The following is a 112,749-nucleotide window of genomic DNA, read 5'->3' on the forward strand; positions in this document are numbered from 1 at the left end:
GTCTTGCTGGACTTCACCGATGCGCCGGTGGTCGCGTCGCGCGAGGTCGCCGACTGGTAGGTCAGGCCCGCGTCGACGACGCCGAACAACGTGACGGAGGATTGGGCAGAGGCCAGCCCGCAGACGGCCAGGGCAGCGAATGCCGTGAGGGTTTTCTTCATTCAGGGTTCTCCAGTTTCAGGTCTGATGCGGCCGTTCGGTATCGACCGGCTGTACGCATGGTTTCGTCCAAATCGGGAGGAATTTGGTGGATCGGTTCTCTGCCGCATCGAGTGTTGTGCGCGCACATCACACCGTGCGCGCATCGCGCGGCAGGCCGATCCGGAGGTCCTTCAAATTTCTCCCAATTCGCCTGAAAAGATCCACGCATGACGAAGCTGGAGACTCACAGGTGAAGCGTTCACGAATCCTGATGGCGGCGATGTGCGGTGCATTGGCCATCGCATGCGCCAGCACGAGCATCGCGATGGTTCACTCCACCTCGGTGCTCGCGGCGGGCATGTTCGTCGACCACAAGGCGCGTGCGCAAACACAAACGCAGGCGAGCGCGCAGCCTTGGTGGGCCGGCTTCGAGGACATCGCGATGAACCGGCTGATGGCCGCATCGCAGGGCGCCACCGAATCCGGCGTGGCCGCGGCCTACATCGCACTCAAGGTGAAGACGCTCGAGTTGCTCTATCTGGAGAACACGCACGCCGCAGTCGTGCGGCAGTCTGCGCTCATCCAGGGCAGCACGCTGCCGCACGACGACTTTGCGAAGCAGCTCGCAGCACGGCAGGCCAGCGCAGAGACAACCATCGGCAAGCTGAAGGCGCAGCGCGCCAACTACATCACGTACCTGGCCGCGCAATGCCACATGTCGGAAGCCTCAATGAATGAAATGCTTGCCGACGCACTGCACGACAAGGCGCTGCCCCGCTTCGCGGCCGAGGTGCCGCGCGAACTTCCGATGTCCGTGCTGGCCAACAGGAACGATATCAACCTGGCCGCTGCTCTTTACGGTGCGGACCCGGCCGCGATGCCCGCTGGCGTCATCGACGCGACGGACGAAGCGCAGGACATCGAAGTGCCCGGCGAGCCTCCCTACGCGCACGCGGTCGTGCAGGCGCGCGAGCAGGTCGCCGGGGCGCTGCACCGCCTGCGGATGCAGAGCGACATCGCGAACACCGCGTACGCGCGCGTCATGAATGCAAGGGCCGGCTTCGAGGCGTCGAAGCAGCATCGCGACCGCGGCGACATCTCCGAAGTGCAGCTGATGGAGGACTTCCAGGGCCTGTTGCTCGACCTGCACGTGCTTGCTGCGGCCAACGGCGAGCTGGCGCTCGCATGGGTCGTCCTCATGGGAAGCATCGGAAACGGCGCATCGATCGATGCGGTTGCGGGCGCGCGATCGGCGCAGGCCGAGCAATTGCCGTTTCTGCACAAAGTCTCCCGAAAGTTGCGCAATCCTTGAAGTTCGAAGGAGCCTTACATGACCACTGCCTTGCACAAAGTTTCCGCCCGCCCGTTGCTCACGCTGGCCGGCCAAGGACATCAGAAGCCGGACACCGCCGCGCTCGCACGCCGCGTGTGCGCTCCGGACGGCGAGCCGGCGAGCAGCATGGCAACCACGCTCGGCATGCAGCAGCTCACCAGCGCATTCCAGCCCGCGTTCGGGCGGCTGCACGTGCTGCGGGACCTCGTCATTCCCATGTACGAAGGCAGCGCCGTGCCCACGGCCCGCTTCGACGTGGCGCTGGTGTGCGAGGCTGGCGTGTACCTGTTCGAGGTAAAGGGCTGGCGCAACGCGGTGGTGTACCGCAAGACCTCGGCCCAGGCGCTGCCGCGCTGGTTCCTGCGCCAGCATGGGCATTCGCTGGCGCGCGAGGTGAAAGACCCGGCCTGGCAGTGCGGCCGCAAGACCACGCACCTGCGCAGCCTGATGCCGCCCGACCTGCGCGTGCAGTACTTCGTGCTGCTGCCGTTCGAGGGCGTCGAGCTCGAAGGCGTGATGCCGTCCGTCGTCATCACGCCGCAGGACCTGCCCTATATCGCGCGCGTGGCGCGCAACAACGGGCGCACCGAGCAGGGCTACCCGCTGCTCGACGACGCCGCCATCGACCGCACGCTGCGGCTGCTGACCGACCTGCAGGGCGACCTGACGGTCGACGACCACATGAAGAACTGCCGCGACAGGAGCACGCAGGCCCCGGCCAGGGCGGCGCATCCGGGCGTCCTGAAACTTCAGTGACGCGATGAGCCGCATCCTGCTGGTGGAGGAAGGGCGCGAGGCCGCGTCGGTGCTGCTGGACGAGCTGCATCGCGCCGGGCACGAGGTCGACCACATCGACGACGGCGCGGTCGCGCTGCATCGCGTCCTGACCTCGCCGCCGGCACTCACCCTGCTCGACGTCGAACTGCCGCATGTCAGCGGCCTGCAGATCCTGGAGAAGGTCCGTGCACGCAGCGACCACCCGATCATCATGCTGACGGCGCGCGGCGACGAAGCCGACCGGCTGCGCGGCTTCGAGCTGGGTGCGGACGACTACGTGTGCAAGCCCTTTTCCCCGAAGGAAGTCGCGGTGCGCATCCACGTGGTGCTGCGGCGCTATGCGCAGCGCCGCAGCGTCGTGCGCCCTTCGGTGCCGATCACCTTCGGGGCGGTACGCGGCTGCGCGATTCTCGACGGGCACTACCTGCCGCTGACGCGCCGCGAGTCGCTGCTGCTGCGCGCGCTTTCGCAGGAGCCCGGGCGGGTGCTGACGCGCTCGAAGCTGCTCGAGGCCGCGTTCCCGGAGGCGCTGGACGTCAACGAACGCGTGGTCGACACCCACATCAAGAACCTCAGGAAGAAGCTGGCCACCGTCTCGACCGCGCACGACTGGATCCGCTCGGTCTACGGCGTGGGCTTTGCATGGGAATCGCAGGCCAGGCAAGGCGCCTGACCCGACGCCGGCTTCCAAGAAATCTTCTCTCATGAAACTACGCTGGCGCGGTTTTCCGCTGCCGCCGATGGTGTTGCTGTCGCTGCTCCTGCTGCGCCCGCAGGCGGCCTCGGCACAGGACACATGGACCGAGGCGCCGATGATGCTGCGCCGCACGCCGCAGCTCGCGGAGACCATCCCGCCAACCGAGCGAGGCTCGCGCCCGAGCCTGGTCGACGGCGACAGGCTCAGCGGGCGCCCGGACCTCGAAGTGGTGGTCGAAGGCAACGCCTCGCTGCGGCGCGGCGACACGCGCATCACGGCCGACCGGCTCGAATACCAGCCGCCAGGCGACCTCGCCACGGCCATCGGCAGCGTGCACCTGAACCAGGCCGGCAACGTGTACGAAGGCCCCGAGCTGCACCTGAAGGTCGAGAGCTTCGAGGGCTTCTTCGATCACGTGCGCTACACGCTGCTGGCCAACGGCGCGCACGGCGAGGCCGAGCGCATCGACTTCGTCGACCCCAAGGTGTCTGTGGCGCGGCACGCCACCTACACCACCTGCCTGCGCGAGAACTACGCGGGCTGGATGCCCGCGTGGATGCTCACCGCCGTCACGCTGACCACCGACACCGAGAGCAACGTCGCAATCGCGACCGATGCGCAGATCAACTTCCTCGGCGTGACGACGCCCTCGCTGCCATCGGTGAGCTTTCCGCTCAACAACGCGCGCAAGAGCGGCCTGCTGCCGCCGGTGATCGGCTTCGACAGCACCAATGGCTTCGAGTACCTGCAGCCCTGGTACTGGAACATCGCACCGAACCGCGACCTCACGCTGTACCCCGAGATCATGAGCAGCCGGGGCGTGAACCTCGGCACCGAGTTCCGCTACCTCGAGAAGACCTACAGCGGCCAGATCCGCATCGACGAAATGCCCGGCGACAGCCTGCGCGACCGCAACCGCTGGGGCCTGTGGGCCAAGCACACCCAGCAGTTCGACCCCAAGCCCTTCGGGCTCGACTCGCTGAGCACCTCGTTCAACATCAATCGCGTGAGCGACGACGACTACTGGCGCGACTTCTCGCACACGCCCACGCTGACCTCGCGCACGCTCACGAACGAGGCCGACCTCAACTGGAGCAAGGGCGACTGGAGCGGCCAGGCGCGCACCCTCTCCTACCAGACGCTGCAGTACGCGGCCTCGCCGATCACGCCCTCGTACAACCGCGTGCCGCAGATCACGGCCAACTACAACAAGTACGACTGGCACGGCCTCGACGTGTCGGGCACGCTCGACTACACGCGCTTCGAGGTCGATTCGGCCTACTCGCCCACGCTCAACGGCATCAAGCAGCCCAACGGCGAGCGCGTGGTCGGCAACCTGCAGATCAGCCGCCCGTGGGTCACGCCGGGCGGCTACATCATTCCCAAGCTGCTGCTGCACACGGCCGCCTACCAGCTCGATTCGCCGCTGGCCAGCGGCGCGACCTCCATCAGCAGCGTGGTGCCGACCGTGAGCCTGGACAGCGGCCTGGTGTTCGAGCGCGACGCCAACCTGTTCGGCCGCGCCTGGCGGCAGACGCTGGAGCCGCGCGCCTTCTACGTGCACACACCCTACCGCGACCAGAGCCAGCTGCCGGTGTACGACACCGCCGCCAACGACATCAGCTTTGCCACGCTCTACACCGAGAACGCGTTCTCGGGCAACGACCGCATCTCCGACACGAACACGCTGACCACGGGCGTGAGCACGCGCCTGATCGACCCGGCCACGGGCGCCGAGTCGGCGCGCTTCGGCATCGCGCAGCGCTTTCGCTTCAGCGACCAGAACGTCACGCTGCCGAGCGGCACCGCCGTGACCGACCGCACGGGCGACTTCATCGTCGGCGGGCTGGTGCACTGGAACCCGAAGTGGAGCATCGACGGCGTCGCGCAATACAACATGGACACCGGCAAGAGCTCGCGCGACGCGCTCACCCTGCGCTACACGCCCGCGCCGTATCACACGCTCACCGCAGCCTACCGCTACCAGGCGGACAGCAGCACGACCGCGAACGACGGCACGAAGACGATCGACTTCAACTGGCAATGGCCGCTGAGCGAGCTGACGAGAGGGCTCTTCGGCGAAAGAAAACCCGGCGACCCGGGGCGCTGGTATGCGGTGGGGCGGCTGAGCTACAGCCTGCACGACCGCGCGATGTCGGACAGCCTGATCGGCGCGGAGTACAACGCCTGCTGCTGGGTCGGGCGCGTCGTGCTCGAACGGCTGGTGTCGGGCCGCACGACGCCGGACACGCGGCTGATGTTCCAGATCCAGTTCAACGGCTTCGGCAACGTCGGCTCGAACCCGACGAGCACGCTGCTGCAGAACATTCAGGGCTACCAGCCGCTGAATTCGCAGACGCAGGAACCGAGCCGTTTCACCAACTACGACTGAGTGCTCTTGTGGTCTTGTTCAGGGCGTGTGCACAGGCCACCGGGTACTCCCCTCCGCGAATGTCCCCCGGCCTGCGGCCTCCTCCTTTATTTCGCTGCGGGGAGCACCCGGTGTCCTGTGCACTGGACACGCTGCTGGTTTGCGGCCGATCAACCAGTGCTCTGATCGATCACGCCGATGGGGTGCCTTGCGCAGCGAAATAAAGGAGGAGGCCGCAGGCCGGGGGACATTCGCGGAGCAAGGTACCCCGTCGGCGTGACAGTTCGAACTTCAGGTCAGCCAGCGGCGTGACCTTCTCTTCGCGCACCATCTTGTATTCAGTGTTCGGCCCCAGCCACTTGGCCCAGATGCGGTCGAGCTCGCCCGACTTCTCCAGCGCATAGAGCGCGCCGTTCACCTTGGCCAGCAGCGCGGGCTCGTCCTTCTTCATGCCGATGCCGATGGGCTGCAGCACCATCGGGTCCTTGATCATCTTCAGCGCCACGCCTTCGGTCTTCGACTGGTTGACCAGCTTGGTGATGGTCATGGTGTTGGCGACCATGCCGACCGACTTGTTCTGCTGTACCGCCATGAAGGCCGAGCCCGTGTCCTGGAAGGTCACCGGCTCCGAGCCGTTCATCTTGATCGACAGCTCGGAGGTGGAGCCCTTGGTCGAGCTCAGGCGCTTGCCCTTGAAGTCGGCCTTGGCCGTGCCGGGGTCGGAGGCCTTCACGGCCAGCATTTCCTTGGCCACGTAGTACGGGTCGCTGAACTGGATCTGCTCGCCACGGCTCTTGGTGTAGGCCAGGTTGGCGATGGTCACGTCGACGCGGCCGAGCTTCACCTCGGGCACGCGCGCTTCCACCGACAGCGGCGTGACCTTGGCGGTGAGGCCGAGCTCCTTGGCCACGGCATGGCACAGGTCGACGTCGTGGCCCACCATCTCGCGCGTCTTCGGGTCGGGTGCGGCGAACGGGGGCACGTCGGCGAAGGTGCCGCACTTGAGTTCCTTGCGCTGGGCAATGTCGCTCCACTGGTCGGCATGCGCCTGCAGGGACGACGCAGCAAGGCAGGCGCCGATGGCGGCGAGGCGGAAGACGGTCTTGTTCGACATGGTGGACTCCTGGGAGATTGCGAAGGGAAACGCGGGTGGGGATTCAGTGCGCGCGCAGGTCCGACAGGAAGCGCTGCGCGCGCGGATGCTGCGGACTGCCGAAGAAGGTGGCGGGGTCGGCCGTTTCGAGGATGCGCCCCGCGTCCATGAACCAGACGCGGTCGGCCACCTCGCGGGCGAAGTTCATCTCGTGCGTGACGCACATCATCGTCATGCCGTCGTGCGCCAGCCCGCGCATCACCGACAGCACCTCGCCGACCATCTCGGGGTCGAGCGCACTGGTGGGCTCGTCGAACAACATGGCGGGCGGCTCCATCGCCAGCGCGCGGGCAATTGCCACGCGCTGCTGCTGCCCGCCCGACAGCTGCGCCGGGTACGCGCCCGCCTTGTTCGACAGGCCGACGCGTTCGAGCAGCTGCCCGGCCTTGGCCTTCGCGTCGACACGCTTCACGCCGAGCACCCGCATCGGCGACAGCATGATGTTCTCCAGCACCGAGAGGTGCGGGAACAGGTTGAAGCTCTGGAACACAAAGCCGATGCGGCTGCGCAGCTTGTTCAGGGCCTTGCTGCTCATGGGCGCATGGATGTCGTGGCCGTCGAACAGCAGCTTCCCCGACTTCACTTCCTCCAGCCGGTTCACGGTGCGGATCAGCGTCGACTTGCCGGAGCCCGAGGGCCCGCAGACCACCACGACCTCGCCCTTCTTCACCTCGGCGTTGATGTCGGCCAGCGCCTGGTAGTCGCCGTACCACTTGTTGATGTTCGAGAACAGGATCATGGTGTCGTCCTTGGCGGGCACTGGTTGCCCTGCGGGGTGTGGAACGGGCGTCATGGCTGCGTCACCACAGGGGTCGGGAGCGGCGCGCCGTCTTCGGCGGACTTCACCGCCGCGGCGCCGAGCCGCTTGTACGCGATGCGCCGCTCCAGCCATTGCGCGAGCTGCGTCAGGCTGAAGCAGACGACGTAGTAGGTCATCGCCAGGATGAAGAACACCTGGAACGGCTTGGTCAGCAGCTGGTTGTTGATCTGGTTGGCCGCGAAGGTGAGTTCCTGCACGTTGATCACGTAGCCCAGCGTGGTCTCCTTGATGGTGGAGATGAACTGGCTCAGCATGCTCGGCAGCATGTTGTAGAGCGCCTGCGGCAGGATCACGTACCACATGGTGCCCAGGTGGCTGTGGCCCAGCGCGCGCGCCGCCTCGCCCTGGCCCTTGGGCAGCGACTGGATGCCGGCGCGCACCACCTCCGACAGGTAGGCGCCTTCGTAGATCACCAGCGTGCACAGCATGGTGGTGAAGCCCGACACGTCCCGCCCGATAAGGATCGGCACCAGGAAGTAGACCCACAGGATCACCATCAGCAGCGGCACGCCGCGCACGACGTACACCAGCACGGCAGCAGGCCAGTTCAGCAACCGCCAGGGCGACAGCCGCGCCAGCGCGAGCAGCACCGACAGCGGGAAGGCCAGCACGATGCCCAGCACCGACAGGATCAGCGTGGCGACGATGCCGCCGAGCGGGCCGGTGGGGTACTGCCCGACCAGCAGCAGCAGCCAGTTGTCGCGAAGAATTTCGTAGACGCTGTACATCGGGTGCCTCGCTTACCTTGCACCGGCGATGCGGTAGCGCCGCGCCAGCCATCCGCCCACGGCCATGATGATCAGCGAGCACAGCAGGTACAGCACCGTCGCCACACTGTAGGCCTCGAAGGTGCGAAAGCTCTGGCTCTCGATTTCCTTCACCGCGTGCGTCAGCTCGGCCACGCCGATGGCCATGGCCAGGCTGCTGTTCTTGAAGAGCGACACGCTGTGGTTGACCAGCGCCGGCACCGCGTTGCGGATGGCCTGCGGCAGCATCACGTGGCGCATCGAGCCGATATAGCCGTGGCCCAGCGCACGCGCCGCCTCGGCCTGCCCGGCGGGAATGGCGCGCAGGCCGGAGCGCATGTCTTCGCTGAAGTACGCCGCTTGGCACAGCCCGAGCGCGACGATCGACAGCAGCCGCTCGGCGTTGTGCACCGACAGCCAACCCTGCAGCGCGTCGGGCAGCAGGCTGAAGATGCCGAAGTACCAGAACATGAGCTGCACCAGCGTGGGCACGTTGCGGTGGTAGGAGACGTAGCCGGCCACCACGCGCTCTGCGATGCGGTTCGGCGTGAGCCGCACCACCAGCAGCACGATGGCCATGGTCATGGCGAGCAGCCACGAGCCCGCCGCGATCTTCAGCGTCTCCTGCAGGCCGTGCAGCAGCATGGCGCCGAACTCCGGTTTCAGCAGGATCGCCAGCAGGTCGAAGTCCTTCATGGGCTGTTCCTTTGCGTGGCTGCCGGGGCTGCTGCCGCTCAGGCCTGCGGCGCTTCCGGCCGGGTGGTCGACAGGCCGCCGGGCACCTGCAGCGTGGGCGTGATTTCCATGTGGCCCACATTCACCGCGATGGGCGCCGCGATGGCGAAGGCGATGGCGCTGGCGATGTCCTCTGCCTGCGGCAGCTCGAAGCCCTCCACGAAGCGCTTGTAGGTGTCCTCGGAGTCGCCGTGCACGTGCGCGAAGATGTCGGTGGCCACGCGCCCCGGGCAGATCTCGGTGACGCGCACGCGCTTGCCGAAGCAGTCGATGCGCAGCTGGCGCGACAGCATGCTCACCGCCGCCTTGGTCGCGTGGTAGGTGCTGTTGCCGCCGAAGTTGTAGGCCGCGGCGATAGAGCTGATGTTGACCACGTGCCCGCGGTCGCGCGCCGCCATGCCGGGCACCACGAGCCGGCACAGGTGCAGCACGGCGCGCAGGTTGACGTCCACCAGCAGGTCGATGCCTTCGGCGTCGGCCTTGAGGATGGAGCCCGGGCGGTCCACGCCGGCGTTGTTGACCAGCACGTCGAATTCGATTTCCCTGGTCAGCCGCGTGACCGCCTCGAGGTCGCTGACGTCGATGGCGTGCGGCACGCAGCCGGTGCGCGCGGCCAGGTCGGCCAGCTTGTCGGCGCTGCGCGCGAGCGCATGCACCTGCAGGCCCTCCTTGCTGAGGCGCTCGACGACGGCGGCGCCGATGCCCGACGAGGCTCCCGTCACCAGCGCGGTCTTGTAGTCGGAAAACGGCATGTTGTGTTCTTTCGTTGAGACGGCAGACGTCTGCCTGGAATTCACTGTAGCCAGCGCCCGTGCGCGGCGCCAAGACGGAATGGCTGTGGAGAGATAAGCCGCCCTTATGTCGCCCGGCATCCGTGCATATGACTAAGGGTAAGCACCATGTTCGTGCCCTTGCGCTCCGTCAGATCGATTGCCTGGAGATCGGCACCACGCGCCCCGCCAGCTCGACCACGCCGCGCACGGCGTGCGCCAGCTCCACCGCGCCGGGGGTGTCGCCGTGCAGCAGGATCGAATGCACACGCATCGGAATCTTCTTGCCGGTGACGCTGGTGACGGTGCCCTCTTCGAGAAGCTGGCGCACGCGCGCCAGCACCGCGTCGCGGTCGTGGATGACGGCGCCGGGCAGCTTGCGCGGCACCAGCAGGCCGTCGTCTCCGCAGGCGCGGTCGGCCAGGAAGGTGGTGCGCACGCGCAGGCCGCAACGTTCGGCGGCATTCTCGATGGCGCGGCTGGCCGAGGTGCTGACGGTGAGCGTGGGGTCGAAGTCGGCCACGGCGCGCACCAGCGGCTCGGCCAGCGCGGCGTCGGCGGCGGCCATGTTGCCGAGCGCGCCGTGGAAGCTCATGTGCGTCATGCGGTGGCCGGCGGTGCGGGCCATGCCATCGAGCGCGCTGAGCTGGTAGAGCACATAGGCCACCAGTTCCTTCGTCTCGATCTGCATCTGCCGGCGGCCGAAACCCATCAGGTCGGGAAAGCCCACGTGCGCGCCCACATCGACGCCACGCTGGAGCGCCATGCGAACGGTGCGGTCCATGATGACCGGGTCGCCCGCGTGGAAGCCGCAGGCCACGTTGGCGGAGGAGACGATGTCCAGCAGGGCTTCGTCCTCACCCATGCGCCAGGGGCCGAAGCCTTCGCCGAGGTCTGCGTTCAGGTCGATGTCCATGGGGGTGTCCTTCACGTCTTTTCACAGGGGGTGCAGGTCGACCAGCGGCGTGCCGTGGCCGACGGTGGCGGCATCGTCGACACGGATGTGTTCGACGATGCCGGGCTGCGGTGCGGTCACCGGCAGCAGCAGCGGGCCGATCTTCAGGAGGCCTACGGTCTGGCCGGCCTCCACGCGCTGGCCGATGCGCACCAGCGGTGCGGCGGCCAGCGGGTGGCTGTGCAGGAATACGCCGAGCGAGGGGGCGTGGATCGGCAGGAGTTCCGGCTCCTCTGCTTCTTCCACCGGCAGTTCAACGATGCTGTCGCCCAGCCGGCCGAGGCGCAGCGTGCCTGCAGGCGTACGCAGTTCGAGCAGGCCGATGTCGGTGCCTGACAGCCAGGCAGCCAGCTGCGGGATGCGGAGTGCGGTGTCCTGCATGTCAGTTCCTTCGGGGGTGCGTGCACAGGCCACCGGGTACTCCCCTCCGCGAATGTCCCCCGGCTTCGCCTCCTCCTTTATTTCGCTGCGGGGAGCACCCGGTGCCCTGTGATCACGCTGGCGGGGTGCCTTGCGCAGCGAAATAAAGGAGGAGGCCGCAGGCCGGGGGACATTCGCGGAGCAAGGTACCCCGTCGGCGTGAGCGCCCCCCGAACAAGCAGCACAACGAACAGAAAGACAGCTTTTCATCGAGGCGCACTCCGATGCAGCTCCACCACGCGCGCCACCTTGTCGAGCCAGGCGCGTACTTCGTCGAGTGCGTCCAGCGCCTCGTCCCACGTGGTTTCGATGAAGCGCATGCGGCTGCCGATGGACGCCTGGCCGAGGCGCCACATGTCGGCCTCGATCACTGTGCCGAACTTGGGGTAGCCGCCTGACGGTTGGGCATCGCGCATCTGGATGATCGGCTGGCCGCTGTGCGGCACCTGGATGACGCCGGGGACGATGCCGTGCGAGCGCAGTTCCATCGGCGCGATGGGGCGCAGCGGCTCGCCTTCGAGGCGGTAGCCGTAGCGGTCGCTCTGCGGGGTGATTTTCCATTCGGCGGACCAGAAGGCGTGGCGCGAAGCCGGCTCGAAGGCCATGTACTCGGCGGCGGGCAGCACGCGCACGGCCGCGACGCCGTCGCGCTGCAGCGGCAGCGCGAGCGCGGGCGGCACGAGGCCGAAGCCGGTGCGGCAGGCGCTGCCCGCACCGGCGGCGCGAAGCACGTCGCCCTTGCGCAGCGCGCGCCCTTCGTGCCCGCCGAAGGCACCGCGCAGTTGCGTGCTGCGCGAGCCCAGTACCTCGGGCACGTCGATGCCGCCAGCCACGCACAGCACGGCGCGGCTGCCGCGCTGCGCGCCGCCTTGCGGCAGGCCCAGCGTGAGCACCTGGCCGGCGCGCGCCTGGTGCACCCACCAGGGCAGCAGCGGTTGCTCGTCGAGGCGGGCGGCGCAGTCGGCGCCCGTGAGTGCGAACGCGCAGTCTTCGGCGAAACGGACCTTGAACGGGAACACCGGCACCTCGATGGCGGCGGCGCCCAGTTCGTTGCCCAGCAGCAGGTTGCCGGCGGCCAACGCGAGGTTGTCCATGGCGCCGGAGGTGCCGACGCCCCAGCGCAGGCTGCCGGTGCGCCCCAGGTCCTGCACGGTGGCGAGCGCGGCCGAGGAAAGGATTTCGATCATCGGACGATGCCCTCCACGCGGAAGCGGATCATGTCGCCCGGCTGCAGCATGGCGGGCGGGTCCTGCGCCGGATCGAAGAACACCATCGAGGTACTGCCGATGGTGTTCCAGCCGCTGGGGCCAGCCGATGCCGACACGCCGGTCTGCGCGCCGCCGATGGACACCGCGCCGCCCGGAATGCTCAGCACCGGCACCTTGCGGCGCGGCGTCGCGATGCGCGGGTCCATGCCTCCCAGGTAGCAGTAGCCAGGGTGGCTGCCCAGCGCGTACACCGGGTAGAGCGGCGCGCTGTGCAGCTCGACGATGGCATCGATGCCCAGGCCCGTGTGCGCCATCACGTCGGCCATGTGCGGGCCGCCCTCGCCGCCGTAGACCACCGGGAGTTCGACCACGCGGCCTTCGCGCGGCATGGCGGTGGCGGAGTCCCAGGCGTCGCACAGGCGCGTGCGCAGCGCATCGAGGTGGCGCGGCGCGCGCGTGAAGGTGAGCATCAGGTTGTTCATGCCGGGCACGGCCTCGCGCACTTCGGGCCAGGTCTCGGCCTCGTGGGCCAGCGCCCAGATGCGCTGCTGCGAGGGCAGGCTCATGTCGCCGGGCGCTTCGAACAGCAGCGCGGTGGTGCCCAGCAGGCTGGTGGACGGTGAGGTCGAAGATGTCTGTGCGCTCACGCCGCGCTCCTTTGCTGCAGCCAGCGTTCGAGGTGGTGGATGTCGACGCCGCCCGCGGCAAAGCCCTCGTCGCGCAGCAGCGCGCGGTGCAGCGGCACGTTGGTGGCAATGCCTTCGATGCGCGTCTCGGCCAGCGCAAGGCGCATGCGGTCGAGCGCATCGGCGCGGGTGTCGCCGTGCACGATGAGCTTGGCGATCATCGAGTCGTAGTACGGCGGCACGCGGTAGCCGGCGCCCGCGTGCGAATCGACACGCACGCCGAAGCCACCGGGCACCTGCCAGCCGGTAATGCGGCCGGGCGCGGGCGCGAAGGTGTCGGGGTTCTCGGCATTGATGCGGCACTCGATGGCGTGGCCCTGGCAGCGCACGTCGGCCTGCGCGAGCAAGAGGCGCTCGCCGCGCGCCATGCGCAGCTGCTGCTGCACGATGTCGATGCCGGTGGTCATCTCGGTCACCGGGTGCTCGACCTGCAGGCGCGTGTTCATCTCGATGAAATAGAAGGCGCCCTTCTCGTAGAGAAACTCGAAGGTGCCCACGCCGCAATAGCCGATCTGCCGGCATGCGGCCGCACAGCGCTCGCCCACTTCGGCCATCAGCGCGTCATCGATACCGGGCGCGGGCGCCTCCTCGATCACCTTCTGGTGGCGGCGCTGCAGCGAACAGTCTCGGCTGCCCAGCCACACGGCGTTGCCATGGCTGTCGGCCAGCACCTGGATCTCGACGTGGCGCGGGTGCAGCAAGAACTTCTCGATGTAGACCTCGGGGTTGCCGAAGGCCTGGCGCGCTTCCTCGCGCGTGAGGGCCATGGCGTCGAGCAGCGCGGCTTCTTCGTGCACCACGCGCATGCCGCGGCCGCCACCGCCGCCCGCGGCCTTCACGATCACCGGGTAGCCGATGCCGCGTGCCAGGGCGAGCACGGCGACCGGGTCCTCGGGCAGCCCTTCGTCGGGACCGGGCACGCAGGGCACGCCGGCCTTGCGCATCGCACGCTTGGCCGAGACCTTGTCGCCCATCGTGCGGATGCAGGCGGCACTGGGCCCGACGAACACGAGGCCCGCTTCCTCGACGCGTGCGGCGAAGCCCGCGTTCTCCGAAAGAAAGCCGTAGCCGGGATGGATCGCCTGCGCGCCACTCACCTCGGCGGCGAACAGGATGGCGGACTGGTTCAGGTAGCTCAGGCCCGGCGCCGCCGGCCCGATGCACAGCGCCTGGTCGGCCTGCGCGACGTACATCGCATCGCGGTCGGCCTCGGAGTGCACGGCCACCGTGCGCAGGCCGAGGCCGCGGCAGGCGCGCTGGATGCGCAGGGCGATCTCGCCGCGGTTGGCGATGAGCACGGTATCGAACATCGCGCGTGCCTCCTCATTCGAAGCGGAACAGGGGCTGCCCCGCTTCCACTTCCTCGCCCGATCGCACGAGCACCTGACGCACGGTGCCCTCGCGCTCGGCGCGGACCTCGTTGAACATCTTCATCGCCTCGATCACGCACAGCAGCTGGCCCGCTTCCACGGCCTGCCCAGGCTGCACGAAGGGCGGCTCGCCGGGCGCGGGCTGCAGGTGCACCACGCCGTGCAAGGGGGCGAGGCATTCGGCAGCGTCGAGCGGCGCTGCTTCTTCAGGGGAGTGCCTCGGCGCCCTGCGCGCGGCAGGCTGCCTCGGCGCAGCGGACGCGCCCGCCAGCGCCGACAGCTTCACCAGCCGCAGCGTGCTGCCGTTCTCGCTGAATTCCAGCTCGGCCAGGTCCGATGCGGCCAAAGCGTCGATGAGCGTCTTGATCTGTTCCTGCTTCATGCCGGGGCTGTGGTGGCCGACGCGTTCCGCGAACGCGTGACGGCATGCATGAAAGGTAACGGGCCATGGGCACAAAGCCCAAGACGGAATGGCTGTGCCGGGATAAGGCCGGCTTATGACAGCGCGGCAAGCTCGGGTTCGGGCGTCGACGCAACCTTGCCGGCCAGGTCGACCACGAGTTCGAGCAGGATGTCCTTCACGGCCTGCGCGGGTTCGGACAGCGGCAGATGGTCGGACTGGCACAGCGCCAGCGGCGCCTCGATGACCGGGTCGACGATAGGGAATTGCCAGGCTCCGCAGCTCGCGACCACCTCGCGCGCCATCGACGCGGGCAGGATGGTGGCGCCCAGCCCGTCGGCAATGGCGGCCGTGAGCGTGAAGGCCGATTCGATCTCCGCCACCACGCGCGGCACCATGCCCGCGCGCACGAAGGCCGCGTCGACCAGCTTGCGCACCACGTTGTACGGGCGCGGCAGAAAGAGCTCGATGTCGCGCAGGTCGGCCAGCTTCACCGGCTGCGAGGGCGCCGGCATCGCGGCCGGCCCGACCAGGAATAGCGGCTCCTTGAGCAGCGGCACGAAGGTGAGGCCATGGATGGCCTTGTCGCCATAGAGCACGGCCAGGTCCATGCGGCCGTTCATGATGAGTTCGCTCAGCGTGGTGCCGTAGTTCTCGTTCAGGTAGAGCAGGATGCCGGGGTGGCGCGCGCGCACGGTGCGCAGCAGCGGCAATGACAGCGCCGACGCGGCCGTGCCGGGCGCAAGCCCCACCGACACCTGGCCCGAGAGCCCCTCGCCGGCTGCCTCCATGTCGACACGGGCCTGCTCGCACTGGCGCAGGATGATCTGCGCATGGCGGTACAGCACCTTGCCGGCCTCGGTGGGCGTTACGCCGCGCTTGGTGCGCACCAGCAGCTGCTGGCGCACCTCACCCTCGAGCGTGGCCAGTTGCTGGCTCAGCGCGGGCTGGGCAATGAAAAGGACTTCGGCCGCCTGCGTGAGGCTGCCGATGTCCACGATCTTCACGAAATATTTGAGGCGTCGCAGGTTCACGCCTTGTCCCCGAAGCAAAAGCCAAGCCTAGCACCGCCCCTGCGCGGCCGGTAGGGGGACTCACCATAAGCTGCGCCTATACGACCAGTGAAAAGTCGTCTTGGCCTCGCCCGATCGATGTGCGTACCGTTCGGTCCATGCAAGCCACCACCTCCCGCATTGCCGCCCGCGTACGGCGCATCAAGCCCTCACCCAGCACCTCGGCCGCCGACCGCGCCAACGAACTGCGCAGGCAGGGCAAGTCGATCGTGAACCTCGTGGTGGGCGAGCCCGACTTCGACACGCCACCCCACATCCGCCAGGCCGCGGCCGCTGCCATCGAGCGCGGCGCCACGCGCTACACGCTGATGGCGGGCACGGTGGAGCTGCGCGAAGCCATCGCCGCCAAGCTCGAGCGCGAGAACGGCCTGCGCTACGCGATGAACGAGATCATCGCCACCAGCGGCGCGAAGAGCGCGATCTACAACGCCTTTGCCATCACGCTGGAGCCGGGCGACGAGGTGATCATTCCCGCGCCCTACTGGGTGTCGTACCCCGACATGGTGCTGGCCTGCGAGGGCACGCCCGTCACCGTGGCCTGCCCCGAGGTGAACGGTTTCAAGCTGACGCCCGCGCAGCTGGAGGCGGCCATCACGCCGCGCACGCGCTGGCTGCTGATCAACTCGCCGAGCAACCCGACCGGTGCCAGCTACACGGCGGCCGAATACCGCGCGCTGGCCGAGGTGCTGCAACGCCATCCGCACGTGATGGTGATGACCGACGAGATCTACGAGCACATCCGCTTCGACGGCGAGACGACGCCTCACATCCTCGTGGAAGCGCCCGCGCTGCGCGACCGCACGCTGATCGTGAACGGCGTCTCCAAGACCTACGCGATGACGGGCTGGCGCATAGGCTATGCGGCCGGGCCGGTGGACCTGATCAAGGCACTGGACACCCTGCTGTCACAGTCCACCGGCAACTGCTGCTCGGTGAGCCAGGCAGCCGCCGCGGCCGCGCTGAACGGCGACCAGAGCTTCGTGGCCGAGAGCGTGGCCGTGTACAGGCAGCGGCGCGACCGCACGCTGGCGCTCATCAACGCCATTCCCGGCCTGGGCTGCGCCACGCCGCCCGGCGCCTTCTACCTCTACATCAACTGCGGCGGCCTGATCGGCAAGACCACGCCCGAGGGCAAGCGCCTGGCAGAAGACGGCGACGTGGTGATGTACCTGCTCGAAAGCGAGGGCGTGGCCGTGGTCGCGGGCACCGCATACGGCCTGTCGCCGTACTTCCGCCTGTCCATCGCCACGTCGATCGAGACGCTGGAAGAAGGCTGCAAGCGCATCGCGCGCGCCGTGGCTGCACTGCACTGAATTCACAAGGACGAACCCATGCCCTACAAAGCCATCCGCAAGAACCCGTCGGCCCCGCAGGTGGCGCCGCACATCATCGCCGCGCTGCACGACATCCCGGTGGCCGCGCTCAGCGACAACATGCACCGCAACATCGGCAGCGTGGGCCTGCAGCCGTACCACCGCCCCGGGCACAAGACCATGGCGGGCACGGCTGTGACCGTGAAGACGCGCGGCGGCGACAACCTCACGCCGATGCGCGCCTTCGAGTTCTGCCGGCCCGGCGACGTGCTGGTGATCGACGCGGGCGGCGACGTCACGAACGCAGTGATCGGCGGCATCCTGTCGTTCTATGCCGCGACCATCGGCACCGTGGGCCTGGTGCTCGACGGCGCCGTGCGCGACGTGGCCGAGATCCGCGAGCGCGACTACCCGGTGTACGCGCGCGGCGTGAACCACCGCGGCCCGTACAAGGACGGCCCCGGCGAGATCAACGTGCCGGTGTCGGTGGGCGGCATGATCGTGAACCCGGGCGACATCGTGGTGGGCGACCAGGACGGGCTGATGGCCTTCTCGCCCGACGAGGCCGAGCTGCTGATCGAGAAAGCCCGCGCGCACCTGGAGACGGAAGCGCGCACCATCGCGGCGATGAAGGAAGGCCGCTGGGACCGCAGCTTCCTTGATGCACTCGAGGCGCGCTGCGCCAACTGAAACGGACTGATCAGCGGGTCTCGCTGACCAGCCCCCACAACGCCTCGGCCACCGGCGCCATCTGCGCCTGCTGGCGGTACAGGCGGATATCCACCGGCACGCGCCAGCCGCCCGCGCCGGCATCGACCAGCGCGCCGCTGCGCAGGTCTTCCGCCACCAGGCTCATCGGCAGCCACGCGAGGCCGCGGCCCTCGAGTGCCATGGTGCGCAGCAGCGCGGCATGGTGGGCCGTGAAGACCACCGACAGCGACGCGGCGAAGTCCTTGCCGAACTCGCTGTCCTGGATCGCTCGCATGATCCGCCCCAGGCCCGAGGCCTCGCTGTAGGCCAGCACGGCGGGCGACCGGCCCGTGCCGAGCACGTGCAGCGGCGCGCCCTTCGCGTCCGCCGCGGACACCGGCACCAGCACGTCTTCGCTCAACCGCTGCACCGGGTACTGCGCCTCGTCGAGCCGCCCCGGCGCGCCCGCATGGCCGTGGCACAGCACGAACTGCACGCGGCGCTGCAGCATCAGGTCTTCGCAGGCGTACGAACTGTCGGAGACGGTCTGGATCGGGCCCATGTGCAGGCGTGATTCGACAGTGCCGAGCCAGCGCGGGAAGAAGGTCAGCGACAGCACGTGCGTGGCTGCAAAGCTCAGGCTGGCTGCGTCGAGGTCGTGCGCGGCGCGAGCCTTGATGCGCGCGGCCTGCAGGCCGGCAAGCACTTCCTGCAACAGGGGCTGGAAGCGTTTGCCCGCCGCCGTGAGCGCCGTCGGGTGCGCGCTGCGGTCGAACAGGTCGACGCCGACCCATTCCTCCAGCGAGCGAATGTGGCGGCTGAAGGCGGGCTGCGCGATGGAGCGCGCCTGTGCCGCACGCGAGAAATTGCCGGACTCGGCCAGGGCCAGGAAATCTTCCAGCCATTCGAGGTCGAGCGGTCGATTGCCAGGGCCCATGCGCAGCGCGGTCGGTTGAATAGTTGTATGCGATTCGAGTATTGGACGGCCCACGCCCCGCCGGCAAAAGATGCACCCATTCCTGCACCTTGAACCACCACGGAGACACAGCATGCCTTCCATCGCGAATTATCGCGGGATCATTCCCGCCATTTCCTGCCCCTTCACGGCCGACCACCGCATCGACGAACCCGCGCTGCGCAAGCTGGCCTCGTGGCTCGCGGGGCACGACGGCGTGGTGGCGATCATGACCAACGGCCACACCGGCGAAGTGTTCTCGCTGACGCCATCCGAACGCGCCGAAGTGACGCGCATCGTGGCCGACGAGCTGCGCGGCCGCATGCCGGTGATCTCGTCCATCGTGTGCGAAGGCCTGGCCGAGGCCGCCGAGCACGCCCGCGCGGCCCAGGCCGCCGGCGCCGTGGCGCTCGACGTGATGCCGCCGCACCACTGGCTGCGCTTCGGCTTCACGCCCGGCCATGCGCTGCAGTACTTCGAGGCCATTCACCGCGCCGCGCCGGAGCTGGACCTGGTCTGCCACGTGTACCCGGCGTGGACGCGCGCCTCCTACTCGTCGCAGCTGCTGGCGGAGCTGGCCCGCCTGCCCTACCTGCAGGCCTTCAAGGTGGGCCAGCGCGATATGAACAAGTACGCCCGCGACATCCAGGCGATCCGCGAGGCCGATGCGTCCAAGGCCATCCTGACCTGCCACGACGAGTACCTGCTGGCCTCGATGGTGCAGGGCGTCGACGGCGCGCTGGTCGGCTTCGCGACCTTCATCCCGCAACTCATCATCGACCTGTGGAACGCCGTGAAGGCCGGCGACCTGAAGAAGGCGATGGCGGTGCAGGCGCTCATCACGCCGCTGAAGGACGCGGTGTACGGCGGCGGCGAGCCGACCGGCGAGGCGCATGCGCGCATGAAGGGCGGCATGTTCCTCGCCGGCGTGCTCGACAACGCCACCGTGCGTCCGCCGACAGAGGCGCCGAACGCACGCGAGATGGATGCGCTGCGCGCCGCCGTCGAGCAGGCAGGCCTCTCGAAGCGCTGAACCCACGGGGCCGCGGTGCCCCGATGAAAACCACAAGGAGACAAGAGACATGCAACGCAATCATTTCCTGCGCACCGCGCTGGCCGCCCTCGCGCTGGCCGCCGCATCCACCACCGGCTTCGCGCAGACCTGGCCCAGCCGGCCGGTGCGCATGGTGATCCCGTTTCCGCCGGGCGGCACGCTCGACACCATCGGCCGCCTGCTGGCGCAGAAGCTCGGCGAGCAGACGGGCCAGAGCTTCATCGTGGAGAACCGCGCCGGGGGCAACGGCGTCATCGGCGCCGACGTGGTGTCGAAGGCGCCGGCCGACGGCTACACGCTGCTGTTCAACGCCTCGACCTTCACCACCGCGCCGATGACCATGAAGTCCGTGCCCTACGACGTGGTGAAGGACTTCACGCCGGTGGCGCTGGTGGCGAAGGCGCCGCTGTCGGTGGCCGTCAACAAGAACCTGCCGGTGAGCGACGTGAAGTCGCTCATCGCGTATGCCAAGGCGCACCCCGGCAAGATGACCTTCGCGGTGGGCTCGATCGGATCGGCGGGCCACCTGTCGACCGAGCTGCTCAAGCGCGCGGGCGGCGGCCTCGACTACCTGATCGTGCCGTACAAGGGCACCGCGCCTGCGTTCCAGGACCTGATCGGCGGGCAGATCGACGGCTTCATCGACCCTATCCTCGGTTCGCTGCAGTACCACAAGAGCGGCATGCTGAAGGTGATCGCCGTCACCTCGGCCGCGCGCGCCGCGAGCCTGCCGAACGTGCCCACGGTGGGCGAAAGCATCCCGGGCTACGAGTTCTACAGCTGGTACGGCCTGTGGGGTCCGGCGAAGCTGCCGGCCGCCGTCACGCAGCGGCTGAACGCCGAGGTCAACAAGGCGCTGGGCACAGACATGCGCGAGACGCTGAACGCGCAGGGCCTGCTGCTCACGCCGGGCAGCGTGGACGATTTCGTCAAGTTCCAGCAGGCCGACATGGAACGCTCGAAGAAGATCATCGTGGAGGGCAACATCCATGTCGAATGAGGCCGCCCCGCCCCTGCCTCCACACGCTGTGGTGACGGGCAGCAGCGGCGGCATCGGCCGCGCCATCGCCTCGCGGCTGCTCGAAGACGGCTGGCGCGTGAGCGGGATCGACCTGGCCGCGCCCACGCTGACCCACGCGGGCTTCGTGCATGTGGCAGTCGACCTGTGCGATGCCGGTGCCATCGCGCGTGCGACGGGCGACTTGCAGGACGCACAAGCGCTCGTGCACGCGGCCGGCGTGCTGCGCGTCGGCCCGCTGGGCGCGCTCGACCACGCGGGCGGCGAGCTGATGTGGCGCCTGCATGTCGATGCGGCCACGCGGCTGGCCGACGCGCTCGTGCCCGCGATGGCCGCGCGCGGCCGCGGCCGCGTGGTGTTCGTCGGCAGCCGCGTCGCGCAGGGCCTGCCCGGCCGCGGCCAGTACGCAGCCACCAAGGCAGCGCTGATCGCGCTCGCGCGCAGCTGGGCCGCGGAGGTCGCGGCGCAGGGCGTGACCGTCAACGTGGTGTCGCCCGGCGCCACGCAGACCTCGATGCTGCAGGACCCGGCCCGCGCGGGCAGCGCGCCGCGCCTGCCGCCCATCGGCCGGCTGATCCAGCCCGAGGAAATCTCCGCGCTCGCGGCCTTCCTGCTGTCGCCGCACGCGGCGGCCATCACGGGGCAGGACATCGCCATCTGCGGCGGCTCGTCGCTGCACCGCTGAACTGTCTCCTCTTTCTTCTCCAGAACCACCGACCATGAAAATCGTCAACATCCTCGAGTCCACGCGTCCCATCAAGTCGGACATCCGCAACGCCTACATCGACTTCTCGAAGATGACCCTGAGCCTCGTGGCCGTGGTCACCGACGTGATCCGCGACGGCAGGCCCGTCGTCGGCTACGGCTTCAACTCCAACGGCCGCTACGGCCAGGGCGGGCTGATCCGCGAGCGCTTCCTGCCGCGCCTGCTCGAGGCCGAGCCGGCGTCGCTGCTCGACGAGACCGGCGACAACCTCGATCCGCACAGGATCTGGGCCCGCATGATGATCAACGAGAAGCCCGGCGGCCACGGCGAGCGCTCGGTGGCCGTGGGCACCATCGACATGGCCGTGTGGGACGCCACCGCCAAGATCGCCGGCAAGCCGCTGTACCAATTGCTCGCGGAGCGCTACGGCACCGGCACGCCGGACCCGCGTGTGTTCGTGTACGCGGCCGGCGGCTACTACTACCCCGGCAAGGGCCTGGAAGGCCTGCAGCGCGAGATGACCAGCTACCTGGAGCGCGGCTACTCGGTGGTGAAGATGAAGATCGGCGGCGCCACGCTGGCCGAAGACTGCGAGCGCATCGAGTCGGTGCTGAAGATCCTCGGCCCCGGCCAGCAGCTGGCGGTGGACGCCAACGGCCGCTTCGACCTGCAGACGGCCGTCGACTACGGCCGCGCGCTGTCGCAGTACCCGCTGTTCTGGTACGAGGAAGCCGGCGACCCGCTCGACTACGAACTGCAGGCCAAGCTCGGCGAGGTATACGCCGGCCCCATGGCCACGGGCGAGAACCTGTTCTCGATGCAGGACGCGCGCAACCTCATCCGCCACGGCGGCATGCGCCCCGACCGCGACTGGCTGCAGTTCGACTGCGCGCTGAGCTACGGGCTGGTGGAGTACCTGCGCACGCTCGAGATGCTGAAGGCACACGGCTGGTCGCCCTCGCGTTGCATTCCGCACGGCGGCCACCAGATGTCGCTGGCGATCGCGGCGGGCCTGGGGCTCGGCGGCAACGAGAGCTACCCCGACCTGTTCCAGCCCTACGGCGGCTTCCCCGACGGCGTGAAGGTGGACAACGGCTACGTCACGCTGCCGCCGCTGCCGGGCATCGGCTTCGAGGGCAAGGCGGACCTCATCGCCGAGATGCGCGCACTAGCAGCCTGAAAGCAAGCACGGCCGGTCTGTTCGTGGGGCACCGCGGAACCGGCTTTGCCGGCCTGCAGTTGTCGCCCCCGGCGAGGGGGTAGGAGAAGCGACACGAAGTGCGCGAAGCCTGGGGGAGTATCAAGGATGAAAGCCGGAGCGGCGCACGACCGGCTCCCATTGCTGGCGATAGTTCTTGAGCATCTGCGCGGTCTCGGCCGCGTTGCTCACCACGGACGTGATGTAGAGCGCGTCGGCCGCCTTCTGCAGCCCCGGGTCTTTCATGACGTCGCGAATCGCGTTGGCCAGCACTTGCACCTTGGCAGGCGCCATCGTGCTGGGCGCGAAGAAGGTGTTCCAGCCGTCGGCATCGATCTTCATGCCGGCTTCGCGGAAGGTGGGGACGTTGGGTGCGAAGCTCGCGCGCTTCTTGCCTGACGTGGCCAGGATGCGGATCTTGCCGGCCACGTGCTGCGGATAGAGCGAATCGAGCGTGTCGATCGCGATCGGCAGGCTGCCGCCGCTCAGGTCGGCCGACAGCGGCGCCGAGCCGCCATAGCCCTTGATCTCCGGCTGCACGCTCAGCGCATCGCCCACCATCAGGCCGAAGAAGTGGGGCAGGCTGCCCGTGGCCGGCACGCCGAAGACCGCCTCTTCAGGGTGCGCCCAGAGCCGGCCCACGAGGAACATCGCGCGGTCGAGCTGGAGCTTGTTGCCGACCGCCAGCGCAAAGTCGTAGCTGCTGACTTGCGAGACGGGCACGAAGTCCTTGTCGGGGTCGTAGCCCGCGTCCTTGAACACCAGCGGCGCGACCACCATCACGGCGGGGTTGCCAAGCATCAGCACGTTCTGCCCCGCGGGGGCGCGCTTCACTTCCCTGGCCGCGAGCCGGCCGCCCTCGCCCGGACGGTTTTCCACGCTCACCTGGATGCCGAGCTTCGGCGTCAGCCGCTCGGCGATCAGTCGCGCGATGCGGTCGGTGCTGCCGCCCGCGGCGTAGCCGACCACGAGCGTGAGCGGTCCGCCCTCCAGCGCGGCGGGCGCCTGGGCGTGGACCAAGGGAGCGCAAGCGGCCAGGGCGACGCCCCACGCCATGATGAGCTTGCGCCTGGAAAGAAATGCGGGCATCGGTTCTCCTGCGGGCAGTTGTCGTGAACGGGGGCACGCGCGGCTTTCACGGCGAAAATCGCGCGCCTGGACTGTTTCCATTCGTTCAAATTTGTTACCGGTTTATACGCATACACAAACAGTTGATCTAATTCACCATCCGTCCGCCGAGGCGGGCGAACCACATTTCCTGCCCCTTCTCCCTTCCGTCATTCCTATGCAACAAGCTTTTCCCGATGCAGCAGCGTTGCGCTCGCCCCGCTCCCTGGACGATCTGCTGCTGTACCGGCTGTCACGTGCCGTGCGCGCGGGCAGCGGCATGGCGACCCGCCTGGTCGAGGGGGGCTTCGGCATCACGCGCCGCGAGTGGGGCATGGTCGCCACGCTCGCGCAGGAGGGCGAGATGACCTCGTCGACGCTCGCCACGCACCTGCACCTGGACCGGGTGCGCACCTCGCGCGGACTGCGCAGCCTGGTCGAGAAGAAGCTGGTGGAGCGGCGGCAGGACGCGCAGGATCGGCGCGAGGTGCATGTGCAGCTGAGCGCTTCGGGCCGGCAGCTGTTCGGCCGGCTGTTTCCGCGGATCGCACAACTGAACACGGAACTGCTGGAAGGCATCGAGCCTGCGCACCTCGACATCTTCCTGCAGTGCCTGCGGCATCTGGAACAGCGTGGAGTGCAGTTGCTTGCACAGGGGGTGGTCGCGGAGAAGGCGGACCGCCGTTCGGGGGGAACGCGGCATCGGTGGCCGGAGCGCGGGGGCTGACGGCACCCTTGCATGGCCGCAATCGCGAACTAGACTGGACCATGAGGGCACCCGCGGTGCCGGGGGCCAAGGAGCGTGCCATGTACAAGCGTGTTCTTGTCCCGACCGACGGCTCCGCGCTGTCGGAGCAAGCGGTCAACACCGCCATCGAGCTGGCCTTGTTGACCAATGCGGAACTGGTGGGCGTCACCGTCGCGCACATCGAGCCCGTCGGCTACTTCGAAGGCTCGATGATGCTGAGCCAGCGGGACATCCAGGCCTCGCAAGCGCAAACCGACCAGGCCGCGCAGCACCTGGTCGACAGGGTCGCGGCCCTCGCGCTCGGCAAGGGGGTTCGCAACGCGCAAGCCATCGTCATGAAGTCGAACCAGGTCGCCGAAGCCATCATCGCGACCGCGAAGAACCAGCAGTGCGACCTGATCGTGATGGCCTCGCACGGGCGGCGCAGCTTGGCGCGCCTACTGATGGGCAGCGAGACGCTGCATGTGCTGACGCACTCGCACGTTCCGGTGCTGGTGCTGCGATAGGCAGCTCGCCGCTGGTGGCGCCCGTTCAGGCCAGGCTCGGTTCGCCGCCTGCCTGGGGCTCCCGAGCCTCCTGATCCAGCCATTGCAATTCACTCAGGAGGTACGGCCTGGAAAGAGTCATTCCGTCCAGCCGGACGCGCACGGCCAGGCCATAAACCTTGGTGATCGTTCCCGGCTTCCCCTGAAATTCCACCCGCGCCCCTCTTCGAACGGGGACCCTGAACTGGGCGTAGATTTCCTCGATATTCATCGCAAGGGCTCCTGTGAGCACTCCTGCCGAGGTACCGCGGTGGTTGTTGTGTGGTCTGGTCATTTCGTAGGGGGCAAGCAGCCGGTGGCTGCATCGCGGGGGCGTCATTCCGGATTCGGTTCCGCAGACGATGGGTCGCGGGGAGGACGCGAGCATGAAGACGTTTGAGGCTGAGCCACCGGCTCCTCATGCTCGGCAGCGCATTCCGCGTGTCCGACCGCGCATTCACGCTCGCCATCGGCCATGACCGCGCTCGGCGCCATGCCGAAACGAGTTCGAAAACGCCGAGAGAAATGCGCAGCCGATACAAAGCCGCAGCGGGCGCAGATCTCGCCGATCGTGGCGCTGCCGCGCCGGGCTCCTCGCAACAGGCCATGGGCCCGCTCCAGCCTGTGCGCCATCAACTCGGCGCCGAAAGTCGTTCCGTCCTGGGCCATCCGCGCATGCAGGCTGCGCACCGAGATGCCCAGCTTCTCGGCGACGACCTGGGGATTCAGGGCGGGATCGGCATACATCTGCTCGACGACCTGCCGCACCTTGCGCCTGAAGAAGCTGCGCTCCCTGCGAACCGTCGTCAGCTCCCCTTCCCTTGCGCCAAGAAGAACGGCGTGCACGGCCCCGACGAGCAGATCGGACAACCTCTCGGATTCGGCCTTTTCGAACGCATGCGGCCACGCGCTGAGCATGCGCATCTGGCCGGCCAGAAGGTGGAGTGCGGCGTTTTGCGGCTGGGGGCGGGCAATCAGGCTTTCAATGGCACTCGCGTGAGGACCCAGCGCCGCAAAGGGCACGGCCAACGCGAGCATGCTGACCGATTGCCGATGGTCGAGCCGGTATTCACGCCTGCCGTCGATCAGGAACGGCTGCCCCGGCGCCGCCTGCATGCCTCGTTCGAGTTGCAGAACGTCGCCTTTCCCCGAGGTATAGAGATCGATGAAGAGAAACGGCCGTTCGAGGCGCGCCAGGTCCGAGGGCGTGCACTCGACGTCGTGCGGCGAGCAGACCTGCACATGGTTGAGCGCCAGCTCCTCGAAGCCGCGCGTCGTGAGCGTGGCTTCGAAATCGTCGGGCCACGGCACGTTCGGGGTCACCGGCGTCTTCGCCTTCTGGCTCGCCTCGCGCCAGAATTCCGCTCGGCGCTTCGGCTCGATGTGCAGCGTCGACCATCGGTTGAAAATCATCGCGCGGCAGGGCGACCGAGGTCCGCGATCTGTTTTCGATCCGGCATCGGAATCACAGCCATTGCAGGGTGTGCCCGATGTTTCCTCTTTCGCCCCGCCCTCCCTTCACTCGGTTTTTGGGCGAGAGAATAATCACAAAATCGATTTTTCCTCGATGGACTTGCCTATAAGCGCAGGAAAAATTGACTCTTGGCGCAGATCGGCACGCCGAGGAAGGCGTCGGTATCGCGGTCATATCCATGGGGCTGGCCATTCACTCCACCGTGCTGCGGCGGTCGATCTTGCGGCTCAGCACGATGGAGGTGTGCGTCTGGTTGATGCCGTCGATCTGGCCCATCTGGTCGAGGAGCTTGTCGAGCTGTTCGGGGGTGCCGCACCGCAGCAGGACCATGTAGTCGAACTGGCCGCTCACGGCCCAGACTTCCTCCACCTCGGGCAGCCGCTCGAGCGCCTTGATGGTCGCGGAGGCGCTCTTCGCATTGACGCTGAGGCCGCAGAAGGCTCGCACCGCGGCCTGTTCGAGCCGCTGGCCAAGGCGCACGCCGTACCCCGAGACGATGCCCTCGCGCTCCAGCCGAGCAATGCGTGCGACCACGGTGGTCCGTGCGATCTTGAGCTTGCGCGCGAGGTTGGCGGCAGGCTCGCGGGCGTTGGCTTGGAGCAGCGTCAACAGATGGCGGTCCAGGTCGTCGAGTCGTAGGTCCATGGCGGCCCCTGCAGCGGAAATGAGTGGATTGTGACCCGGGCGAAGCGGATGCCCGGGCGCCGGCGTCAGGCGCGTCGCCATCGTCAATGCAGCGATCGATGGACAGCGAAAAGCCGGAACGGTTTCATGTCAAACTGGAATCAACGCAGGCCATCACGCGCCACCTTTCATTCAAGAATGCCGCCAGCGATCTTACGTTTTGGTCATCATGTTCAGACGCGAATTTCTTCCCCCCATGGGCCAGCTGCTGGCCTTCGAAAGCGCGGCGCGCCACGCCAGCATTTCGCGAGCCGCGCAGGAACTCCACCTGACGCAGAGCGCCATTTCACGGCAGATCAAGCTGCTGGAAGAGCAACTGGGCACGGCGCTTTTTCATCGCGTGCGCCAGCGCGTGGTGCTCACCGACGCCGGCCGCGTGTATGCGGCCGAGCTTCGCGGCGGCCTGGACAGCGTGTCCAACGCCACCCAGCGCGTGGTGACCATGGGCGGGATGGGAGAGGTGCTCAACCTCGCGGTGCTCCCGACATTCGCAACGCGATGGCTGATCCCGCGCATGAAGCGTTTTGCCGCGCTGCATCCGGGCGTGACGGTCAACTTCGCGGCGCGGACCGAGCCCTTCGATTTCGCGCGCGAGCCCTTCGATGCGGCGATTCACTTCGGCGCCGATTTCTGGCCGGGCGCTTCTTGCGACTATCTGCTCGGGGAGAGCGTGATCCCGGTGTGCAGCCCCGAGTTCAAGCGCCGCAGCGGCATCCACACGCGCGAGGACCTTGCGGGCCAGTGCCTTCTTCATCAGTCGTCGCGCCCCATGCAGTGGTCGGAGTGGTTCGAGCAGGTCAAGGTGAGCGCCGCGCACGCGATGCGCGGCCCGCGCTTCGAGCACTTCGCCATGCTCGCGCAAGCGGCGGCGAATGGCCTGGGCGTTGCGCTGGTGCCGAAGTTCCTCATCGAAGAAGAGCTGGCCTCCGACCGGCTGGTGGTGCTGTTCCGCGAAGCGCTGCTGACGCAGCGGGCCTACTACGTGGTGGTGCCGGAAGTCGCCGCCGAAAACCGTCTGGTGCTGGCGTTTCGCGACTGGCTGGTGGCCGAGGCTGCCGCCTCGCGGCCGTCGGGCGCCTCGCCGAAATCACGCACTCCGCCTGCGGCCGCAGGACGTTGAACCGCCTCGAGCAGCGGCTGGGCAAGTTGGAGGCGCCCAACCTGACGAACCGCGTCGTCGAAACGACGAAGCGCACAGCCCTTTCGCCGATCTGCTCTCTACCATCCGTCAAGACTCACTTCTACAGTTCTTTTCACCGGGCAACGGTGCCCCGCAGGAGAGACGAAATGACGAAAGTGAAGATCGAAAATGTGCTGGTCCTGGGTGCCGGCAAGGTCGGCGGCACCGTGGCCGACATGATCGCGGAGTACCACCGCCTGCCCGTGACGCTGGCCGACGTGAGGCCGGGCCGCGGCGACGAAAGCGACCCGCTGGTGCGGCGCATTGCGCTCGACGTCGAAAACAACGAAGACCTGCGCACCGCGCTGCGCGCGCACTCGGTGGTGATCAACTGCCTGCCGTTCTTCCTCGCGCAGCGCGTGGCCACCGAAGCGGCGGCATGCGGCGTCCACTACTTCGACCTCACCGAGGACGTGGCGGCGACGAAAGCCATCCGCGAGATCTCCAAGACGGCCACCTCGGTCCTCATGCCCCAGAGCGGCCTGGCGCCCGGCGTGATCGGCATGCTCGGCGGCTACCTCGCCAGCCGCTTCGACGAGCTCTACGACCTGCGCCTGCGCGTGGGCGCCCTCACGCGCAATGCCACCAACAGCCTGCGCTACAACTTCACCTGGAGCATCGACGGCGTCATCAACGAGTACTGCAACCCGTGCGACGCCATCGTGAACGGCCAGCTGGTGTCGGTGCAGCCGATGGAAGGGCACGAGACCTTCACGCTCGACGCCGAGGCCTTCGAAGCCTTCAACACCTCCGGCGGCCTGGGCACGCTGTGCGAGACGCTCGCGGGCAAGGTGCGCAACCTCGACTACAAGACCATCCGCTATCCCGGCCATTGCGACGCGATGAACTTCCTGCTGCACGACCTGCGCCTGATCGAGCGCCGCGACCTGCTGCGCCAGGTGCTGGAGCATGCCGTTCCGCACAGCCGCGAAGACGTGGTGATCCTGTTCGCCTCGGCCTCGGGCCGGCGCGACGGCCGCTTCGAGCAGGAGACGCGCGTCGGGCGGGTGTTCGGAGCGCCGCTGCGCGGCAAGGACCGCACCGCCATCGAGCTGACCACGGCCGCCGGCGTCGTCGGCGTGTTCGAGCTGCTGCGGCAAGGCAAGCTCCCCACGCGCGGCTTCGTCGGCCAGGAGCAGGCGCCGCTCGGGCAGTTCCTCGCCACCAAGGTCGGCCACTACTACCAGGGGCTCGGCGTGGCGTCGCCCGCACCTGCGCCCAGGCCCAAGAGCGAGCCCGCGCACGCCTGACCGGCTCTCTGGCCGACCTCATGCCACCGGTGTGTTCCTGGCTTGGCGGGTTGTCGCTTCGCACCGTTACTCAAACCGTATCTCGGCCACCGTAGGCGCGTTCGGCTCCCTGGTGTTGGCATTCGCGAGGGCGCCGTCCTTTTCGACCCTGAACCAGTAGCGGCATCCGGTTCGCGAAATCATCGTCACGCACATCGCACCATCGGGGTTGAGAAACCATTTGCCCGACGCGCGGCCGGGGCCGCTTCGATTGGCGAAGTCCACGCGGCCGTCGGCGTAGAACTGCCAGCTCGAGACCATGCCGGTCGCAAGATTGTTTGAAACGATGGGTTTGCCGATCAAGGTGCTCTCGATCTCGGTCTTGCTCAGAAACACGCGATCATGGGTGGGCGCCGAGTCATCGGAGATCGCGGGGACGGCAGCAACGCAAAGCAGCGTGCGGATGGCGTAACGTGTGAACATGACATGCCCTTCTGACGTCGCCGGAAACGTCACTGGGAGAGGGGCAAGCTCGGCCAAAATGTTGGCCCGTCGCGCTGAGGTGCGCGCGGTGGCGAAGTTGTTCTTCGACAAGTCTGCTCAGTTAAATCATTTCCTCTAGTAGTGGTTGGCTGTCATCCAGCCATGTTCGATTGAATGCATGCGTGAATGCATTCATGTGCGGTTGCATGCGGGAGCTGGCGCCCTCGGTGCGTGCACCGCTTGATCAATGAACGTTCTCGTTTTGCGGCCGGCAATCCAGGAAGGCGACACGCATCGCGATGCGAACCATCGACTTCAATGGCGTTACAGGGCATTAACCAAAAAGTGTCCTTGTCCCGTGCGTCGGGTAAGACCCATGTGCAGGAATATGGCTTGCTTTTTTCTGCTTTCCACAGCCTCTCGGGGCGGTTGTGGCCAGAAAGCGGATCGACAAAGGCGGTGTTCGTTTTCAGCAATGACACAACGGTGCTCCGATTGCCCTTCGGTGAGTGACCGAAGAGCGGCCTGAGTTGGCGGTCGGGGGCGACTTCGCAAGGCGCCGGAGATCGCGGGAAAGCACTATGAAGGCGACTTCGATCTTGCTTGTATTTCGTTGTGTCGTATGTACTACGCTTGTAGCACTCATGAACTGGCTGCCCTGGTCGGTGTCGAATATCTCCGCGACCTCCGAGGCCGTGCGACGCAGCCGCCTGACGCTTTTCGCCAATCGCCGGGAGTAGTGCTGCCATTGCCGCGATGCTGCGCACCGCCTAGATTGCAGCCCACATGACCTCTTCCCCCGAATCCCCTGCGAGCACGTCCAAGGGTGCGCCGCTCGCCGGCGTGCGCGTGCTCGATCTCACCCGCCTGCTGCCCGGGCCGCTCGGCGCCATGCACCTGGCCGACCTCGGCGCCGACGTCGTCAAGATCGAGGACACCGGCGCTGGCGACTATGCGAGCCCCGCCGTGCGCGCGCTCGTCAACCGCAACAAGCGCGCGATCCGCATCGACCTGAAGCAGGCGCAGGGCGTGGCCACGCTGCTGCGCCTGTGCCGCGAGGCCGACGTGCTGGTCGAGGGCTTCCGGCCCGGCGTGATGCAGCGGCTGGGCGTCGGCTATGAAGCGGTGGCGGCCGTAAACCCGCGCATCGTCTACTGCAGCATCAGCGGCTTCGGCCAGACCGGGCCGCTGTGCGAGACGCCGGGGCACGACCTGAACTACGCGGCGCTCGCCGGCGTGGCCGACCAGATCGGCAATGCCGCGGGTCCGGCGCTGTCGAACCTGCCCGTGGCCGACCTGCTGGGCGGCACCATGAGCGCGGTGGCCGGCATCCTGGCCGCGCTGTTCGATGCCGCGCGCAGCGGGCGCGGGCGGCATGTCGACATCGCGATGGCCGATGGCGTGCTGGCCCATGCGGTGCTGCCCCTGGCCGGCCTGCACCAGCATGGCGAGGTGCCGCGCATCGGCCACGGCGCGCTGACGGGCGCGCTCGCCTGCTATGGCTTCTACCGCACCGCCGACGACAGGCAGCTGGCCGTCGGCGCGCTGGAGCCGAAGTTCTGGAACGAGCTGTGCCGCCTGCTTGAGCGCCCCGATCTCGCGCCCCTGCACCGCAGCGGCGATGCCGCCACCGAGGAACGCCTGCGCGCGGAGCTCGCCGCTACCTTCGGCGCGCGGCCGCTCGCGCACTGGCGCGGCCTGTTCCACGACGGCGCCGGCTGCGTGACGCCGGTGCTGCGCATCGACGAGGCGCTGGCGCATCCGCATTTCCGCGCGCGCGGCATGCGCATGGCGGCCGATGCCGCGGCGGCGCCGCAGCTCGGCTGTCCCATCAAGATGACCGGCTTCGAACCGTGCGCCGCACGCCCTGCCCCGCGCGCCGGCGAGCACACCGACGAGATCCTGCGGCAGGCCGGACTCGACGCCTCGGCCGTGGCCGCGCTGCGGGCGGCCGGCGCCATCGGCTGAAGCGCCCGGTGCAGGGCCGCTGCCTACAATCCCACCGGCCGGGTCGCAGCGGCCGCCATCGATGACGCCCACCCACCACACCGTCGCCATCCAGCAGGTGCACAGCATCCTGATGGGCGCGCGCCATCGCGGCGTCGATGCGGCGAGCGTGCTGGCCTGGGCGGGCATCGCGCCCTCGCTGCTGGAGTCGCCGCTGGCGCGCATCTCGCAGCGCCAGTACGCGCTGCTGATCCGCGCGCTGCGGCGCGAACTGCGCGACGAGATCTGGGGCCTTCTGAGCTGCCCGCTGCCTCCGGGCAGCTTCGGCCAATGCATGCGCCGGCTGGTGCGTTGCGCCACGCTCGGCGAGGCGCTGCGCGAAGGCTTCGCTTCCTACCACCTGCTGCTGCACGACTTCGTGCCGCGTCTCACGGTGAAAGGCGGCGGCGCGCATGTGCAGTTCGTGCTGCGGCGCGCCTCCGATGCACGGCTGGACTACGCGGTGAAGGCCTTCATGCTGTTCGCCTTCAATGCCTCGTCGTGGCTGGTGGCACGCCGCATCCCGCTGCTCGAAGTCGGCTACACGGCCGAACAGACCAACACCGAAACCTCGCGCGTCTACCAGGTGCCGATCCGCTACGGGCAGGCCCACGTCGGCATGTCGTTCGAGGCGCGCTGGCTCGACCTGCCGGTGGTGCAGTCGCCGCAGAGCCTGCGCGAATTCCTCGCCGGATCGCCTGCCAACCTGATCGTGAAGTACCGCGACACCAGCAGCCTGACCGAGCGCATCCGCCGGCTCTTGCGCAAGGGGCTGGGCAGCGAGCTGCCGTCGCTGGAGGAAGTGGGCGAGGCGCTCGCGGTAACGCCGCAGACGCTGCGCCGGCGCCTGCGCGACGAAGGCCGCGGCTTCCAGCAGATCAAGGACGAGCTGCGGCGCGACGCCGCCATCGACTACCTGCTGCACACGCCGCTGCCGCTGCTCGACATCGCCAACCGCGTGGGCTTCTCGGAAGCCAGCACCTTCCACCGCGCCTTCAAGCAGTGGACCGGCGTGGCGCCCGGCGAATACCGGCTGACGCACGGTCCGGAGCGCTGAGCGGTTTCGCCAAGCCCTTTGGCGCTTCCCGCCATGGGTGCGAGACGCGGTGCCGCCTAAGCTGTGCCGCATCTTCGCAACCAGCCGGCGGATTCATCGTGTACCTGACCCAAGGCCTGCATCGCGCGCTCCAGCGCCATCCCGACATGACGGCGCTCACCCACCTGAGCGAGACCAGCGTGCGCCGACAGACGCATGCGCAGATGGCGAACGGCGTCGCGCGCCAGGCCGCCGCGCTGGCCCGGCGCGGCATCGCGCGCGGCGACCGCGTGGCGCTGCTCGCGCCCAACAGCGACCAGCTGGTGCGCGCCATCCTCGCGTGCTGGTGGCTGGGCGCGGTCGCCTGTCCCCTGAACGTCCGCTGGAGCACGCCCGAGCTCGCGCATGCGCTGCAGGACAGCGAGGCCTCGCTGCTGCTCGTCGATGAAACCCTGCAGGCGCTGGCACCGCCCGACGCGCCCGCGCTCGCGCGCCTGGGCACGCTCGAAGACGAAGGTGCGGCGCTGGAGCCATTGCCCGACACGCGCACCGGCGGCGACGCGCTTGCCGCCATCCTCTACACCGGCGGCACCACCGGCCGCTCCAAGGGCGTGATGCTGAGCCACGCGAACTTCTGGACCGCATCGATGACCCGCGGCGCCGAGCTCAACAACGCGCCGGACTCGGTGTCGCTGCTGGTGGCGCCGCTGTTCCATGTCGCCGGCCTCGGCCGCCTGGTGGGCCAGCTGATCGTTGGCGGCAGCTGCGTGACGATGGCGCAGTTCCGGCCCGCCGCCGTGATCGAGGCCATCGCGGCGCACCGCATCGGCGACATCGTCGTGGTGCCCAGCATGCTGCAGTCGCTGCTCGACGATCCCTCGTTCACGCCTGAGCGCGTGCGCAGCCTCACGCGCATCGCCTTCGGTGCCGCGCCGATGCCGCCCGACCTGCTCGACCGCGCGCTGGCGGCATGGCCGCATGCCGAGTTCTTCCAGGCCTACGGCCTCACCGAAACCGCGGGCGCCGTGTGCATCAACCTCCTTCGAATCACCGGCCCGATGCGCGCGTGCTCGGCCGGCTGAACTCGGTGGGCCGCGCCGGCCTGGGCGCCGAGATCATCGTCGCGGACGAGAGCGGCCGCGAACTTCCGCGCGGCGAGGTCGGCGAGGTACTGGCACGCGGGCCGATGGTGATGCAGGGCTACTGGCGCAACCCCGAGGCCACGGTCGCGGCGCTGAAGGACGGCTGGCTGCACACCGGCGATGCCGGCCGCATGCTGGCCGACGGGCACCTGTTCATCGTCGACCGCCTGAAGGACATGATCATCAGCGGCGGCGAGAACGTCTACTGCGCCGAAGTGGAAGCCGCGCTGCGCAGCCATCCGCAGGTGAAGCAGGCGGCGGTCATCGGCGTGCCCGATGCGCGCTGGGGCGAGGCGGTGCATGCGGCGGTCGTGCTGGCCGACGATGCCCGTGCCGATGCCGACGAACTGCGCGCCTGGTGCCGCGAGCGCCTGGCCGGCTACAAGTGCCCGCGCGGCATCAGCTTCCTGCGCGAGCTGCCGCTGTCGGCCGCCGGCAAGGTGCTGAAGAACGTGCTGCGCGAACGGGTGCGGGCATGACGCCCGTCACGGGCGCGGACCGCCGCAACCTGTTCGGCCAGGTGCCGTTCATGCGGCTGCTGGAGGCGCGCCGCGAATACTCCGAAGGCGGCCGCGCACGCCTCGTGATCGACGCGCGGCCCGAGCTCGGCAACGTCATCGGCGCGGTGCATGGCGGCGTGCTGGCCACGCTGCTCGACGTGGCCATGGCGAGCGCCGCGGTGTCGCTGTTCGACTTTGCGCGCACCGCCGTCACGCTCAGCCTCAACACCAGCTTCCACGCACCGGGCCGCGGCCGCCTCACGGCCGACGGCGAAGTGGTGCAGCACGACGCCGGCATCGCGTGGTGCCGCGCCTCGGTCACCGACGACGCCGGCCGCGTGGTCGCGTGTGCGCAGGGTTCCTTTCGCTACCTGCCACTGCCGCAGGCCGCCTGAACCCCGAATTCCAACGACAGGAGACACAACACCATGAACCGCACTTTCCGCTCGCTCGGCCGGCGCGGCGCGCTTGGCGCACTGATCGCCCTCGCCGCCAGCACGGCCACCCCGGCCTTCGCCGCCGACCCTTACCCGAACAAGCCGATCCTGCTCGTGCTGCCATTTCCGCCGGGCGGTTCCTTCGACCCGATCTTCCGCACGCTGGCCGAGGCCGCCTCCAGGGACCTGGGCCAGCCCATCGTGCTGATGCACAAGCCGGGTGCGGGCGGCGTCACCGGCACCGCATCGCTGGCGACCATGCACGAGGCCGACGGCTACACGATCGCGGTCATGCACAACTCGGTGATCCGCGCACCGCTGGTGCAGAAGGTGAGCTGGGACCCGCTCAAGGACTTCAGCTACCTGATCGGACTGGCCGGCCTCACCACCGGCATCGTGGTGGCCGCCGATGCGCCCTGGAAGTCGCTGCCCGAGCTGCTGGCCGACGCCAGGAAACGTCCCGGCGCCGTCAGCTGGGGCAACGTGGGCGCGATCAGCATCAACCGCATCTACGCCGAGCGGCTCGCCAGGCAGGCGGGCACTTCCTTCAACCTGGTGCCCTACAAGGGCGGCAGCGAGGCCTTCCAGGCGGTGATCGGCCGCCATCTCGACGTCTATGGCGACCCCGGCTTCGGGCCCCAGGTGCAGGGCGGCAAGGTGCGCCTGCTCGCCACCTTCACCGCCGAGCGCCTGAAGCGCTACGACGCGCCGACCGTGAAGGAGCTGGGCCATGACATGGTGATCGAGTCGCCGGTGGGCCTGGTGGCGCCGAAGAACCTCGATCCGAAGATCGCCGCCAGGCTGCACGCGGCCTTCGGCAAGGCCGCAGCGGACCCGGCCTACCTACAGCAGCTGGAGCTGTTCGACATGCAGCCCAAGCTGATGACTGGCGAGAGCTATGCCGACTACGCCCGTACGCAGTTCGAGCGCGAACGCAGGATGCTGGCCGAGATCGGCTTCAAGCCGGAGTGATCACAGCGATGAACCCCATGGACTTTTCCGCATTCGATTTCACGGGCCGCCACGTGGCCGTGGCAGGTGGCTCCAGCGGCATCAACTTCGGCATCGCGCAGGCCTTCGCGCGCGCCGGTGCGCGCCTCACGGTGCTCAGCCGCTCGGCCGACAAGGTGGCCGCGGCCGCGCAGCAACTCGAAGCGCTCGGCACGCAGGCACTGGGCATTCCGGCCGACGTGCGCCATCCCGAAGCGCTGGAGCGCGCCTTCGCGCAGGGCGCCGAACGTTTCGGCCCCATCGACGTGCTGGTCTCGGGCGCCGCGGGCAACTTCCTCGCGAGCGCGCTCGACATGTCGCCCAACGCCTTCAAGACAGTGGTCGACATCGACCTGCTGGGCAGCTTCAACGTCGCCCGGCTGGCGCATGCGCACCTGCGCCAGCCCGGCGCCTGCGTGATCCAGATCTCCGCCGGACAGGCCTTCACGCCGACGCCTTTCCAGGCGCATGTGTGCGCGGCCAAGGCCGGTGTCGACATGCTGACGCGGGTGCTGGCGCTGGAGTGGGGCCCGCAGGGCATCCGCATCAACTCCATCGTGCCCGGGCCCATCGCCGGCACCGAGGGCCTGAAGCGGCTCGCGCCCACCGGCGACACCATGGCCGCGATGGCCGAGCGCGTGCCGCTCAAGCGCCTGGGCCGCATCGAGGACATCAGCCGCATGGCGATGCTGCTCGCGAGCGACTGGGGTTCGTACGTCACGGGCGCGGTCATCCCGGTCGATGGCGGCCTTGCGCTGACGGGGCCGCGCGACTTCACGGCGGCCGCCGCCGCGTCGAAGCGGGGGGCCACGCCATGAGCCTGCACCTCGCGAGCGCACCGCCAGAAGGCGACGACCGGCCGCGCAGCGGACCGCAGCGCCACGTGCCCTTCTCTGAGCACCTGGGCCTGCGCCTCGAGCGCGCCGAAGACGGCGAATCCCTGGTGTCGGTGGCGCTGCGCCCCGAACTGCTGAACAACCACGCCAGCGGCCACGGCGGCGTGCTGATGACGCTGCTCGACAGCGCCATGGCGCATGCCGCGCTTTCGCGCGTGGGCTATGCGCGGGAGGTCGTCACGGTCGACATGCACATCGCCTTCATGCGGCCCGCGGGCGGGCTGCTGCGGGCCCAGGGGCGCGCCACCGGCGGCGGCCGCTCTGTGTGCTTTTGCGAAGCAACCGTCACCGACGCCGGTGGCGCCGTGGCGGCGCGCGCGATGGGCACCTTCCGCTACCGCGACCCGGCGTGAGCGCAGCGCCAAGGGTGCGCCGGTGAACGTTTCGGCCAATCGTTTTGGGCCGATCCGCGATTGTTGAAGCCGGCGCGCCGGCCGAGACTTCATCCCATCGGCACAGCGCCCCACAGGAGTTTCCATGACACGTATGCAGCGCCCCGTCCATGTGGTCGGCGTGGGCATGATCCCCTTCACCAAGCCCGGCGCCAGCGACCCGTACACCGTGATGGGCGCGCGCGCCGCGAAGCTCGCGCTCGACGATGCCGGCGTCGACTACGCACAGGTGCAGCAAGCCTACGTCGGCTATGTCTACGGCGACTCCACCGCCGGGCAGGCCGCCATCTACGGCGTGGGCTTGAGCGGCATTCCGGTGTTCAACCTCAACAACAACTGTTCCACCGGCTCCAGCGCGCTGTTCCTCGCGCGCCAGGCGGTCGAGAGCGGCATGGTCGAGTGCGCCATCGCGCTCGGCTTCGAGCAGATGCAGCCCGGCGCGCTCAAGGGCGCCTACGACGACCGCCCCTCGCCGATGGCGCGCTTCGCCGAAGTGATGGCCGAGAAGCAGGGTTTCGTTCCCGAGGCGCCGCGCGCCGCGCAGTTCTTCGGCGGCGCCGGCCGCGACTACATGGCGCAGCACGGCATCCGCCGCGACACCTTCGGCCGCATCTCGGTGAAGGCGCGCCAGCACGCCGCGCGCAATCCGCTCGCGGTGTTCCGACAGACGCTGACCCTGGACGAGGTGATGGCCTCGCCGCTGGTGTTCGATCCGCTCACGCGCTTCCAGTGCTGCCCGCCCACCTGCGGCGCGGCCGCGGCCGTCGTCTGCTCGGCCGGGTTCGCGCAGAAGCACGGCCTCGACATGCGCGTGGCGATCACCGCGCAGGCGATGACCACCGACACGCCCTCCACTTTCGAGAGCCGGGACATGCGTCAGCTGGTGGGCTACGACATGACCGCCGCCGCTGCCCGCCAGGTGTACGAGGACGCCGGCATCGGCCCCGAGGAACTCGACGTGGTCGAGCTGCACGACTGCTTCACCGCCAACGAACTCATCACCTACGAGGCGCTCGGGCTCACGCCCGAGGGCACGGCCGAGCGCTTCATCGTCGAGGGCGACAACACCTATGGCGGACGCGTGGTGACCAACCCCTCGGGCGGCCTCTTGTCCAAGGGCCATCCGCTCGGCGCCACCGGCCTCGCGCAATGCGCGGAGCTGGTGTGGCAGCTGCGCGGCCGGGCCGAGCAGCGCCAGGTGGAGGGCGCGCGCCTTGCGCTGCAGCACAACCTGGGCCTGGGCGGCGCCTGCGTGGTCACCCTGTACCAGGCCGTTTGACATGCTGACCCCCACGCTTGTCGCTTCGCGTACTGCGCTGCCCCCCAAGGGGGCTCCAGCCGCCTTGGGGCGGCCCGGCGGTGGCTGGGCATGATCGACCGCTACCACATCGGCCACACGCTGCCGCCGTTCCAGGTGCCAGTGGAAAAAGGCCGCCTGCGCTTCTTCGCCAAGGCCACGGGCCAGACCGACCCGGTCTACATCGACGAGGCCGCTGCGCGCGACGCGGGGCACCCGGGCCTGCCGGTGCCGCCTACCTTCTTCTTCTGCCTGGAGATGGAAGCGCCGAACCCCGCCGCCATCCGCGAGTTGCTGGGCATGGACTACCGCCGTCTGTTGCACGGTGAGCAGGGCTTCAGCTACCACGCGATGGCCCATGCCGGCGACACGCTGACCTTCCGGCAGCGCATCGACGACATCTACGACAAGAAGAACGGCGCACTCGAATTCGTCGTGCGCAAGACCGACGTGCGCAACCAGCAGGGCGTGCTCGTGGCCGAGCTGCGCTGCGTGACCGTGCTGCGAAACCCATGACCGGAAGCCCCGCTATGACGACCGCCCCCCTCCCCGACTGGACAGCGCTGCGACCCGGCGACGCCCTGCCCCCGCTCGAGCTGCCGCCGATCAGCCGCCTCGACCTGGCGCTGTACTGCGGCGCCTCGGGCGACCACAACCCGATCCATGTCGACATCGACTTCGCGAAATCCGCCGGCATGCCCGACGTGTTCGCGCACGGCATGCTGTCGGCGGCCTGGCTCGCGCGGCTGCTGACGAACTGGGTGCCGCAATCGGCGATCCGCTCGCTCGACGTGCGCTTTGCCGCCCTCACCCATGTGGGCGAGCGCATCGCCTGCACCGGCACGGTGGCCGAGAAGCTCGAACACGAAGGCCGGCGCAGCCTGCGGCTGAAGCTCGTGACGGCCAACCGCGAAGGCATCGCCAAACTGAGCGCCGAGGCCCTCGTCGCCTGGCCCTGACACCCCCGAGGAGACAACCCATGAACAGCAGCAGCAACAGAAAACTCGAAGGCAAGGTCGCCATCGTCTCCGGCTCCGGCCGCGGTATCGGGCGCGAGATCGCGCTCAAGCTCGCGAGCGAGGGCGCGCGCGTGGTCATCAACGACCTGGACGCCGAGCCGGCCGCGCAGACCGTCAACGACATCGTGGCTGCGGGCGGCAGCGCCATCGCCTGCCCCGGCAGCGTGACGGACAGCGGCTTTGCCGACCGCTTCGTGCGCACCGCGGTCGACAGCTACGGCGGCCTGGACATCGTCGTCAACAACGCCGGCTACACCTGGGACAACGTGGTGCAGAAGATGAGCGACGAGCAGTGGGAAGCCATGCTGGCCGTGCACCTGACCGCGCCCTTCCGCATCCTGCGCGCCGCCTCCGACTTCATCCGCGACGCGGCCAGGCGCGAGGCCGACGAAGGCCGCGAAGTGTTCCGCAAGGTGGTCAACATCTCGTCCACCTCCGGCGTGTACGGCAACGCGGGCCAGGCCAACTACGCGGCCGCCAAGGCCGGCATCAACGGCCTGACCAAGGCGATGGCCAAGGAATGGGGCCGCTACAAGGTCACGGTCAACAGCGTCGCCTTCGGCCTGATCAAGACCCGGCTGACCGAGGCCGACGCCAGCGCGGGCGCGAGCATCGACATAGAGGGCCGGCAGATCAGGGTCGGCGTCAACCCGCAGATCCTGAAGAACGCCGAGGCGCTGATTCCCCTCGGCCGCGGCGGCACACCGCAGGAAGCGGCCGGCGCGGTCTACCTGTTCTGCATTCCGGAGTCGAACTACGTGAGCGGCCAGGTGCTGGTCTGCGGGGGCGGGCGGCCGTGAGCCGCCGGGCCGCTCCCAAGGCGAACAGCACCGCAGCGTGCAGCGCGGAGGTTTGCATATGAACATCACCCGGCCGTGGATGACGGAAGAACTGGAGATGCTGCGTGACAGCGCGCGCCGCTTCTTCGAGCGCGAGTGCGTACCCCACGAGCCGCGCTGGCGCGCACAGCATCACGCCGACCGCGAGATCTGGACGAAAGCCGGCCAGGCCGGTCTGCTGTGCGCCAGCATCCCGGAGGAATACGGCGGCGGCGGCGGCAGCTTCCTGCACGAGGCGGTGATCTGCGAGGAGCAGATGCGCGCCATGGCGCAGAGCTTCAGCAACAACGTGCACAGCGGCATCGTCGCCCACTACCTGCTGGCCTACGGCACCGAGGCGCAGAAGCGCCGCTGGCTGCCGCGCATGGCCAGCGGCGAGCTGGTGGCGGCCATCGCGATGACCGAGCCCGGCGCCGGCACTGACCTGCAGCGCATCAAGACGCAGGCGCGGCGCGACGGCGGGCACTGGCGCATCAGCGGCAGCAAGACCTTCATCACCAACGGCATGCATGCGGGCCTCGTCTGCGTCGCGGCCAGGACCGATACGGCGGCCGGCGGCAAGGGCATTTCGCTGCTGATGGTGGAGACCGAAGGCACGCCGGGCTTCCGGCGCGGGCCGCTGCTCGACAAGATGGGCCAGAAGACGCTGGATACCACCGAGCTGTTCTTCGACGACGTGCGCGTGCCGGCCGACAACCTGCTGGGCGGCGAGGAAGGGCGCGGCTTCGCGCAGCTCATGCAGCAGCTGCCGCGCGAGCGCCTGCTGATCGCCGTCGGCGCGGTGGCGACCATGCAGCGCGCCATCGGCGACACGCTCGGCTACGTGCGCGAGCGCCAGGTGTTCGGCGAGCCGCTCCTGAAGATGCAGAACACCCGCTTCAAGCTCGCCGAATGCGAGACGCAGGCGCAGGTGGCGCGCGCCTTCGTGGACGACTGCATCGCGCGCCTGATGCGCGGCGAGCTCGACGTGCCCACCGCCGCCATGGCCAAGTGGTGGACCACCGACGCCTGCTGCCGCATCGTCGACGAATGCCTGCAGCTGCACGGCGGCTACGGCTTCATGAACGAATACCCGATCGCGCGGCTCTATGCCGACGTGCGCGTGGGCCGCATCTACGGCGGCGCCAACGAGGTGATGAAGGAGATCATCGCGCGGGCGCTGGAGAAGCGATGAGCACCGCCCGGCCACCGCATTTCCGCTTCTGGCCCAAGGGCGTGGCGCGCACCCTGCGCGTGCCGCGCGCCACGTTGCCAGACTACCTGGACACATCCGCGCGCCGCTACCCGGACAAGCCGGCCATCGCCTACTGCGGCGCGACCCTCGCCTATGCGAAGCTGCGCCAGCGCGTCGATGCGCTGGCCGGCTACCTGCAGCAGCGCCTCGGCGTCGAACCGGGCGACCGCGTGCTGCTCGCGAGCCAGAACTGCCCGCAGTTCGTGACCGCCTTCTACGCCGTGCTGCGCGCCGGCGCGGTGGTGGTGCCGGTGAATCCGATGAGCAAGGCGGCCGAGGTGCGCCACTGCACGCTCGACAGCGGCGCGCGCGTGGCCTGCGTCGCACAAGACCTGCTGCCCACGCTCGCCCTCGGCGAAGGCGAGGGCGAGCTGCGCGCCGTGCTCGTCCACGCCTACGCCGACGCCATCGACGCCACCGCGAGCGACGACGCGTTGCCCGACTGGGTCACGGCGCCGCGCGCTGCCCTCGACGACGCGCGCCTGCACGGCTTCGAGCAGGCCATCGCGCTCGGCCTCGCGCCCGCCGCGCTGCCCCTGTCACCGGACGACCTCGCGGTGCTCCCCTACACCTCGGGCACCACCGGCCATCCCAAGGGCTGCATGCACACGCATGCGACGCTGTCGGCCTCGCTGGCCAGCTCGGCGGTGTGGAAGCAGCTGCACGTGGAGACCGTGACGCTGGCCGTCGCGCCGCTATTCCACATGCTGGGCCTGCAGAACGGCATGAACCTGCCGATGTTCCTCGGCGCCACCGCGGTGATGATGCCGCGCTGGGACCCCGCGATGGCCGCGCGCCTGATCGAGCGCCATGCGGTCACCGCCTGGTCGGCGCCGCCGGCCATGGTGATCGACCTGTTCTCCCATTCCGAAGCCGGGCGGCGCGATCTCTCCAGCCTCGCGCTGCTGTCGGGCGGCGGCGCCGCGATGCCCGAGGCCGTGGCCGCGATGCTCGCGCAGCGCCACGGCCTCTCGTACAACGAAGGCTATGGCCTGACCGAGACCGCCTCGTTCCTGCACGCCAACCCGCCCGCGCGCGGCAAGCGCCAGTGCCTGGGCATGCCGACGCAGGGCGTCGATTCGCGCATCGTCGACCCGGTCAGCTTCGAGGAGCTGCCGCCCGGAGAAACGGGCGAGCTGGTGACGCGCGGCCCGCAGGTCATGAAGGGCTACTGGCGCAACCCCGAGGCCGACCGCGAGGCCTTCGTCGAGATCGGCGGCCAGCGTTTCCTGCGCACCGGCGACCTCGCGTCGATGGACGAGGAGGGCTACTTCTTCCTGCGCGACCGGCTCAAGCGAATGATCAACGCCTCCGGCTACAAGGTCTGGCCCACCGAGGTGGAGAACGCGATGTACGAGCACCCGGCCATCCACGAGGCCTGCGTGATCGCTGTGCCCGACGGCAGGCGCGGCGAATCGGTGAAGGCGCTGGTGGTGCTGAAGCCGCAGCAGCGCGGCCGCGTCGGCGAGGAGGAGATCGTCGCGTGGTGCCGCGAGCGCATGGCCGTCTACAAGGCGCCGCGCGTGGTCGAGTTCCTCGACAGCCTGCCGAAGTCCGGCACCGGAAAGATTCTTTGGCGCGCGCTGCAGGACGCGCATCGCGCCGCCGCCCCGGAGCACGACCGATGAACGATTTTTCCGCGCTGCGCTGCGAGCGCCACGGCAGCACCGCGCTGCTGACGCTGGACACGCCCGCCAACCGCAATGCCTTCACCCCCGCCCTGCGCGACGAGCTCGCGCGGGCCATCGCGCAGGTGCGCGGCGATGCCGGCGTGCGCGCACTGGTGCTTGCGGGCGCCGACGGCCAGTTCTGCTCGGGCGGCGACCTGCGCGGCATCGCCGATGCGAAGCTCGACAACGCCGGCTGGCGCGAGCGCATGCAGGCCACGCAGCGCTGGTTCAGCGAGCTGATCCTGCTCGACAAGCCCGTGATCGCTGCAGTCGATGGCCCCGCTTACGGCGCGGGTTTCAGCCTGGCGCTTGCGGCCGACTTCGTGCTCGTGAGTCCGCGCGCGCGCTTCTGCATGTCGTTCCTGAAGCTGGGGCTGGTGCCGGACTGCGGTGCCTTCTACAGCCTGCCGCGCGTGGTGGGCGCGCAGCGCGCACGCGAGCTGATGCTGTCGGCACGCGAGGTCGGCGCCGCCGAGGCGATCGAGCTCGGCATCGCGATGGAGCTGCACGAACCCGGGCAGCTGCTGCCGCGCGCGCTGGCGCTGGCCGAAAGCTTTGCCGGCGCCTCGCCGCTGGCCGTGAGCCTGGTGAAGCGCGCCACCGGCGACGCGGGCGCGCTGGCCGCGCTGCTCGACACCGAGGCGAACGCGCAGGCGCTGGCCTTCGGCAGCGCCGAGCACCGCGAGGCGGTGAACCGCTTCCTCGACAAGAAGCCACTGGCGTTCCAGTGGCCCGCGAACAAGGAGCAAGGATGAGCACGAACGAATCGGCGATGCCGCAAGCCGGTGCCCTCGGCGCCCAGGCCTTTCACCAGCGGGAACTGGACGCCGGCCGCTTCCTCATCCAGCGCTGCGGCGACTGCAGCCGCCATGTGTACTACCCGCGCGAGAGCTGCCCGCACTGCGGCGGCATGGCGCTCGAATGGAAGGCGCCGAGCGGCCTGGGCACCGTGCATGCCGTGACGACCGTGCGGCGCAAGCCGGCCGATGGCGGCGACCTCGACGTGAGCCTCATCGAGCTCGACGAAGGCGTGCGCCTCATGAGCCGCATCGAGAACCTCGCGCCCGCCGCGGTGCGCATCGGCCAGCGCGTGCGCGCGCGGGTGCAGCTGAAGGACGGCCGCGGGCTCGTGCTGTTCGATGCCGTCGAAGGAGCCGCCCGATGAACGCGGAACTGAAGGCCTTGCGCGGCAGCGCGGCCATTGCCGGGGCCGCCACCTTCGGCTGCGGCGAGGCGCCGGGCTTCACCGACATGGAACTGATGGCCCGCGCCGCACACGCGGCCGTGGCGGATGCGGGCCTGCGGATGCGCGACATCGACGGGCTGTGCACCGCGAGTGCCTCGGCCGCGATGTGGGCCCTGCCGGTAGTCGAATACCTGGGCCTCAACCCGCGCTACATCGACGGCACCATGCTGGGCGGCAGCAGCTTCATCGCGCACCTGCTGCCCGCGATGCAGGCCATCCGGTCCGGCCAGTGCAGCGCGGTGCTCATCTGCTACGGCAGCGCGCAGCGCAGCGCTGCCTTCGGCCGGCGCGAGATCGTGGCGGCGCGCCGTTTTCTCGATCCGCAGCCCTACGAGCATCCCTACGAACCGATGCTGCCGGTGTCGGCCTACGCGCTGGCGGCTTCCCGCCACATGCACGCGTTCGGCACCACGCGCGAGCAGCTGGCCGACGTGGCGGTCGCGGCGCGCGCCTGGGCCGCGCTCAATCCCGAAGCCTTCATGCGCGAGCCGCTCACGCGCGACGACGTGCTGGGCTCCCGCATGGTGTCGGACCCGCTGACCGTGCGCGACTGCTGCCTGGTCACCGACGGCGCCGGCGCCTGCGTGCTGGTGAGCGCCGAGCGCGCGCGGGACTTGCCGGGGAAGCCGGTCTATGTGCTGGGCAATGCCACCGCGGTGTGGAACCGGCAGATCTCTTCGATGGCGGATCTCACCGTCACGGCGGCGAGCCAGTCGGGCCGCGAGGCCTTCGCGATGGCCGGGCTCGGCCCCAAGGACATGGACGTCGTGCAGCTGTACGACGCCTTCACGATCAACACGCTGCTCTTCCTCGAAGACCTGGGCTTTTGCCCCAAGGGCGAAGGCGGCCGCTTCGTGGCGGGCGGCGCCATCGCACCGGGCGGGCGGCTGCCCGTGAACACCAACGGCGGCGGGCTGTCCTGCGTGCACCCCGGCATGTACGGCATCTTCGCGCTCATCGAGGCCGTGCGGCAGCTGCGCGGCGAATGCGGCGAGCGCCAGGTGAAGAACGCGCACACCGCGCTTGCGCATGGCAACGGCGGCATGTTGTCGAGCCAGGCCACCGCGATCCTGGGCACGGCCGAGGCGCTGCGTTGAGGCTGCGTCGAGTTTTCCCACCCCCGAAGAGGAGACAAACCCATGAAGACGACATCGATGCTGGTGCGCCGGCTCTGCGCGGCCGCAGGCCTGGCGGCTCTGCTCGCCGCGCCGGCGCTGGCGCAGACGGCCTATCCCAGCCAGCCCATCAAGCTGATCGTGCCCTACCCCGCCGGCGGCGCCACCGACACGCTGGCGCGCACCATCGGGCAGAAGCTCCAGGAAGTCTGGGGCCAGCCCGCGCTGGTGGAGAACCGCCCCGGCGCCGGCGGCACCATCGGCAACGGCTTTGTCGCCAAGGCCCCGGCCGATGGCCACACCGTGCTCATCGCCATCACCGCGCTGATCCAGCAGCCGCCGCTCATGGACAGGCTCACCTACGACCCTCTGAAGGACTTCGCGCCCGTCACGATGATCGCGCGCAGCCCCAGCATGCTGGCCGTGCCGCTGGACTCGCCCGCGAAGAGTCTCAAGGACTTCATCGCGATGGTGAAGCAGAGCCCCGGCAAGTACAACTTCGGCAGCTACGGCGCCGGCACCTCGTCGCACATCCAGGGTGCGCTCCTGAACATGCAGGCCGGCATCGACCTGGTGCACGTGCCGTTCCAGGGCGCCGCCCCGCTGGTCACCAACCTGGTGGGCGGCCAGCTCGCCTCGGCCTTCATCGACAGCGCCACCGCGCGGCCGCACCTCAAGTCGATGCGCCCGCTGGCCGTGACCGGCACGCAGCGCATGCCCGGCCTGCCCGACGTGCCCACCTTCGCCGAGCTGGGCTACCACTCCTTCGACCCCTACGGCTGGTTCGGCGTGTTCCTGCCCGCCGCGACGCCCGCACCGGTGGTGCAGAAGCTCTCGGACGAGATCGACCGCATCGTGCACCTGCCCGACGTGAGCGCCAAGATCGAGGCGCTGGGCCTGCAGGTGGCCGGCGGCAAGCCCGAAGCGTTCCAGAAGATGGTGCGCGCGGATGCCGCCATCTACGCGAAGATCATCAAGGACGCGAACATCCGCCTGGCACCCTGAAGCCGCGCCTCCGCTGTGCGCCAGTGCCGCGCACATGGACACTCGCCGCAGGCAGCCGGAGGTCGGCTTCCGCTGCAAAGCCGCCCTCCGCTTCCCGCACAAGCTGAGGATCAGTTCTGCGCCGGCGTCGCAGCGGAAACGGCTGCGCGCAACCCCAACTCATAACTGTCGACGCCGAAACCGCAGATCTGTCCCCGCACGATCTCTGCGAAGACCGAGTGGTGGCGGAACGCCTCCCGCGCATGGATGTTCGACATGTGCAGCTCCACCACGGGCACCGTCAGAATTGCCAGCGCATCGCGGATTCCGTAGCTGTAGTGCGTCCATGCACCGGCATTGATGAGCACTGCCTCCACGCCCTCCGAGAAGGCACGATGGATGCGCTCGCACATCTCGCCCTCGCTGTTGGTCTGAAAGCTCTCGATCTCGGCACCCAGCTCCTTGCCCAGAGCTTGCAGCCGCTGGTCGATTTCTTGGAGGGTTGTCGTGCCGTACTGCTTCGGATCGCGCTTGCCGAACATGTTGTGGTTGATGCCGTGAAGCATGAGGATCTTCATGATGCGTCTCCGAAATGAGCTGTCAGACCAAGGGAATGGTCATGCGGTCGATCACGGCGCGGGTGTCGGGGCGAACGCCGCGCCACCATGCGAAGGCTTCCGCGGCCTGCTCGACCAGCATGCCGACACCGTCGGCCAGCCTTGGCACGCCGGCGTTTTGCGCCAAGCGCAGGAAGGGAGTGAGCCCTTTGCCGTAGGCCAATTCATACGCCAGGCGTGCGCCCTGCAGGGCCTCAACCGGCAAGGGCGGCAACTCGCCCCTGAGACTGGCCGAAGTGCCGTTGATGACGATGTCGAATTTTTCACCCGAGAGATCGCCGTAGGCGCATCCCTCGATCTTGCCGTGAGCCGCGAACTGCCTTGCAAGGTCGTCCGCCTTGCCCTGCGTACGGTTCGCGAGCACCAGCACCGCGGGTTGCTGTTCGAGAAACGGAAGCAGTGCGCCACGGACTGCACCACCTGCGCCGAGCACCAACATGCGCGCCCCCTTGAGCGCGAAGCCAAGGTTGCGTTGGATGTCGTTGGTGAGCCCCAGGCCATCGAAGTTGTCGGCCACGATGCGGTCGCCCTCGAATTTGAGTGCATTGGTCGCGCCTGCCAGTTGCGCGCGCTCAAGCCTTTCCGTGGCCAAGGCAAAGGCCTGAAGCTTGAACGGCGCGGTCACGTTCATGCCGCGTCCGCCAGCGTTGCGAAATGCATGCAGATCATCAGCGAAGTGATCGAGAGAGCCTTCGATCGCGCTGTAGTCGATATCCTGTCCGGTCGAGGCTGCAAAACTGCCGTGGATGTAGGGCGACTTCGTGTGCCCGATGGGGTTGCCGATGACGGCGTACTTGTCGGTCATCTCGAGAAGCTCCTTATGCGCTGTAGAGCACGCCGTCGGCCTGCATGTCTGCGATCTGTGCGGCGTCGAAACCCAGGCTGGCTGCGATTTCTGCGTTGTGTTCGCCCAGTTCGGGCGCGACCTGCGTGATCGAGGTATCACAGCCCGACATGTGGAAAGGCAGGTTCGGCAGGCGGATCTTTCCGAGCACCGGGTGGTCTTGCTCGACCACCATTCCGCGCGCCTGGATCTGCGGGTCGGCCAGCACCTCGTCGATGCGCTGGACCTTGGCGGCCGGCACGTCGATGCCGTCCAGCATCTTCAGCAGTTCCGCGACCGGCCTTGCCGAGACCCAGGGCTTCACCACTTCGAGGATGCCAGCGCGCTGTGCATTGCGACCCGCCGAGGTGTGCAGCAGCGTGTCGGTGCCGAAGCCTGCCGGGCCACCTGTCTGTTCTACCAACGCAGCGAATCTCTTCCAGGCATCGTCGACTTGCGCCGCGATGACGACGTCGCCGTCCTGCGCGCGGAACACGCCGTAGAGCGTCGAGTTGGGCATGTCGTGCCCGGTCTGCACCGGTACTTCCTTGCCTCCTGACAGCGTGTAGCACTGCACCGCGTACTCGTGCATCGACACCAGCGTGTCGTACAGCGCCATGTCGATGTGCTGCCCGCGCCCGGACTTCACCCGACCGAGAAGGGCCGCATTGATGGCCGCCACCGCGTGGATGCCGGTGTACATGTCGCCCAGCGAGATCCGCAGCAGAGGCGGCGCTTCGCCGGGATTGCCGACCATCTGCATGATCCCGCTCTTGGCTTCGGCGATGAGGCCGAAACCGGCGCGGTGCGAGTCGGGGCCGGTATGGCCGTAGGCCGAAATCGAGCAGTAGACGAGGCCGGGGTTGGTCTCGGCCAGTTCGGCATACCCCAGGCCGAGCTTGTCGAGTGCTCCGGGCCGGTAGTTCTCGACGAACACGTCGGCACTGTCGACGAGCTTCTTCATCAGTGCGCGACCGCGGGGATCCTTGGTGTTGACGCTCAACCCCTTCTTGCCCATGTTCTGCTGCAGGAAGTAGCCGCTGTGGTCACCGACGAACCAGGCATGCTGGCGGCCTGCGTCGCCCGCCCCCGGACGCTCGACCTTGATGACTTCCGCACCTAGTGCAGCGAGGCAGCGACCCACATACGGACCGGCCAGGAAGTGGCTGTAGTCGATGACGCGCATGCCAGCCAGCGGCAGCGCCTGTTGCGATGACGCGCTCATGCCGGCCTCCTTGGCACCATCACACGGTGCTCGCCCTTCTGCACCACCTCGTCGCGCTGGTTGATCAGCTCGGACGGCAACACGAGGATGCCCCAGCCCGGCTTGCTCTTCGATTCGCGCTTGGTGCCCACGTGGAACCTCACTCGCACCGTGTCGCCCAGCTTGATCGGGGCAACGAAGCTCCATTCCCAGCCCAGCGACATGCCGGGCATGAAGCGCATGTCGCTCCTGGTCTTCAACCCGTCGGCAATCGACAGGCCGAACAGGCCGTGTGCCACGCGGGTGCCGAACGGCGTCGTGCGGGCATAAGCCTCGTCTGTGTGCACTGGCGTGTGGTCGCCGCTGAGGTCGGCGTAAGCCATCACGCGCGCCTCCGTCACTTCGTAGGGCGGGCTGACGCAGGTGGCGCCGACGACGGCGTCGTCCCAATACTTGTCTTCGATGGTCAGTGATGTCATGAGTGTCTCTCTTGGATTGAAAGGTTCAGGCGCGTGGATCGATGGCAAGCGCGCGGGCCACGGTGCCTGCGCTGGCCTGGATGAATTCGACGGCCAGGCCATCCGGAAGGCGCAGCCAGTTGCGGCCTTGCGGCATCTCGGTGACGCCGAAGGCTTGGGCTGCGGCGAGTGCGGCCTCGAGGTCTTCGCACATCACGCCGATGTGGCCGAGGCGGCCCTCGGGTCCGGCGTAGTCAGGCTTGGCCATGAACTGCATGCCGCCGAGCGTCCAGTATTGGATGGGCTCCTCGACGGTGCCTTGCACCTCACGCATCGTCATGCCGCAGACCTCGTAAAAGAACCGGATGTGCCAGTGGATGTCCGCCACCCAGATGGCGACATGTTCGACGTAAGCGCGCGGACGGGTCATTTCGCCTCCATGCGGCGTTCGATGCCCTTGATGGCAGCGACCAGCGTCTGATTCACGGGGGTCGGCACGCCGTGTTTCAGGCCCGCGCGCACAACGGCGCCGTTGATGAAGTCGATCTCGGTGATGGAACCCTTCTCCAGGCTTTGCAGCATCGAGGTCTTGAACTCGTAAGGAAGCCCTTCGGCAGCCATCATCCAGGCGTCGCGCGGCGTGGCGATGGACAACTTCACGCCCCTCGCTTCAGCAACAGCCATTGCTTCGCCCACCGCTGCAAGGGCTGCAGCTTCGATCTCCGGCACCGAGTAAAGGCTGCCGTACACCTGCCCCGTGATCGCACTCAATGCGCCCGTGGACACGTTGATGAGCAGCTTGTCCCAGATCACGCCCATGATGTTGTCGCTGACCTCGCACGGCAGCGCAGCGCGTTCGAATTCGGCGGCAATGGCTGCCGCCCGTGCGCTGATGCGGCCATCGAGCTCGCCGATCACCGTGCGCTTGTTGCGTGTGCCCGCGATGATGCGGCCCGGCCCGAGGAACACGCCGCCGACATAGGTCTTGCCGGCCAGCACATGCTCCGCGCCGGCGACCTCCGCCAGGATGTCTTCATGCCCCATGCCGTTCTGCAACGACATCACGGCGGTGTCCGGACCGACGACGGACAACGCGCCTTCGATGGCTGCACGCGTATGGAAGGACTTGACCAGCACGATCACCAGATCGGCCGGAGGCAAGCCTTCGACGCTGGTGACCGCATGCACATTCACCGTGCGCTCGTTGTCGCCGTCCTTCATGCGCAGGCCATCGCGTTGGATGGCGTCGACGTGGGCCTGGAACGGATCGATGAGCGTCACATCGGAGCCGCCCGCGGCGAGGGTGCCCCCGATGGCGCATCCGAGGGCGCCTGCGCCCAGAAAGTAGATCTTCATGCGTGTCTCCTGATGGAATGACGCAACGATAGTTTTTTCAGTTCATATCGCCAATGACATGGATGAAATGATCTACATTTCGTTTTGAAATGGAAACGGACGACTACTCGACGGATGCGGGGACCGGCATGGTGAGCGTCAAGCTGCTGTGCCTGTTCGACCTCATCTACAGCACACGCAGCGTGACGCGCGCGGGTGAGCAGATGGGTCAGAGCCAGCCGACCGTGAGCAATTGGCTGGGCCGCTTGAGAAAGCAACTCGGGGACGAACTCTTCGTGCGCACGGTCGACGGCATGCAGCCAACGCCACGCGCGACGGAACTCATCGTTCCTGTACGCGAGGCCTTGGCGGCATTGCGTCGTGTCGCTGCGCCCGAGCCGGCCTTCGAGCCGGCCAGCGCCACGCGGCGCTTCCGCATCTGCATGACCGATGCGAGCCACATCACATTGCTGCCGCAACTGCTGGCGCACGTGCGCGCGGTTGCGCCGGGCATCGTCCTGGAGGCCGCACGCATCGACGAGCAGACCGGGCCGGCGTTGCAATCGGGCCAAGCCGACCTGGCCATCGGCCTTGTGCCTTGGCTCGAGTCAGGTTTCTTCCAGCAGGTGCTCTTTCCGCAGGACTGGGTGTGCCTGGTCAACGCCAAACATCCGCGTGTGAACGGCAAGCGCATGGGCTTGCGCGAATACCGGGCCGAAGCGCACGTCGGCATCTCGGGTGGAACCGGCGTTCAGTTGCTGGAAGCGGCGCTGCAGCGTCACCGCGTGGTGCGACGCATCTTGCTGGAGCTCCCGGGATTTCTCGGGCTGGCTGCGATCGTGTCGACCACCGACTTGATCGCCACGGTGCCCCGACAGATCGGCGAGACGCTGGCACGGACAACCGGCCTTTCGGTATTCGATTGCCCCGTGCCCGTGCCGCCTTTCACAGTCAAGCAGCACTGGCACGCCCGATACAACCAGGATCCGGCAAACCGTTGGCTGCGAGGCTTGTGCGAGCACTTGTTCGCGCGAGATATGCGAAAGGCTCGGTGAACTATCCCCCAATGGCAACGAGTGCCTGCTTCAGACTGGATGCCTCGACTCAACGTGGTTGACTTAGAGGGAGAGTGCTTGCAGCCCCATTAGGCCTCATACCCATCTGCGTACCCGCCCTTTGTAAGCCTCGTACTCCGTCCCAAATAGAGACGCCAGAACGCGTTCTTCCGGGATGATTTGGAACCGGGTGATGTACAGCACGTACAGGACAACCCACAGGACAGCAAACGGATTCGCCAGAAACACTGCCCACGCCAACAGGGTAAGCAAGAGCCCGACATACATGGGGTTGCGCGTATAGCGGTACACGCCTCGTATGACCAACGAGGACGCCAGGCTTGCCTTGATCGGATTCACGGTGGTCTTGGCGCGCCGAAACGCAACCATTCCGGCGATGCTGATGCCTTGGCCGACGCACACCAAAACGACGGCGCAGAGCACGCGGGCCGGATAGGGAATCTGCACAAGGCCCGCGACGGCTGGCGTCAGCCACATGAGAAGCGCCAGGACAAGCGCCACGATAGGGGGAGGAACCTTCAGTTCAAGCACGCTCATAACACTCCATGATGAGGCCTGGCGCCCGGCATGACCCGCCACGCACACACCTGATTAGCGGCAGGTCTTGCGAAGCGCGCCCTCGCCGGGATTGCCCTTCTGGCGATAGCCCGCGGCAACCGGAGAAGGGAACCCATGCCCTCAAACCAGCATCGATTGCTGGGCGAAGATTCCCGCCATCGCGCCCTGCGATGATGCCTGAGTGACCGAGGGCAAGAAGGGCGTCGCGAGGTCGCCGGCGGCGTAGATGCCGGGCATGCTGGTTTGGCGGCGCTCGTCGACCTTGAGGACGATACCAGTGGGCGTATCGACCGTGGCGAGGCCCAGTGATTCATGCAGGCTTGCGGACGGCTTGTTGCGCGGATGGGCGAACAGGATGTCGACCGCGACATTGCGGCCGGTATCGAGATTGACGGTGGAGATATGGCCCTTGTGATGGGCGATCTCGATGATCCGGCCATCGACGACAGGTATGTTGCGATGCGCCAGATCGGCCTGGATATCGGGCGGAATGTCGTGACCATCGGCGAAGACAGTCAACTTGTCGGTCCAATCGTGGAACAGCCTGGCAGATTGGTGCGACTGCGGGCCGGACCAGACGAGGCCCCAATGCTGGCCGGCGACTTCGAAGCCGTCGCAATAGGGGCAGGGCACGATGGACGTGCCCCAGCTTTCGGCAAAGCCCGGAACTGCAGGCATCTGGTCGGCGACGCCATAGCTCAGGATCACGCGGCGCGCCCCGAGGCTTTCGCCATCGCCAGTGAGGACGGAGAAATCGTCGATGGCGCCGGAGACGCTGTCGGCCCGGGCATTGACCAGCCTGATCGTGGGATACCGCGCCAGCTGCTGCCGCGCCTCGGCCAGGATGTCCAGCGGTGGCTTGTGATCGTGGCCGAGCAGGCCATGCGAGTGGCGGGCGTTGCGATTGCGCGGCAGGCCGGTATCGAGAACGGTGACCTTGCGGCGGGCACGGCCGAGCTGCAGGGCGGCGGCGAGGCCGGCAAAGCTGCCGCCGATGATGATGACGTCATTCATGGTGATGGGCTCCGTGTGGGTCGGCTGATTACTGGACTATTAAGTACAGTAATGTGGGGCAGATATAGTAAACTGTCAAGTCCACTAAATATGCCCATGACTCGTCTACCAGTTTCTGCTCCGAAGCCCCAACGCGGGCGGCCACGCGATCCCGAGCGCGGCCGGCGCATCCTGGAAGCGGCGCAAAGGCACTTCGATGAGCATGGTCTGGAGCGTGCCAGCGTGGATGCCATCGCTGCGGACGCAGGTGTTTCAAAGATGACCGTGTACAGCAACTTCGGCTCCAAGGAGGGGCTGTTCCAGGCGGTCGTGCGCGACAGGACGGCAGCCGTGGTGGCTGGCTTCCCGGGCGCCGGGACGCTGGACCCGGACCAGCCGGAGAAGGTGCTGCTGGCGATCGGCGAGCGGTTTCTCGCACTGGCGCGCGGGGACGCACTGGGCGCGTTGCGCGCTGTCTATGGCGTCGCGGGGGCGCAGCCGGAAGTCTGCCGTGCGCTATACAAGGAGGGTCCGGAGCGTGTGAACGACGAGCTGGCGGCATACCTGCGCCGTGCCCACTCGGCGGGCACGCTGAAGGTGCGGAACCCGCTTCAGGCAGCGGACCTGTTCCTGTCGATGTTCCTGGGCTCCGGGCACATCCGCGGACTGCTGAAGCTCGAGATGCCGGATACCCGGGAAAACAGGGCCCTTCTGCGCGAGGCCGTTCGGGTCTTCATGGCGGCATACGGCGCGTAGGCTCCACAAAGCGGCCTGAGGTCGCGAGCATGCGGCGATCTCGAGCCCGTCGATCACCAATACCCGCTTCGGATCGGGACTTCCAATTCACGCAGAGAGGAAGCGGTTGCTCACGCGGTGAGGGCCAAGACCTAGGAGGGCTACGGCCGCACTACCTCGGCGAGCAGCAGTCTTCGACGTCGGCGAGATGAGGTGTCCGTGAAACGTAGTGTGTTGACCGCGAAGCGGGATACAGGCGCATACGCAACGCTTCGGGACATGAAGAAAACCGCAGAACATGGATGCACACAGTCGCCTGGCCGGCTTTGCATCCGGCTGGCATTTCATTCCCAACCAACATCGCTCCCCATGAACAGCCTCCATACGCATCAGGTTTCCAGCGCGGATGTCACGAAGGAATCTTTTTCCCACAAGGCCGAGCTGGCGAAGCGCACCGGCCTCGGCACTCTCGCATTTGCAGCGGCCTTCAGCATCTTCGCGGTGGCCGCCAACGCGGCCGAGGAAACCGGCAGTGCCGCCAGGAACCCGGACGCTTCGCCGATCTATGGCGTCGTCCTTCCCAGAGGCTACCGGCAGTGGCAGTTGATTGCGCCCGCCATCGAGGCGGAGCCGCTGAACGAATTGCGCGTCGTGCTCGGCAACGCCAAGGCGATCCAGGCCTACGACCAGGACACGCTGCCGTTCCCCGACGGCACCGTGCTCGTCAAGTTGGCATGGAAGCATGTGCAGTCGCCGGAGTTTGCGCCCGCGTCCATTCCGGGTGCGGCCACCACTGTGCAAGTGATGGTGAAAGACTCCAAGAAATACCCCGCCACCGGCGGTTGGGGATTCGGTCGCTTCGTCGACGGCAAACCTGTCGACCTGGCACAGCACCAGACCTGTTTCTCCTGTCACCAGGCGCTGGTGAAGAACCACGACTACGTGTTCACTCGGCTCGCGCGCTGACTCGCGGCATGGGCAAGAAAGGCGCGTGCGAGACAACCTCGGCAGGTTGGGCCACGCGCCTGTAACGCTCAGTGCGCCGCCGCCTCGACAATCACCTTTGTCACGGCATCGGGCTGCGACGTCATCACCACGTGCGACGCCCCCTTGATCACCACGGTCTTCACGGCCTTCGCACGCTCGGCCATGAAGGCCATCGCTGCGGGCGGAATGTTCTTGTCGCGATCACCGTAGACGAACCACGACGGCACCGACTTCCAGGCCGGCGCCTCGGCCGGTTCGTTCAGCGCGGCTTCAGAAATGGGGCGCTGCCCGACGGCCATCAGGCGTGCCTTTTCGAGGGGCACGTCAGCCGCGAACTGGACTGGAAACTTGTCCTGCTGGATGTACAGGTCTTTGCCGCCGTCGGCCAGCGACACCGCCGGGGCAAGCGCCGGGCCGAGCGTGCTGCCCGGAAATTTCCCGGTGAGGCCGATCGCCGTCTCGCCGGCCTCCGGCGCGAATGCCGCCACGAACACCAGCGCCTTGACATTGGCCTTTCCGCTGGCGGCCTCCGAGATCACCGAGCCTCCATACGAATGGCCGACGAGAACGACCGGCCCCTTGACCGAATCGACGACGCTGGCGACGGCGGCGGCATCGAACTTGGGCCCACGCAGCGGGTTCGCGGCGGCGATGACCGGGTAATGCCGAGTCTTCAGGTCGCGCACCACGCCGTCCCAACTGGATGAATCTGCGAACGCCCCGTGCACGAGCACGATCGTTGGCTTGGATGGATGCGCTGCCGCACCCGACTGTGCGGCGGCTTGCAATGGCGCGAGGACGGCCAGGCCGACAGAACTGGCAACCAGCGCTATGCCGATGCGGCGAGAGAACTTTGTCATGACGATTTTTCCTTGGTTCGACGTTGAGAAAAAACTAAGTCGGATGGAGCCGACGACGGCGAATTTAGGAGCAGCACGCAGATCGCGAACCTTCTCTGTATGCGCATGTGTACGAGGCTTGCCTTGCGACATTACTTTGCAAACGACTGGCCTGCGCGAATGCTCCGATTGAAATTTAGTGTTGACGAAGCCGGCCCAGATACACAGGCATACGCAAACCGGGCGCCACACGCTCCGCGCGCCGAACAATCTCCCCATCAGTTCGGAAGGCGCATGCGATCCGGCTGACCACCACTCCGGTGCTCATCAATCACTTCGGATTCAAGGAAATTTCAAAATGACCGATTCCTCTCAGTTGCCCCGTCGCTCTTTCCTGGCCAAGGCGGCGCTCGGCGTGGCTGCCGTCCAGCTGACTTCGATCGTGCCCGCCTTCGCCCAATCTGCCGGCACAGGCGCCGTCAGGCGCCTCGAGCCGCTCAAGAGCATCGATGCCGGCAGCCTCAACATCGGCTATTTCGAAGCAGGTCCGGCCAACGGCGCGCCTGTGATTCTTCTTCACGGCTGGCCCTACGACATCCACATGTTCGTCGACGTCGCACCACAGCTGGCCGCCGCGGGCTTCCGCGTGATCGTGCCGTACCTGCGCGGCTATGGCACCACGCGGTTCCTGTCGGCCGACACCCCGCGCAACGGCCAGCAGTCGGTCGTTGCCGTGGACATCATCGCGCTGATGGATGCGCTGAAAATTCAGTCAGCCACCGTTGCCGGCTGCGACTGGGGCGCACGCACGGCATGCATCATGGCCGCGCTGTGGCCGGAGCGCGTGAAGGCGCTGGTGTCGGTCAGCGGCTACCTCATCGGCAGCCAGGAGGCCGGCAAGATCCCCCTGCCGCCGCAGGCCGAGCTGCAATGGTGGTACCAGTACTACTTCGCGACCGAGCGCGGCCGCGCGGGCTACGAGAAGAACCGCCACGACTTCGCCAAGCTCATCTGGCAGACCGCATCGCCCAAGTGGAACTTCGATGCGGCCACCTTCGATCGCAGCGCCGTCGCATTCGAGAACCCCGACCACGTGGCCATCACCGTGCACAACTACCGCTGGCGCCTCGGCCTGGCCGACGGCGAGGCGAAATACCAGGCGCTGGAAGACCGGCTCGCCAAGGCGCCCGTGATCGGCGTGCCCACCATCACGCTCGAAGGCGACGCCAACGGCGCGCCGCACCCCGAGCCCAGCGCCTATGCGAAGAAGTTCTCGGGGCGCTACGAGCACCGGCTGGTGAGCGGCGGCATCGGCCACAACCTGCCGCAGGAAGCGCCCGAGGCCTTCGCAAAGGCCGTGATCGACGTCGCGCGCGGGTGAGTCGCGTCCGTCGTCGGGCAATCACCTCCAAGGCACAGGAATACAAGCCATGTGGAACATCCATCAGGCATACATCGATGGGGCCTTCGTGCCCGTACAGGGCAGCGAGCGGCTGGAGATCGTCAACCCCGCAACCGAGCAGGCCATCGGCACGGTGACCTTGGCGAACCGCGACGATGCGAAGCGAGCGATCGATGCGGCGAATCGGGCACAACCGGGGCTGGCCGGCAGCACCAAGGCACAGCGCATCGAGATGCTCAAACGCCTCGAGGCCGCCGTGCTGGCGCGCACCGACCAGATCTGCGAGGCCACGATCGAGGAGTACGGCGGCCCTTTGGCCCGCTCGCAATGGGTCAGCAACTACGCCTCGCAATGCTTCGCCAGCACGGCACGGATGCTGCAAGACTACGTCTTCGAACGCCGCCTGGGCGACGCCACCGTGGTGATGGAGCCCGTAGGCGTCGCCGGCCTCATCGCACCCTGGAACAGCACGGCCGGAAGCATCTGCAGCAAGTTGGCATCGGCCATCGCCGCGGGCTGTGCCTCGGTCGTCAAGCCCAGCGAGCTGGGCCCGCTGCAGGCGCAGGTCGTGACCGAGGCACTGCATGACGCGGGCCTGCCGGCCGGCGTCGTCAATGTACTGCTCGGGCGCGGTGGCGATGTCGGCGACGAGATCTCCACCAGCCCGGGAATCGCAAAGATCTCGTTCACCGGTTCCACGCAGACCGGCAAGCTCATTGCGCGCGCGGGCCTGGGTACCATGAAGCGCGTGAGCCTGGCGCTTTCGGGCAAGTCGGCCACTGTGATACTGGACGACGCCGACCTGGCCGCGGTGTTGCCCATGGCGCTGAACGCGGCCTTCATGAACAACGGCCAGGCCTGCGTGGCCGGCACGCGACTGCTGATCCCGAACGTGCACATGACGCAGGCCATCGAACGCCTGCAGGCCACGGTGGCCGCCATGCGCGTGGGCGATCCGCGCGACGCCACCACCGCCGTCGGGCCGCTCGCGAGCAAGGCGCAATTCGAGCGCGTGCAGCATTTCATTCGCCGCGGTCTGGCGCAGGGCGCGACGCTCGTGGCCGGCGGCGAGGGCCGCCCGGACGGTCTTGACAAGGGCTGGTTCGTGCGGCCCACCGTATTCGCCGGCGTGCGCAACGACATGGACATCGCACGCGAGGAGATCTTCGGGCCGGTGCTCTCGGTGATCGGCTATGACGACGAGGATGAAGCCGTTGCCATCGCGAACGACTCCGCGTACGGCTTGCAGGCCTACGTCTTCTCGTCGCAGCCGAGGCGCGCCCTCGGAGTGGCCTCGCGGTTGCGCGCCGGCACGGTGCTGGTCAATCGCATCACGCCCGAGTTGATCGCGCCATTCGGCGGCGTCAAGCAGTCAGGCATCGGCAGGGAGTTTGGCATCTTCGGCATGGAAGCATTCCTGGAGCCCAAGACCATTGCCATCCCGAACGGCCTTGTGCTGCCCCGTCAGGCAGCTTGAGCACGATCGGTTCATGCCGCTGGCGGCCCCCGCGCGCCGGGGGCACGCTCTACGCCGTCGAGTCTCCCAGCAACCGTTGGGCTGCTTGCAGATCCGCCGTCTCGAAGCCTTCGGTGTAGCGGGCGAGGACGCCAGCGAGCAGGTCTCGGCCCTCCTGCCCGCGCCCGCCCTTTTCCCAAAGGCGCGCCAAGTCCGTTGTCACGCGAAGTTCCCAGGAACGGGCGCCCTGCTGCCTGCTGATTGCCAGCGCCTCGAGCAACGATTCCTCGGCGTGTGCAATGCGCGGCGGCACAGCGCCCGAGAGGGCGAGCGCCTTCAGGCGAAGAAGCTCCGGAAGGTTGTAGAGGTCACCCTTGGCATGCACGAGCGCGAGGGTGTCGTTCATCAACTCCAGCGCGTCGTCGTGCTTGCCAACGGCGTTCAGGCCTTCGGCGAGCGTGATGTTGAACGACGTGGTGAGCAACTCGTAGCGTGATTCGCGAAGCTCGATCAGGGAACCCTGAATCGCCTGGACGCCTCGTGCGGCATCGCCGCGCTTGACGGCGAACTCGCCCTTGACGCCGCGGCCCACCGCCAGGTACGGCGTCAGCGAATGCGATTCGGCATAGGCGATGAACCTGTCGATGTCCTGCTCGGCCTGCGCAAGATCGCCGACCCACATGTACACGGACACGGCCCATATCAGGGCAATGCACAGCGTCACCGGGTGGTTCAGGTGCCGGGCCTCCTCGACGGCGCGCTGCGCGACGGCGACGGCTTGCGAGGGATGCCCCTGCAGCCACAAGGTCCTGGCCAGCGCGATGCACGCGCGATTGTGAAAATCGAAGCCGGAGTAGATGCTGCTGCGCTGCCGCGAAACCGCAGCGCCCGCTATCGCGGCTTCCAGGAAGTGCCGCGCGCGAGGCTGGTCTCCTACCAGATGATGGCAAAGGCCCACCAGCGAGTTGGCCGTCGCCTGCGCCGTTTCGTCGTCGATGGAAGCCGCCACGGCGGCGCAGCGTTTGGCATGACTGAGCGACTCGACGAAATCTCCTATGCGCTCATGGAAGATCTGCAGGCGCCCCAGCAACTCGACCTGGCTGCGGGCGTCGCCGAGCTCTTCGGCCACCTCGAGGCTGCGTTCGAGCGCATGGCGCACCTGGTCGCTGTGCCCTCGGGTGAACATCTGCGACAGGCCGACAGCCGCCTGGAGATGCATTTCCGCGGGGCTGCCGCGCGTGGCAGCCGTCAGTTCGCCGAGCGCGCGCCTGGACCAGTCGTGGCACTCCGCAAGCAAGGACATCGCCATGAAGGCCGGCACAGCCGCCACCGCCAGAGAAACACCCAGCTCCCTGGCATCGGTGCGGTGGAAGCACCACGCGAGAGCCGCCCTCACGTTGCCCAGGTCCGCGAGATCCGACGCACGAGCCGTGTCGCGTGAAAACGCATCGTCCTTCGTGGCCATCTGCTCCAGTCGCTGTCGGAAGTAGATCGCATGGCGCCGCGCGGCTGCGTCTGCCAGGTCCGTCCCCGCCTTGGAATGCGCGTACGCGCGTGTGCTCTCGAGGAGCCGGTATTGGGCCGACGTGGCGGAGCGCCGGATGGAGAGCAGCGACTTCTCCGCAAGGCTCGCAATGGCGTCGACCACCTGCGCCTGCGTCAGGTCTTGCCCCCCTGCCACTTCGCGGGCAGCCTCCAGCGAGAAATGGCCCACGAAGACCGACAACCGGCAAAGCACGGTGCGCTCCGGCATGTCGAGAAGCTCATAGCTCCAGTCCAGCGTGGCCTGCAAGGTCTGGTGCCGGGGCTGCGCAGTGCGTTGCCCCGGCCACGAAAGCGCCAGGCGCTCGTCGAGAAGGGTGGCTGTCTGGTGCAGTCCGTAGGCGGCAACGCGGCGGGCCGCGAGCTCGATGGCCAGTGCGACGCCATCGAGCTTTCTGCAGATCTTCGCGATGACGGGAGCATCTGCGTCGTTCAGGTCCGGCATCGCGCCACTGGCGCCGGCGCGCTCGACGAACAGACGTGTGGCGGGATACATGAGGATGTCGCGCGCGACGAGCCCGGGCTGGTCGGGCGGGTTGGCCAACGGATCGAGCAGGTGAATGTGCTCGCCTTGGACGCGCAGCGCTTCGCGACTCGTGGCGAGCATGTGGACATGGGGCGCAGCCTGGAAGATGCGCTCGGCCAGCGATGCGGCCGCCGCGATCACGTGCTCGCAGTTGTCCAGTATCAGCAGCATCCGCCTTTCCCGCAGATAGGCGATCAGGCTGGGCACCGGATCGGCGGAGCGCACCGAAAGCCGCAGCATCGACGCGATGGCGGTCGGCACCAGGCCGGGGTCCATCAGCATGGAAAGGTCCACGAACACGACGGCCCCGCCGAAGTCGCGCAGCAGATCCTGCCCCACGCGCAGCGCGACCGTCGTCTTGCCCACACCGCCCGAACCCACGATGGTGACGAACCGTCCCTTGAGCAGTTGTGTCGAGATCGCGGCCAGGTCCTTGGCGCGGCCGACCAGCTCCACCGGCTGTGCGGGAAGACCTGGTTCGAGCGGATTTTCTTCGGCGCTCGGCTGCGCATCGGGGCCTGCAACCGCCTTGGTGATGGGGGCGACGAAGCAATAGCCACGGCCGACGACGTTCGACAGATACCGCGCGCCGTCCCGCCCGTCGTCGAGTGCCTGCCGCAGCATCGTGATCTGGTAGCGCAGGCTTCCGTCGGAGACGACCATGCCGGGCCAGGCCTGCGCCATGAGTTCCTGCTTGCTCACGATCACATTGGCTTTGGCGATCAGGGCGAGGAGGACGTCCATTGCTCGTCCCCCAAGATCCACAGGCACCCCGTCGCGCTCCAGGAGCCGCTGCGCAACGCGCAGCGTGAAGGGTCCGAAGAAGATGGGGTCAGCGGTCTGGAGGAAGCTTTCGTCGCTCATGACGGATCGGGAAATGCGGCGTGCTGCACAGGCGGCGGAATCGGGCAAGCCGCACCCTCGGCGGCGCGGGCGGACGGGAGCATAACCGAGGGACCAGGCGGGCGATCCGAAGTTTGCCGGGGTCGCTACGCCGGCCTGTTTGTATAGGTGTTTATCTGCGCACGCGCGAGGTACCTGCATACACGATTCGGGCGATTCCTCACACATGCCAGATACATCCTCCAACTTCAATGAAGCGGTTCCAACTTCATTGAGATCCAACATGAGCGTCCTTCATCCTTCCCTCTCACGCCGCCACCTGCTCGCCGCGTCGATGGCCTTCAGCGCGGCCTCCGTCGCCACTGGCGCCTTTGCCATGCTGCGCCCCGAAAGGGCCAGCCCCGACGACACCTCGGTACGGCCTTTCCGCGTGAATGTCGACCGCGAAGCGCTCATCGACCTGCGCCGACGACTCGCCGCGACCCGATGGCCGACCGCCGAGACCGTCGCCGACGAATCGCAAGGGGTGCGGCTTGCGACGCTGCGCTCGCTGGTGCGCTACTGGTCCACCGACTACGACTGGCGCAAGGGCGAGGCACGACTCAACGCCGTGCCGCAGTTCGTGACCAACATCGACGGCCTCGATATCCAGTTCGCGCACATCCGCTCGCGCCACGCCAATGCGATGCCGCTGGTCATGACGCACGGCTGGCCGGGCTCGATCTTCGAGTTGCTCAAGGTCGTGGGCCCGCTGACCGACCCGACCGCCCACGGCGGCCGCGCGGAGGACGCATTCCACCTGGTGCTGCCCTCGCTGCCCGGCTTCGGCTTCTCGGGCCAGCCCGAGGCCACCGGCTGGGACTCCAACCACATCGCGCGCGCCTGGGGCGTGTTGATGGCGCGCCTGGGCTACACGCAGTTCGTGTCGCAGGGCGGCGATTGCGGCTCGGTGATATCGCACCGAATGGCGATGCAGAAGGTGCCGGGCCTGATCGGCATTCACGTCAACATGCCGGGCACCGTGCCCGCCGAGATCGCCGCGATCCTCGCCGCGGGCCGCCCCGCGCCCGCCGGGCTGTCCACGAAGGAACGCGCGGCCTTCGACAAACTCGACGACTTCTACAAGAACAGTTCCGGCTACTCCGCAATGATGGTCACGCGCCCGCAGACGCTGGGCTATGCCCTGGCCGACTCGCCCGTGGGCCAGGCTGCGTGGATCTACGACAAGTTCGCCACCTGGACCTATTCGGGCGGCGTACCCGAGCGCGTGCTGCCACGCGACGAAATGCTCGACGACATCTCGTTGTACTGGCTGACCAACAGCGCGACCTCGGCCGCGCAGATCTACTGGGAGGATCACTCGAACAACTTCAACGCGGTGGACATCTCGCTGCCGGCTGCCGTGACTGTGTTTCCTGGCGAGATCTACCAAGCCCCGCGCAGCTGGGCCGAGCGCGCGTACCACAACCTCGTGTACTGGAACGAGGTCGACAACGGCGGCCACTTCGCCGCGTGGGAGCAGCCGCAGTTGTTCAGCCAGGAAGTGCGCGCGGCGTTCAGGTCGCTGCGCTGAGCAAGGACGTGCGCGGGCCTGCGTTTGCGGGCCCGCCCGCACCGGATGCTGCCGCGGCGCTCGCGGCGTCGAGTCGGCGTCAGGCGACCACGAGCGGCAGCGTGAGCCGAGCCTCGAGACCGCCGCCACGACGGTTCTCCAGCTGCAGGTCGCCATGCATCGATCGCGCCAGGCGCTGTGCGATCGCAAGGCCCAAGCCTGACCCCGGCTTGTCCTTCTGCCCTTGTTGCGCGCGGACCCACGGCGCGAAAACGGCGTCCATCTGCGCCGCCCGGATGCCCGGCCCCGAGTCCTGCACGGCCAGCACCAGGCTCTTCGCATCGACGCGAGCGCAGATCCGCACGTCGCTGCCGTAGCGCAGCGCGTTGTCGATCAGGTTGGCGAGCACGCGGCGCAGCGCGAGCGGGCAGGCCACCACCGGCTGCCCGATGCGGCCGTCGAGCACGATCGCGCGGCCCGCTTCGCGGTAGTCGCGCATCAGGTTGCCGAGCAGGCCATCGGCATCGATGCGCTGCAGCGGCTCGGCCACGTTGCGCTGCATCCGCGCGCTGGCGACGCTGGCCTCGACCAGTTCGCGCATCTGCGCGAGATCGCGCTCCATGGCTTCGCGGAGCGCGTCGTCCTCCAGCATCTCGCAGCGCAGTCCCATGCGGGTCAGCGGCGTGCGCAGGTCGTGGGCGTAGGCAGCCTGCACATCCAGATGCTCCGCCTCGCGCTCGGCCTGGCGACAGCGAACGGTGTTGATCGCGCGTGCCAGCCGCGCAATCGAGCGCGGTCCGCTCTCGGCGAGCTCGGGCATGCGCGCGTTGCCGCTGTGACGTTCCATGGCGCGTGCCAGGCGCGCCGCACCGGCGCGGTGGTCCGTTGCCTCGATCCAGAGGAAGACCGAGAGCAGCATGAAGCCAACGAGCACGGACACACACAAGACCCACAGCAGGCCGTCATCGAGCGGGCAGGCCAGCGGCGCAAGCGTCGCGGCATGGGCGTTCTGTCCGAACGAGGCAACCGCGATCGCGCGCGCCCCGATCAACGCCAGGCTGTGGGAACGACGGCCCGGTGCAGCGGAATTCGGAACGGCTCCGGCGAGCGCTTCGGATGTGCCCACCGGATGGACGGGGCTGGTGGACGTTGCGGGCTTCTTTGTCATTCGCTTTCTCCTGTCGCCGATGCAAGTGTCGGCATGAGGGAGATGACATCACGCGGGACAAGGTGCGCACCATCGCACCAGCGTTTGCCGCACCCCTACGAAGGTTTGCCTGCGCCATGCATCGGGGTAGCGCGAGGCGCCCCCGTGGGCTCAGCCACGGCCGAGCGCGCGGCCGATCCAGACCTCGAGTTCGGCGGCGTCGATCGGCTTCTCGATCAGGCACAGCGCCGGGCTGGCCTGCACGCGCTCGCGCGTACGGGCTGTGGCGAAGGCACTGATGAAGAGCGTAGGCACGCGCAGGCCTTCGCGTTCAAGGCACTCCAGCAGCTCGATGCCGTCCATGACCGGCATCTGGATGTCGCAGATGAGGCAGCGCGTGCGGCTCGGCACGCCGGAGGCCAGGAAGTCGCTGGCCGACGCGAACGCGCGCGCCTCCCATCCGATCGAGCGCACGAGACTGCACGTCGCCGCGCGCACGAAGGGATCGTCGTCGACGATGGAAACGAGTTCGATGGCTGGCAGGGACAAGGAGGAATCCCGTTTCTACCCGGGGGTGCTCTGGTGAAGGCGCGGGACCGTTCCCGCCATTGCCCAAGATTGCAGGATACCGGCGCCAGCGCGCGGCGCCATCATCTCTACGTATGGCGCCGCGTAGTCTCAGCGCGCGCTTTCCACGACTCCGAGCGCCTCCATCTTGCGCACGAGCTCGGCAACCGAGCGCGAGTTCATCTTGCGCATTGCCTGGCCGCGGTGGATCTTCGCCGTGATCTCCGCGATGCCCATGCGGCCGGCAATCTGCTTGTTCATGAGGCCGCCGGCCACGTGCTGCACCACCTCCCGCTCGCGCGGCGTCAGCGACTCCCAGCAGTCGCGCGTCGCCTGCTGCATTCGCGCGGTCTCGAGGCGACGGGCGTCGCGGTCCAACGCGGCAATGACCGCATCAATCATGTCCTGGTCGCGGAAAGGCTTCGCGAGAAAGTCCACGGCCCCGGCTTTCATCGCCTTCACGGTCATGGCGATGTCGCCGTGGCCGGTCATGAACACGATCGGCATGTGGGGCTGGCCGAGCTCGAGCAGCGATTGCTGAAAGGCAAGGCCGCTCTGCCCGCGCAGGCGCACGTCAAGGACCAGGCAGGAAGGCCCGTCGGCGCGCGGCGCGGCCAGGAAAGCCTCGGTTGTGGGGAAGGTCCGCACCGTCAGGTCGATCGAGCGCAGAAGGCTGCCCAGTGCATTGCGCACCAGTTCGTCGTCGTCGACGATGAACACGCAACGCGTGGCCTGGACATCCGGCGCGGCGCCCGGAAGGGGGCTGCGCAGGGGCATGGGTGTGGACATTGGAAGGGACATCGGGTCGTCGTCCTTTTTATCGGCAAGAGCTGCTCAGCTCGCGGCAAGGCCTGGCCGCGGCAGGCTGAAGACGGCGCGCGTGCCGGCGGTCCCGCGCTGTCCCAGGGCGAGCGTTCCGCCGTGCGCATCGAGGATCGACTTGCAGATCGCCAGCCCCATGCCCATGCCGTTCGACTTGGTGGTGAACAGGGGTTTGAGCAGATGCTCCGCCGCGTCGGGGTCGATGCCCGGACCGGCATCGTCCACGACGATGCGCACATGACTCTCGTCGTTCACGCAGGCCAGCAGCAGCGGCCGCGGGCCGTGCGGGAGAGAGGCCATCGACTCGGCCGCGTTCATCAGCAGATTGACCGCCACCTGCTGCAACTGAACGCGATCGCCGTGCACGGGAACCGGCGCGTCCAGGCCCTTCATCTCGAGTGTCACGCCCATGGTGTCGAGCGCACCCGCGACCAGGGTAGCCGCCTCGTGCAGGGCTTCGCCGAGATCGAATGCGGCGAACTGCGGCTCCGCGTTGCGCGCCTTGGCACGAAGACCCTGGATGATGGTGCGGGCGCGCAGCGCGCTCTTGCTGATGTGCGTGAGCATCTCGCGGGCTTCGCCGATGTCGGGCGGGCTGCGGTCAAGCCAGCGCAGTGCGGCGCTGGCCGAAGTATCGACCGCCGCGATCGGCTGGCCGACCTCGTGCACGATCGAGGCCACCAGCTCGCCCATCGCCTTCAGGCGGCTCGCGCGCTCGAGCTCGGTGAGCGTGCTGCGCAGTTGTTCCTCGGCATGCGCACGCTGGTGGTTCTGGTCGATCAACTCCTCGTAAAGCCGGGCGTTCTCCAACGCGAAGGCCGCCTGCGAGGCGATCACCTCCAGCACCTCGGCCTTGGCGGGCGTGAACACATGCGAGGCGAGGTTGTTCTCCAGATAAAGCACGCCGATGAGCGTGGCATGGCGCATCAGTGGCACGCACAGGATCGAGCGCGGACGCCGGTGGCGGATGTAGTCGTCCTGTGCGAGCGACGTGCTTTCGCGCGCATCGTCCACCACGACGTGCTGCTGCGTGCGCGCGACGGCCTGGACGATCGACACCGGCAGCGCCTGCGCATCGAAAGCGACGCCCGCCTGCGTGAGCGCGATGGCACCGTCGAGCACTCGCGCCTGGGCGCGCACCTGCCAGACCTCCTGCCGCAGCAGCGCCAGCGTACCGAGCTCGGCGCCAGCGTTTTCGAGTGCGGTGCGCAGCAGGATTTCGACCAGGCGAGCGGGGACGATTTCGCTGGCGAGTGCCGTCGAGATGCGCAGCACGGCCTGCGCGTCCAGCGCCTGCATGCGCCGCGTACTCGCGGCAGAGTCCTCGGTCTCGAAGAGCCCCGGATGCGCCGACTGCAACTGCCGCACCTTGGCCATGGCACCCCAGCGCTGCCACGCGCCGCGGGCATGGCGCAGGTTGCCGTGCGCGGACAGGTCGTCGCCGCGGCCGGCATGAAAGGCCGCGGCGCGCTCGGCTGCCAGGGCCTCGACCTGGGTGAAGCCATGTCGCCGCGCGTGCGTCACCGCCCGCGCATAGGCCTCCACCGCCGCCAGCGGATCGCCATCGATGCGGCACAACTCCGCCCGCACCAGCTGGTAGCGGGCCAGGAAGTTGGCCGGACAGGCCAGGACCCAGGTCTGGAGCTGCTGCACGTCCCGCTGGAGCGCCGCCTGCTGGGGTGCATCGCGCGTGGGCAATGCGAGCAGCGCCAGCGCGCCGTAGAACGGCAGGTCGCCGCTTTCGGCGAAGGTGCGGCCCGAGGCCGCGCAGGCCTCGGCCCGGCGGCGTGCGTCGATCGCCTCGGTCAATCTGCCGCCGATCAGCGCCGCCTGCAGCTTGTACACCCAATAGGCGAAGTCCACGAGCGTTGCAGGCTCGCCTTCCTGCGGTGTGCGCGGCTGGGCGTCGCGATCGCCCTCGGTGCCGTCCTGCAACTGCGCCAGCAGCGCCTTCTGGGCCAGCAGCGCATCGATCACGAGCTGGAAGTTCGCGTCGCGGGCGATGGCCAGGCCACGTTCGACCGTGTCCCGCACGTCGCCCAGGTACTCCCCGGCGAACAGCATTCCCGTCGCCTGGTTGCGGCCGCAATAGATCGCGAAAGTGTGGTCGCCGCTCGCCACGGCGACGTCGTAGGCGCGTCGGATGTAGTCGCGCGCCGCGCGCGCCGGCTGCGTCCATGGAACCACCATCGTCCCGAAGGCCATGTAGACCCGGCCGCGGTACCGGGCGAGGCCGCGCTCGTCGACCAGGTGCAGCGCGAGTGCGCCGAATTCACGGGCGGCGGCGTAGTTGCCGTAGCGCACGCCAAAGACCTGTGTCATGCAGACGTAGCCGTCCGCCGAAGCGTCTGCGTGGCCTTGCGCAATGCCGATGCGGATCATGCGCAGGAGGATGAAGTCGACCAGGTTGTGGTCGGTGTACAGCGCCGGCGGAATAAGGTCGGCGAAGATGTCGGTGATGGCGCGGCGCAGCGGATCGGCCACGATGGGCAACTGCCGCAAGGCACCGATGCCATGGCGATCGATCCATGCCTGCAGTGTGGCGTGCTCCCGGTCGACCGCGGCATCGTCGGGCCGCCTGGGCATGTCGATGCCGGATTTGCGCAGGAAGGCGAGGCCGACGTCCAGCGCCCGGTCGAACCTGCCGAGCGTGGTGTACAGCGCCGCCCGCAGGCGCGCGAGATCGGCCCCGAAGATGCCATCTCCCGCGACCTCCTCGAGCGCCGACAGGCGGGCCTCGGCGGCTTCCAGCGACCCCGTCATGAACTCGGCCTCGCCGCAAAGCGCGCGCGCGTTCAGGCCGTCGTCGCTGGAATCTTCTTCGCCCAGAAAGGCGAGCGCGGCGCGAAAGAAGCCGAGCGCCGAATGATGGGCTGTCGCGGCCTTCGCCTGGCGGCCGGCTTCCAGGTTGAGGCGCGCGAAGTCGCGTCGCTCCCGGGGCGCGTCGACGGCCGGGCGGGCAAGGCTGGCCTGCGCGGCGAGCGCGAACACTTGGGCGGGGTCGGTCGCGTGCAGGATGTGGCGCCGCACGATCTGCAGATGCATTCGCGGCCTCTCCTCGGGCGAGATCGAGCCATAGGCGGCCTCGCGAATGCGGTCATGCCGGAAAACCCAGCCGTTGCCATCGCGCAGGATGCTGCCGGCCTCGCGTGCGTCGTCCAGCGCCGCTCGCAGGCGCCCGGCCGCATCGGTCCCGGGCCTCACGTTCATGGCGAGCGCGAGCGCGGTGTCGGATGCCCGGTGGCCGAGGCACGCCATCAGACGCAACACGGCCTGCGTTGACGCGGGCAACTGCTCGAACCGGCGCGCCATCAGGTCGTCGACGTTGTCGGCACCAGGGTGCGCCACGAGCCTTTCGACGCTCCAGCGCCACGAGGCGGCTTCCGCATCGTAGACAAGCAGCCCTTCGTCGGCCAGCAGGTGGAGCAGATGCCGTGCGAAGAACGGGTTTCGTTCCGTTTTCTGGCCGATGACCTCGGCCAGTTCTCCGATGGCGCTCACGTCCTGTTGCAGCGTCGCCGCAACCATTTCGCGCAGGGCGCCTTCGTCCAGCGGCCCGAGTTCGATGCGGACGGCCTCTGGCACTTCGGCAAGCCGGCCTGCGCGCAGCGGATGGTCCGCAGCCACCTCGTTGTCGCGGAAGGTGCCGACCAGCAGCAAGGCTGCGTCGTCATGCTGGTACAGCAGGCGTTCGAGCACCTGCAGCGTTTCGAAGTCGGCCCATTGCAGGTCATCCAGCAGCAATACGAGCGGCCGGGCGGGCGTTGCGAAGCAGGCGATCAGCCGCGCCATGCCCTGCAGTACGCGCTCGCGTTCGATTGCGGGGGCCGCGTCAGGCGCGTCGGCAGGCGCGGGCTGTCCAGGCTGCAGGCCGGCGATCGTGCCCAGGGCTGGCAACAGGGCGGCCAAGGTCCGCTCCACGGGTTTTGCCGCGGCGGCGATGCGGCTGCGCCAGAGCGCGAATTCTTCTTCGGCGCAACCGAGCACGTATTGCAGCAGCGGATCGAGCGCCTCCACCAGCAATGCATACGGCCTGCCACGGCCGCCCTCTTCACTTTTGGCTGTGGCCAGAAGCGGCGCGCCGGAAGGCTGCACGCGCGCCATCGCCTCGCGCAGAAGCGTCGATTTGCCGATCCCGGACGGGCCCGAGACCCAGGCTGCGCGCGAACGAGCGTTGTCCGCGACCGTGCGGTAGAGCGCCAGCAGCGTCTCGAGTTCGACGTTGCGCCCCAGCACCCGATCCGCAGCGCGGGGCCTGCGCAGGGCCGAATGAGCATCGAGTGCAAAACCCGGAACGCGTCCGTGCTGGCGCAGCAGAGCTTCGCAGCGCCGCAGATCGGCCAGCACGCCGGCGGCGTCCGCATAGCGCTGCCCGGGGGCTTTCTCGAGCAGCTTCATGACCAGCAGCGAGAGTTGCTCGGGAACGCCTTCCACCAAGTCGCACGGCGCACGGGCGGTCTGGGTCGCGTGCGCGTGAACGCGAGCGGCGGCATCGGCGCCATGAAACGGAAGCCTTCCGACCAGTAGTTCGTAGAAGATGCAGCCGAGCGCGTAGAGGTCGGCACGCACATCCACTCGCAGGTTCATGCGCGCGCCCAGCTCCGGCGCCATGTAGTTGAAGCTGTCCTCGTCCCAGGCGAGCTGATCGTCGTCTTCGGCCTTGGCTTCGCGCGCGACGGTGGTGGCATGGCCGAAGCCGGTGAGATGAACGTGCCCGTCATCGACAAGCAGCATGCGGTCCGGCGTGAGTGCGCGGTGCAAGACGCCCGCAACGTGCATCGCGCCCACAGCAGCGGTGAGGCGCAGTGCGAGCGCAAGGAAGGCGACCGTATCGGCGGCGGGCGCCGCGCTGCGACGAAGCGTCTCGCCGCCGGGGTCGTTCAGTATCAGGAGGGAGCTTTCTCCGTGCGGCACCAACGCGGTCGGAACCGCCGCCCATTCATCGCGAAGCGCGTGGCGAAACGCGTACTCGCGTTGAAGTATCGCGGCGGTGGCCGGCGCGGTTTGGCCACGCCCGGCCACGAGCGACGAGGCCGCGCCACGGGCACGTGCGCGCTCCAGGCGCGGTGTGCCGGCACTCAGTTCGCGAAAGTCCCGATACTGCATTACCGAAGTCCCGTGCCCCTCGACAGCGGAGGCATCCGGCAAGGCTGCCTGTTCTTGTCTGGTGAGTTCCTGGTGTTGCATGGATGTAGGCCTTTTTTTGACTGCCCGGGCTGCGAAATGCGTGGGCTCAGTCCGGATGCCGCCGTTCTTTTCTCCCCGTATTCAGACGCGTTCGTCCGCAAGACACCATTGGAACTCCGCGGGTCGCGAGATAGGCGCCGAAAACGTTGGGTGGTGTTAGGCGTTGTTAGGCGTGAGGCGCGCGCCGCTGCAACCCGGACGCAATGGCCTCGGCTTCGGACCGTCAATGCATGCTCAGGTCTTCATTTCTCTGACCGCCCGTTCCAGACTCGCTTGCACAATCACGCGATGAAACGGCGCAATCGTCGCAAGATTGAGACGTCCCACCCTCAGGTCGAATCGGACCGAGGCGTACGAGATCGTCGCTCGACAGGTGAAGCACGGAAGCATTGCCTCAGCGCTGCTGGCGATGATTGCTTGCCCGCGAGCAGACCGAACGCTGATGGATCTAGCTGCGTGCATGAGCAGATGCTCTCACGGCCATTTGTTCAACAGTTCAGCGCCGCGGCAAGCTCCACCAAGTTCCTGGAGTGGACCGTGTTGTCCGGATGGGGCGACACGTCCTTCTGCTGCGAAGGGCCGTACTCCAGTGGCCGTTCGACGTAAGCGGTCTTCAGCCCGCACGCACGCGCATGTGCCAGGTCGTCCTGGTGGGCCGCCACCATCATGACCTCGCCGGGTTCGACGCCGAAGACCTTGGCAACGCCCAGGTAAGTCGCCGGATCGGGCTTGTACTTGCGAAAGATCTCTGCGGAGAGGATGCAGTCCCATGGCAGACGGGCGTTCTTCGCCATGTTGGCCAGCAAACCGATGTTGCCGTTCGACATGGTGCAGATCGTGTAGCGCGATTTCAGCCGGGTCAGCCCTTCCACGCTATCGGCCCACGGATCCAGCCGGTGCCAGACACCGTTCAGCTTCCGCTTTTCTTCTTCCTTCAGATGGGTCACCTGGAAGGTCTCCAGAAGTGCGTCCAGGATCATCCGATGAAGGTCGTCGATCAAGGTCCAGTCGAGTTCGCCGTACATGACTTTCCGGATCGCCGGCATGTACCCGGCTCGCCAGGCTAGCGCGAACTGATCGCCATCCACGTCGAGTTTCATCGACTGGACCTCTCGCATGATGCTCTTGTGCCAATCGACCACCGTTCCGAAGACATCGAAGGCCAGGACCTTGACGTGCGCCGCTCCTTGGGGGTACACGTGTTCCATCAGACGTCGTAGCCCGGATTGGTGCGATTTAGCTTGCGCAACAGCGCAGGCCATACGAAGCGGCCACCGATGCCACCGGTCTGTGCCCGCGCATCGGCTTCCGCGGTCGCCTGGATGGACTCGTCGAGCATGGTCAACGGACCGCCTGCCTGCGCCGCGATCTGGATCTGGCAAGCACTCTCGAAGATGTACATGGCCAGGAAGGCATCGGCGATCGTAGTACCCGCCGTGAGCAGGCCGTGGTTACGCAGCATCAGATAGTTCGCCTTGCCCAGGTCCGCCTGCAATCTCGGCTTTTCCTCGTCGCGCAGCGCAATGCCTTCGTAGTCGTGATATGCCAGCGAACCCTGGATCACCATTGACTGCTGCGATATGGGCAACACGCCGCCCTGCTGCGCGCTGACGCCGACGCCTGCACGGGTGTGGGTGTGCAACACACACTGGATGTCCGGCCGGGCAGCATGGATGGCGCTATGGATGACGAAGCCGGCGCGATTCACCGTGAAAGGCGATTCGGTGAGCTGATTGCCGTCCGCGTCGACGCGGAGGAGCGAGGACGCCGTGATTTCGTCGAACAGCAGGCCGTACGGATTGATCAGGAAGTCATGGGCGTCGCCGGGCAAGCGCGCACTGATGTGCGTGAACACCAGATCGGTCCAGCCGTGCAGCGCCACGAGGCGGTAGCAGGCGGCCAGATCGCAACGCAGTTGCCATTCTTCGGCACTGACGACTTCTTTGAGAGATGGAATATGCACGAAAGACTCCTTCGAATGGGGGATGGTGGGGTTGTGCGGAACGCTCCGGTTACACGGCACCTTCGATCTGCGCCTGCTGCGCCCGCATCAGTTTCTTGTCCAGCTTGCCCACACTGGTTTTGGGCAGGCTGTCGACGAAGGTCACCTCCTGCGGGATCGCGAACCTCGAGATGGCGCCAGCGTCCGCAAACTGCTTGACGTGGGCACGGATGGCGTCCGCATCGGGAACGGCATCCGCCGTGAGAACCACGATGGCAGCAGGACGCTCGCTCCAGCGCGGGTCGGGAATTCCGATGACTGCGGCTTCTCGCACCTGGGGATGCTTCAACAGAATGTCCTCCAACTGCAGCGAGGAGACCCATTCGCCACCGGTCTTGATCACGTCCTTCAGGCGGTCAACGATCCGAACACAGCCATCCGGGTCCATCACCGCGATGTCGCCTGTATGCAACCACCCGCCACGCCACAGTGCCTGGCTGGCCTGTGGGTCGCCAAGATAGGACTGTGTGAGCCAGGGCGAACGGGCCACGAGCTCGCCGGGCGAACTTCCATCACGCGGCAGGTCTTTCATCGCTTCGTCGACCACGCGCAACTGGACGAACGGAATCGCCCAACCCGCATGGCAGCGGGCCGCGACCTCCTTGTCGGTCGGCGATCCGGAATTTGCTGAGCGGGGTTGCGCCAGCGTCAAGATGGGACCGGTTTCCGACATTCCGTAGCCGGCGAACACGTCGACCCCGCGGCCCATGGCGGCCTTTGCCAGCGATTGGGCGAGCGCTGCTCCGCCGATGACCACCGTCCAGCCGTCCAGGCGCTGGCCCCTTGCCGCCGCCGAGTCCAGCATCATCTGCAAAATGGTCGGCACACAGTGAGAAAACGTGACCTTCTCGCGCTCGAACAGCGCCAGCAGGCGGTCGGGAACATAGCGCCCCGGATAGACCTGCTTGACTCCCAACATCGTGGCCAAGTAGGGCAGGCCCCAGGCATGCACGTGGAACATGGGCGTGACCGGCATGTACACGTCGTCGTGATTGAAGCGGCCCGCGCCCGGCCCTGCCAGAGCAGCGCGGCTGGCCAGGGTGTGCAGCACGAGCTGACGATGACTGAAATACACCGCCTTGGGCAGGCCTGTGGTGCCGGTTGTATAGAAGGTCGTGGCCCGCGTCGACTCGTCCAGATCAGACCATGCGGTCACCGGATTCGAGCCCCCGAGTAAAGCCTCGTACTCGGCAGCGATAGGCAAGCGCGTCTCCCGCGGGCTTGCCGCGTCCGACAGGAGCACCAGCTGCTTACCCGGATCCACCCGATCCCAGATAGCCTCAAGCATCGGCAGGAACTCGGTATTGACGAGGATGAAGTCGTCCTTGGCATGGTTGATTGTGTAGAGCAGCTGCTCGACCGAGAGCCGCACGTTGACCGTGTGCAGCACCATGCCCGCCATTGGCACCGCGAAGAAACACTCCAGATAGCGGTGGGTGTCCCAGTCCATGACTGCGACGGTGTCGCCCGGACGCGCACCAAGCGATGCCAGCCCGGCCGCCAGACGGCCGATGCGCCGGTTCAGCTCGGTGTAGTCGAGGCGCACGGCATCGCCGTACACGATCTCTTCTGAAGGGCTGCGGGACAGCCCGGCTTCCAGCAGTTGCTTGATCAGCAGCGTGTTTGCGCCGAAGGCGTCCGGCGCGGGGTTCGATTCCATGGTTACAGATTTCATTTCAGCGGCCTGTTTTGAGAAAGTCGAGGAGAGCAGCATTGACCGCCTCCGGTTGTTCTTGTTGCACCCAATGACCGGCGTCGGCGATGAACCGGGTCGAGACCCAACGCGTGCATGCATCGTTCTGCATTGCGTCGAGTGCCCCGGGCAGCATGTGGACGCCCCAGTCCATTTCTCCGGCGATGAAGCAGCTGGGCACGTCGACGGTCAGTCCGGCGTAGATCTGCAGCTCCTGCTGCAACCCGCGAGTTGTGGCGGCCCGATACCACAGCAGCCCCCCTTGGAAGCCGGTGCGGCCGAACTCATCGCTGTACACGTTCAGCGACTCTTCAGACAGCCATCGGCTCGGTTGCATCTCGCGCCGCGCCATGCTTCGCGCCACGGTGTCGGCCATGCCCAGGTCCGCGTCCATCACGTAGTAGGTCGGAAGCCCGGCCAGCGACGCCGCACTCAGGTCGGGCAAAGGCGCGGGCCGCTTGTCGGCGCCTTCCGCGCTCTTGAGGTGGTAGTAGCCCCGAAGGAACTCGCGCAGGCCCTGGCTTGCGCCGTGCATCTCGGCGTTGGCTTCGAGACCTGAGTAGTACAGCTGATAGTGCTTTCGCGGGCGCTCCAGGGTGGACAGGCCGGCAAGCGCTTCTGCGAGCTGTCGGGCGCGCGGGTCCGGCGTGTCGGCAGCACCCAGCGGCATTGCAGGCGGCCCGGTGAACGGCGTGGCCAGCATGGCCAGCGAACGGAAGATATCGGGGCGGATCAGCGCGCACCAGGCCGCGACGTGCGAGCCGAAGTCGTGGCCGACCACGGCGTGCACCGACTTCTTCCCAAGCACATGGATCAGCCCCAGGACATCGCGCACCAGGTTGTCCATGCGAAAGGCACGTGGGTCGGTATCGACATTGGCGGTCCAGCCCGTGGTGCGGCCGTAACCGCGCTGGTCAGGAGCCACCACGTGGAAGCCGGCCTGGGCGAGCGCAAGCAGCTGGTGACGCCAGCTGAACGCCAGCTCGGGGAAACCATGCAGCAGCACGACCATTGGCGTCTCGGGACTTGCATCGCCCGCTTCGAGCCAATGCATGTGAAGGCCGTTTCCGTTATCGGCCTGGCGTGCGCGCACGCCAGGGTCCAGCGGCAAGAGGGTCAAGGCGTCTTCCTCGGCCAAGGGTCAGCGCGCGTAGGCGTCCGGCATCTTCTCGATCGGCGCAGGGCGGAGCGCGGCGGCACCGCGCCGGATCGAACCACTGCCGACCATCACGAGGGAACCCATCAGCATGACGCCGGCGATGATCAGGAGGCCGCCCGTCAGGCTGCCGGTGGACTGCTTGATCACGCCCAGGATGTAAGGGCACGCCAGGCCGGCCAGATTGCCCAGGCTTGTGATGATCGCGATGCCGGCGGCGGTCGATTGCCGCGACAGCTGCGTCGTCGCGACTGCCCAGAACACCGGCAGCGAAGAAACAGAGCCCGCAATTGCAATCGCGATCAGCGCCACCGACAGCCACATGTAGGCACCGGTCCAGCTCGTGAGCGCAAGCCCTACCCCGCCGACGGCCACTGCCACCGCGTAGTGCCAGCGGCGTTCGCCACGCTTGTCCGAGTGGCGGCCGTACAGGATCATCGCCAGCGCACCAAACGCGTAGGGCACGGCAGAAATCAGGCCGATCGTCTGCATGCTCTTGACGCCCAGGCTCTGGATCATCGTGGGCATCCAGAAGCTGAGGGTGGTGCCACCGCAAACAGCCGCGAAGTACAGAAACGACAGCAGGTAGACCTTTGGGTCGCGCAGGGCGTCAAGTGCGGCTTCCACAGGAGGTGTGGATGCGTGAGGTGCCGTCTCCTTGGGCAGGTCGATACGGATCATGCGCTTCTCGTCCTCGGAGAGCCACCGAGCCTCGTCGGGCGAGTTGGACAGGCAGGCATAGACCACGAAGCCCAATGCCGCGGCCGGCACACCTTCGAGCAAGAACATCCACTGCCAGCCACGCAGGCTGTGCCAGCCATCGAGGTTCTGCAGGATCCAGCCGGACATCGGACCCGCAACGAGCCCGCCCACCACCACCGCGCTCATGAGCAAGGCGAGGATGCGCGCTCTGCGTGCCGCCGGAAACCAGAAGGTCAGGTACAGCACGATGCCGGGAAAAAATCCGGCCTCGAAGGCCCCGAGCAGGAAGCGGGCAATGTAGAACTGCATCGGCGTGGTGATGAACATCGTCGCCGCCGAGACCAAACCCCAGCACACCATGATGCGCATGATCGTCAGGCGTGCACCAATGCGCATCAGGAGCACGTTGCTGGGAACCTCGAAGAGCGCATACCCGACGAAGAAGATGCCCGCGCCGAGTCCATAGATGGCATCGGTCAGATGCAGGTCCGAGCTCATCTGAAGCTTGGCGTAGCCAACGTTGATGCGATCGATGTAGGAAACCACGTAGGCAAGGAACAGCAGCGGGATAAGCCGCCAGGTGATCTTGCGGTACATCGCGTCTCTGCGCGCATCGTCATGTGGTCTTGCCGCGGCGGGGCCTGTCGCTCGATTCATCGTGTGTCTCCAACTTTTTCTTGCGTTTGCACATCTTTTGGCTTGGCGCGGCCGCGCACGCAGCCGCTGTGGAATGCGAGGGACCGGCGAAGGCCCACTCGCACCGTTCCGTCAGACCTCTGCCATCGAGGCAGTCTTCTTGTAGATGCTGTTGACCGGATGCTGGAACAGCCGGCGCACCATGGGCTCGAACTCCGACAGCGGCAGCGTCTCGGCTTTCGGGTCGAACGCCGGACTGTCATACAGCTCGCAGAATTCCGCGGTGCGGTCATAGTGCGGATTCCCGACGAACTGCTCGCGCATATCGCGATCCATGCCGAGGTGATGAAAGAAGTAATACCCTTGGAAGATCCCGTGGTTCTGCACCATCCAATGATCCGCTTCGCTCACGAACGGCTTCAGCACCGCTGCGGCGATGTCGGGGTGATTGAATGTTCCCAGCGTGTCGCCGATGTCATGCAGCAAGGCACAGCACACGTAAGCCTCATCACGGCCATCGCGCAAGGCCAGGGTTGCCGTTTGCAAGGAGTGATCGAGGCGGTCGATGGGGAAACCTCCGAAGTCGCCGCGCAGCAGACTCAGGTGATGAAGGACACGGTCGGCCAGACCTTTGGAAAAGGCTTGGAACTCGCCCGCGATCACCTTCCAATCCTGGGCCGTGCTTTCTTGAAAACTACGAAATGTCGCGCGATCGGTCATGGGGGTAGGCTCTTCTGATGAATGACGCACGATGGTAGGAATCAGTGCTTCCACACGAATGCATGCCAGCTGACATTCCGCGGGTAAGTCCCGAGGCCCATGCTCGGCAGCCGGGCGCCGCCGTCCCGTACTCAGACCTCGCTGAGTGCGCTCAGCGTTTGCTCTGACTCGATGGCGATGCGGCCGTACGACAGCGACAGCGCGCCCGTCGCAGCCAAGGCCTTGAGTTCAAGCGACAAGGTCTGACGGGTGATGCCCAACATCATCGAGAGGGTCTCGTGTGTGATGGGAATCACGCGCCTGGAACGAGGCAAGGCTGAGGCATCGCCGCGCGCCAGCCTCAGCAGCCGTCGCACGACACGGGCCCGCGTGCTGCGCAGCGCCGCATCCTCGAAGAAGCTGAACATGGTTCGGATGCGTGCCGTCTGCAGGACTGCAATCGCCCGCACAAAACTGGCGTCCTGCATCAACCGTTCGAACAGAGGCGGCGAGATGTGCAGCAATTCGGAGTTCCGCAAGGCATGGATGTCGTGCGTGCGCGGCAGTCCGTCCAGCGACGATGCCTCACCGCACCAATCTCCAGGCTCCAGCAGCCCGAAGATCATTTGTCGCCCGTCTTCGAGTAACGAGGACGCGGCGAGAACACCACTGACCACGCCGAAGAGACCATTGGCCGCGTCGCCTTTGCGCACGACGAATTCACGGCTTCGAACGTGAACGAGACGTCCTTGCGTCAGCAATAGCTCTTGTGACGCCGACCCAACCGATTCGAACCAAGCGTCGCCAAATATGCGCAGCAGTTCTGTATGCGGTGTCGACATTCCAGGATGCAGCCGTTGCTTGGTGGTCACCCAGGCAATGAACCGCCCTCCTCGGCCGGCGTCCATTCCGGGCTGTATCCGCCCAAGGTGGGGTGATACATCTCATCGGCCGAATGCTGAGTGAACTCAACGTTCAATCGATCTATTCGCAAGCCCAGGATCTCCATGCAGTCTTCGCATAGCGCCTTGGCGACGGCAAGGCGGAGTTCAGCGCTGCGACCCCGTCGAATGTCACACATCAGCACGGCGGCTTCGACCGCCTCGCCATCGACCATGCGCCAGACAGCGCCCTCCCCCAGTTCTCTGATGGCAATGCTGATACGCCGCATGTCCACACTCATCATCCGGGCGTAGGTTTCCGCAAGCGCATTCGCAAGGCGCTGCTTGTCCGCGATTGCATAGCTTCCATTCACGTCGAGCTGGAGATAGGGCATGTTTGACCTCTTGATGTTCTTGCAGCGCCTGAAAGAGCGCAAAGCGGATCGCGACAAGGAACCCACGCCCGGCGCATTCATGCGGCAGTTGAAGGCGGCTCCTTGATAGTCGACGGACCGTACAGCTCAGTCCGCAAGTACCGGGTAGTCGGTGTAGCCCTTGGCACCCGGGGTGTAGAAGGTTTCGGGGTCCATCACGTTGAGCGCGGCGTCAGTACGCATGCGTGCGACCAGGTCCGGATTGGCGATGAAGGGCCGGGCGAAGGCAATGAGGTCTGCCTGACCGGCTTCGAGCGCACGCTCGGCGCTGGCCTGATCGAATCCGCCGGCGAGGATGAACAGTCCCTTGAAGGCGGCGCGAAGACGGGCCTTCAGCTCGGCAGGCACTGCGGGAGCTCCCATCGCCGAATGATCGAGAACGTGGACGTAAAGCAGGCCCAGCTCCGACAGCTGCTGCGTCAACGCCAGGTACTGCGCGTCCACATCGGCAAAAGGCCCAGTACTGTTGAACACGCCATAAGGCGAGAGCCGAATGCCCACGCGCTGTGGGCCGATAGCCGCCGCGGTGGCACGGGCGATCTCGATTGCAAAGCGATTGCGACCGTCGAAGCCGGCGCCGTATTGGTCGGTGCGCTGGTTCACATTGGCGTTGAGGAACTGCTCGATCAAGTAGCCATTCGCGGCGTGCAATTCGACTCCGTCGAATCCTGCTTCGATCGCGAGTTGCGCCGACCGGACGTATTCGTCGACGGCATGCGCAATGTCGTCCTGGCTCATGGCTCGCGGGCGGCTGTGCGGTTGCATGCCCTTCGCGTCGGTATGCATCTGGCCGGGACAGGCATCGGCGGTGGGCCCCAGGACCTCGGCTGCGACCGGCAGGTTCAACACATGGGTCACGCGTCCGGTGTGCATCAGTTGGACGAAGATCTTGCCGCCCCTGGCGTGGACGGCGTCGGTGACCCGCCGCCATCCCTGCACCTGCGCCTGGTTGAAGAGCCCGGGGATGCGTGCATAGCCCAGGCCGTTCGGAGACGGCGATGTGCCTTCCGTGATGACCAGGCCGGCTGCTGCTCGCTGGCCGTAGTACTCGGCCATCAGGTCGTTCGGCGTGTTGGCCTCCACGGCCCGGCTGCGTGTCATCGGCGCCATCACGATGCGGTTGGCGAGTTGCAGCGAAGGCGTGGCAAGAGGTTCAAAAAGCATGATGGTCCTTGATGGAAAAACGAGGTGTTGAAAATGCGGGCGTGCCGCCACGGCTGCGGATCGTGGCGATGACGACGGGCTACTTGATACGAACGACGACCTTTCCCTTGGCTCGTCCTTGCGCCAGGTAGTCGAGAGCCTCTTTGGCCTGCTCGAAGGGGAACACTTTGTCGATCACCGGCCGAATGCGTTCGGACTTGAGCAGTTCACCGATCTCCCCGAGTTGCTTCCCGTCGGGGCGCATGAACAGGAATGAGTAGTTGACGTCCCGTTTTCTCGCGAGGCGCAAGATCTTGCGGCTCATCAATCCCAACACAAACCTCAGGATGAGGTTCAAGCCCTTCGCGCGCGCGAACGCAGCGTCGAGTGGGCCGATGAGGGAGACGATCCTGGCGCCCGGATTGAGGATGTCGACGGATTTCGCGATGGCATCTCCCCGGACGGTGCCGAGCACGGCGTCATAGCCCCGAAGTACCTTCTCGAACTCCTGCTTCTTGTAGTCGACGACTTCGTCGGCACCGAGCTTGCTAACCAGTTCGACATTGCCCGTGCTGACGGTGGTGCCCACCTTGGCGCCAAGGTGGTGAGCCAGTTGGATCGCGAACGTACCGATGCCGCCGGAGCCCGCCGGGATGAACACCTTCTGGCCTCGACGCAGACCTGCCCGCTCCTTCAGTGCTTGCCACGAGGTAAGTCCGACCATCGGAATCGACGCAGCTTGAACGAAGTCCAGGTTGTGCGGCTTCAAGGCGGCGGCGCTCTCCGGCACCGCCGCGAACTCTGCAAGAGATCCTTTGCCGAGGTCGAAGAGGCTGGCGAAGACTTCGTCGCCAGGCTTGAAGCGGGTTACGCGGCTGCCCACCTCGACCACCACGCCTGCCAGATCACTGCCCAACGTCGCGGGCAAGTCGAAGCGCAGGACGAGCTTGAACGTTCCCACAGGGACCATGTTGTCGATGGGGTTCACCCCCGCGGCATGGACCTGCACCAGCATTTCGTCTGGTTTCAACGAGGGGCTGGCAATCTCGGAAAAGCCGATGCCGGGCGACTTGCCGTAGCGCTTGAACGTGAGTGCTTTCAATGTCTTCGTCCTTTGTCATGGCGGAGCCAGGTGGGTGTGTCGTCGGGGCGTTGGTGCGCCGCGGGGTTTCGGGGTTATGCAGTGCAGCGCCAGGGCGCTCAATGCGCGCGGTCATGCATAAGTCATCTCGGCGAGGAAATCAGGTGCTCGCGTACTGCGTTCAGCACCGATTCGGATAACGCCGCTTCGTCGATCGCCCGTGCCAGAACCAGCGCCCCGACGATGGTGGCGGTGATCACCAGAGCTCGGTCGTGCGCGCCCGGCAGCCCGAAGTCGGATGACTCGCGCGAGACCAGATCGATCATCTCCTTGATGCGGCGGGTGACCGCGCGCCGAATTGGCGGCGCCTGTCGCGGCATTTCCGTGCCCAGCGCGGCGATCGGGCAGCCAATCTCAGGCTGCCTCAAATGCTCTTCGCAGAGATAGGTGCTCAGAAGCGCCCGCAGCGATTGCGCGGGCGGCGCCTCCTCCGCGACGCGCGCGAAGATGGCGATGGCGTCGGCGCCGGCTCGGTCTGACAACTCGACCAGCATGGCCTCGCGTGAAGGGAAGTGGGCGTAGAACCCGCCATGCGTGAGACTCGCCTCCTTCATGATGTCAGCGATGCTGACGCCGCCGTACCCGCTGCGGCGAATCGCCCGCGCGCCGGCCGCGACGATGCGGTCGTGCGAAGCGTTCTTGGATCCAGCCCTGGTGCGCGTCATTTGGTAGTCAGCAATGCCTGCTTGTGCGAGGAGCACGCTCAACCGCGCGCGCGCAGGCGACGTGTGCGAAACGTTCCCCAACCACTGATGAGCGCTGACTTCAGGAAGGCAGACAGCCCACCTTCCCTCGGCTGTGGGTCTCTACCCTTGGCAATGCGCCCGAGTTGGCGCGTGTACCAAAGCACCTCCATGATTCCCATGCGATCCACGACCTTGAGACCGGTGTTGATCGGGCGAACGCGTTGAAGGCTGTCGCGACCTCGGAGTAGTGCGGCAGGCGCGTCGGGGTCGATCGCCAGCAAGCGCGCCAGGCCCACCACATCGAGCGCGCCCGTTCGCAGCGCGGCTTCCATGCCGGCCGCAGTGCGGAATCCGCCTGTGACCATCAGGGGCACCTGGACAGCGGAACGAACCTTCCCGGCGAAGTCGAGGAAATACGCTTCACGAGCCGCGGTGGATGCCCTTGCCTGTTCCTGCATCGTGCCACTCATGGCGGGCGCTTCGTAGGTCCCGCCGGAGATCTCGATCAAGTCGATTCCTGCCTCGGCCAGCGCGCGGATCGTGGCCAACGATTCTTCTTCGGTGAAGCCGCCACGCTGGAAGTCGGCCGAGTTGAGCTTGATGCCGATCGGGAACTCCGGACCGACTTGTCGGCGGATCTCCGCATAGACGGCCATCAGGAAGCGTCGCCGTTTCTCGAGGGTTCCCCCCCACTCATCGTCGCGACGGTTGTGGTGCGCAGACAGGAACTGATTGACCAGGTAGCCGTGGGCACCATGGATCTGAACGCCACTGAAGCCGGCTTTCTTGATGATGGCCGCACTGCGCCCGAAACGCTCGATGATGTCGTGGATCTCGGACCCGGTGGCTTCACGTGGAGTCTCGAAGAAGGCTGCCATGTCCTCGCGGAAGGGGACGGCCGAAGGCGCGAGGTTGAAGGCGTTCAAGCCCTTGGTGGACTGCTTGCCGGGATGGTTGAGTTGCGCCCAGATGGCGGCGCCCTGCGCCGTCGCCGCCTTTGCCCACTGGCGCAAGACGGTCAGGTCGGATTCGTCCTCGACGGCGACGTTGCCGGGCTCGCCCAGAGCGCGGCGGTCGATCATCATGTTGCCCGTCACGATCAAGCCGAGGCCCGAGGCGCCCCAACGTTCATATAGCCGAACGAGGCTGGGCGTCGGCCGGTTGTCGTAGGTGCCGAGCGTCTCGCTCATGGCGGCCTTGGCCAGCCGGTTACGCAGGACCGTGCCGTTGGGCAATGTCAGGGGCTGGTTCAGAAGCTGGTGGCTGCCGTTGGATGTCTTGGGCATGGGCATGTCGCTGCGTGATGTGTCGTGAACGGGGTTGGGAGATGACTTGGCCGGGATGTGGGACATGGCGAGCTCCGTCATCGCCGCGATGGTCAGGCTCGGGTTCACGCCCAGGTTGGCGCTGAGCATGGAGCCGTCGCAGATCAGCATGTTCTGGTAGCCGAACACGCGGTTGCGGGCGTCCATCACGCCGTGCTCGGCGGTCTGTGCCATCGCACAACCGCCCATGCAATGGGCCGTTGTGGGAACGTTGAACAGGGTTTCGGTGAGCAGCGACATGGGAAGGCCGCCGAGGGCCTTGGCCGCACGTTCGACGAAGGCGTTCGCCTCTGGAATGTGGGCGGGAATCGGCGCCCCCTCGGTGCTCAGTTGTTTGCCGAACGGCCAGTACCAGGGGCGACGCAGGCGCAGGTCGATGTGGCCTTCCTTGTTCTGCATGACCACGAAGAGCATGGTCTGGCGCGCAAAGCCGATCGGGTTGTGGACCCGCAGCGCCTGCAGCGGATGGCGCAGCATGCGCCAGAGCCATGCCGGGATGCGTCTCCAGCCCGATGCGGCGCCGCGCATCACCGTCATCAGCAGGCTGGTGCCATCCATGCCCTCTGCGTAGCGCACGACGCCGACATGGGTATGCCGGTCGAGGTAGAGGGCGGCACCGCCTGCGATGCCCGGTGACATGCTGGGCTCGCGCCCGGGGAAGCGCAGACCGAGGAGAGATTCCGCGTTGGTGCGGATGCGCTTGCCCAGATCATCGCTGAGTCGCGGCAGCGAGCCACCTTCCTTCAGCCTCAGCAGCAGTTCCACCGTACCCAGCGACGACGCGGCAAACAACACGGTGCGGCAGCGAAAGACGCGCCGCCGCTTGTCGAAGAGCGCGGTCGACGACTCGGTGTGAATTTCGTAGCCGTCGCTGCCATCGGGCTTGCCGTTCAGTGGACGAACATCGACCACCCGCGTTTCCGCAAAGACCTGGGCGCCGCGCCGCTCGGCGAGGTAGAGGTAGTTCTTGTCGAGCGAGTTCTTGGCGTTATGCCTGCAGCCCACCAGGCAGCCGCCGCAGCCAATGCAGGTACTGCGCTCCGGGCCTTCGCCGCCGAAGTACGGGTCGGGGTAGGTCTTGCCACCGCGTTCGCCGGGGGGCGGAAAGAAGGTGCCCGAACGGCCGGCGTAATAGCTGTCCCCTACTCCGGCCAGGCGCGCAAGTTTTTCGAGCCGCCGGTCGGCCTCGCTCAGCAGCGTGTTGTCGGCCACACCGAGCATGCGTTCGGCGGTGGCGTAGTGCGCTGGCATGAGCCGCTTCCAATCCTGCAGGCCGGCCCAGGAGCCCTGGTCCCACACCTCCGGCGATGGTTTGAGCAAGGCGCTGGCATACGCGATCGAGCCGCCGCCGACAGCGTTGCCGCACATCACCACGACGTGGCGGAACAGCCGCATGTTGAAGAAGCCGAACATGCGAAGACCCGGCCGCCAGAAATAGCGTCGTGCATCCCAGTTCGACTTGGGGAAGTCTTCAGGCTTCCAGCGTCGCCCCATTTCCATGACGCCCACGGTGTAGCCCTTCTCCGACAGCCGCAGGGCAGAGACGCTGCCACCGAAGCCCGAGCCGATCACGATGTGGTCGAAGTCATAGGGCGCTGTGTCTGCATGCGCGGCGTGCAGCATGGGGTCGGGCACGGCAGCTCCCGGCGATGTCGTCATGGTTTGTCTCCGTTTGTTGTTGTGTTGCCGGCCTGGCGCGTGCGTGCGCGCCAGGTCCAGCGGCTGTCAGAACGGGCTGCGCTCCCAGGGCGTGACGACCTTGGGCGGCTGCAGGTAGGCGGTCAGACCTTGGAACCACATCACTTCGCGGAAGTCGCCGCTCACGACCAGATCCTTGCTGCCCACCCCGCGCAGAAACGCGAGCTGTGCGTCCTTGGCCGACAGGATCTCGAAGCCCTTGGCCGCATTCGAGAAGGTGAACGTGAACGCCGCGTTGTCGGCCAGGCCGGCGAAGGAGCGAACGGTGCCGTTCTGAATGACGTACCAGCGGCCAGCGCCTGAGGCTGTGCGGATCTGGAAGACGAGCTTCCTGTCGCCGAGGTAGCGGGCGCACTCTGCGTTGCTGCGGATCTTTCGCTGCAGCAGTTGTGCAAAGGCCCACAACAGGAACTTGAACTTGAACATGGCGTTCTCTCTTCGAAGAAGGTGGTTGACATCAAGCGACGCTGGGGGCGGCGGCGGCGCTGGCCGTCATTCGCTCAGGAACTGCACCGCGTGCTGCAGGAACCGCTGCGGGTACTGGAACTGAGGCCCATGGCCGGCATCGGGGTAGATGAACAACTGCGCGTTGGGCAGGTTGCGCGCCATGTAGAACGAGTTGATGGTCGGCACCATCACGTCGTGCACGCCATTGAGGATGAACGTGGGCTGGTGGATGCCGCGCAGGTAGGCGAAAGGGTCGTCCTCTTGCAGCCGGGGCAGGTACAGCACGTTGGCCTCGATCTGGCCCTGCATCAGCGCCAAAGAGCTCGGCGGGTCCTGATCCACCCGCTGGTGACGCCGCTCCCAGAACGCCCGAGCGGCGTGTTCAGCCTGGTCCGACCGGCCGAAGAACAGGTAGCGAAAGTCCTCGAAGGTGGGCGTCGGGTTGACGGCCGTGGTCAGCACACGCTCTTCCATTTCGGGGTTGCCTCCGCGCGGCCCGGTGCCCAGCAGCATCAGCTTGCGCACCAGGTCGGGGTGGCGCCACGTGAGGTCCAGGGCCTGGAAGCCGCCCAGCGAAAAGCCCAGCACGTCGACCTGGCGCAGGCCCAGGGCCCGGATCACCGCCGCGGCGTCATCGGCCATATCCTCGATCCGGGTGCGCGGCGCCCCGGTGGACGAGGCAAGACCTCGGCCGTTGTACAAGATCACCTCACGCCCGGTGGCCAGGCCGTCGGTCATCAACGGGTCCCAGTGATCCATGCCACCGCGGAAGTGCTGCAGGAACAGCATCGGAGGCTGCGAAGCAGCTCCATTGCCCCAGCGGCGATAGGCGAATCGGGTGCCGCCGACTTCCACGAAGCGCGTGGGTGCGGTCAGGTGCGTGTCAGTCATGTGCTTGCCTTTGAAACCAGGAGATTTGCGCCGTGAGTGCGCTTGCGTACCTTCTCGCCCGGAGGTTCAGTTCGCGAGAAAGGCCAGGGCCTTGGGCACGAAGTCTTCCTGGTACTGGAAGACGCCGCCGTGGCCAGCATCGGGATAGATGATCAGCTGGCTGTTGGGCAGGCGCCGTGCAAGGTCGTGCGAGTTGGGGGTCGGAACCATTCGATCCGCATCGCCGTTGACCACCAGGACGGGTTGCTTCACGACCGAGAGGTCTGCCGGCGCCTTTTGCCCCCACGCGCTGAGCGCCTGGAGCTGCGCGACATAGGCGCCGATCGCGATCTCCGCGTCGCGGTTGTACGTACGCTCCTGCAGGCGCTTCAGGAAGGCCTTCCCGGCCTCGATACCGTTGGGCGTGCGCGTGAAGAACAGGTACTGCTTCGGGTCTTGCCCGGTGAGCTTCGCGCGCATCAGGTCGTAGTTCGCCACGCCCGCCACCGTGCTAATGCCCTCGCCGCCGGCCGGACCGGTGCCCGCAAGAATCATCCTGCGCACCAGCTGCGGCTCCTTCAGCACGATCTCCTGCGAGATCATCCCGCCCATCGAGAAGCCGAAGAGGTCGACTTGCTTGAATCCCCTGGCCTTGATGAACGTGATGGCGTCGTCGGCCATCTGTTCCATCGTGTTGGCCGGCTTGCCGCTCGACGATCCGATGCCGCGATTGTCGAAGGCGATCACGTGGTGTTTCGCGGCCAGGCCATCCACCACGCGCGGATCCCAGTTGTCCATGACAGCGGCCAGGTGGACGAGCAGCACGACGGGGACGCCGCCGTTGCGCTGACCGAGTTCCCGGTACGCGAAGTCCACGCCGCCTGCAGAGACGAACTGCGTCGGGACCTCTTTCCAGGTCACCGGCCGAACACCCATGGCCCTCGAAGGGCTCGCATCCGTTGAGAGGGCGCCGTTGGCCTCGGCATGCGGCGACACAAGCACGGCACAAAGCGCCAGGGCGTAGAGGCTGGATCTCAGCGGAGATGAAGTCATGGCAGTTTTGCAGGGTTGGATGGGGTGGGAGGCGGTCAGCTTTGCGAGCGATAGCGTTCGGCCACCTGCGCCTGGCGAATGTCCGAGAGCAAGCCTTGGCGAGCGGCATCCAGCGCGTCCCAGCGACCGGCGACTTGCAATGGCGGGATCGTGACCAGTTCGCGGCGATCGAAGCCGACGAGGGCCGCATCGACCAGGTCGCCCACTTCCATCAGGTCGGTGAGCGAATTGACGTCGATCCCGGCACGCTCCCAGATCTCCGTGCGGGTCCCCGCGGGCAGTACCGCCTGCACGTACACGCCCTTGGATGAAAGCTCGAGGTTCAGGCCTTGCGACAGGAACAGGACGAACGCCTTGGTCGCCCCGTAGATCGACATGGCGAATTCAGGGGCGAAGCCGACGACCGAGCCGATGTTGACGATGGAGCCCGTGCCGGACTGCGCAAAGCGCGGGGCAACGGCGGCCGCGAGACGCGTCAGCGCGGTGATGTTGAGCGCGATGAGGCGGTCGACGCCGTCAGCGTTCTGCTGCAGGAAGCCGCCTGATTGCGCCATGCCGGCGTTGTTGATGAGGATCCCGATGCGGGCATCGTCGCGCAGCCGGGCTTCCACCGCGGCCAGGTCGGCTTGCTGCGTCAGGTCGGCCGGCATCAGGTCGACTGCGATGTGGTGCTGGGTGCGAAGGCGGGCGGCGAGCGCCTCCAGCCGCGATCTGTCGCGGGCAACGAGCACGAGGTCGTGGCCGCGCTGCGCGAAGCGCTCGGCGTAGGTGGCGCCGATGCCCGTGGAGGCGCCGGTGATGAGGACGGTAGGGAGGATGGACATGATCGGTTTCCTGCTGGAAGGGGGCCGCAAGCGCGGGCGCAACGCTTCGAAGTTCCTGCTGTCGAGTCCGAGAGCCGAGCGAGCTGGCTCTGGCGCGAGGGCTGGAAACTGTCGATGGCTCAATGATGATGATCATAATCCAACATGTCAAGTATTGGATGATGATCGACATCAATGTATAGTGGGCTTGTTCAGGAACGAACTCACAGTTGTCGAAGAATGAAGGTCACCAAGGCACAGGCTCAGGCAAACCGGGCGCACGTCGTCGAGACGGCGTCCACGCTGTTTCGTGAGCACGGATACGACGGGGTTGGCGTGGCCGACCTGATGGCGGCTGCGGGGTTCACCCATGGCGGCTTCTACAAGCAGTTCGAATCCAAGGCCGACCTGATTGCGGAATCGACGGCGTGCGGCATCGCGCAGACCGTTGCGATGACCGATGGTGTTGGCCCGGTGGAGTTCGTGGAGCAATACCTCTCGCGAGAGCACCGAGACTCACGGGCTACCGGCTGCACGATGGCGGCCCTTGGAGGGGATACCGCACGCCAGCCCGAGACCGTGAGAATCGCGTTTGCGGCCGGCGTCGAAGACCTCGTCGCCGCACTGACCAGCCAGCGCGCGGCGTCGGGTTCAGCAGATGCTGGCCAGGCGCGAGCCAAGACCCTGGACGCGCTGGCGCATGCCGTGGGCGCCATCGTCATGTCGCGAGCGTGTCCCGACGACTCGCCTCTGGCCGATGAATTCCTGGCGGTTTGCCGCGACGCACTCCTTGCGTCCGCGGCACCGAAGGTCGCTGGACGCAAGAACAAGACTAGCCGCCGTTCCTGAGGCTCGCGGACACGTTTGCACCACCAGTCAGGTTCTCGGGTGACGGCGTCGTCGAGATCGTCGTCACCGGCCTGGTTACTGAGCGATCGCGTACTGCTACGCGTGGCTAGGCAGGCCGCTCCCATGAGCGCTGCCAATTAGCTCACATGATCGAACAGTTCAAAGGTGTCGATCGCGCCGCTGAACCTCGAGCGTGAGCATGAAGGCACGCCTGTCGAAAGCAGCTGCGGGTGCTCGTCAGTCGTCGGCGCCTTCGACGGCGCCATCCGCAGGCTCGCCACCCGCGATGGAGAGGTCGAACCGTTTCTTTGCTGCCTCGATTTCCTGCGCGTTCGCAACCGACCACTGGAACAGCGCTTGGAACGGCGCCTTCAGTGATTCTCCGAGGGGGACGCTGTATTCGACCTGTTGAATTCCGCCGATCAGAGCTCGGCGGATTCCAACACCTGCGCCTGAAGCATCCTCTTCAGATACTCGTCATGTTGAAGCATGGTGAACGCGCCGCTCTGAGGCAGGAGCCCAGGCCTTCCGTCGTTGGGCCGGAAATACTTTCGATCCGGACGGCTACATCGCCGAGAGCTGCCGCGCCCTGAGGTGAGCGCTCTCCACGGCAGCGCAAACTGCGTCGTGCACTCCTGCGGAGCTCAATACATCGATCGCCGCTGCCGTGGTGCCCCCTTTGGATGTCACCTGACCGCGAAGTTCAGAGATCTCCTCATTCGAACTTCGCGCCAGCACACCGGTGCCGACGACCGTGGCAATCGCAAGCCGGCGGGCCACCTCTTTCGGAAGCCCGATTCTTACGCCGCCGTCGATGACAGCCTCGATGACGTAGAGAAGGTACGCCGGCCCAGACCCCGAGATTGCCGTCACGCGGTCCAGATCCGCGTCTGAGTTGAGCCAAAGAACCTCCCCCGTTGGCCGCAGCAGATCGTCGGCGACTCGTCGATCGGACTCTGACGCTTCCCCAGCAGCAATGCACCCGGCAATCCCCGCTCCGACGGCCGCTGGCGTATTCGGCATACAGCGAATGACGCGACCCGAACCCAACTGGCTCTGAAGGGATTCGACTCCCAGCCCTGCGATGACGCTGATGTGCAGCGGTTCAGCGAGATATTTGAGGACAGGCGCGCTCGCCTCCGCAAAGGCTTGAGGCTTGACGGCCCACAGCACGGCGGTGCAGCTCTTCAATCTGCCACTTGGCTCGGCGTCAGCAGAGATCCCAAGCTCCGTACCGAGCCGCGCACGCGCGTCGCCATGGGGCTCCACGACTGTCACCTGCGCTGGATCCAGGCCATTCCGCAGGAGCCCCCCAAGGATAGCCCGCGCCATATTGCCTCCTCCGATGATGCCCAGGCGAAGGCCTGCGTATGGAGAAGGTTGAGCGCGGGCGTACGGGTCGGTGGTCATGGGCTAGTGTTGTCGATTCGGATGTTCTTGGCCTTGATGAGGCTGGTCCAGCGCGCTTCTTCGTCACTCAGGAACCGCGAGAACTGGGCGGCAGATTGCGGCGTGATCACCATCGTGCGATCGCGCAGCTCTTTCAGCACGGCGGGTTCCTGCAGAACTGCCAGAATCTCCTTGGCCAAGTAGTCCTTGATGGCCGCCGGCGTATTTGCGGGACCGACCGCTTGTTGCGGCTCTCGTTGAGCCACTGCACGGAGGCGCCGGGATCAGTCCCCCTCGTTCCGAAGCGCCGCAGCGGATCCCCGGAGCACGGGTGTTCGATCTTGATCACTTGAGCGCCGAACTCCGAGAGGATCGCCGCGCTCAACGCCGCCGCAATGTAGATGGCCGCATCGAGAACGAGAACACCCTCCAAGACAGAGGCGTTAGGCAATGACATACGTTGTGGGTTTCGAGGAAGATCGCCACCTCGCGATCTTTTGATCGGAGTGCCAATCACTCTGGCGCGGGTTGAGCTTAGGCTGGCAATTCGCAGACCTACTAGCCACTTATGGCTTTCGGACGGTGCCACTTTGCGAGACGGCATCTGCGGGCGATGCACCTCTTGAAACACCCGACCGGCTCTTTCGCGTCTTGCGTCAGGCAACGAGCTGGTTGGCGACAACCAGTCTGGTCCGGACGCCGTTGCTCGACGTTGGGGAAGCGCCCATCGTCGGACCAATGCACCAGGCGTCTTCGCGTTGATTCACTCATCGCGCGCCAGTTGTCCGAATAGCGTTGATGGTCCGGAACCGCTGCTTGGTTCCGATAGTCAAGCGGCGCCCTTGTCGAGGCGGCGGCCGGGCGCCGGGGCACGCCGGCGCAGCGGACCTCCGTACGCCGCGAATGCACATGCTGGTCCTTGTGCGCGGTAAGCGAAACCGCGATTAGCCCCTGCCGCGTTGGTAGTTCAGCGCGTAATCCGGAGTCCTGATGCCCGGCCGCAGATCCGGCGCATTGACCGGTGCTCCGGCCACGACGCGCAACGGTATCGTGCCGGCCCACAAGTCCAGTTCCAGGTCCTCTTCGTAGTCGCGCACGCCGAGGTCGCGGACTTTTGCAGAGACCTCGACTATTGGGAAGCGCAGCACCATCGTGGCGTCGAGCTCCTTTTGCTTTGGCGCACGCACCCGATGACCCGGCACGACCGACTGAATCACGCTGTCGACGATCTCCGCCTTGTGCGGTCCCTCCACGAGTTGCCCGCTGGAATAGATGATGGCGGATCGATAGTCCACGCTGCAACCGAACCCGGACCGCCCCGCCACAACAGCATCGATGTGGGTGACGGCGATGGCAGCCGGTACACCTTGAGCGAGGACGCACAGCATTCGATTCGTCGGGCTGCCGTGGAGATAGATGTCTTCATCGATGCGAAGGATCGTCGTCGGAATGATGCACGGCTCCCCTTCGTAAAGGAAGCTCACGTGACAGACGATCGCTTCGTCGATGATCGAGTGAACCAGCTCGCGGTCGTAGCTGGCCCGCTCCGGCCGACGTCGAACTTGGGTACGCGGCGTTGGCCCGTACTCAGAGGCTTGGCTCGCGTTGGCCATGTTCACGCCACAGCCTTCGCCGGCTTTCCGCGCAGCAGATCATCGCCTTCGTAGGCATTTTCCTGCCGCACGTAGGTGCCCGTGCTGAACAGCTTCAGCGTGTCGTACAGCGACTTCGGCACGGTGACGCCCTCCACTGCCGTACGTGCGCGAGCTTCATACCGCCGCTGCGACGGCAGGCGCGTTCCCTCCTGCTCGAGGATCTTGCTGAACAGTCGCTCCCCATGTTCCAACTGCGCCTTGCGGTTGCCGTTCTTGAGGCATCGAACGGGGTCGATGGCAATGATCAGCTCGCCGCCGCATGGCGCGCCGGTGTTCGCGGCATCCTTCTCGCCGGACTCGTAGCTCAGCAGATCACCGACCAGCGGACCTGCGAGCAACTCGACCATCATCGCGATGGAAGCGCCCTTGACACCGCCGAACGGCAGCTGGGCGCCGGCAAGAGCGGCCTTCGGGTCCGTTGTCGGCTTCCCGTCCGGGCCTACCGCCCAGCCTTCGGGCAGCGGCTTGCCATCACGCAGACGAACCTGGATTTCGCCACGCGCACTTGCACTTGAAGCTTGGTCGAAGACCATCGGCGGTTTGTTGAGTCGAGGCCAGGCGAAGGCCATAGGATTGGTGCCGTAAAGCGGCTTGGTGCCGCCATGCGGCGCAACGTAGGGCGCTGCGGCGACAAACGCGAACGCGACCAAGCCACGGTTCGCCAGGCGCTCGACCTCTGGCCACAAGGCCGCCACGTTGAGGGCGTTGTTGACGGCCAGTGCAGCGATGCCCGTCTCCTGCGCCCGCTTGGCGAGGAGCTCATCGCCGACTTCCAGCGCCAGTGGTGAAAAGCCATAGTGGGCATCGACTCGCACCACGGCTGGTGCAAGGTCGTCGACTGTCGGCTCCGCATCACCGGAAGCTTGCCCAGCGCGCAACGCATTGACGTAGAAGGGAATGCGGAACAAGCCGTGATGGCGGCACTCGTCGCGCTCGGCCGCAGTCACCGTGTTGGCGATGGCGTTGGCGTGGGCTTGGTTGAAGCCCTGGGCGAGCAACAGCGTTGTTGCGAGCTCGTGGACCTCGTCGAGTTTCATTCGGATGGAATCGCTCACTTTTTTCTCCTTGGAACGGGTTGGAAACTGATTACTTCTTGACCAGCGGGCACGCACTGGCACCGAGCGGCTGGAACGCTTGCTCCGCAGGGACGGTGGCAACCACCTTGTAGTAGTCCCAGGAGGACCGCGGTGGCGAACCGTCACTCACTGCTCGGGGATACTCGTACCACCTCATGAGTGGAGAGCTCATCGATCAGCAGATGAGCGCTTTTGAACTGGTCTACCCGGTCGGCGAGCCGATGAACCCGGAGGTCCTGACGCACGCAGGCGAGGAAATGCTGTACCTGTTGGACGGGCGGTTTGAATTCCGAATCGGCGACAAAATGCTGGTGCTCGAGCCAGGCGACTGTGTCCACTTCTCTTGCGAACAGCCACACAGCGGCAAGAACGTGGGCCTTCACCCGCGCGGCTCTTCGTGATAGTGACGCCGGTCAACTCCTTCGGGTGACCTCCATCCGCGCTATTCCGCCTATGAGCCGTCTGGCATTGGGCCCCTCGAACCCGAGCATCGGTTTCTGCCGGAAAACGGCCATCCGGATCGACCAATCGATCGACTCGCGATTGAGCGCTCCCTGAGCGTCAACACGGCAGCGGCCGGCGGCGCCACGCGGCCGAACTGAAGCGGCAAGTGCTGGCCGCATGCGCAGAGCCCGGGCGTCCGTGGCTCAAGTGGCGCTGGCCCATCGACGGCAGTGCGTCGTGATCTCCAACGCAGTCTCGCTTCGGCTCGTCCACGATGCACACGGCGCCGCCACAGCCAACATAAACCTTAAATGTTGTCTTTCCCACAATAGTGGAATTCGGTTTTGAGAAGAGGAAAACTCTGCGGCAGGTCTTAATCCAATACGTCGCGCTGTGGGAGCGCTTTATAAATTTCTGCCAAACCGGGCTGCGAGGTGGCGCTGAAAATTGCTTTTTGAACGCGAAGATTCGGAATGGACGCCCCAGCCTGAGCCAGCTCAATGACATAGTCGACGCATTATCGTTCGAGTCCTCTTGCTGACATCGAGGCGGAAGAGGCGAACAATTACTGTGCATACTGCGACGAACTGAAAATCAGAGATGTCCGTCCCATCATGCCAGCTCGGCAAAGGCAGTTTCACGCATGGCGACTACGGTGACGATGCCGATCAACGCGAATACCGCGACCAGTATTGTGGGCGCAATTGCCGAGCCCGTGACACCGATGAGCCACGTAGCAATCATCGGTGCAAATCCCCCGGCGATCGCGACAGATACACCGTAGACAGACGACATCCAGCCGGCCCTAAGTTCGGTCGGAAAGATCTCAGTCATCGTGGCTGTGCCTGGCCCACAAAAGAGAGACAGCATCAACGCCAGAATGACTTGGACGATCACCGCATCTCGAAAGTCGACTCCTGCCAACAAATACGAAAACAAGAAATAAGGTAATAGCGTAAAGGCGAGACAGCCCACGAACAATACGGGGCGACGCCCCACTCGATCCGACAGCGCCCCCATTATCGGAGTCGATAGACACAAAGCAACAATCCCGATGCTTGTAATCCAGAATGTGTCTGATGCAGAAATCTTCACTTGCTTCTGGAGGAACGTGGGCATAAAGCTCATCACGATGTAAAAAAGGAGTGCCCAGCACGCGGCCAAACAGAACGTTACAGCGGAACCTTTCAGCTTACGCGACTGATTCGCTCCAGCGACTGGTTTCTTGCCCGAAGCGCGCTCCGCCTTCATTTTTTCGAAGACGGGTGTTTCTCCAATCCGTTTTCGAATGAATACGGCAATCGGACCGATCAATGCGGCAAAGAAAAACGGGACTCGCCATCCCCAAGACGTCAGCGCTTCCTGGGTCAGGACCGAGCTGAGTACCGCTACGGTGACTGAACCGAGCAGGAGCCCTAGCGCCCCGGACACCTGATTCAAGCTTCCGAAGAACCCGCGTTTCGACTCCGGTGCCCACTCGACCATATACATGGCGGCCGCGGCCCACTCGCCACCGAGAGAAAAGCCCTGAATCAGGCGCAGCGCAACGAGCAATCCAGGCGCAAAAAGCCCGATGCTGTCGTAAGTTGGCAAGCAGCCAATCGCAAAGGTTGCGACTGCCATTGTCCACATCGTCATGACAAGCAATGAGCGCCGCCCTAAGCGATTGCCGAGTTGTCCCAAAACGATGCCGCCGAGTGGGCGTGCGACAAACCCGACGCCGAACGTCGCAAGGGAAAGCAACAGCGAGGTGCCCTCCGAAGCGAAATGAAAGAAGTTTTTTGAAAAGATTACTGCTAGATAGCCGTACGTCGCGAATTCGAACCACTCCAAGAAGTGACCAATTCCGCTTGCCAATACAGCCCTGTATCGTGCCCGTTCAATAGGAACACTTTCGTAATTAACTTGGTCAATTAGTATCGCGTTATTCATACATTCTCCTGCTAATCGAACGTGGCCACGCGTGCACAGGCTGCTGTTACGGCCTGACAGGGGGCGCTAAAGCACTTTGCTCAGACGCATAGCTGACTGAGCGCGAAATTGTTGTCAATGGCCGGTCTTGGGAGAGCCACACAGAATCAGAGAGCTGGCACTGATTGAGGTAACAAAGCCAACGTCGTCATACGCTCTCAGCGGCACGTGCCGCCTGCGCGAGCTCTTGCATTTTTGCCCCTGCTTCCAATGACTCGCAAAATCCGTTTTCGGTCACCGCCGCAAAGCGCGCCTTGGTTATTGAGAACGTGCTTTGTGGTTTTTTTGCCAGCGACAATGCGCTGGAGACACTGGTCGAAACCAAATCGCTCGGGTCGACAATTCCTGATACAAGTTCACGATGTACGCATTGCTGAGCTGACAGGCTCGTGCCGCTGAGCACAATCTGATGTGCAAGTGCCGGGGGTAGGAAGAGCCCTAGCAGCCAAGGTCCGAGTGCTGTAACAAGCCCTCGGTCAATCTCCGGAAAACCGAGTTCGAACTGAGGGGTCGCGAGGCGCGCGTCGGAGAAAAGCGCCAGCGCCGCGCCGCCACCGAGGGCAAGTCCGTTGAGGGCAGTGACCAAGGGTTTCGGGTAGGCGCGCAAAGCGCGGTATAGGTCACCGATCTCCAGCATGATGGCGTTCGCTGCGGATGGTGAGAGGGCCAATAGCTCCTTGACGTCGTGCCCGGCACAAAACGCTCTGCCATTGCCGGTCAGCACGACAGCCGCGATATCACGATCGCGCCGCGTTTCGTCGAGCGTTTGGCGCAGCTCGTCCCGCATCGTGCGGTTGATCGCGTTAAGCGCCTCAGGACGATTGAGTGCCACCACCATCACACCGTCGCAACGGCGAAGTTCGAGCGTGGAACGCCGATAAAAAAGCGAACTCATATGACTTTTTTTGACCGCAAGTCGGCAAGCTGCGAGTCGCTCAGTCCAAGCAATCGTTGCAAGATCTCGCTAGTCGCTTCACCTAGCGATGGACCCGATGTGACAACACGCCCAGGTGTTCGCGACAGTTTGGGAACAGGTGCTTGCATCGTGACCGTACCGCCGGCGCCGTCTGGACGCGTCACGAAGTTTTCACGGGCTGCTACTTGGGGGTGAGCCGCGACTTCTGCTATGTCTAGGATCGGCGCGCAAGGAACATCGCTCTCCTGAAGCAGGCGGATCACTGCGTCGCGATCATGCGACTGAACCCAGGTGCGCACGATGCTCTCTATCTCGTCCCTGTGCTCGACTCGCAGCGCGTTGGTGGCGAATTTAGAGTTGCTGTCCGCCAGATGCGACGCGCACATCGCGGTGGAAAGGCGCGCGAACATCTTGTCGTCCGGTACGCCAATGGTGACAAAGCGGCCGTCAGCGCACTCATAGTTCGCCGTTGGCGCAACAGTGGCAACTTGCGATCCGAATCGTTGACGCACGAACCCGGTGCGGTTGAACACGGCAAATGCTTCGTCCATCGTCTTAAGCATGGGCTCATAGAGCGCCAAGTCCACGACTTGCCCAAGTCCAGAGCGCTCCCGCTCGAACAGCGCCAGCATCAGTCCTAGTGCACCATAGACCCCTGCCACGTAATCTGCGAGCGAGGTTGGCCCGGGGTTTGCCGGTGGGCGGTCCACTTCGCCGCTAATGGACAGGACGCCGCTGAATGCATGCGCAATGCGTGCGAGTCCGATGTGTTCTCTTAGGGGACCATTCTGACCAAACGCCGAAAGACGCAGCATCACCAGACGCCGGTTGGCCGCGTGCAGCGTTTCCCAATCTAAGCCCCAGCGCTCAAAGGTGCCGGGGCGGAAGTTCTCGACCACTACATCTGCTCGCTGCGCAAGGGCGATGAACAGATCGCGGCCTTCCGGCTTGCTCAGATCCAGAGTGACGGAGCGCTTGTTGCGATTCTCATTGAGCCACTGCATGGAGGCACTGGGATCAGTCCCCTTCGTCCCAAATTGCCGTAGCGGATCCCCAGAACGCGGATGTTCGATCTTTATGACCTGTGCACCGAATTCCGAAAGGATCGACGCACTCAACGGCGCCGCAATGTATGTGGCCGCGTCGAGAACTAGCACTCCCTCCAAGACTGACTCGTTAGGCATTGACATCATTTGTTGGTCTCGAATCCGGTCGGCACCTCGGGAGCTCTTGATTGGGGCCAATCACGCTGGTGCGGGTTGAGATTAAGTTGAGAACTGGCCGACTTAATAGCCACTTATGGTTTTTGGGCCACGCCACTTTGCGATGACGCATCAGAAGACAAGGCACCTCAGAAACACCCCATCGGCACTACAGCGTGTTGCGTCGAGGTTCAGGCGGGTCCGCACCGAAGTAGCGTGAGCACGCGACGTCTAAGTGAGAACTAAGGGGGGAGCGCCGCGGTGATCGTCGGCTGTGGTGGGCGTACGTTTTGCCCTGAACCGCCCGTAACTGCGACGTGGAAGTAATCAGCTACATGCAGCCGACGGATCCTGCCAATCTAGTCCATGGTCGTCCGGATTGGTAACCCATGATCGAGCGATCCTCAGCAAAACACGGCAGCGGCTGGCGCCATCGCGTTCTGTATGGCTGGACGGCAATCAGCAGAGTTACTAGGGACTCAGCAAAAATCGGTCTTGCACGAGCACTCGGCGACGGCTGATCTTGCTCTCAGCTGCGTGGCCCCAGGAAAAAACGGTAGGAAGGAGCTGATGTCAGTTCCTCATGCGGATAGCTCACTCTCTCTAAAACACTACGGAAATCGTCCTCGGTTAGGTTAGGCGCCTGTAAGCCAACCAACACCCGGCCATAGTCGGCGCCTTGGTCGCGGTAGTGAAACATCGTGATGTTCCAGTTAAACGGCAAAGACGAGAGAAATTGCATTAAGGCACCCGGACGCTCTGGAAAGACAAACTGCAGCACACGCTCGCCCGTAGCGAGCGGCGAGCGCCCTCCAACCATGTGACGCATGTGCTCCTTGGCCATTTCATCGTGTGTCAGATCTTGAGCGTAGAAGCCAGCCTGCATTAGGACTTCTGCAACGCGTGTGGTTTCCCCTGCGGAGTGGATCGTCAACCCGACCAGCACCGAGGCCTCGTTGGCGTCGCATACACGGTACTTAAGTTCTTTGATGCTGCGGGCGGGGCCGGACAAGGTTTCGATGGTCTTGCACAAGCGCAACAGGCTTCCAGGTGATTCGGGAAGCGTGACCGCGAGCAGGCCCTCCCGCTCTTCACCGATCTCCGCCCGTTCCGCAACGAACCGAAGCCTGTCGAAGTTCATGTTGGCGCCGCTGAGAATGGCTACATACGTCTCTCCGCGCGTCTTTCGCTGCTTGACGTACTGCTTCACGGCGGCCACTGCCAGCGCCCCGGCCGGTTCCACGATGCTGCGAGTGTCCGTGAATACATCCTTGATCGCCGCACAGATGGAGTCCGTATCCACCGTCACATAGTCGTCCACAAGACTGCTGGCGATGCGAAAGGTCTCCGCGCCCACGTGCTTCACGGCCGTTCCATCCGAGAACAAGCCCACGTCGCCCAGTGTGACGCGTTTGCGAGCTAGAGCCGATCGCGCCATGGCATCCGAGTCGACGGTCTGCACCCCGATCACTTGAACCTCCGGGCGGAGCGCCTTGACGTACGCAGCGACGCCAGCGATCAACCCGCCGCCGCCGACTGGCACGAACACGGCTTGCAGCGGCGCTTGATGCTGCCTCAGGATCTCCATCCCTACTGTGCCTTGCCCGGCGATCACATCGGGGTCGTCGAAGGGATGCACAAACGTCAACCCGCCTGCCTCCTGTAGTTCCAGGGCATGAGCGTATGCCTCGGAGTAGCTCTCCCCGTGCAGCACCACGGTGCCCCCCAGTCCCTTGACCGCCTCGATCTTGACGCGCGGCGCCGTAAAAGGCATGACGACGACTGCGGTCGCGCCCAAGCGCCGCGCGGCAAGTGCGACACCTTGAGCATGGTTGCCCGCAGAGGCACAGATCACTCCGCGACGCATCTCCTCGGGCGACAACTGTGCGATCTTGTTGTAGGCGCCGCGGAGCTTGAAGCTGAACACGGCTTGCTGGTCTTCGCGCTTCAGGAGAACCTGATTGCCGAGCCGGCTCGACAACTCTCTGGCAGGCTGCAAAGGAGTTTCCACGGCCACGTCGTACACACGGGCCGTGAGGATCCTATTCAAGTATTCGTTGAGGTCGAGCATCAGAGGTGACGGTGTTCTCACGGATGAAGGTGCGGCGGCGAAGCATGTCGCAAGAGGCGGGAACTCCGTCGGAGGACGCCTGCCACGGCTAGTCTGCGTAGAGGCGCCCGAGCGAGCTCTGGAACTTCTTGATGCCGGCAAGCTTCTGCATGTGCCACGCCAGCGCATGATTGCTTGAAGTCGCGGGCTTGCCCGTGAGGCGCTCGATGATCGGAATGGCGCTGAAGGTCGGCAGCGTGGTGCATGAGATGAAGACACCATCGACGTCCGACTTCACTCCACTGCCCGCATTGACGGCGGCCTCGACCACGCTGTTCGTGGAAATCCCGCCCACCTTCAGATCATCGGGCTCTTCGAAAGAGACCACGGAGTCCACGTCCAGCCCGCGGGCGCGCAGTCCGTCCACAATTTTCCGGTTCACCGTACTCTCGTACGGAGTGACCAGCTTGATCTTCTTCATGCCCAGAGACCTACATGCTGCAATACAAGCAGTAACTGGTTCGGTCACCTCCACGCCTGGATGCGCTTGGCGAATGATGCTTGCGACCCGTTGCTCTCCCAGAAGCATCGTGGCCGACGTGCAGCCGTAAGCCACCACATGCGGCTTGAACTCGGCGGGGATCAAGGCCGCCGTCGGCTGCAGCAGGTCCGACATGGCTTCCAAAGTCGCGGCAGAGATCTCGAAGTCGTTGTAGATGCGGCTGTGGTACAGAGAGGTGGGCTGCGAGGTCGGAAGGCTTGATCGCACTTCGCCCTCGATGGTGCGGTCCGTGCGTAGCACGATCAGCGCTAGGCGGCGTGCCTCTGTGTCATCTTGAGCAAGTTCGTAGCCAATTCGAGTCTGAAGCATAAGCTGTTCCCTTCGTGATCCGAGAAGCGTATGCACCGAAGGCCTCCTGCTGCAGGCCACTTCGCGCCAGTTTCTCAGACCAGTTAAGCAGCAGTCGATGCGCCTTGGCCCCAGACCACTTCGAGCCGGTCGATGGCCGCCTTCATCTGAGCCTCGTTGCTTGAAGCAAAGCCAAACTGAAACCCACATTGCGGTTCCACATGGACGAAGTACTGAGACAGGGGCGGACAGACGATATTCGCATTGCGAGCACGGCGTGAGAGGGCCACGTCGTCCATCGGGCGCTTCGCGACCGCCGCGAGGTTCAGTCCAGCCGGATCCGAGATGACCGACAGCATCAGTCCCATCCTCTGGGAGATCAGCTCGCACAGCAGCGAGTGGCGTGCTGTGTAGATCTCTCGCAACCGACGGATGTGCGAGTAAAAAGCTCCCCGCTCGATGAACTGGAGCATGGCAGCCTGGATCACGCCCGGAGGACAGCCGTCCGACCAGGTTCGGATACCCAGGAAAACATCAACGAGTTCTTCCGGGACGACGAGGTAACCCAGCCTCAGGGACGGAAACATGATCTTGTTGAACGTTCCAGCGTAGATCACCCGGCTGTACTCGTCAGCCCCCTGCAGGGAGGGCAAAGGCTTGCCGTCATACCGAAATTCGCTGCTGTAGTCGTCTTCAAAGATGAAGCAGGATGTCCGGCGCGCCCACTCGAGGAGTGCCCGGCGGCGCGCGAGGCTCATGGTCCTACCCATCGGATACTGGTGCGACGGGGTGGTGTAGAGCAGCTTGGCGCCGCCGTTGTCATCCGGCACCATGACACCTTCTTCATCCAGCGGGATGCCTCTCAGATTCAAGCCTGCCGACAACATCGCATTTCTGGCGCCAAGAAATCCGGGATCCTCGATTAGCACCCGGTCACCCGGCTGCGTCAGCACGCGCAAGGTCAGGTCGAACGCGTGTTGAGCACCAGACACAATGATGATCTGGTCCGCTGTACAACGTACTCCACGAGCACTCGCAAGGTAGCCAGATAGCGCCTCCCGAAGCGGCCTGTAGCCGGCCGGGTCGCGAGTTTCCAGCATGGCGGACGTTGCGTGCTTCCAGGCCTTTGCACAGAAGTCGCTCCAGGAGTGATACGGGAACTGATCAATTGCCGGCATCCCTGGAGCGAAAGGCGTAGCCACCGACAGGCTTTGCAAATCCATCAAACTGGTACTGCGCGAGACATGCTTTGGCAAGGTGTCCAGCAAGGCAACCTGCTGCTGGATGGCCACGGCGCCCGGCACATGGCTGCGCTTGAGCACGCTTGGCGCGGGCGCGGCACTCCCGGTCAACAAGTCGGCCGATCGCTCGCGCACTCGGGAGCCAGAGCCGACGCGGGTCTCGACGAACCCCTCCGCGCTGAGCCTGGCGATGACGCTGAGCGCAGTGGCCCTGCCGATGTCCAGCGTTCGGGCGAGCTCGCGCGTCGACGGCAGGAGGTCGCCTGATTTCAGGCCGCCGGTGACGATCAGGTGTTCAATTCCGGTGGCAACCTGGTCCACCACGGTCACCGGGCTTTGCCGGTTGATCACCAGGGTCTCGAGCAGGCGTGCCCTGGATGCCCGCGCTCGCCGTCGCCGGGGCTTGGGCTGTGCACCGAAGTGGTTCGATTCATCGATTGAAAGTGGCCCGTTCATCGCGCTGTTCACCGTTAAGAATGCGCCAAGAGGCTTCGGCATGTTGCCGAGTGTGGCTCGCTGATGACGCAAGTGGCATGCCACTTATATGACGGACGACGTTAAGTGGCTCGACGTGGGGGGATTCTGTTATGCGCCCTGCCGCGATCCAAGGAGAAATGATGAGTGAAACCGCCTCCGTGAGGCCTGCCTTGACCGACCTGACGGCTTCCGAACTCGCCGATGGCCTGCGGCGCCGGTCGTTCTCTTGCCGCGAACTGATGCAGGCCACGGTCGATCGCATTCATGCGCTCAACCCCATCTTCAACACCATCGTAAACATGGCTCCGGTCGAGAAGCTATTGGCTGAAGCCGATGCTGCCGACGTCGAACTGGCCAGCGGCAAGGTGCGGGGCTGGCTGCATGGCATCCCCATGGCCGTTAAGGATTTCGCAGACGTCGTTGGCTTCCCCACCACGAAAGGTTGCGAGCTACTGGCTCGCAATATGCCGACGAGCGACTCCATCCTGACCGCACGCATGAAGGCCGCAGGCTGCATCGTGATCGGCAAGACGACGACGCCTGAGTTCGGACTGGGCTCGCATACGTTCAGCACTCTGTGGGGTGTGACCCGCAATGCATGGGATCCAGCGGTGAGCGCCGGCGGCAGCAGCGGAGGCGCGGCCGTTTCCCTGGCGCAGCGCATGCTCCCGGTCGCGGATGGGTCAGACGGAATGGGCTCACTTCGGAACCCGGCAGGCTGGAACCACGTTTTCGGTATGCGCCCGTCGCAAGGAAGGGTGCCCCAGGCTGGAATGTCGGACGTGTGGATCGACCTGCTCTCGAACGAGGGTCCCATGGGCCGTAGCATCCGCGATGTGGGGCGGCTTTTGACCACACAAAGCGGTTTCGATCCGCGCTCGCCGCTTTCCATGCAGATGCCTTTGGGCTGTAACGAAAACGAGGCCGTCGATCCGGGGATTCTCAGGGGCATGCGCATAGGCTGGCTGGGCGACCTTGGCGGCCACCTCGCCATGGAAACCGGGGTGCTGGACGCCTGTCGCGAAGCGCTGCATCACCTCGAAGCGGCGGGCGCCGTGGTCGAAGAGGTGCCATTGGGGTTCGATCCCAAGCAGCTGTGGGAATGCTGGCTGACTTGGCGCCGCGCAGGCGCGGGGCCACGTGTCGGGGCGCTCATGCAACTGCCGGGTGCCAAGGAGAAGATCAAGCCGGAGGCTCAGTGGGAGTACGAGTGCTCGCTCGGCATGAGCTTCACCGATTTCCGTCAGGCAAGCCAGGTTCGCACGAATTACTACCAGCACATGCGCACCATGCTGGATCGGTGGGACCTGCTCGTGCTGCCCTCCGCGCAGTGTTGGCCGTTCAACGCGGGGGAGCGCTGGCCCAGACAGATCGCAGGACGAGAGATGGACACCTACCACCGCTGGATGGAGGTCGCAATCTATGCCACCCTGGGCGGCTTGCCGGCCTTGGTGGTACCCGCCGGCTTCCATCCGAACGGCCGTTGGCCCATGGGCATCCAGCTGATCGGACGGTACGGCGGCGACGCCAAGGTGCTGCGTGCAGGAGCGGCATACGAGCAGATCCGCGGGGATTTCATCGCGAGGCGACCGGCATAGGTCAGACCCGCGAAGTAGATTGAGGCTTGAGGCGGCCGTGCAGCATGCACGCTCCCAAAGTGGCCTGCAGCAATGCCGCGAAGTGGCCCGACAGTGACACTTAGATCCGTCAAGAATATTTAGCAAGACACTTTTTCGCACCCCGCGCTCCAGGGGAAGAGCCCCGCAATCCGAAGGAAAGTCGATGACTGAGACGTATGAAGTGACAGAACGGACGAAGTTAACCCGTCGTCCGCACCGTGGGATCTACGACAAGGAGGCCATCCGCGCCATCCTGGACGAAGGGTTCATGTGCAATGTGGCCTACGTCCACGAAGGCGCGCCCCGCGTGTTGCCGACTGGCTACGGCCGGATTGGTGACTACATCTACATTCACGGCTCCAACCAGAGCACCATGCTCAGCGCGGCGCTGAGTGGGGAGGTGTGCGTCCTTGTCACTCATGTGGATGGCCTGGTTTTGGCACGCGCACTTTACAACCACTCCGTTAACTACCGTTCCGTGGTGGTGTTCGGGCGTCCAGAAGAAGTGACGGATCCACAGGAGAAAGTCGCCTCCTTCGAGGCCTACGCGCGCCACGTCCTGAAAGGCCGTTTTGCCGATGTGAGGCCTCCGAACTCCAAGGAGTTGAACAGCACGACGGTGATGCGCATTCCCATTGCCGAGGCTGTGGCAAAGATGCGGTCGGGTCCGCCCACGGATTTCGAGTTCGATCTGGACCGCGATTGCTGGGCCGGTGAACTGCTGATTAAGCAGGTCTTCGCGGGTGCCATCCGCGATCCCCAAGGGCGGCAGGACGTCCCGGTGCCGCGGTACATCGAGGAGTACGAGAAGCTGCCCAGCGTGGAACGGCAGGAGGTCGATAACACTCCGGACGCGTGACGCTCCGATAGCACACTCCGCCCGGAGAAGCGGCAGCGGCCATCGGCGCCGTGGGCTCAACTTGATACAAGAGTCGACATGAGCAGCAAAGGAATGGTGAGCTGTCCGCAGCCTGAAGCGGCCGAGTCGGGCGTTGAAATCCTGCGGGCAGGCGGGAGCGCGGTCGACGCAGCAGTCGCCTGCGCCCTTGTGCAAACCGTGGTGGATCCGCTGATGTGCAGCATTGGCGGCTTCGGCACGGCCGTCGTACACCGCCCAGAAGCCGGCATTCACGAGTATGTGGACTTCCACGCTCCCGCGCCGCTTGGCGCTCGCGCAGACATGTGGGAGCACTTGCTGGAGGGTGAGACGCGCGACGGTTTCGGCTTCAGCATCAAGGGCCGCTTGAACGACATCGGCTACCAGGCCATCGCCGTTCCGGGAACGCTCAGCGGGCTGGAGCGCCTGCACGAGCGGCATGGCCGCCTTCCGTGGCGAGAAGTGGTCGCGCCAGCCATTGCATGGGCCCGGGACGGGTTCATGGTACGGCCGGCAATGTATGCGTTCTGGATCGACGAGCCGCTCGCTGGTCGAGCAAGCAACAGAGATCGGCTCCTCTACTCGGCCTCCGGTCGGGAACTTTTCTGCCGGCCGGACGGCACTCCTAAGACCATCGGCACACCGCTGCGAAACCCGGACTACGCGAACACGCTGGAAACGATCGCGCGTGATGGAGCAGCGTCCTTCTACCGCGGTGAGCTCGCCCACCGTATGGTGGAGGACTTTGCTACCCACGGTGGCCTGCTGTCTTTGCAAGATCTCGCGACTTACGCACCACGCGAGAACGCTCCGCTGGTAGGAATCTACAGGGACCGGCGCATCACCACCAACCAGCCCCCCGGTGGCGGCGCGATGCTGCTCCAGATGCTCAACATTTTGGAGCAGTTCGACCTGAAGGCGTTCGGGCACAACACGCCGGAATACATCCGCATCGTATGTGAGGCCATGAAGCGCGCCACCATCGACAAAGACCGTCATCTCGGCGATCCGGCGTTTCTAGAGGTGCCGCTGGATCGCCTGCTCTCAAAAGCCTACGCGGCGCAGGCTGCTGCCGCCATCAAAGCCGGCGAGAAGGCCGACGTGCCCCGTCTCAACTTGGGGGCAACTGTTCCCAAGGACACGACGCACCTGTCCGTGGTGGATGGGGAACGCAATTGTGCCGCCATCACGCATTCGCTCGCGATGCCATCCGGTGTGATGACGCCCGGCCTTGGCTTCATGTACAACGGCTGCATGGGTGTTTTCGACCCGCGACCAGGCAGAACGGGCAGCATCGCACCCGGAAAAGCAAGATTCACTTCGGCCTGTCCCACCATTGTGTTCCGCGGAGACGAGCCCGAAATTGTGCTCGGCGCGCCGGGCGGAACGCAGATCGCGATGGGAGTACTGCAGGTAATCCTGAACGTTGCGGATCATGGGATGAACATGCAAGAAGCCGTATCTGCTCCACGCTTCTCGTCCACGAGCAACATCATCGATATTTCGAATCGCATTCCACGCTCTGTGTCCCGGCCGCTTGAGAGTCTGGGCTACGAAGTGGTTCGGAACCCCTTCGGGTACACGATTGCATCTGTGCACGGGATCCGCATCAACGGCGAACGGCTCGAGGGTGGCGCCGACCCTGGCCGCGACGGCGTGGCTTACGAGGCTTGATCGTCAGGCGACCTGATTCCACCTTTATTTACCGGAGATATTCCCATGACCGATTGGAAGAGCTATCAAGACGGCTGTGCAGCCCTCGATGCGGAGACCGCACAGAATTGGCTGAATCAAGTGGTGGCGACCTGCAGCACCCTGGATCCTGATCTCATCCTAGATATCTTCACGGATGACGTTATCGCCGACCTCGGCGCAGTCCTCCTTACCGGCAAGGAGCAGCTGCGTCCGATCATCCGTGATCGGTATTCGAGATACACCCACTACGACCTTCGCAAGACTGTTCGCGCAGTCGCCGGCGACCTGGTTATCTGTGACGCGCGATTGCGCTGGAAGTCGCCTGAACACTCAACGCTGCAGCACACTCGAGCCATCGAGATTCTTCAAGTCCGCGATGGCCGAATTGCACGCTGGGACAATGCGAGTTCGTCGTGGTCTGCCACTGAGGGTGAGGGTGTTCACCTGGCGCCTGATGACGCAGTTGCGTGACCTTGTGCACGCGCGCCCTCCTCTGACCCTCCGGCTTGAAAAATCCAGGACCTGCGTGTCCTGCGGCGCGCGGCACCTTTGGGCCCGCGATAAGTAGTGCATCCGAAAGTCCGTAACCGGTCTTTCCCTTTCCGACAAAGTGGCATGCGGGGCAGAAATCGATCCAACTAGATTTGGAACGTCACTACCTAGGAACCCACCATGTCTTTCCGCAATCTCGCATTCGGCGCCCTGCTGGCGGCCATCCTTCTGCCGGCTTCCGCACAGACCGACAAGTTCCCATCCCGACCAATCAGGCTGGTCGTACCTTGGAGCGCAGGGGGCAACACGGACGGTATCGCACGGCTGATGGCCTTGAAGCTTTCGGCGCGAATAAATCAACAGGTGGTGGTAGACAACAAGCCCGGCGCGAACGGAATCATCGGCACGACGGCCGTCGCTCATGCGCAGCCTGACGGCTATACCCTCATGTTGGCGCTGCCGGAGACTAACGTGCTGAACCCGATGGTGTACAAAAACACCGGCTATTCCTCGAAGGATCTCGACCCAGTGGCATTCATAGGCGTCATGCCTTTTGCGCTCGTTGCCAACCCGAGCTCGAAGGCGGCCACTGTTCCGGATCTCGTTCGCGCGGCAAAGCAACAGCCCGGCTCAGTGTCGGCAGCAAGCTGGGGGGTTGGAAGCACTGCGCACGCCGCTATCGCATTGATGGAGCAGACCGCACGCGTGGAACTCCTGCACGTTCCCTTTCCGGGAACGGCTCCTGCGATGGCTCAAGTATTCAGTGGACAGATCGATCTCATGTTCCTGTCGGCGCTGAGTGCCGTTGAGTTCGAAAAATCGGGCAAGGTGAAAATTCTGGGGGTGACAGTAGATAAGCGGATGGACGCCTTCCCCAACGTCCCAACCCTTGCAGAACAGGGCCTTCCTGGAATCGATGTCTCACTTTGGTATGGCATCACGGCGCCCGCCAAGACGCCCTCTGCCATCAAGGATTACCTGGCGAAGGAAATCCTAGAAGTCTTGAAGGACCCCACGGTGCTGCAAGACCTGCGAGGCCGGGGCATGGTGGTCCAGCCAAAAAATGCCGACGAGTTCTCTCGCTTCATGGCGGCCGAAGAAGGTCGGTGGTCCGGGCTGATCAAGGCGAAGAACATTCGCATCGACAACTGAGGCCAACTCGCATGGTGATCGATTACTTACTCGTCGGCGGCCAGGTTATCGCCAGCGAGGGCCAAGCGGAGCCCTTCATAGGCACGGTGGCAATCGCAGGAGAACGAATCGTGTGGGTGCAGCAAGGCATCGTTGACGCACCTGCGCGTCAGAGGATCGACTGTTCTGGCCTGATCGTTGCACCTGGGTTCATCGATATTCATACCCACTCGGATGCTGCATTTCTCAAGGATTCGGGTGGCCAGAGTCAGATCACTCAGGGAGTCACGACCGAGATTGCCGGCAACTGCGGTCATAGCTGTGCACCTTGCGCCGACCCTATTTTGCTGAGGAAGCACCTTCTCGCGGTGCAAGATTCGACAGAGATCACCTGGAGCACGTTCGCCGAGTACCTCGACGTGCTACAGGCCACGCGCCCCGTATTGAACGTCGCTTCATACGTTGGCCACGGTACCGTTCGCCTTGCTGTTAAGGGAACAGCTAGTTCCGCAGCCGGTGCGGACGAACTCTCAGCAATGGGGAAGTATCTGCGCCAAGCTCTAGACGACGGCGCGATTGGTATCTCCACTGGGCTGGAGTACGCGCCAGGCATGCACGCGAGCGCCGTGGAGCTCTTGGAGGCAGGTGCGATTGCGGCGGAGTTCGACGTGGTGTACGCCAGTCACGTCCGCAACCGCGACTGGTTGATCGAAATGGGAGTCGGTGAAGCGCTCGGCGTCGCTCGCACGACCCGGTCCAAACTCCAGTTGTCTCACATAGCTCCGAAGTACGGTGCGCCGCAGGGCGCGACGGATCGTCTGCTGGAGATGGTGCGCTGGGCGCGCGAGGATGGCGCCGATGTGGGCTTCGATGTCATTCCCGATGAATGGGGGCCTACGAAAGTCGTTGCGTCTCTCCCGGCTTGGGCACTTGAGCTGCCAAGCGACGAACTGCGGTCCCTACTGCGACCCGGACCTTCCCGTGCGCGCTTGCAGGAGAACGCATTTCCCAACTGGAAGTTGCTCGCCGACCACCGGTGGGACTGGCTGGTTCTCTACCATTGCGGAGCGAACCCGTCTTACATGGGAAAAACCATTCAGCAGATTGCCGTCGAGCGGCAATCCACGCCTTGGGATTGCATCTGCGACCTCCTCCTGGAAGAAGGTGCCGAGATGTCTCGCTTGATGTGGTGCGGGCGGGTATCGAGCCAAGCAGACATTGACACATTGATCCGGCAGCCCGACTGCATGGTGATTTCCGATGGCGTGTCCGTCAGTGAAGTGGGCGCTTTGAAAGACCTGCGGTTCTCGCCGATCGCTTTCTCGTGGGCAGCGTCGTTCCTTCAGAAGTACGTGAGAGATCAGCGCGTTCTGGATATTGTCGAGGCGGTAGGACGCCTGACCTGGACTCCAGCACGGCGTTTCCAGCTGGAGCATCGGGGAGAACTCCGGGCTGGATATTACGCGGACCTAGCAGTCTTCGATCTCGATCGAATCCACTGTCACTCCACGTTGGAAAACCCGAACGTCAGGTCGACAGGTGTGACTCACGTTTTTGTCAACGGCGCGGCCGTGATGCGCGACGCCGCGATGACTGAAGCGCGACCCGGCAAGGTCCTGCGGCGCGGGGCGTAGCAAAGCTCGCACCATGGTCATCGCAAAAGCGCTGAGCTTCATTCTGCGAGTGGGGGCGTTTCGCGCCGCCAGCGCAGGGCTGTCGAAGGAGGGCGTCCGTTGGCGGCTCGGACTATCGCTTCTATCTGCTGCACTGATTTCGAATCGCATTCCACGCTCCGTGTCCGGGCCGCTTGAGAGTCTGGGCTACGAAGTGGTTCGGAATCCGTTCGGGTATGCACTCGGACGCCGCACTCCTGGAAGACTCGCGCGTCCAGAGCCAGATCAGCCAGGGCGTCACCACCGAAATCGCAGGCAACTCCGAGGCTAGCTGCGCGCCGTGCACGGACCCTGCACTGCTTCGCAGGCACGTCGCACCCCTTGCTCCAGAGCGGAGAGCGCACAGGCTTTGGTGACCTGGTCGACCATCAACACGACGAACGCAAGGGAGGTCAGCAAGCCAAGCCGGGATCGATGCGCCGGAATGGATTTGCGTGCGGCGGACGGCTCGGACGTGATTGGCTCGGGGCGCGGGTTGCTCGGCAACGGACAGAAGTTTACCCCCGCCTCGTCGCTGCATAGGCAGCGGGAGTGCGGCTCTCGGTAGACGATGGAAGCCTTGGGCTGAACGCGCCAGTCCTAGCTGCCGTCAAGATGGAACGGGCGGCGGCGTTCGCCGTTCGTCACATCAGGCGAGCAGCATACTCACCACTCCTCCATGCGGCACGGTGCTGCGGCCAACATCCGCGCTGCCCGCAGAAACGCTACCGGTCCGACCCAGCTGACGTTCCAGTTGCCCGCGACCGGCACTTGGCGCTTGTGCGCGATCACCATATCGCGTTTCGGCACCACGAGGATGTACTGGCCATGCACGCCCCACGCCATGTACGCGCCGTTCAGCTGCGAGTCTTGCGGCTCTTCAAACAGCCACCACAGGTAGCCGTACCCGAAGCCGCGTCGTGCCGTGTGCGGCGGGTGCATCTGTGCAGCGGGCGTCGTCTGGCTCGTCACTTGTTTGACCCAGTCGGCCGGCACGAGTTGCTGGCCACGCCAATTGCCCTGGCGTAGCATCAAGTAGCCCAGACGCGCCATGTCGCGTGTGGACAGGTAGAAGGGGTAGGCCAAGTGCTGCGAGCGCCGCGCGTCGCCGCTGCGTGCATGGCGGGCCAGGTCGAGATCCTCGAGCTGCAGAGGTGTAGCCAGATCGTCTGCGAAAGCCCGGTAGATGTCGCGCCCGGTCAGGCGTTCAAAGACGGTGCCCGCGGCGTTGAAGTCCCAGTTGTTGTACAAGAAGTAGCTGCCGGGCATATGTGATCCACGCGGGGGCGCTGCCGCCGCGTCATCACCGCCATTTGCAGCTGCGTGGTAGACCCCCGAACGCGCGGCGAGCAGGTCGCGAAGCTTGGCCTGTCGCTCGATGGGCAGCAGGCCGCCCACGTCGTCGATGTTCAGGTCGGCCAGCGTGCTATCGAGGTCGATGGTGCCGTTGGCCACGTACTTGCCGTACATCATCGAGAGCACGCTCTTGCGCACCGAGAACACGATGCTGACGCTCTGGACCGGCCCCTCACTGAACAGCACACGGCCATCCTGTACCGCCATGAGAGCGGTTGTATCCAGCGTTCGCAGGTAGCTGCGGGTGGCGTCAAGTTCGCGGCGGCAGGCGCTGCCTGGTTCAGGCTCGGGTGCCGCCGCCCAGGATGCGCCGGGGAAGACCGCTGTCGCGGCAGGCGTTGAGGGTGTTGCCGTGGCGCATCCTCCGGGGAGCACGCACACCGCCGCAAACATGGCCGAGCACCTTGCTGCGAACAGGATCTGCGAAACGAAGCCGGAGCTGCACTTGAAGAATTTCACTGCGAATTTCCAACGGGTCATACGCCAGCTGAAAGCCGGCAAAAGATCACCTTGATTTGACACTCGTTCAGCGGGGCACACGGCCAATGCTGCGTTCGAAGACTTTCGCGTCCACGTTGCCGCCCGAGAGAATCGTCAACACGCCCGAAGCATCCGCTGGGAAGCGACGAAACATCGCGGCTGCCAGACCGGCCGCCCCGCCAGGTTCCACAGAGGCCGGGCCGTCCTCGGTGGTGACTGTTGAGAAACCACGAATGGCGCTGACCAGACTATGCACGCAATTTGACATTGCCCTTCTCGCAAGCTGATACAGCGTCGCAGCGGCTTCGGCACGGCCGGATTCACACAGCATGAACCCGAGGTTCAGATAGGCATGGGCGTAGGAAGGATCGTCAGCCAGGATTCGGCGATACAGCGCTTCGGCGGTCTGCGGCTTCGAGTCGCGGGGCGAACTGGGTCACCCACTCTTCGCCCGATGCAATCTGGAGGTCGAGAACGAGCGTGAATCT

Annotated in this window: 108 protein-coding genes and 2 pseudogenes; 47 read left to right on the forward strand and 63 right to left on the reverse strand. The window is 65.9% G+C overall.

Translation table 11 applies throughout. The features are described 5' to 3' along the window. On the reverse strand, window positions 1-161 hold a 161-nt coding region (locus ASD05_RS29930; RefSeq protein WP_157609959.1), incomplete at its 3' end, for a porin. Between the two features lie 230 nt (window positions 162-391). On the opposite strand from ASD05_RS29930, the gene ASD05_RS05580 reads away from it, so the two are divergent. Genes ASD05_RS05580 through ASD05_RS05595 form a run of 4 tightly spaced genes read left to right on the forward strand, consistent with a single transcriptional unit; the run spans window position 392 to window position 5,340 of the window. Then, window positions 392-1,453, forward strand: a complete 1,062-nt coding sequence (locus ASD05_RS05580; RefSeq protein ID WP_157609961.1) for a hypothetical protein — start codon at window positions 392-394, stop codon at window positions 1,451-1,453. An 18-nt stretch (window positions 1,454-1,471) separates the two neighbouring features. Beyond that, window positions 1,472-2,230 (forward strand): nuclease-related domain-containing protein, encoded by a 759-nt coding sequence (locus ASD05_RS05585; protein ID WP_056588851.1) that lies wholly within the window; start codon window positions 1,472-1,474, stop codon window positions 2,228-2,230. A 4-nt stretch (window positions 2,231-2,234) separates the two neighbouring features. Beyond that, window positions 2,235-2,924, forward strand: coding sequence for a response regulator transcription factor (locus tag ASD05_RS05590; RefSeq protein WP_056588854.1), 690 nt, complete (start codon window positions 2,235-2,237; stop codon window positions 2,922-2,924). A gap of 31 nt (window positions 2,925-2,955) precedes the next feature. Beyond that, complete coding sequence (locus ASD05_RS05595) at window positions 2,956-5,340, forward strand: LPS-assembly protein LptD (protein WP_082571966.1); 2,385 nt, start codon at window positions 2,956-2,958, stop codon at window positions 5,338-5,340. Between the two features lie 169 nt (window positions 5,341-5,509). Here ASD05_RS05595 and ASD05_RS05600 read toward each other — a convergent pair whose 3' ends face one another. The 12 genes from ASD05_RS05600 to nac all read right to left on the reverse strand — a co-directional run bounded on the left by ASD05_RS05600 (window position 5,510) and on the right by nac (window position 15,616). Beyond that, on the reverse strand, window positions 5,510-6,433 hold the full coding sequence (locus ASD05_RS05600; RefSeq protein WP_235507862.1) for an ABC transporter substrate-binding protein: 924 nt from the start codon (window positions 6,431-6,433) through the stop codon (window positions 5,510-5,512). 43 nt (window positions 6,434-6,476) lie between these two features. Then, window positions 6,477-7,211, reverse strand: coding sequence for an amino acid ABC transporter ATP-binding protein (locus tag ASD05_RS05605; protein WP_056589177.1), 735 nt, complete (start codon window positions 7,209-7,211; stop codon window positions 6,477-6,479). 50 nt (window positions 7,212-7,261) lie between these two features. After that, window positions 7,262-8,020, reverse strand: coding sequence for an amino acid ABC transporter permease (locus ASD05_RS05610; protein ID WP_056588857.1), 759 nt, complete (start codon window positions 8,018-8,020; stop codon window positions 7,262-7,264). Between the two features lie 12 nt (window positions 8,021-8,032). Continuing rightward, window positions 8,033-8,734 (reverse strand): amino acid ABC transporter permease, encoded by a 702-nt coding sequence (locus tag ASD05_RS05615; protein WP_007829015.1) that lies wholly within the window; start codon window positions 8,732-8,734, stop codon window positions 8,033-8,035. Between the two features lie 38 nt (window positions 8,735-8,772). Further along, a complete protein-coding gene (locus ASD05_RS05620; RefSeq protein WP_056588861.1) occupies window positions 8,773-9,525 on the reverse strand; it encodes an SDR family oxidoreductase in 753 nt (250 codons plus the stop codon). A gap of 169 nt (window positions 9,526-9,694) precedes the next feature. Further along, the gene (locus ASD05_RS05625) at window positions 9,695-10,459 is read right to left on the reverse strand and encodes a LamB/YcsF family protein (protein WP_056588864.1); all 765 of its coding nucleotides are present in this window, start codon (window positions 10,457-10,459) and stop codon (window positions 9,695-9,697) included. A 21-nt stretch (window positions 10,460-10,480) separates the two neighbouring features. Next, window positions 10,481-10,879, reverse strand: a complete 399-nt coding sequence (locus ASD05_RS05630; protein WP_056588867.1) for an acetyl-CoA carboxylase biotin carboxyl carrier protein — start codon at window positions 10,877-10,879, stop codon at window positions 10,481-10,483. Window positions 10,880-11,124: 245 nt separating this feature from the next. Continuing rightward, a complete protein-coding gene (locus ASD05_RS05635) occupies window positions 11,125-12,105 on the reverse strand; it encodes a biotin-dependent carboxyltransferase family protein (RefSeq protein ID WP_056588870.1) in 981 nt (326 codons plus the stop codon). After that, entirely contained in the window at window positions 12,102-12,773 is a 672-nt protein-coding gene (pxpB, locus tag ASD05_RS05640; RefSeq protein WP_056588874.1) for a 5-oxoprolinase subunit PxpB, read from the reverse strand. Before pxpB ends, ASD05_RS05635 begins: the two co-directional genes overlap by 4 nt. Further along, window positions 12,770-14,122, reverse strand: a complete 1,353-nt coding sequence (accC, locus tag ASD05_RS05645; protein WP_056588877.1) for an acetyl-CoA carboxylase biotin carboxylase subunit — start codon at window positions 14,120-14,122, stop codon at window positions 12,770-12,772. The genes pxpB and accC overlap by 4 nt, the downstream gene beginning before the upstream one ends. Window positions 14,123-14,135: 13 nt before the next feature. Then, on the reverse strand, window positions 14,136-14,564 hold the full coding sequence (locus tag ASD05_RS05650) for an acetyl-CoA carboxylase biotin carboxyl carrier protein (protein ID WP_056588880.1): 429 nt from the start codon (window positions 14,562-14,564) through the stop codon (window positions 14,136-14,138). A gap of 113 nt (window positions 14,565-14,677) precedes the next feature. Next, the gene (gene nac / locus ASD05_RS05655; RefSeq protein ID WP_056588885.1) at window positions 14,678-15,616 is read right to left on the reverse strand and encodes a nitrogen assimilation transcriptional regulator NAC; all 939 of its coding nucleotides are present in this window, start codon (window positions 15,614-15,616) and stop codon (window positions 14,678-14,680) included. 137 nt (window positions 15,617-15,753) lie between these two features. On the opposite strand from nac, the gene ASD05_RS05660 reads away from it, so the two are divergent. Together ASD05_RS05660 and ASD05_RS05665 are read left to right on the forward strand one after the other, a co-directional pair. Beyond that, window positions 15,754-16,968 (forward strand): aspartate transaminase, encoded by a 1,215-nt coding sequence (locus ASD05_RS05660; RefSeq protein ID WP_056588889.1) that lies wholly within the window; start codon window positions 15,754-15,756, stop codon window positions 16,966-16,968. Between the two features lie 18 nt (window positions 16,969-16,986). After that, window positions 16,987-17,658: an RraA family protein gene (locus ASD05_RS05665; RefSeq protein ID WP_056588892.1), complete on the forward strand. Its 672-nt coding sequence runs from the start codon at window positions 16,987-16,989 to the stop codon at window positions 17,656-17,658. A gap of 10 nt (window positions 17,659-17,668) precedes the next feature. On the opposite strand, the gene ASD05_RS05670 is transcribed toward ASD05_RS05665, so the two are convergent. Beyond that, window positions 17,669-18,595, reverse strand: a complete 927-nt coding sequence (locus ASD05_RS05670) for a LysR family transcriptional regulator (protein WP_056588895.1) — start codon at window positions 18,593-18,595, stop codon at window positions 17,669-17,671. A 112-nt stretch (window positions 18,596-18,707) separates the two neighbouring features. On the opposite strand from ASD05_RS05670, the gene ASD05_RS05675 reads away from it, so the two are divergent. The 4 genes from ASD05_RS05675 to ASD05_RS05690 are packed head-to-tail and all read left to right on the forward strand — an operon-like array spanning window position 18,708 to window position 22,571. Beyond that, window positions 18,708-19,646, forward strand: coding sequence for a dihydrodipicolinate synthase family protein (locus ASD05_RS05675; RefSeq protein ID WP_007829002.1), 939 nt, complete (start codon window positions 18,708-18,710; stop codon window positions 19,644-19,646). Window positions 19,647-19,695: 49 nt separating this feature from the next. Next, on the forward strand, window positions 19,696-20,667 hold the full coding sequence (locus tag ASD05_RS05680) for a Bug family tripartite tricarboxylate transporter substrate binding protein (protein ID WP_056588898.1): 972 nt from the start codon (window positions 19,696-19,698) through the stop codon (window positions 20,665-20,667). Continuing rightward, the gene (locus ASD05_RS05685; protein ID WP_056588900.1) at window positions 20,657-21,370 is read left to right on the forward strand and encodes an SDR family NAD(P)-dependent oxidoreductase; all 714 of its coding nucleotides are present in this window, start codon (window positions 20,657-20,659) and stop codon (window positions 21,368-21,370) included. The genes ASD05_RS05680 and ASD05_RS05685 overlap by 11 nt, the downstream gene beginning before the upstream one ends. A 34-nt stretch (window positions 21,371-21,404) precedes the next feature. Beyond that, window positions 21,405-22,571: a mandelate racemase/muconate lactonizing enzyme family protein gene (locus ASD05_RS05690; RefSeq protein ID WP_056588904.1), complete on the forward strand. Its 1,167-nt coding sequence runs from the start codon at window positions 21,405-21,407 to the stop codon at window positions 22,569-22,571. A gap of 120 nt (window positions 22,572-22,691) precedes the next feature. Here the strand turns inward: ASD05_RS05690 and ASD05_RS05695 are convergent, their stop codons facing one another. Further along, entirely contained in the window at window positions 22,692-23,678 is a 987-nt protein-coding gene (locus ASD05_RS05695; RefSeq protein ID WP_056588908.1) for a tripartite tricarboxylate transporter substrate-binding protein, read from the reverse strand. 196 nt (window positions 23,679-23,874) lie between these two features. Here ASD05_RS05695 and ASD05_RS05700 point away from each other — a divergent pair, with 196 nt between their 5' ends. Then, window positions 23,875-24,423, forward strand: coding sequence for a MarR family winged helix-turn-helix transcriptional regulator (locus tag ASD05_RS05700; RefSeq protein ID WP_056588911.1), 549 nt, complete (start codon window positions 23,875-23,877; stop codon window positions 24,421-24,423). Between the two features lie 80 nt (window positions 24,424-24,503). Continuing rightward, entirely contained in the window at window positions 24,504-24,950 is a 447-nt protein-coding gene (locus tag ASD05_RS05705; RefSeq protein WP_007828992.1) for a universal stress protein, read from the forward strand. 25 nt (window positions 24,951-24,975) lie between these two features. On the opposite strand, the gene ASD05_RS05710 is transcribed toward ASD05_RS05705, so the two are convergent. From ASD05_RS05710 to ASD05_RS05720, 3 genes are all read right to left on the reverse strand, one after another. After that, window positions 24,976-25,200, reverse strand: a complete 225-nt coding sequence (locus ASD05_RS05710; RefSeq protein WP_056588913.1) for a hypothetical protein — start codon at window positions 25,198-25,200, stop codon at window positions 24,976-24,978. 104 nt (window positions 25,201-25,304) lie between these two features. Further along, window positions 25,305-26,381, reverse strand: a complete 1,077-nt coding sequence (locus tag ASD05_RS05715) for a helix-turn-helix transcriptional regulator (protein ID WP_056588916.1) — start codon at window positions 26,379-26,381, stop codon at window positions 25,305-25,307. 253 nt (window positions 26,382-26,634) lie between these two features. Further along, a complete protein-coding gene (locus ASD05_RS05720) occupies window positions 26,635-27,087 on the reverse strand; it encodes an Lrp/AsnC family transcriptional regulator (RefSeq protein ID WP_056588918.1) in 453 nt (150 codons plus the stop codon). A gap of 208 nt (window positions 27,088-27,295) precedes the next feature. Here ASD05_RS05720 and gcvA point away from each other — a divergent pair, with 208 nt between their 5' ends. Both gcvA and ASD05_RS05730 read left to right on the forward strand, forming a co-directional pair. Continuing rightward, window positions 27,296-28,246: a transcriptional regulator GcvA gene (gcvA, locus tag ASD05_RS05725; RefSeq protein WP_056589180.1), complete on the forward strand. Its 951-nt coding sequence runs from the start codon at window positions 27,296-27,298 to the stop codon at window positions 28,244-28,246. A 167-nt stretch (window positions 28,247-28,413) separates the two neighbouring features. Then, on the forward strand, window positions 28,414-29,556 hold the full coding sequence (locus ASD05_RS05730; protein ID WP_056588921.1) for a saccharopine dehydrogenase family protein: 1,143 nt from the start codon (window positions 28,414-28,416) through the stop codon (window positions 29,554-29,556). Between the two features lie 66 nt (window positions 29,557-29,622). Here the strand turns inward: ASD05_RS05730 and ASD05_RS05735 are convergent, their stop codons facing one another. Beyond that, entirely contained in the window at window positions 29,623-30,129 is a 507-nt protein-coding gene (locus ASD05_RS05735; protein ID WP_235507863.1) for a hypothetical protein, read from the reverse strand. 675 nt (window positions 30,130-30,804) lie between these two features. Between ASD05_RS05735 and ASD05_RS05740 the strand changes: the two genes are divergently transcribed. The 18 genes from ASD05_RS05740 (at window position 30,805) to ASD05_RS05820 (ending at window position 46,822) form a co-directional block, all read left to right on the forward strand. After that, complete coding sequence (locus ASD05_RS05740) at window positions 30,805-31,986, forward strand: CaiB/BaiF CoA transferase family protein (protein ID WP_056588928.1); 1,182 nt, start codon at window positions 30,805-30,807, stop codon at window positions 31,984-31,986. Window positions 31,987-32,047: 61 nt separating this feature from the next. Next, window positions 32,048-33,061, forward strand: coding sequence for an AraC family transcriptional regulator (locus tag ASD05_RS05745; protein ID WP_056588931.1), 1,014 nt, complete (start codon window positions 32,048-32,050; stop codon window positions 33,059-33,061). A gap of 98 nt (window positions 33,062-33,159) precedes the next feature. Then, window positions 33,160-34,122 (forward strand): class I adenylate-forming enzyme family protein, encoded by a 963-nt coding sequence (locus ASD05_RS05750; RefSeq protein WP_268810518.1) that lies wholly within the window; start codon window positions 33,160-33,162, stop codon window positions 34,120-34,122. Then, entirely contained in the window at window positions 34,068-34,661 is a 594-nt protein-coding gene (locus ASD05_RS30900; RefSeq protein ID WP_268810519.1) for a class I adenylate-forming enzyme family protein, read from the forward strand. Before ASD05_RS05750 ends, ASD05_RS30900 begins: the two co-directional genes overlap by 55 nt. Further along, the gene (locus tag ASD05_RS05755; protein ID WP_056588934.1) at window positions 34,658-35,077 is read left to right on the forward strand and encodes a PaaI family thioesterase; all 420 of its coding nucleotides are present in this window, start codon (window positions 34,658-34,660) and stop codon (window positions 35,075-35,077) included. The genes ASD05_RS30900 and ASD05_RS05755 overlap by 4 nt, the downstream gene beginning before the upstream one ends. A 33-nt stretch (window positions 35,078-35,110) precedes the next feature. Then, window positions 35,111-36,091, forward strand: coding sequence for a tripartite tricarboxylate transporter substrate binding protein (locus ASD05_RS05760; protein WP_056588937.1), 981 nt, complete (start codon window positions 35,111-35,113; stop codon window positions 36,089-36,091). A 17-nt stretch (window positions 36,092-36,108) separates the two neighbouring features. Next, window positions 36,109-36,927 carry an SDR family oxidoreductase gene (locus ASD05_RS05765; protein ID WP_056589183.1) on the forward strand — a complete coding sequence of 273 codons (819 nt, stop codon included), beginning with the start codon at window positions 36,109-36,111 and terminating at the stop codon, window positions 36,925-36,927. Next, the gene (locus ASD05_RS05770; RefSeq protein WP_056588940.1) at window positions 36,924-37,358 is read left to right on the forward strand and encodes a PaaI family thioesterase; all 435 of its coding nucleotides are present in this window, start codon (window positions 36,924-36,926) and stop codon (window positions 37,356-37,358) included. Before ASD05_RS05765 ends, ASD05_RS05770 begins: the two co-directional genes overlap by 4 nt. A 133-nt stretch (window positions 37,359-37,491) precedes the next feature. After that, on the forward strand, window positions 37,492-38,676 hold the full coding sequence (locus tag ASD05_RS05775; protein ID WP_200955396.1) for a lipid-transfer protein: 1,185 nt from the start codon (window positions 37,492-37,494) through the stop codon (window positions 38,674-38,676). A 90-nt stretch (window positions 38,677-38,766) separates the two neighbouring features. Next, window positions 38,767-39,210, forward strand: a complete 444-nt coding sequence (locus ASD05_RS05780; protein ID WP_056588945.1) for a MaoC family dehydratase N-terminal domain-containing protein — start codon at window positions 38,767-38,769, stop codon at window positions 39,208-39,210. Window positions 39,211-39,224: 14 nt separating this feature from the next. Then, window positions 39,225-39,653, forward strand: coding sequence for a MaoC family dehydratase (locus ASD05_RS05785; RefSeq protein ID WP_056588947.1), 429 nt, complete (start codon window positions 39,225-39,227; stop codon window positions 39,651-39,653). A 20-nt stretch (window positions 39,654-39,673) separates the two neighbouring features. Beyond that, the gene (locus ASD05_RS05790) at window positions 39,674-40,513 is read left to right on the forward strand and encodes an SDR family NAD(P)-dependent oxidoreductase (RefSeq protein ID WP_056588952.1); all 840 of its coding nucleotides are present in this window, start codon (window positions 39,674-39,676) and stop codon (window positions 40,511-40,513) included. Between the two features lie 58 nt (window positions 40,514-40,571). Next, the gene (locus tag ASD05_RS05795) at window positions 40,572-41,726 is read left to right on the forward strand and encodes an acyl-CoA dehydrogenase family protein (RefSeq protein ID WP_056588954.1); all 1,155 of its coding nucleotides are present in this window, start codon (window positions 40,572-40,574) and stop codon (window positions 41,724-41,726) included. Further along, the gene (locus ASD05_RS05800) at window positions 41,723-43,414 is read left to right on the forward strand and encodes a long-chain-fatty-acid--CoA ligase (protein ID WP_056588956.1); all 1,692 of its coding nucleotides are present in this window, start codon (window positions 41,723-41,725) and stop codon (window positions 43,412-43,414) included. The genes ASD05_RS05795 and ASD05_RS05800 overlap by 4 nt, the downstream gene beginning before the upstream one ends. After that, entirely contained in the window at window positions 43,411-44,211 is an 801-nt protein-coding gene (locus ASD05_RS05805) for an enoyl-CoA hydratase/isomerase family protein (RefSeq protein WP_056588959.1), read from the forward strand. Before ASD05_RS05800 ends, ASD05_RS05805 begins: the two co-directional genes overlap by 4 nt. Continuing rightward, window positions 44,208-44,621, forward strand: coding sequence for a Zn-ribbon domain-containing OB-fold protein (locus ASD05_RS05810; protein WP_056588962.1), 414 nt, complete (start codon window positions 44,208-44,210; stop codon window positions 44,619-44,621). Before ASD05_RS05805 ends, ASD05_RS05810 begins: the two co-directional genes overlap by 4 nt. Next, window positions 44,618-45,799, forward strand: coding sequence for a thiolase (locus ASD05_RS05815; protein WP_056588964.1), 1,182 nt, complete (start codon window positions 44,618-44,620; stop codon window positions 45,797-45,799). The genes ASD05_RS05810 and ASD05_RS05815 overlap by 4 nt, the downstream gene beginning before the upstream one ends. A gap of 42 nt (window positions 45,800-45,841) precedes the next feature. Continuing rightward, window positions 45,842-46,822, forward strand: a complete 981-nt coding sequence (locus ASD05_RS05820; RefSeq protein WP_056588967.1) for a Bug family tripartite tricarboxylate transporter substrate binding protein — start codon at window positions 45,842-45,844, stop codon at window positions 46,820-46,822. Window positions 46,823-46,932: 110 nt separating this feature from the next. Here ASD05_RS05820 and aroQ read toward each other — a convergent pair whose 3' ends face one another. From aroQ to ASD05_RS05850, 6 genes are read right to left on the reverse strand one after another with little or no spacing between them, the layout of a single operon-like run. Continuing rightward, window positions 46,933-47,379, reverse strand: a complete 447-nt coding sequence (aroQ, locus tag ASD05_RS05825) for a type II 3-dehydroquinate dehydratase (protein WP_200955393.1) — start codon at window positions 47,377-47,379, stop codon at window positions 46,933-46,935. Window positions 47,380-47,401: 22 nt separating this feature from the next. Then, on the reverse strand, window positions 47,402-48,223 hold the full coding sequence (gene aroE / locus ASD05_RS05830) for a shikimate dehydrogenase (RefSeq protein WP_056588972.1): 822 nt from the start codon (window positions 48,221-48,223) through the stop codon (window positions 47,402-47,404). 13 nt (window positions 48,224-48,236) lie between these two features. Then, entirely contained in the window at window positions 48,237-49,466 is a 1,230-nt protein-coding gene (locus ASD05_RS05835) for a CaiB/BaiF CoA transferase family protein (protein ID WP_056588975.1), read from the reverse strand. Further along, complete coding sequence (locus ASD05_RS05840; protein ID WP_056589187.1) at window positions 49,463-49,915, reverse strand: MaoC family dehydratase; 453 nt, start codon at window positions 49,913-49,915, stop codon at window positions 49,463-49,465. Before ASD05_RS05840 ends, ASD05_RS05835 begins: the two co-directional genes overlap by 4 nt. Window positions 49,916-49,949: 34 nt before the next feature. Beyond that, the gene (locus ASD05_RS05845; protein ID WP_056588978.1) at window positions 49,950-50,333 is read right to left on the reverse strand and encodes a VOC family protein; all 384 of its coding nucleotides are present in this window, start codon (window positions 50,331-50,333) and stop codon (window positions 49,950-49,952) included. Further along, on the reverse strand, window positions 50,330-51,259 hold the full coding sequence (locus ASD05_RS05850) for a ketopantoate reductase family protein (RefSeq protein ID WP_056588982.1): 930 nt from the start codon (window positions 51,257-51,259) through the stop codon (window positions 50,330-50,332). Before ASD05_RS05850 ends, ASD05_RS05845 begins: the two co-directional genes overlap by 4 nt. 89 nt (window positions 51,260-51,348) lie before the next feature. On the opposite strand from ASD05_RS05850, the gene ASD05_RS05855 reads away from it, so the two are divergent. Then, complete coding sequence (locus ASD05_RS05855) at window positions 51,349-52,293, forward strand: LysR family transcriptional regulator (RefSeq protein WP_056588985.1); 945 nt, start codon at window positions 51,349-51,351, stop codon at window positions 52,291-52,293. 96 nt (window positions 52,294-52,389) lie between these two features. Here ASD05_RS05855 and ASD05_RS05860 read toward each other — a convergent pair whose 3' ends face one another. Further along, window positions 52,390-52,851, reverse strand: a complete 462-nt coding sequence (locus ASD05_RS05860; protein WP_056588988.1) for a methyltransferase family protein — start codon at window positions 52,849-52,851, stop codon at window positions 52,390-52,392. A gap of 141 nt (window positions 52,852-52,992) precedes the next feature. Next, entirely contained in the window at window positions 52,993-53,886 is an 894-nt protein-coding gene (locus tag ASD05_RS05865) for an NAD(P)/FAD-dependent oxidoreductase (RefSeq protein WP_056588991.1), read from the reverse strand. A gap of 96 nt (window positions 53,887-53,982) precedes the next feature. Between ASD05_RS05865 and ASD05_RS05870 the strand changes: the two genes are divergently transcribed. Both ASD05_RS05870 and ASD05_RS05875 read left to right on the forward strand, forming a co-directional pair. Beyond that, a complete protein-coding gene (locus ASD05_RS05870) occupies window positions 53,983-54,621 on the forward strand; it encodes a TetR/AcrR family transcriptional regulator (RefSeq protein WP_056588993.1) in 639 nt (212 codons plus the stop codon). 348 nt (window positions 54,622-54,969) lie between these two features. After that, window positions 54,970-55,566, forward strand: a complete 597-nt coding sequence (locus ASD05_RS05875; protein WP_082571968.1) for a cytochrome P460 family protein — start codon at window positions 54,970-54,972, stop codon at window positions 55,564-55,566. Window positions 55,567-55,634: 68 nt separating this feature from the next. Here ASD05_RS05875 and ASD05_RS05880 read toward each other — a convergent pair whose 3' ends face one another. Beyond that, the gene (locus tag ASD05_RS05880; protein ID WP_235507864.1) at window positions 55,635-56,579 is read right to left on the reverse strand and encodes an alpha/beta fold hydrolase; all 945 of its coding nucleotides are present in this window, start codon (window positions 56,577-56,579) and stop codon (window positions 55,635-55,637) included. Between the two features lie 205 nt (window positions 56,580-56,784). Here ASD05_RS05880 and ASD05_RS05885 point away from each other — a divergent pair, with 205 nt between their 5' ends. Further along, on the forward strand, window positions 56,785-57,807 hold the full coding sequence (locus ASD05_RS05885) for an alpha/beta fold hydrolase (protein WP_056588999.1): 1,023 nt from the start codon (window positions 56,785-56,787) through the stop codon (window positions 57,805-57,807). A gap of 49 nt (window positions 57,808-57,856) precedes the next feature. Next, the gene (locus ASD05_RS05890; RefSeq protein ID WP_056589000.1) at window positions 57,857-59,305 is read left to right on the forward strand and encodes an aldehyde dehydrogenase family protein; all 1,449 of its coding nucleotides are present in this window, start codon (window positions 57,857-57,859) and stop codon (window positions 59,303-59,305) included. 49 nt (window positions 59,306-59,354) lie between these two features. On the opposite strand, the gene ASD05_RS05895 is transcribed toward ASD05_RS05890, so the two are convergent. Continuing rightward, complete coding sequence (locus tag ASD05_RS05895) at window positions 59,355-62,216, reverse strand: ATP-binding protein (protein ID WP_056589004.1); 2,862 nt, start codon at window positions 62,214-62,216, stop codon at window positions 59,355-59,357. 262 nt (window positions 62,217-62,478) lie between these two features. Between ASD05_RS05895 and ASD05_RS05900 the strand changes: the two genes are divergently transcribed. Next, on the forward strand, window positions 62,479-63,768 hold the full coding sequence (locus ASD05_RS05900) for an epoxide hydrolase family protein (protein WP_056589006.1): 1,290 nt from the start codon (window positions 62,479-62,481) through the stop codon (window positions 63,766-63,768). A 79-nt stretch (window positions 63,769-63,847) separates the two neighbouring features. Here ASD05_RS05900 and ASD05_RS05905 read toward each other — a convergent pair whose 3' ends face one another. The 21 genes and pseudogenes from ASD05_RS05905 to ASD05_RS06000 all read right to left on the reverse strand — a co-directional run bounded on the left by ASD05_RS05905 (window position 63,848) and on the right by ASD05_RS06000 (window position 88,860). Further along, the gene (locus ASD05_RS05905; protein ID WP_082571969.1) at window positions 63,848-64,915 is read right to left on the reverse strand and encodes a sensor histidine kinase; all 1,068 of its coding nucleotides are present in this window, start codon (window positions 64,913-64,915) and stop codon (window positions 63,848-63,850) included. Window positions 64,916-65,065: 150 nt separating this feature from the next. Then, a complete protein-coding gene (locus tag ASD05_RS05910; protein WP_056589009.1) occupies window positions 65,066-65,443 on the reverse strand; it encodes a response regulator transcription factor in 378 nt (125 codons plus the stop codon). Window positions 65,444-65,572: 129 nt separating this feature from the next. Then, window positions 65,573-66,238: a response regulator transcription factor gene (locus ASD05_RS05915; RefSeq protein WP_056589012.1), complete on the reverse strand. Its 666-nt coding sequence runs from the start codon at window positions 66,236-66,238 to the stop codon at window positions 65,573-65,575. A 57-nt stretch (window positions 66,239-66,295) separates the two neighbouring features. After that, window positions 66,296-71,389 (reverse strand): trifunctional serine/threonine-protein kinase/ATP-binding protein/sensor histidine kinase, encoded by a 5,094-nt coding sequence (locus ASD05_RS05920; protein ID WP_056589017.1) that lies wholly within the window; start codon window positions 71,387-71,389, stop codon window positions 66,296-66,298. Window positions 71,390-71,958: 569 nt separating this feature from the next. Beyond that, window positions 71,959-72,678 carry a haloacid dehalogenase type II gene (locus ASD05_RS05925; RefSeq protein WP_056589020.1) on the reverse strand — a complete coding sequence of 240 codons (720 nt, stop codon included), beginning with the start codon at window positions 72,676-72,678 and terminating at the stop codon, window positions 71,959-71,961. Further along, window positions 72,678-73,433: a class II aldolase/adducin family protein gene (locus tag ASD05_RS05930; protein WP_056589024.1), complete on the reverse strand. Its 756-nt coding sequence runs from the start codon at window positions 73,431-73,433 to the stop codon at window positions 72,678-72,680. The genes ASD05_RS05925 and ASD05_RS05930 overlap by 1 nt, the downstream gene beginning before the upstream one ends. 49 nt (window positions 73,434-73,482) lie before the next feature. Further along, on the reverse strand, window positions 73,483-75,132 hold the full coding sequence (locus tag ASD05_RS05935) for a long-chain-fatty-acid--CoA ligase (protein WP_082571971.1): 1,650 nt from the start codon (window positions 75,130-75,132) through the stop codon (window positions 73,483-73,485). 16 nt (window positions 75,133-75,148) lie between these two features. After that, on the reverse strand, window positions 75,149-76,285 hold the full coding sequence (locus tag ASD05_RS05940) for an alpha/beta fold hydrolase (RefSeq protein ID WP_235507866.1): 1,137 nt from the start codon (window positions 76,283-76,285) through the stop codon (window positions 75,149-75,151). A gap of 21 nt (window positions 76,286-76,306) precedes the next feature. Further along, entirely contained in the window at window positions 76,307-77,620 is a 1,314-nt protein-coding gene (locus tag ASD05_RS05945) for an MFS transporter (protein ID WP_082571972.1), read from the reverse strand. Window positions 77,621-77,791: 171 nt separating this feature from the next. Further along, window positions 77,792-78,379: an HD domain-containing protein gene (locus tag ASD05_RS05950; protein WP_056589035.1), complete on the reverse strand. Its 588-nt coding sequence runs from the start codon at window positions 78,377-78,379 to the stop codon at window positions 77,792-77,794. A gap of 131 nt (window positions 78,380-78,510) precedes the next feature. After that, window positions 78,511-79,230, reverse strand: a complete 720-nt coding sequence (locus ASD05_RS05955; RefSeq protein WP_235507867.1) for a Crp/Fnr family transcriptional regulator — start codon at window positions 79,228-79,230, stop codon at window positions 78,511-78,513. Next, window positions 79,227-79,634 (reverse strand): hypothetical protein, encoded by a 408-nt coding sequence (locus tag ASD05_RS05960; protein ID WP_056589041.1) that lies wholly within the window; start codon window positions 79,632-79,634, stop codon window positions 79,227-79,229. The genes ASD05_RS05955 and ASD05_RS05960 overlap by 4 nt, the downstream gene beginning before the upstream one ends. Before the next feature lie 126 nt (window positions 79,635-79,760). Beyond that, window positions 79,761-80,837, reverse strand: a complete 1,077-nt coding sequence (locus ASD05_RS05965; RefSeq protein WP_056589044.1) for an alkene reductase — start codon at window positions 80,835-80,837, stop codon at window positions 79,761-79,763. Between the two features lie 79 nt (window positions 80,838-80,916). After that, window positions 80,917-81,918: an NADP-dependent oxidoreductase gene (locus ASD05_RS05970; RefSeq protein ID WP_056589047.1), complete on the reverse strand. Its 1,002-nt coding sequence runs from the start codon at window positions 81,916-81,918 to the stop codon at window positions 80,917-80,919. 122 nt (window positions 81,919-82,040) lie between these two features. Continuing rightward, the gene (locus ASD05_RS05975) at window positions 82,041-82,622 is read right to left on the reverse strand and encodes a TetR/AcrR family transcriptional regulator (protein WP_056589196.1); all 582 of its coding nucleotides are present in this window, start codon (window positions 82,620-82,622) and stop codon (window positions 82,041-82,043) included. A gap of 38 nt (window positions 82,623-82,660) precedes the next feature. Then, window positions 82,661-83,929 (reverse strand): NADH:flavin oxidoreductase/NADH oxidase family protein, encoded by a 1,269-nt coding sequence (locus tag ASD05_RS29935; protein WP_157609981.1) that lies wholly within the window; start codon window positions 83,927-83,929, stop codon window positions 82,661-82,663. Window positions 83,930-83,977: 48 nt separating this feature from the next. Continuing rightward, a pseudogene (locus ASD05_RS29940) lies at window positions 83,978-85,591 on the reverse strand (GMC oxidoreductase); the annotation flags it as partial. A gap of 102 nt (window positions 85,592-85,693) precedes the next feature. Continuing rightward, window positions 85,694-86,092, reverse strand: coding sequence for a hypothetical protein (locus tag ASD05_RS05985; protein ID WP_056589051.1), 399 nt, complete (start codon window positions 86,090-86,092; stop codon window positions 85,694-85,696). 66 nt (window positions 86,093-86,158) lie between these two features. Then, window positions 86,159-87,004: an alpha/beta fold hydrolase gene (locus tag ASD05_RS05990; protein ID WP_056589055.1), complete on the reverse strand. Its 846-nt coding sequence runs from the start codon at window positions 87,002-87,004 to the stop codon at window positions 86,159-86,161. Between the two features lie 66 nt (window positions 87,005-87,070). Then, window positions 87,071-87,919: an alpha/beta fold hydrolase gene (locus ASD05_RS05995; RefSeq protein ID WP_413748081.1), complete on the reverse strand. Its 849-nt coding sequence runs from the start codon at window positions 87,917-87,919 to the stop codon at window positions 87,071-87,073. 152 nt (window positions 87,920-88,071) lie between these two features. Next, on the reverse strand, window positions 88,072-88,860 hold the full coding sequence (locus tag ASD05_RS06000) for an SDR family NAD(P)-dependent oxidoreductase (RefSeq protein ID WP_056589063.1): 789 nt from the start codon (window positions 88,858-88,860) through the stop codon (window positions 88,072-88,074). Window positions 88,861-89,079: 219 nt separating this feature from the next. On the opposite strand from ASD05_RS06000, the gene ASD05_RS06005 reads away from it, so the two are divergent. Together ASD05_RS06005 and ASD05_RS29945 are read left to right on the forward strand one after the other, a co-directional pair. Then, entirely contained in the window at window positions 89,080-89,688 is a 609-nt protein-coding gene (locus ASD05_RS06005; RefSeq protein WP_056589064.1) for a TetR/AcrR family transcriptional regulator, read from the forward strand. 165 nt (window positions 89,689-89,853) lie between these two features. Continuing rightward, complete coding sequence (locus ASD05_RS29945) at window positions 89,854-90,066, forward strand: hypothetical protein (RefSeq protein ID WP_157609963.1); 213 nt, start codon at window positions 89,854-89,856, stop codon at window positions 90,064-90,066. Window positions 90,067-90,252: 186 nt separating this feature from the next. On the opposite strand, the gene proC is transcribed toward ASD05_RS29945, so the two are convergent. The 5 genes from proC to ASD05_RS06025 form a co-directional block, all read right to left on the reverse strand. Beyond that, on the reverse strand, window positions 90,253-91,098 hold the full coding sequence (gene proC / locus ASD05_RS06010; RefSeq protein ID WP_082571974.1) for a pyrroline-5-carboxylate reductase: 846 nt from the start codon (window positions 91,096-91,098) through the stop codon (window positions 90,253-90,255). Then, a complete protein-coding gene (locus ASD05_RS29950; RefSeq protein ID WP_157609965.1) occupies window positions 91,095-91,343 on the reverse strand; it encodes a tripartite tricarboxylate transporter substrate-binding protein in 249 nt (82 codons plus the stop codon). Before ASD05_RS29950 ends, proC begins: the two co-directional genes overlap by 4 nt. Next, a complete protein-coding gene (locus ASD05_RS31030; protein ID WP_414930038.1) occupies window positions 91,232-91,681 on the reverse strand; it encodes a CoA transferase in 450 nt (149 codons plus the stop codon). Before ASD05_RS31030 ends, ASD05_RS29950 begins: the two co-directional genes overlap by 112 nt. A 340-nt stretch (window positions 91,682-92,021) precedes the next feature. Continuing rightward, window positions 92,022-92,690 carry a pyridoxamine 5'-phosphate oxidase family protein gene (locus tag ASD05_RS06020; RefSeq protein ID WP_056589074.1) on the reverse strand — a complete coding sequence of 223 codons (669 nt, stop codon included), beginning with the start codon at window positions 92,688-92,690 and terminating at the stop codon, window positions 92,022-92,024. A gap of 2 nt (window positions 92,691-92,692) precedes the next feature. Continuing rightward, window positions 92,693-93,787, reverse strand: a complete 1,095-nt coding sequence (locus ASD05_RS06025; RefSeq protein WP_200955394.1) for an Ldh family oxidoreductase — start codon at window positions 93,785-93,787, stop codon at window positions 92,693-92,695. A gap of 203 nt (window positions 93,788-93,990) precedes the next feature. On the opposite strand from ASD05_RS06025, the gene ASD05_RS06030 reads away from it, so the two are divergent. Then, window positions 93,991-94,209 carry a cupin domain-containing protein gene (locus ASD05_RS06030; protein WP_162248879.1) on the forward strand — a complete coding sequence of 73 codons (219 nt, stop codon included), beginning with the start codon at window positions 93,991-93,993 and terminating at the stop codon, window positions 94,207-94,209. Between the two features lie 655 nt (window positions 94,210-94,864). Here ASD05_RS06030 and ASD05_RS06035 read toward each other — a convergent pair. The 6 genes from ASD05_RS06035 to ASD05_RS06060 all read right to left on the reverse strand — a co-directional run bounded on the left by ASD05_RS06035 (window position 94,865) and on the right by ASD05_RS06060 (window position 102,980). Then, complete coding sequence (locus ASD05_RS06035; RefSeq protein WP_082571977.1) at window positions 94,865-96,184, reverse strand: MFS transporter; 1,320 nt, start codon at window positions 96,182-96,184, stop codon at window positions 94,865-94,867. A gap of 187 nt (window positions 96,185-96,371) precedes the next feature. After that, window positions 96,372-97,118, reverse strand: a complete 747-nt coding sequence (locus tag ASD05_RS06040) for an enoyl-CoA hydratase/isomerase family protein (RefSeq protein WP_082571978.1) — start codon at window positions 97,116-97,118, stop codon at window positions 96,372-96,374. Then, window positions 97,115-98,332, reverse strand: a complete 1,218-nt coding sequence (locus tag ASD05_RS06045) for a CaiB/BaiF CoA transferase family protein (RefSeq protein ID WP_056589092.1) — start codon at window positions 98,330-98,332, stop codon at window positions 97,115-97,117. Before ASD05_RS06045 ends, ASD05_RS06040 begins: the two co-directional genes overlap by 4 nt. Before the next feature lie 538 nt (window positions 98,333-98,870). After that, a complete protein-coding gene (gene ilvA / locus ASD05_RS06050; RefSeq protein WP_056589095.1) occupies window positions 98,871-100,412 on the reverse strand; it encodes a threonine ammonia-lyase, biosynthetic in 1,542 nt (513 codons plus the stop codon). Between the two features lie 88 nt (window positions 100,413-100,500). Next, a complete protein-coding gene (locus ASD05_RS06055) occupies window positions 100,501-101,262 on the reverse strand; it encodes an aspartate/glutamate racemase family protein (protein WP_056589100.1) in 762 nt (253 codons plus the stop codon). A gap of 83 nt (window positions 101,263-101,345) precedes the next feature. Further along, the gene (locus ASD05_RS06060) at window positions 101,346-102,980 is read right to left on the reverse strand and encodes a PLP-dependent aminotransferase family protein (RefSeq protein WP_082571979.1); all 1,635 of its coding nucleotides are present in this window, start codon (window positions 102,978-102,980) and stop codon (window positions 101,346-101,348) included. A 149-nt stretch (window positions 102,981-103,129) separates the two neighbouring features. Here ASD05_RS06060 and ASD05_RS06065 point away from each other — a divergent pair, with 149 nt between their 5' ends. The 6 genes from ASD05_RS06065 (at window position 103,130) to ASD05_RS06090 (ending at window position 110,407) form a co-directional block, all read left to right on the forward strand. Next, entirely contained in the window at window positions 103,130-104,557 is a 1,428-nt protein-coding gene (locus ASD05_RS06065; protein ID WP_235507869.1) for an amidase, read from the forward strand. Window positions 104,558-104,741: 184 nt separating this feature from the next. Continuing rightward, entirely contained in the window at window positions 104,742-105,437 is a 696-nt protein-coding gene (locus ASD05_RS06070) for a pyridoxamine 5'-phosphate oxidase family protein (protein WP_082571980.1), read from the forward strand. 78 nt (window positions 105,438-105,515) lie between these two features. Then, window positions 105,516-107,129 (forward strand): gamma-glutamyltransferase, encoded by a 1,614-nt coding sequence (gene ggt / locus ASD05_RS06075; protein WP_056589104.1) that lies wholly within the window; start codon window positions 105,516-105,518, stop codon window positions 107,127-107,129. A gap of 45 nt (window positions 107,130-107,174) precedes the next feature. After that, window positions 107,175-107,621: a nuclear transport factor 2 family protein gene (locus ASD05_RS06080; protein WP_056589107.1), complete on the forward strand. Its 447-nt coding sequence runs from the start codon at window positions 107,175-107,177 to the stop codon at window positions 107,619-107,621. Between the two features lie 201 nt (window positions 107,622-107,822). Continuing rightward, window positions 107,823-108,794, forward strand: a complete 972-nt coding sequence (locus ASD05_RS06085; protein WP_056589112.1) for a tripartite tricarboxylate transporter substrate binding protein — start codon at window positions 107,823-107,825, stop codon at window positions 108,792-108,794. 11 nt (window positions 108,795-108,805) lie between these two features. Beyond that, on the forward strand, window positions 108,806-110,407 hold the full coding sequence (locus ASD05_RS06090; protein ID WP_056589114.1) for an N-acyl-D-amino-acid deacylase family protein: 1,602 nt from the start codon (window positions 108,806-108,808) through the stop codon (window positions 110,405-110,407). Window positions 110,408-111,091: 684 nt separating this feature from the next. Here the strand turns inward: ASD05_RS06090 and ASD05_RS06095 are convergent. After that, window positions 111,092-112,240: a serine hydrolase domain-containing protein gene (locus ASD05_RS06095; RefSeq protein ID WP_056589117.1), complete on the reverse strand. Its 1,149-nt coding sequence runs from the start codon at window positions 112,238-112,240 to the stop codon at window positions 111,092-111,094. A 67-nt stretch (window positions 112,241-112,307) separates the two neighbouring features. Continuing rightward, a pseudogene (locus ASD05_RS29955) lies at window positions 112,308-112,664 on the reverse strand (hypothetical protein); the annotation flags it as partial. Window positions 112,665-112,749 lie beyond the last annotated feature (85 nt).

The organism is Variovorax sp. Root434 (genome assembly GCF_001426595.1).
GTDB lineage: Bacteria > Pseudomonadota > Gammaproteobacteria > Burkholderiales > Burkholderiaceae_C > Variovorax.

Bases quoted from the DNA above. Each gene is read 5' to 3' on its own strand.
- ASD05_RS05585 (WP_056588851.1), top strand. From the start codon at position 1,472: ATGACCACTGCCTTGCACAAAGTTTCCGCCCGCCCGTTGCTCACGCTG.
- ASD05_RS05590 (WP_056588854.1), top strand. From the start codon at position 2,235: ATGAGCCGCATCCTGCTGGTGGAGGAAGGGCGCGAGGCCGCGTCGGTG.
- ASD05_RS05595 (WP_082571966.1), top strand. From the start codon at position 2,956: ATGAAACTACGCTGGCGCGGTTTTCCGCTGCCGCCGATGGTGTTGCTG.
- ASD05_RS05600 (WP_235507862.1), bottom strand. From the start codon at position 6,433: ATGTCGAACAAGACCGTCTTCCGCCTCGCCGCCATCGGCGCCTGCCTT.
- ASD05_RS05605 (WP_056589177.1), bottom strand. From the start codon at position 7,211: ATGATCCTGTTCTCGAACATCAACAAGTGGTACGGCGACTACCAGGCG.
- ASD05_RS05610 (WP_056588857.1), bottom strand. From the start codon at position 8,020: ATGTACAGCGTCTACGAAATTCTTCGCGACAACTGGCTGCTGCTGCTG.
- ASD05_RS05615 (WP_007829015.1), bottom strand. From the start codon at position 8,734: ATGAAGGACTTCGACCTGCTGGCGATCCTGCTGAAACCGGAGTTCGGC.
- ASD05_RS05620 (WP_056588861.1), bottom strand. From the start codon at position 9,525: ATGCCGTTTTCCGACTACAAGACCGCGCTGGTGACGGGAGCCTCGTCG.
- ASD05_RS05625 (WP_056588864.1), bottom strand. From the start codon at position 10,459: ATGGACATCGACCTGAACGCAGACCTCGGCGAAGGCTTCGGCCCCTGG.
- ASD05_RS05630 (WP_056588867.1), bottom strand. From the start codon at position 10,879: ATGCAGGACACCGCACTCCGCATCCCGCAGCTGGCTGCCTGGCTGTCA.
- ASD05_RS05635 (WP_056588870.1), bottom strand. From the start codon at position 12,105: ATGATCGAAATCCTTTCCTCGGCCGCGCTCGCCACCGTGCAGGACCTG.
- accC (WP_056588877.1), bottom strand. From the start codon at position 14,122: ATGTTCGATACCGTGCTCATCGCCAACCGCGGCGAGATCGCCCTGCGC.
- ASD05_RS05650 (WP_056588880.1), bottom strand. From the start codon at position 14,564: ATGAAGCAGGAACAGATCAAGACGCTCATCGACGCTTTGGCCGCATCG.
- ASD05_RS05660 (WP_056588889.1), top strand. From the start codon at position 15,754: ATGCAAGCCACCACCTCCCGCATTGCCGCCCGCGTACGGCGCATCAAG.
- ASD05_RS05665 (WP_056588892.1), top strand. From the start codon at position 16,987: ATGCCCTACAAAGCCATCCGCAAGAACCCGTCGGCCCCGCAGGTGGCG.
- ASD05_RS05670 (WP_056588895.1), bottom strand. From the start codon at position 18,595: ATGGGCCCTGGCAATCGACCGCTCGACCTCGAATGGCTGGAAGATTTC.
- ASD05_RS05675 (WP_007829002.1), top strand. From the start codon at position 18,708: ATGCCTTCCATCGCGAATTATCGCGGGATCATTCCCGCCATTTCCTGC.
- ASD05_RS05680 (WP_056588898.1), top strand. From the start codon at position 19,696: ATGCAACGCAATCATTTCCTGCGCACCGCGCTGGCCGCCCTCGCGCTG.
- ASD05_RS05685 (WP_056588900.1), top strand. From the start codon at position 20,657: ATGTCGAATGAGGCCGCCCCGCCCCTGCCTCCACACGCTGTGGTGACG.
- ASD05_RS05690 (WP_056588904.1), top strand. From the start codon at position 21,405: ATGAAAATCGTCAACATCCTCGAGTCCACGCGTCCCATCAAGTCGGAC.
- ASD05_RS05695 (WP_056588908.1), bottom strand. From the start codon at position 23,678: ATGCCCGCATTTCTTTCCAGGCGCAAGCTCATCATGGCGTGGGGCGTC.
- ASD05_RS05700 (WP_056588911.1), top strand. From the start codon at position 23,875: ATGCAACAAGCTTTTCCCGATGCAGCAGCGTTGCGCTCGCCCCGCTCC.
- ASD05_RS05705 (WP_007828992.1), top strand. From the start codon at position 24,504: ATGTACAAGCGTGTTCTTGTCCCGACCGACGGCTCCGCGCTGTCGGAG.
- ASD05_RS05710 (WP_056588913.1), bottom strand. From the start codon at position 25,200: ATGAATATCGAGGAAATCTACGCCCAGTTCAGGGTCCCCGTTCGAAGA.
- ASD05_RS05715 (WP_056588916.1), bottom strand. From the start codon at position 26,381: ATGATTTTCAACCGATGGTCGACGCTGCACATCGAGCCGAAGCGCCGA.
- ASD05_RS05720 (WP_056588918.1), bottom strand. From the start codon at position 27,087: ATGGACCTACGACTCGACGACCTGGACCGCCATCTGTTGACGCTGCTC.
- gcvA (WP_056589180.1), top strand. From the start codon at position 27,296: ATGTTCAGACGCGAATTTCTTCCCCCCATGGGCCAGCTGCTGGCCTTC.
- ASD05_RS05730 (WP_056588921.1), top strand. From the start codon at position 28,414: ATGACGAAAGTGAAGATCGAAAATGTGCTGGTCCTGGGTGCCGGCAAG.
- ASD05_RS05740 (WP_056588928.1), top strand. From the start codon at position 30,805: ATGACCTCTTCCCCCGAATCCCCTGCGAGCACGTCCAAGGGTGCGCCG.
- ASD05_RS05745 (WP_056588931.1), top strand. From the start codon at position 32,048: ATGACGCCCACCCACCACACCGTCGCCATCCAGCAGGTGCACAGCATC.
- ASD05_RS05755 (WP_056588934.1), top strand. From the start codon at position 34,658: ATGACGCCCGTCACGGGCGCGGACCGCCGCAACCTGTTCGGCCAGGTG.
- ASD05_RS05760 (WP_056588937.1), top strand. From the start codon at position 35,111: ATGAACCGCACTTTCCGCTCGCTCGGCCGGCGCGGCGCGCTTGGCGCA.
- ASD05_RS05765 (WP_056589183.1), top strand. From the start codon at position 36,109: ATGGACTTTTCCGCATTCGATTTCACGGGCCGCCACGTGGCCGTGGCA.
- ASD05_RS05770 (WP_056588940.1), top strand. From the start codon at position 36,924: ATGAGCCTGCACCTCGCGAGCGCACCGCCAGAAGGCGACGACCGGCCG.
- ASD05_RS05775 (WP_200955396.1), top strand. From the start codon at position 37,492: ATGCAGCGCCCCGTCCATGTGGTCGGCGTGGGCATGATCCCCTTCACC.
- ASD05_RS05780 (WP_056588945.1), top strand. From the start codon at position 38,767: ATGATCGACCGCTACCACATCGGCCACACGCTGCCGCCGTTCCAGGTG.
- ASD05_RS05785 (WP_056588947.1), top strand. From the start codon at position 39,225: ATGACGACCGCCCCCCTCCCCGACTGGACAGCGCTGCGACCCGGCGAC.
- ASD05_RS05790 (WP_056588952.1), top strand. From the start codon at position 39,674: ATGAACAGCAGCAGCAACAGAAAACTCGAAGGCAAGGTCGCCATCGTC.
- ASD05_RS05795 (WP_056588954.1), top strand. From the start codon at position 40,572: ATGAACATCACCCGGCCGTGGATGACGGAAGAACTGGAGATGCTGCGT.
- ASD05_RS05800 (WP_056588956.1), top strand. From the start codon at position 41,723: ATGAGCACCGCCCGGCCACCGCATTTCCGCTTCTGGCCCAAGGGCGTG.
- ASD05_RS05805 (WP_056588959.1), top strand. From the start codon at position 43,411: ATGAACGATTTTTCCGCGCTGCGCTGCGAGCGCCACGGCAGCACCGCG.
- ASD05_RS05810 (WP_056588962.1), top strand. From the start codon at position 44,208: ATGAGCACGAACGAATCGGCGATGCCGCAAGCCGGTGCCCTCGGCGCC.
- ASD05_RS05815 (WP_056588964.1), top strand. From the start codon at position 44,618: ATGAACGCGGAACTGAAGGCCTTGCGCGGCAGCGCGGCCATTGCCGGG.
- ASD05_RS05820 (WP_056588967.1), top strand. From the start codon at position 45,842: ATGAAGACGACATCGATGCTGGTGCGCCGGCTCTGCGCGGCCGCAGGC.
- aroQ (WP_200955393.1), bottom strand. From the start codon at position 47,379: ATGAAGATCCTCATGCTTCACGGCATCAACCACAACATGTTCGGCAAG.
- aroE (WP_056588972.1), bottom strand. From the start codon at position 48,223: ATGACCGACAAGTACGCCGTCATCGGCAACCCCATCGGGCACACGAAG.
- ASD05_RS05835 (WP_056588975.1), bottom strand. From the start codon at position 49,466: ATGAGCGCGTCATCGCAACAGGCGCTGCCGCTGGCTGGCATGCGCGTC.
- ASD05_RS05845 (WP_056588978.1), bottom strand. From the start codon at position 50,333: ATGACCCGTCCGCGCGCTTACGTCGAACATGTCGCCATCTGGGTGGCG.
- ASD05_RS05850 (WP_056588982.1), bottom strand. From the start codon at position 51,259: ATGAAGATCTACTTTCTGGGCGCAGGCGCCCTCGGATGCGCCATCGGG.
- ASD05_RS05855 (WP_056588985.1), top strand. From the start codon at position 51,349: ATGGAAACGGACGACTACTCGACGGATGCGGGGACCGGCATGGTGAGC.
- ASD05_RS05860 (WP_056588988.1), bottom strand. From the start codon at position 52,851: ATGAGCGTGCTTGAACTGAAGGTTCCTCCCCCTATCGTGGCGCTTGTC.
- ASD05_RS05865 (WP_056588991.1), bottom strand. From the start codon at position 53,886: ATGAATGACGTCATCATCATCGGCGGCAGCTTTGCCGGCCTCGCCGCC.
- ASD05_RS05870 (WP_056588993.1), top strand. From the start codon at position 53,983: ATGACTCGTCTACCAGTTTCTGCTCCGAAGCCCCAACGCGGGCGGCCA.
- ASD05_RS05875 (WP_082571968.1), top strand. From the start codon at position 54,970: ATGAACAGCCTCCATACGCATCAGGTTTCCAGCGCGGATGTCACGAAG.
- ASD05_RS05880 (WP_235507864.1), bottom strand. From the start codon at position 56,579: ATGTCGCAAGGCAAGCCTCGTACACATGCGCATACAGAGAAGGTTCGC.
- ASD05_RS05885 (WP_056588999.1), top strand. From the start codon at position 56,785: ATGACCGATTCCTCTCAGTTGCCCCGTCGCTCTTTCCTGGCCAAGGCG.
- ASD05_RS05890 (WP_056589000.1), top strand. From the start codon at position 57,857: ATGTGGAACATCCATCAGGCATACATCGATGGGGCCTTCGTGCCCGTA.
- ASD05_RS05895 (WP_056589004.1), bottom strand. From the start codon at position 62,216: ATGAGCGACGAAAGCTTCCTCCAGACCGCTGACCCCATCTTCTTCGGA.
- ASD05_RS05900 (WP_056589006.1), top strand. From the start codon at position 62,479: ATGAGCGTCCTTCATCCTTCCCTCTCACGCCGCCACCTGCTCGCCGCG.
- ASD05_RS05905 (WP_082571969.1), bottom strand. From the start codon at position 64,915: ATGACAAAGAAGCCCGCAACGTCCACCAGCCCCGTCCATCCGGTGGGC.
- ASD05_RS05915 (WP_056589012.1), bottom strand. From the start codon at position 66,238: ATGCCCCTGCGCAGCCCCCTTCCGGGCGCCGCGCCGGATGTCCAGGCC.
- ASD05_RS05920 (WP_056589017.1), bottom strand. From the start codon at position 71,389: ATGCAGTATCGGGACTTTCGCGAACTGAGTGCCGGCACACCGCGCCTG.
- ASD05_RS05925 (WP_056589020.1), bottom strand. From the start codon at position 72,678: ATGGAACACGTGTACCCCCAAGGAGCGGCGCACGTCAAGGTCCTGGCC.
- ASD05_RS05935 (WP_082571971.1), bottom strand. From the start codon at position 75,132: ATGGAATCGAACCCCGCGCCGGACGCCTTCGGCGCAAACACGCTGCTG.
- ASD05_RS05945 (WP_082571972.1), bottom strand. From the start codon at position 77,620: ATGTACCGCAAGATCACCTGGCGGCTTATCCCGCTGCTGTTCCTTGCC.
- ASD05_RS05950 (WP_056589035.1), bottom strand. From the start codon at position 78,379: ATGACCGATCGCGCGACATTTCGTAGTTTTCAAGAAAGCACGGCCCAG.
- ASD05_RS05960 (WP_056589041.1), bottom strand. From the start codon at position 79,634: ATGCCCTATCTCCAGCTCGACGTGAATGGAAGCTATGCAATCGCGGAC.
- ASD05_RS05965 (WP_056589044.1), bottom strand. From the start codon at position 80,837: ATGCTTTTTGAACCTCTTGCCACGCCTTCGCTGCAACTCGCCAACCGC.
- ASD05_RS05975 (WP_056589196.1), bottom strand. From the start codon at position 82,622: ATGACGCGCACCAGGGCTGGATCCAAGAACGCTTCGCACGACCGCATC.
- ASD05_RS29935 (WP_157609981.1), bottom strand. From the start codon at position 83,929: ATGCCCAAGACATCCAACGGCAGCCACCAGCTTCTGAACCAGCCCCTG.
- ASD05_RS05985 (WP_056589051.1), bottom strand. From the start codon at position 86,092: ATGTTCAAGTTCAAGTTCCTGTTGTGGGCCTTTGCACAACTGCTGCAG.
- ASD05_RS05990 (WP_056589055.1), bottom strand. From the start codon at position 87,004: ATGACTGACACGCACCTGACCGCACCCACGCGCTTCGTGGAAGTCGGC.
- ASD05_RS05995 (WP_413748081.1), bottom strand. From the start codon at position 87,919: ATGGGTGTTCGGCCGGTGACCTGGAAAGAGGTCCCGACGCAGTTCGTC.
- ASD05_RS06000 (WP_056589063.1), bottom strand. From the start codon at position 88,860: ATGTCCATCCTCCCTACCGTCCTCATCACCGGCGCCTCCACGGGCATC.
- ASD05_RS06005 (WP_056589064.1), top strand. From the start codon at position 89,080: ATGAAGGTCACCAAGGCACAGGCTCAGGCAAACCGGGCGCACGTCGTC.
- proC (WP_082571974.1), bottom strand. From the start codon at position 91,098: ATGACCACCGACCCGTACGCCCGCGCTCAACCTTCTCCATACGCAGGC.
- ASD05_RS31030 (WP_414930038.1), bottom strand. From the start codon at position 91,681: ATGCCGTCTCGCAAAGTGGCACCGTCCGAAAGCCATAAGTGGCTAGTA.
- ASD05_RS06020 (WP_056589074.1), bottom strand. From the start codon at position 92,690: ATGGCCAACGCGAGCCAAGCCTCTGAGTACGGGCCAACGCCGCGTACC.
- ASD05_RS06030 (WP_162248879.1), top strand. From the start codon at position 93,991: ATGAGCGCTTTTGAACTGGTCTACCCGGTCGGCGAGCCGATGAACCCG.
- ASD05_RS06035 (WP_082571977.1), bottom strand. From the start codon at position 96,184: ATGAATAACGCGATACTAATTGACCAAGTTAATTACGAAAGTGTTCCT.
- ASD05_RS06040 (WP_082571978.1), bottom strand. From the start codon at position 97,118: ATGAGTTCGCTTTTTTATCGGCGTTCCACGCTCGAACTTCGCCGTTGC.
- ASD05_RS06045 (WP_056589092.1), bottom strand. From the start codon at position 98,332: ATGATGTCAATGCCTAACGAGTCAGTCTTGGAGGGAGTGCTAGTTCTC.
- ilvA (WP_056589095.1), bottom strand. From the start codon at position 100,412: ATGCTCGACCTCAACGAATACTTGAATAGGATCCTCACGGCCCGTGTG.
- ASD05_RS06055 (WP_056589100.1), bottom strand. From the start codon at position 101,262: ATGCTTCAGACTCGAATTGGCTACGAACTTGCTCAAGATGACACAGAG.
- ASD05_RS06060 (WP_082571979.1), bottom strand. From the start codon at position 102,980: ATGCCGAAGCCTCTTGGCGCATTCTTAACGGTGAACAGCGCGATGAAC.
- ASD05_RS06070 (WP_082571980.1), top strand. From the start codon at position 104,742: ATGACTGAGACGTATGAAGTGACAGAACGGACGAAGTTAACCCGTCGT.
- ggt (WP_056589104.1), top strand. From the start codon at position 105,516: ATGAGCAGCAAAGGAATGGTGAGCTGTCCGCAGCCTGAAGCGGCCGAG.
- ASD05_RS06080 (WP_056589107.1), top strand. From the start codon at position 107,175: ATGACCGATTGGAAGAGCTATCAAGACGGCTGTGCAGCCCTCGATGCG.
- ASD05_RS06085 (WP_056589112.1), top strand. From the start codon at position 107,823: ATGTCTTTCCGCAATCTCGCATTCGGCGCCCTGCTGGCGGCCATCCTT.
- ASD05_RS06090 (WP_056589114.1), top strand. From the start codon at position 108,806: ATGGTGATCGATTACTTACTCGTCGGCGGCCAGGTTATCGCCAGCGAG.